This is a genomic window from Pleomorphochaeta naphthae (assembly GCF_055396005.1).
This window is the reverse complement of the sequence record NZ_AP042457.1, coordinates 962,747-1,078,089: the sequence shown is the minus strand read 5'-3', so window position 1 is coordinate 1,078,089 and position 115,343 is coordinate 962,747. Positions and strand designations below refer to the sequence as shown.

The window sequence follows — 115,343 nt, the reverse complement described above, 5'->3', positions numbered from 1 at the left end:
AGTAAAAAGTGTAGAAGCTGCTTCAATTTTGTGCTCTATAGAAATAAATAATTTAAAAGATAATTTAAGCTATGAAATAAAACAAATTTTAGAAGAACAAGAAAAAATTACTTTGGAAAATTTATCATATAAAGATTTAGCTAAATCTATAGGAAATTATTTTTTACAAGCAGAAAAGCCTCGTGGAATCTTTCGAGACTGCCAAGATTTAAAATCCAATATTTGGGGAGGATATCTTGGAATTGGTGAAAATAATGAGTTTAGATGGAATGTGAATTCTAGAACTAATGGAGAAGCATTATTGGCTTATCTTTCATTATCTAAATACTGTGACCCCATAAGTAAAAAGAAATACTTAAAACTTATAGATAACATTGTTAATTTTTATTTAGAACATCAACTTGAGAGTGGGAACTTCGGAAGGTGGTGGAGTAAAGATGGCACATTAATTGACGATAAAGGCACAAATGGAGCTTATATATTTTTATTTTTTATCAAATACTATAAACAAACAAAAAGTGAAAAGCTATTAAACTCAATTAAAAAAGCAATAAAATATTATGCAAAATTAATAGAAACAGGCTCTTATTTTGGAGACACTTTAGATGCAGACTCATGTGATAAGGAAGCCGGTCAAATATTATTGAGCAGTTTCTTGGAATTGTATGATATAAAAGAATTTAGAACTAAATATATTTTGTCATTATGTGAAAAAAGTGCCACATTTATAATGACATGGATAATGGCAGATAATATTGTCTTTGATCCTACAACTCCTCTAGGAGAAAGAAATTTTAAGACAAAAGGATTAAGTGTAGTTTCCATTGCAAATCAACATTTAGACTTATATGGGATGATGATAGCTTATGATTTTTTACGGCTATATAAATATTGTGGAGGGCAAATATATTTAAAACTAGCTAAAAACATGATTAATTCCTGCACACAACTAATATCAAAACCGGATGATTTATTAGGGAGAAGCAAAGAATATATAGGCTGGATTCCTGAGCAAATTAATCATACTAGATGGGATTATTTTAATGATAAAGCCCATCATAATGGTTATTTTTTGATAGACATAGCTTGGGTACAAGTTTTAGTACTTAAATATTTAATAAAAATTGAAAATGATTTTTCGGAGGTAATATAATGAATCTACGATTTTCAATTATGACACTTAATCTTTGGAATACAGAAAAATTAGAAATAAGAAAACCTTCAATAAATAAATTTTTCCAAATATTTCAACCGGATTTTTTATGCATTCAAGAAATTAGACAAGAAACAAGAACTTTTTTAGATATAATTTTACAAAATTATAGCAGAGTTGAAGATGATTTTCTTGGTTGGAGAGATGAATCTAACATCTATTATAATAAAAAATTATTTGAAGAGGTTGACCATGGTAGAGTAGATTTACTTATGCCTGAAACAAATAGAGGACTTTTTTATTTAAGAGCAAAATCTAAATCTACAGATGATATAATTTTTGTTTCTACCGCTCATCTAACACACCAAGGTAATGCAGATGAGCTAGCTACAGGATGCAGTTATCGACATAATGAGGCTATTTTACTTTCTAATGCAATAAATAAATTAACAAAAAATGATGAAGGAGTTATAGTTTGTGGAGATTTTAATGATCCATTCCATCCGATGAGAATAATTAGCGAGAAAACCAACCTTTCAGAAGTTTTTAGAACTCTCCATTTGGAGGCACCTATAACTTTCCCAAATTCGCAAATAAGTGATGAATATTATTTAGTGGAAAGCATAGATAAAATTATGCATAATTATAAATTAAAACCAATTATGGCTTCATCACCTAAATTGACTCTTTCAACTGGTATATCTGATCATTACCCTGTTGAAGCAATATTTGAAATAAAATAATTAGCAATGGATCTATTAGAATTATAAAATACAAAAGTCACAGAAAAATATATTGTTTTTTTTCAGTGACTTATAATTAAAGAAAAAAATAATTAAATCTGTCATATTTACAATGTTTAGGCTATATTTGGTATTACAAAAAATTTCCTAGCCAAAATAAATATTAGTCTTCTTTTATATTTAACTTACCCATTTTATAAGCAGTTAGATTTTTAATTAATCCATTTCCTCTAAATTCAATTAACTCTAAATCTTTTAAAGCTTCAATAACTCTAGTTGCACATTGTCGCCCATCATTTAAAAATATTTCTAAAACGCTATGATCTATTAATAGTTTAACACTAATTTCTTCACGTTTATCAAAAGGAATGAATATATTATCAAATTTGACACCAGTTGATGAAAATAAAATTTGAACTACACCTTGTTTTTTAGCTCTAAGGATAAGATTTATCTTAAAGTCATCTTTTAAGTTTATTTTAAAATTTACTTCGCTTTGATATAAATTATCATCTTCATACTGTACAACATGAGATAAATCGAAACTTTGATTATCAATTAATTTATCTTGTCTAAGCTTATAAGTTTCTTCAATTGGAAGTTGTATAAGCTCCATATTATCGTTTAAACTTATTTCTCTTGGAATAGAAATAACATTATTCCAACCTTGATTTTTACTAAAGCCTCTAACAAAAGCAAATAAAATAGTTCTTCCCTTATCATCAATAATAGTATTAGTTGCATAATATTGGGCACAATAATCAACTAAACCAGATTTCTCAATAGTGAAGTCCAGATTGTCAACATCAAAAGTTCCTATATAATATTCAACTTCTCTATACGGTGAACCTACTAAAACCCATTTGTCATTGAGGGAAAAGAAATTTGGACATTCAAATAGTTCAATAATCGGTTTAAATGTTACTAGTTCTTTTATATATTTCCAATTAACTAAAGAACCATCTTCACTTTCAAAAAGGAGAACAGAAGGAGTTTGTTTGTCCCCAACAGCAGCACCCAAAACTAAAAAATACCTATTATCCGCAGTAAATACATATGGATCTCTTAGATCACCTCTAACTTGTGGTAGATTTTCTATATCTGTGGCAATAGCATTAATTCTATCTTTTTCAAAATGCTCAATATTATCATCAAAAAAAACAGCTTTTTGAATATTGGGATCTATCTCATTATTTTCAGCTACACTTGTATATAAAGCAATTGGTTTATTATCTTTATTTATAGCTAGACAACCAGAATAACAATCCATCTCATTTAATTCTTTTTGTGGATGAATGTTATCTTTTAACACTTCATAATTAATAAAATCTTTAGTACGAGCATGACCCCAATGAAGATTTCCCCAACAGTCAGAAGTAGGGTTATATTGATAGAAAATATGATAAAAACCATTATGATAAATAGTTCCATTTGGATCATTTATCCAATTTTTTTTGGGACGAAAATGAAAATGAGGATATGTTGTTTTCATAAAAAAAACTCCTAGATTAGATTAAAAAATATATATTATAAAAAGTAGAATTATTCTGTAATTACGATATTAAAATCGTAGACATTTAGGTCATCTTTAAATTCTTCGTAAACATTTTTATTAATTACAAGAGTATTGACAACATTGAATCCTGCAACTAATAATCCGGATGTCTTTTTAAGACAAGCTTCATCTACGAAAAGAATTACTTTCCTTGCTACATTAATCATAGATTGTAAAAGCGGTAGATCTTCAGTTGGTTCTGCTAAAAAACCTATTTGAAAATCGATTCCAGAAGGATGCATAACAAAACAGTCTGCTCTTAATGTTGATAAAATAGAATATGTTGTAGTTCCAGAAAAGGTTTTAGTATCTTTATTATATAATCCTGCAAGCAAAATATTGTTCAAAGTGGACGAATCTTTAGTCCTATCAAATATGGTTAAGGAATTTGTTACAATAGTAGCGAATTTTTTTTGAAGTAATAATTCATCTACTATATAACAGTTTAAGGAGCTATTACTAAGTAGTATAACATTACCAGAATGTATCTGTTTAACTGTGGTTTTGATTAAAGAAATTTGATCTTTTTGTAATTGAGAAGATGTTTCCTTAATTCTTTTTTCTATAGGATTTACTATGGATAATTTTCCATAACCTTTTTCTATATAATTAAGCTGTGATAGTTTATTCAAATCTCGTCTTACAGTCGCAGGTGCCACACCTGTTATTTCACTTATTTTTTTCACATTTATATCAGAATTATTCTTAATAGCGTCTAAAATCTGTCTTTGTCTAGTACTAATATCTATTGTGTTCATAACAATAACAATAAATTAAGACCTTCATAAAGTCAAGCAAATAATCACAAATAATCATTTTATAATAATAATTTTTGATTATTGTGACATTTTTTAATGATTTTTTGAAAATTTTACTTGCGTTATTGTAAAAATCATAGTAGGTTATGTAAAGAATAAGATTTATTTAAATTTCTAGGAGGAAATATTATGAAAAAACTAATTTGTTTTATTAGTCTTTCTTTACTCTTTTTTTCTTTTCCAATTTTTGCAAGCGGAAACAGTGAAAAAACTAATGAAAAGGAGGTAATCAACATTTGGACACAAGCTTCTGCTGATTCAAGAGAAGGTCAGATGTTCCAAAAAATTGTGGATCAATACAACATGGAACATCCAGATGGATATCAAGTAGAAATTCAAAATATCACAAGAGCTGGTGCAGGATCAGGTTATATTGATAAATTAAATGCTGCTTTAACATCTGGAAATATGCCTGAAATTTTTACTTTAGATGGGCCGGATGTAGCTTCTTATGCAGATTCAGGGGTTATTCAACCACTTGAAAGTGTACTTCCACAATCATTTATTGATGGATTTACTGCTAGCATCATTCAACAAGGAACCTTCAATAATGAATTTTATGCTTTAGGATATCAAGATAGTGCTGTTGCTATAGGATTGAATAAAGATATTATTAAGTACTTACCAGAAGACAAAAAAGCTTTAATCCCAGATATAGATGAAGATTGGACATGGACAGATATGCTTGAAGTTGCTAGAGCAATTCAAGATTTAAAAACTAAACCAGAAACAATGAATAAGCCTGAAATTCAACAAATGGAAGTTGCTTGTGATTGGTTAACAAGTGATATAGCAAAAGGAACTTATGAGACAGGTACTTACTTCTTAACTCCTTTGCTTTGGGGAAATGGGGGTTCTTTAATTGGTCCAGATGGTTTAACTCTTGATGGTTATTTTAATAGTGAAGAAAACATAGAAGCTTTAACTATTGCAGGAAAATTCTTTAAAGAAGGCTTAGTCTTACCAACTGAACCTTTGAAAGCTTTTTATACTGAAAAAGCAGGTATGTGTATCTTAGGTTTCTGGTTTGTTTCAGAAATTACTTCAAATTACCCAGACTTAGATTACATGACTGTAAGATATCCAAAAGTAAATAAAGATTATGATGGATTGTATACACCTTCAGGATCTTGGGCTTTTGTATGTAGTAGTGCAGTTGATTTAAGCACTGACTATGGTAAGGCTGTTGGAGAAGTATTACAAGCTTTATCAGATGATGATGCAGCAAGACTATACTATGAAATGAATGGTGCTGTACCTTCAAGAAAAAATGCTTTAGATGTAATCAATCTAAATTCTGATGATCCAAGAGCAAATGAAGCATGGAGTGTTTTAGCATATGAAGTTGCAAATACTAACCACTCTCGTCCTGTAACAAAAGGATATCCAGTTCTATCAGAATTATGGGCAAAAGATGTAATTTTAGCAATTGGACAAGCTAAAACTGATGACCCTGACATGATTCGAGAGATAGTAAATAAAGCAATGAATAAAATTCAAAAAGAATACGACAGATTCTAGTGAGATTTCGGTTTTATCGGACCATTTGATACATATTTAAATGGTTCGATAACTTAATTTAGGAGATTATTATGGTAAATAAAAATAGAAGAAATGATATTATTGTCGGATATCTCTTCATCCTTCCCGCAATGGTATTATTATTCCTATTTATAATATGGCCAATGGGCTCAGCTCTATCTTATAGTTTTACAGACTATTTTCTATTAAAACCAGGGCAACAAAAATTTATAGGATTAGATAATTATATTAGGATATTGGGAGATGAACAATTATTTAAAAGTTTTTTAAATACTTGTCAATTTGTTATTAAAGTTGTTCCGTTACAGTTAGCAGTAGCCTTAGGTTTAGCATTGATAATTAATAAAAAGTTTAAAGGAAACGGTTTTTATAGAGTCTCATACTTCTCACCAGCTATATTATCATTAGTTGTTGTATCAATTCTTTGGTCAAGTTTATTAAATCCAACATCTGGTTTAGTAAATGAAGTATTATCAAACTTTGGCATATCACCACAGCCTTTTTTAACTAGCACATCACAAGCAATGAATTCTATTGTTGTAATTTCTGCATATTCAGGTTGTGGATATCAAATGTTAATATTTCTAGCAGGTTTAAAAAATATAGATCAAAGCATGTACGAAGCAGCTACAATTGATGGTGCTAATAAATATAAACAATTTTTACATATCACTATTCCAAGCCTTAGAGCTATTATGGTATATCAATTTATTACAATCATTATTCAAGCTTTTAAATTGATAGTTCAACCAATGGTAATGACTGGTGGTGGTCCAAATTATAGTACAATGACTATCTTACAATTTATTTATGAAGAGGGATTTAGACATAGATATATAGGTTATGCAAGTGCAGTAACTGTAATATTTACATTATTTTTAATTGTAGTTTCGCTAATTATTAAAAGGGTATTACCAGATGAAACAAACTAAGAAAAAAACAAATCAGATATTATTTTATATAGGTATAACTTTTATAGCTTTGCTGTTTTTATTACCAACCGAATGGATGATAATATCTTCTTTTAAAACAGAGTCAACAATTTATAATGACATGAATAGTTTTATGGCTTTCATTCCTCATGATATTACGACTATATCTTATACGCAGTTATTAGATTATTATAATGTCTTTAGAAATATTATTAATTCCTTATTATATGCATCGATAATGGTAGTATTAGGTTTAATTGTTAATAGCTTTGCAGGTTATTCTTTAGCTATGTATAATTATCCAGGTAAAAATATTATTTTTGTCTTTGTAATAGCAATGATGATTGTTCCAATTGAGGCAATAATTTTACCAATGTATTTGGTTGTACATAATTTAAGTCTATTAAATACAATTCCAGGATATATTTTACCATTTGTTGCTAATGTTATGAATATATTTTTATTTAGGCAAACTTTTATTACTTATCCTAAAGAACTAGTAGAAGCTGGTAAAATAGATGGTATTTCTTCATTTAGATTTTTCTTCCAAGTAGTAATTCCAACAAGCTCATCTATTTATGTAACAGTAGGAGTTCTTACCTTTTTAGCTTCATGGAATGATTTTTTATGGCCAGTTATGGCACTATCAAATCAAAAAATGATGCCAATACAAGTAGCATTAAATGCTATTTTCAGTGATAGAGAACATATTTTTACAAACCACACAATGGCCGCATTAACTATTGCAAGTATACCTGTAATTATTATTTACAGTATATTCCAAAAATATATAGTCGAAGGTGCTGTTCGCTCAGGTATAAAATAATGTCCTATTTTTTAGGATTACCATAATAATTTGTCTCTCTAGATTTATGATATCTAGGGAGGCATCTTTAAAATTTGTTAACAAAAAAGTGCAAATTATTTGAGAAAGATAAAATGTACTTAAATTACATTATATTGATTCCAATTAAAATAATATAAAACGAGAGGGGACAACAAACATCTAAAAAAAATAGTTTTATCTAAAAGTGAAATAAATAATAAAGAGAATCACTTTTAGTGAAAACTATTAAAATTATATTGGTATTATAGACCAGCTATTATCAGGAGGAGTGATAAAAAGGTAAATAGCAGGTAGTTGCACCAATATTCCTATAGTGTGTTAAAATATATGGCACACAACTGAGGAATGGCCAAGACTTTAACTCGACATGTTTTACTAGTCCAAGAATATGAGACTGTTTAGGAGAATGAGGAGTTTTAGTCGTATCAATCACTGGTCCACTTACTGAGGCCGAAAAGGAGAGAGGAACAACTACCGAACAGAGAGCCATTTTTGATTTTGTGTATAAAAAAAATAAATGCAAGGAGATAAGAATGGTTAACTGGGAAAACAAAACTGTTAGCGTAGGAATTGATTTGCATAAGACTCAATTTACAGTTTGTGCAATAACATCAACGAAAGAGATTCTATTTGAGAAAGTGTATCAAACTAACGATGAAGGTTATAATGCTTTTATCAGTGAATGTCACACTCTAGAAGACAAGTATGGTGCACATGTATCAATGGCAATAGAAGCTACTTCTAATGCTAGATACTTTAGAAACTTAATGCAGAAAGAAGGCTTTTTTACACTTGTTATTAATACTTTAAAATTTAAGGTTGTAACATTAAGTGCTAAAAAGACAGATAATATGATGTTGGGATATGGGATAGTAACAACTGCCACTCAATTTCAAAGCAAGAAAAAGAGACTGCTTCTTCTAAAAGGTCTCGAAGACTACGCTTTGATTTAAGAAGAGGACAGTCTCTACCTTAAATAGTTTCATTCAAACTTTAGAAATTTTGGATGAACAAGTCAAGGCTTTAGAGGCATTAATTGAAGATTTTGTACAAGAAGATGAAGATGTTCAATTACTAAAAACTATTCCAGGTGTAGGGAAAATAACAGCTACAACCATTAGAGCATATGCCCATGATTATAAATAGATTTGCAACTTACAAACAGTTCGCAGCATATTGTGGACTCACTCCTTTTGTAAAGTTTTCAAATGAGAAAGGATTTACCGGACATATAACAAAGAATGGACCTGTAGAGTTAAGAACTGCAATGGTACAAGCTGTAATGGGTATGCTTCGTCTACAAAGATCATTAAGGTATTTGTCGCTAATTAATGATTATAAAAGAATGAAGAAAAACAAAGGTAGTGGGAAAAGTATAATTGCCTTTGCACTAAACTTTAGTAGAGTAATTTATGCAATTCTAAAGAAGAAAAAGCCTTTTGATATGAATAAATTAATAGGTGATTTTAATAAGCGACAAGCAGAAGCTGTATAGCTTCTAATAAAGAAAAATGGAGAAATTAGGTTATGGTTTTCTGTGAAAAACTATTGACCTTTTATAGGAGGATTATATGACGAAATATATTGTGGCCTTAGGGGAGTTGCTAATCGATTTTATTCAAATAGGAATTTCAAAAAACAATAACCCATGTTATGAAGCAAATCCAGGGGGTGCTCCATGTAATGTATTGGCAATGGCAAATAAATTAGGTATCAAAACATCCTTTATTGGAAAAGTTGGTAATGATAAATTTGGCACACAATTAGAAAATACGTTAATAGAACAAAATATAAACACAGAAGGATTAACAAAAAGTGATTTTGAACCTACAACTTTAGCTTTTGTGCATCACGATGAAAATAATGATCGAAGTTTTACATTTTATCGAGAAAATTGTGCAGATACAAGTTTAAAAGATGAGGATGTTAAAGATTATTATTTTAAGAAATGTGATATTTTTCATTTTGGAACCTTGTCCATGACAAATGACGATTGTAAAAAAGCAACATTAAAAGCAATTAATATAGCAAAAGAAAACAAAGCTATAATATCATTTGACCCTAATTTAAGAGAAAACTTATGGGATGATGAATCTAATGCTAAAAATGCTTTTGATTTAGGTTTAAGACACTGCAATATTTTAAAAATTGCAGATAATGAAATTAAATGGTTTACATCAGAAGATAATTTAGATAAAGCTATCACCATAATCAAAAATAAATATGATATTGACTTAATTTTTTTAACCCTAGGAAAAGATGGTAGTAAAGCATATTATAAAGATATTGAAATTAAGGAACCAACATTCTTAAATGTAAAGTGTGTTGATACAACTGGAGCTGGTGATTCCTTTATGGGCAGTTGTCTTTACAAAATTTTAGAATATGGCTTATCTAATTTAGATAAAAAGAAATTGCATGAAACTCTAATTTTTGCAAATGCTGCTGCAAGTCTAGTTGCAAGCAAAAAAGGGGTAATAAAATCTCTGCCATCTAAAAATGAAATATTAAAATTAGTAAATTCTTGATTTAGTTTATTCGTTTAAGATTGAACTTTTTATATAATTAACATTATAGTATTTTACTGTTATGAATGAAAAAGAATATATTTTAAAAGTTTATGAAATCTTAGACAAAAACTCAAAAGAAGAGATAGTTTTTTTGGATAAAAAAGATCCATTTCAATTTTTAATATCTGTTATATTATCAGCTCAAACAACTGATAAAATGGTTAATATCGTTACGGTAGAACTATTTGATAAATATCCTGATGCAAAAAGCTTATCAAAGGCGGATTATGAAGATGTTTGTAGAATAATTAAACCAACTGGATTTTATAAAGTAAAAGCTAAAAATATAATAAACTGTTCAAAAGCTCTAGTAAATAAAACAGTCCCCGATAATATTAAAGAATTAGTTAAACTACCTGGTGTTGGAAGAAAAACAGCAAACTGTGTTATAGGGGATATATATCATCAAGGAGCAGTAATAGTTGACACACATGTAAAAAGAGTCTTAAACAGATTGAAAATAGTAGAAGAAAAAGATCCAACAAAAATTGAAATGAAAGTGAGATCTTTATTAGAAGATAAATACTTATACAGGTTTTCTATGACAGTCAATCTTCATGGAAGAGAAGTCTGTCATGCAAGAAAACCTAATTGTAAAGATTGTTGTCTTAAAGATCTTTGTCCATCGAGAGATGAATAGAGTCTAAGACCCTATAGGTTACTTTGTTATCCATAATTATTATCTCTAAAAGCTCAATACGATAATCACTTATAACAATGGGATTAACTTTAATATCATTTTTTATCGCATTTCCGAGATGAATTATAGGATATTTATCATTATCTTCTAATAAGTTAAAATACTTTGATTTAAAATTTATTACTGTTTTATTACATAGAAGAGATTGCAAATATTCAATAGATTCATTTGTTTTTGCATCAATAAAACATACATTATTATTGTTAGTTGCTAAAGAATTAAAACAAAGTGGTGTTTCAATAGCTTTTATTTTTAGATTATTAAAACTTTGTAAATCTGTTTTTCCTAAAATAACAAAAGGTTCAATTAAATTAAAACTAGGATTATTTGTATGTAGAAAAAGATCTTTTTTTAATTTTTTCAAATAAGAAAAGTCATTATCTTTTAATTTTAGTGTAATAAGCTTAATTTTCATAAAAATAATATTAAGATAAATTAAGTATTATAACTAGTATTTTTTAAAAAAAAGGGTGAAATTAATATAAATTAAATTAAAATTAGTATAGAATAATCTTAATAGATTTATTACAATGAAAGCACGTTGGATTGATTTTCTGTGAAGAAAATAAATAAATATGTAAATACTTTGCAATATGCAATGAAAAAGGTATTTACACAATCTATTTTATTTGTTAATTTGCATAGAGTTGAACTGCGCTTTTCAAAATACCTTGCGTAATGCTCACGAGTATTTTTCTCGTGCAAGGCTCTCTGGATAGCAACAACGTTTTAATAATCAATATTTTTTATAAGGTGGATATAGTATGGCTCGTAGATGTGAAATTTGCGGAAAGGGAACAGTTGCAGGCAACAATGTTACCAGAAAAGGTCAAGCAAAGAAGAAGGGTGGTGTAGGTCAGCATATTGGTGTAAAATCCAAACGCGTTTTCCGCCCAAATCTTGTTACTGTTAAGACAACAGTAAACGGTACTCCACGTACTGTCAAAGTTTGTACACGTTGCCTACGTAGTGGTGCAGTTGATAAACTATAATTTGTTTTCATAATGCAACCTATATGTAAAAGAGCCCCTTTGGGCTCTTTTTCGCATATTAGGCTTTTTGTTCACTATAAAGTTTATTATCTTAAACAGGAGAGTTATCTTGAAAAAAATCAATATTCATGCATTAGAAGCTTCAATGTTATTAAATAAGGAAGGACGTGATAAATTATTATCACTAAGGCAATCTAATTTAGAAAATAAATTAGTAATTGTTATTACAAGTGATAAAGAGAAAATAATTGAAGCAAAAACTTTAATAGATTTGGCTAAAGCTAAAGATGAAATGGTTTGGGTTAAACTTGAAGAAAAAGAAGCTTTATTAAATGATGTAATTTATGAATTAGTAAATAATCAATTCAGAACTAAATTATCTGATTTAATAAAGAAGAATTTTACAAACATAGAAGATATTCTAAAAAGTGTATGGCTAGTCGGTGATGTGTCTTATGGAACTTTAGGATATTTTGATTATATAGTTGGGACTTGGATTGCAAATATAGCTAAAGCATTTGTTGAATCGAATGGAGATAAACTGCACAACTTTGATGCTAATGAAGCATTAGCAATTACATCCTCAACATTGCCAGACTTTTCGATAGTTACTCCTGCAATTCATAAAATCAAAGAAAGTTTTAATGCAGAAATCTTTGCGTCAAAATTAGCAGTTCAATTAAATACAACAAACTTAGTTTTTTGGAATTCAAAAGCACTATTGACTACAGCTGATGTAAATGAAGTACCAAGTGCAACAGTAATTGAAAATCTTTGTTATAGCGAAGCAACAGAGCTTTCATATTTTGGATCTACATTAATTAATTCAAAAGCTATTTTATATGCTATATCTAAAGGAATTCAAGTTAGACTTAGATGTTGGAAATATTTTGATGAAGAAGGTACTTTAATTAATAATTGTGAAAATACTACTAATGGACCTTCTGTGAAAGGTTTCTCAGTAGTTCATAACGTTGCCCTTATTAGCATAGAAGGTGCTGGCTTGAGTGGCAGAGTTGGATTTTCATCAAAAGTTTTCGAAGCATTAAAAGCAGCGAATGTAAATGTAATTTTATATTCTCAAGCTTCTTCTGAGTATTCTATATCTATAGCAGTTCCTTTAGATCATGCAGATAGAGCAATAGAAGCAGTTAGTATTAATTTTCATGAAGAATTGAGAGACGATATTATTAATTCTATAGAATGTATCAGAGACTTAGCAGTTATAGCGGCAGTTGGCAACAATATGGCTGGGAAAAAAGGTGTTGCTGGTAAATTCTTTAGTTCCTTAGGCAAAGCCGGTGTTAATGTTAAAGCAATTGCTCAAGGCGCAAGTGAAAGAAACATTAGTGCAGTAATTGAATCTTGTGATAGTACAAGGGCATTGAGAGCCTTACATGCAGCTTTTTTCTTATCAAAGCAAGCATTATCAATAGGGATAATTGGACCTGGGAATATAGGTGGAACCTTATTAGATCAAATAGCCAATGAATCTACAGCATTATATGAAAAATTCCGTATTGATTTAAGAATAAGAGCAATAGCAAGTAGTAAATTTATGTTGTTAGATGAAGATGGAATTGATTTATCAACTTGGAGAGAAAACTTCAAGAAAAACAGTGTCCCATTAGATATTGAAAAATTTGCCAATCACGTAAGTGCCACATATTTTCCTCATAGGGCTATTGTAGACTGTTCTTCAAGCAGTGATTTAGCTAAGAGATATGTAGATTGGATGAAGAATGGAATGCATATAGTAACACCTAATAAAAAAGCTGGTACTGCAGATATTAAATATTATAAAGAATTATTTGATACATGTTTAACAACAGGCCGTAGATTTTATTATGAAACTACAGTAGGAGCAGGCCTTCCTGTTATCAACACCTTGAAAGATTTAGTTCAAACTGGAGATAATGTTAGAAGTATAGAGGGTATAGTATCTGGAACTTTAGCTTGGTTATTTAATAATTATGATGGAAGTGTTAAATTCAGTGATCTAGTTAAAAAAGCTAAAGAAATGGGATACACAGAACCTGATCCTAGAGATGATTTATCTGGTATGGATGTAGGAAGAAAAACTGTAATTTTGGCTAGAGAGTTAGGCTATGAAGTTGAAGTTAGCGATGTTCCAATTGAAAGTTTAGTCCCTGAAGAACTTGCAAAACTTCCTGTTGACGAATTTATGACAAAATTAGAGCAATTAGATAAACCAATTCAAGAAAAATTTGAAAAAGCTAAAGCGGAAAACAAGAGATTATGTTATGTTGGACGTGTAGATGAAAATGGAAAGTGTAGTGTGGCATTAAAAGGCTATCCTATGAATCATCCTTTCTCACAGGCAAGTGGAACTGATAATGTAATTTGTTTTATAACAGATAGATATTCTACCCAACCTTTAGTTATAAAAGGTCCTGGAGCAGGAAGAGAAGTTACAGCTGGTGGAGTATTTTCAGATATTTTAAGATTAAGCGCATATTTAGGTGCAAGGGTATAAGGAGATAGGTAAATGTATTTTGTTTCAACAAGAGGTCTTTCAAAAAAAATAACTGCAGGAGAAGCCATTTTAAAAGGATTAGCAGAAGATGGCGGTTTATATGTCCCTGAAACTTTTCCTTCATTAGTAAATATGAACATTGGTGAGATTTCATCATTTCCTGAAATGGCTTTTGAAGTATTAGCTCCATATTTTGAGGAAGATAAGTATATTACAATAGATGATTTAGCACAAATATGTATGGAAGCTTTTAATTTCAACGTCCCTTTAGTCCAACTTGGAGATAAGCAAAGCGTATTAGAACTATATCATGGACCAACAGCTGCATTTAAAGATTTTGGTGCACGCTTTTTAGCTTCTACTTTAGAGAAAATAATTCTTAAGACAAAAAAAGAATTAACAATATTAGTTGCTACTAGCGGTGATACAGGGGGCGCTGTTGCTTCAGCCTTTTACAAAAAAGAAGGTATTAAGGTTAAAGTTTTATATCCAAAAAATAGAGTAAGTGAAAGACAAAAGAAGCAATTAACTGTTTTGGGTGAAAACATTCAAGCTTATGAAGTTGATGGAACCTTTGACGATTGTCAAAAAATGGTTAAAGATGCATTCATGGACAAAGAATTAAGTGAGAAATGGGGTCTAACAAGTGCTAACTCAATTAATTTAGGTCGTCTTTTACCACAAAGTGTCTATTACGTTTTTGCCAGTCATTTATTTAGATCCATGTACGGTGAAAATCCTAATTTCATAATACCTAGTGGTAATGTTGGTAATAGTTGTGCTGCATATTGGGCTTTTACTACTGGAGTTCCAATAGAATCAATAGTATTAGCAGTGAATGAAAATAAAACAATTCCAGATTATTTAGCAACAGGAGAATATGAACCTCGACCTAGTGTTAAAACTCTAGCTAACGCAATGGATGTAGGGGCACCAAGTAATATGGAAAGATTGTTTAATTTATATGGTGATATTGAATTGTTTAGACAATTTGTTTCCTCTTACAGTGTAAGTGATGAACAAATAAAACAAACAATCAAGAAAACTTATGAAGATACTTGTTATATTATTTGTCCACATACAGCTTGTGCTAAATATGTATATGAGACACATTATAAAGACAAACCTTCAATTATAGTTTCAACAGCTCATCCAGCTAAATTTGAAACAATAGTAGAACCTTTAATTGGTAAAGAGATACCAGTTCCCAAAAGTTTAAGTGAACTCTTAAATAAACAAGGGAATTTTATAAGTGTTTCAACAGACTATAAAGAGTTATTTAAATAATCAAATAATTACATTAACAGTTTATTAATAAGGTTTAGCAATATTTTAATTGTTAAACCTTTTTTTATAAAGACTAAATATAAATAGATAAAAATAAATGTTATTGAATTAACAAAAAAGTACAAACTCCCAGAACTTATACTATTTATTATGTAATTATTTGTATATAATAAATATATAATATTGCTAAGAAAAATTTGACTATAATAAATATATTAAATATAATAGAAATGATTTAATGTAAAATGTTGGATTAGTTTATGAAGATTGCTAATATCATTGGAGGAAAGAATTAAAATTAAATTAAATAAACATGATGTTTTAAGGATACTTAAAATATCATCCTTAATCATAATTCCATTTATTATATTATATATTTCTATTTTTAGTTATTTTACAAAAATTCAAATTGATACAACTATTCAATTGATAATTGGAGAACAACGTCAACGTGCTAATACAATAGATAGTATTGTAAAAGATATTTATAATGAAAGTGTTGAGGATTTGAATTTAATTAAAAATGCTAATGAATTATCTGATTATATTAATTTTGAATCTCCTTCAAACTTTAATGAAGTTCAGCAAATGTTTTACCGTGTTGCGTTAACAAAATCTCATTTAGATCAAGTTAGACTATTAGACCTTAACGGAAAAGAGATAATTAGAGTAAATAATATCGATGGTACACCAATTATTGTTAAAGAAGAAAATCTTCAAAACAAACAAGATTCATCATATTTTAACGAAGTATTAAAATTATCAAAGGGTGAAATTTATATTTCTGATCTTGACTTAAATGTTGAAAATAAAGTTGTTGAAAAACCTAATAAACCAATAGTTAGAGTAGCAACACCTTTATATAGTGATAATAATGAACTTAAAAGTATACTAATTATAAATTATTTAGGTTCAGACATATTTTACATATTAGAAGAACAATTGAAAGATATTGAATACGAATTTATCGTTCCTTTTTTGATTAATTCTGATGGATATTATCTATACAATCAAGATACATCAAAAACTTTTTCTTTTATGTTTGAAAATGAAGAGCAATACAATTTTGCAACAGAACAACCATCTGTATTTGATGAACTTTTACAAAATGAAAGTGGTTATATAGAAGTAGACGATGAAATATTCTATTACAGAAAAATAGTTCCAACTGAAAATATTGAAAATTATTATGCAGAGGACTGTTGTTGGTATTTTGTTTCTAAATTTAATAAAAATACCCTACCAATAATGGCGAATATATTTATTTTCAATCTATCACTCACTGATTTTATTATCCTAGTTACACTTTGTTTATTGATTCTATATATAATTATTATGGGCTCTTCTAAACTATTTGTGGGTTAGATTCTATTAATTCTCTTGTTAAGTCCCTTTGTTAACTGATTTTATCTATTAGCTAAAGAGATTTTTATGTTACTACAAACCAAAAGTACAGAATTGAGTAAATTATTTATGTTTCTAAACCCGTAAGCTCTTCTAATACAGAGTTTTATTTTGTTATTTAAAGCCTCAGTTTTTGCATTGCTAATATTGTATGTTCTAGTTGCCATAATAGCATCATAGTGTCGTTTTATTTTTCTTCCAAGATCTATAAAACTTGGTATTCTGCATCTTCTAGCCCAAGATAACCATGAATCTAAATGTTCTTTAACTTCATCCATATCATCAAGCTTGAATATAAATCTAAGCTCTTCTTTTAGCCTATATGCTCTATATAATTGATTATCATTAAGCTTTATCATTTCCAATTTTTCTCTCTGATTTTTTGTTAAGTTTTCAGGGTTCTTGCGTAAGGCAAATTTAGAATTTTTTATAATCTTTGATTCATCTATTGGTTTCTCATCTCCTTTCTTAGGTCGTCCTCTACCTCGTTTCTTCATTTCCCCTTCTTTCTGTTCAAGTATTACTTTTGCTCTTTGGGAGGCAGCTTTTCTTACATCATCTAAAGCAACTTGTGCCCATCCAATTGCATGAAAAGGATCAATACAACGCTCTGCATTAGGAATATATTTATCTAGACAAGCCTTTATCCATCTAGCTCCATCACCACTAACAGTCTTAATAGAGGCTCTCTGTTTTGGACTTAAATATTCAAAGAATTTAGATAAAGTTTTTTGATTATGTCCTTCCTCTGCCCATATAACTGTACTATCATCGTTATTTACAACTGTTGTAATATAATTATGTCCTTTTTTATAGCTAGTTTCATCAATTCCAATATTAACTAAATTGTTAAACCTATCTTCATATTTAGGAGCTACATCTATTAATACTCTATTAATAATATCACCAACAGTATTCCAAGAAACACCCATAAACTCTGATAATGTTTTCTTGCTTAAATTAAAAGCTAACCAGGCTACTTGATTTTCAAAATCTTTAGTAAATCTAGAGTTATGCCTAGCCCAAGGAACTGCTGCAGTTATAACACCATGTTCTGAACAAGTTACTCTATTAGTATTAGCTAGGACATATACAGGAATGTTTCCAACATCAAGAGATCTCCATTTTCGAGGAGCTTCTTTTTTGTCGTATCCAGGTAATTTTTTTCCACATATTGGGCATCTGTTTTGCTCTCTTTTATATGGTTCTACATGAATATAAAGCTCTTTAATATTTTTAGAATTAGTAATTAATTCCCAACTTTTAACTTTTACATTATTGACACCGATTAATTCTTTTAATAAGCTCGTTCTAGTCACTGGTTATACCTCTTTTGTTGGTTTGTGGTAAAACTACAATAGTCGATAACTAGTGACCTTTTCAATTATATTTCTGAAATTTAAATATTTTTTTTTCTTTACAACTCCAATTTACTAAAATAAATTAACTCCAATTTTTTAAATTTTACCCACATTTACTGATGAAGCCTCTTATTATGATATATTATCACTCCAAAGACAAAGAACAACTAAATCTCACAACCAAGATTGCTAAAAATACAAACGATGCTATATTAATAACTGACAAAGATACAAGAATTACATTTGTTAATAAATCATTTGAACAAATAACAGGTTTTAAAGCATCTGAAGTAATTGGATTAAAAACAAATCATTTTAAATCTGGTCTACATACATCGGAGTTCTATCAAGACATGTGGAATAAAATAAATACCACTGGATCATGGAGTGGGGAAGTATGGGATAGAAAAAAAGATGGGGTTTTTTACCCTAAGTTATTACACATATATTCAATTAAGTCCAAATATAGTAACAATACTATAAAATATATTGGAATTTATTCCGATCTAACAAGAATAAAAGAAAATGAAGCTAATATTAATAGGCTCAAAAATTTTAATTTAGACACAGACTTACCAAATGAAAGCTTCTTAAAAAAGTTAGTTGATTTAAGAGTTTTGAATAAAGATCATAAACCGTTTGGATTATTTTATTTTTCAATTTTAAATTACAATGATATGGTTTTTAATAAAACATCTGAAGAGGTATCGCAAAATATAAATAGTTTTATAAATAAAATTCATGAAATTTTGACTCAAGAAGATTTTATTGCCCAAATATCTAAGAATACTTTTGCTATTGGCTTAATTTCCTATAGTTCTAAAAATAACATTAAAAAGTTTGCTAAACAATTTTTCAAAATTAATCAAAACAGAATATCAACCATTAAGGATGGATTCTTTTTTGAAATTAAAGCTGGTATAGCTATTTATCCAGATGATGATATTACCTCAGAAGGTTTATTATCTAGTGCTAGTATTGCACTTGAAGCAGCAAAGGGTGATAAAACGCACGATTTTATTTTTTCTTCTCCAAAATTAAAAGAAGAAGTTAATAGAGTTATGAAAATGAGTTTATTATTGAGAAAATCAATTATCAATAATGAATTAAGCGTAAATTACCAACCTCAGGTAAATATTAAAACGAATAAAATCGAAGGTGCTGAAGCATTAATAAGATGGAATAATCCTGATTTAGGCAATATTTCACCATTTTTCTTTATACCGATAGCAGAGAAATCAGGTTATATAATTGATATTGGATATTGGTTAATTGAAAGGGTATTTAAAGATTTTAAGGAAATTGAAAATATTGTTCCAGATAATTTCAAAATCTCTATAAATGTTTCACCTATACAATTCCAAGATTTACATTTGATAGAAAAATTCAAAGATTTTTCTGATAAATATTCAATCGATTTGAGTAAATTTGAAATTGAAATAACTGAAAGTATTTTAGTTAAAGATGTTAATATCGTAAATATTAAGCTTCAAAATTTTAAGAGACTAGGTCTATCTATACTGAGACGAGTTACTAGACAACAGAAAAATAATTTCACGAATCCTTGTTAGTTTATTCCCAAAGGAATAATATATTAATTATGGGTAGAAAAAGAAGGACAATTAGCAAAGACACAAAATTAAAGGTTGCATTAGAAGCAATACAAGAGGAAGCTACAGTACAAGAAATTGCAGCAAAATATCAAGTTACACCAAGTATGGTTTCATTGTGGAAAAAAAGTTTATTACGGCATGATTTATCTCCTTTTGAAGAATCAAAGAAAAATACAAAAACTGAAAAAGAATTAGAAGAAGCAAAAGATAAAATAGAGTTCATTACCAAAGCTTATGGTAAATCTCAGCTTGAATTAGAGCTTTTAAAAAAAAAGATGAATTTATTGGATTAGATCTTTGCGAACTTATTACTCCAGGTCTTAAATATTTTTCATTTGGACATACTATTGAATGTTCAATAAGTAAGCAATGTAATATATTAGATATAAGTAGAAGTCATTATTATGATTGGTTAAATCATCATATAGAAAGAGAAATAAAATATAGAGAAGAGAGAAAAATTGATTATGAAAGAGCAATGATTATACTTAAAGCTTGGTCCCCAGTTCCATTTTTAGGATATAGAAAAATATCTGTTATATTAATAAAAAAAGGATATAAGTGGGCAACAGAGAGCATTGTAAGGCGTTTAATGAAGGAATTAGGGATATATAGTGCTATAGCAGTAAAGAATACTTCTAGAGCTAAAAAAGGTAAAAATCATAAGAAATACCCTTATCTGTTGAGAAACATGGTTATCCAATATGTAAATCAAGTATGGGCTACAGATATTACTTATATAGCATTACCCCATGGATTTGTTTACCTTTGTGCAATAATAGATCTTTACAGTCGTAAAATACTTTCATGGAAATTAAGTAATACAATGGACGTATATTTTTGCATTGAATGTTTAGAAAAATCCATAGAAATTTATGGAGTACCATCAATTTTTAATAGTGACCAAGGTAGCCAATTTACCTCAAATGAATTCCTTGCAGTATTAAAAAGAGAACATATTAGAATTAGTATGGATTCTGTTGGTCAAGCAATGGATAATATATATATGGAGAGAACTTGGAGAACTCTAAAATATGAACATATTTTTCTTCATGATTACTCTACCATGAGTGAATTGGAAGAAGGATTGGATTGGTTTATTAATTATTTTAATATTACAAGGCCACACCAATCGTTGGGATATTATGCACCAAATGAAATTTATTACAATGCATTTACTGGTGCAGCGAAAAAAGAGGAAAAACTACTGAAATATTCGTGAAATATTTTAGAAAGTGTCTTGATTCGCATCTCACTATAATCAGTCGCATTAGATGATTTTGGCACAGGTTTTTCTTCTTTAAGTTATTTGAAAAATTTAGATTTTGATAAGATTAAAATTGATAGAAGTTTTATTAAAGATTACCCAGATTCAGATAATGGAGGAATAGCTAAAGTTATAGTTCAAATCGCAAATGAGTTTAACTTAAAAGTAATCACAGAAGGGGTTGAAACAAAAGAACAAGTTGAATATGTTAAATCAATTGGATGTAATTATATTCAAGGTTACTATTATAGCAAACCTTTGATATTTGATGATTTAAAGAAATATATATCAAAACATATTTAAAAAATTGAACAATTAATAAAAAAAGTATCTCCTACAAATATTAAATAAGAGATACTTAAATTAATTGTTTTATAAAAATAATATTAAAGCATAACAAAATAAAATCTAATTATTTGCAATATTTTCTTGAAATATTAATTTGAATTCTTATACAATTTATCAGTTAAACCACTCATTGATAGACCTAAACTATAGGCATATTTCTCTAATGTTGAACAGAGCATTTGTGTTTTTATTTTTCCATGTTCTCTATTACATATATTAGTTTTATTTATTCCAGAACGTTTGGCTAATTCAGATTCAGATAGATGTAAGTCATTTCTAAATTTTTTTAATTTATAATTCATTTCTTCAGGACTAAGTTTATCATTATTAATAACAAATTTCATAGTGATCGAATCGCTTACTCCTGAAAGATGTTCAGCGATATTAAAAAAACTAGCTACAGAAAGATTTACAACAGAACAAATTTTTTCAACTGTTGAATATTTAGGGTTCCAAGTTTCATCAGCATGCCTAATTAAACTTAAAGAAATATCAGCTTTTTTAGCAAAATCTTCACATGATAACCCTGATAGGTTAATTATATAAATTAACGTTTTATAATAATTAATAGGTATAAACTTATGCAAAACAAACTCCTTAAATGTTACTACAATATAAATATTGCCTCATATAATTAGAAGAAATAGTAAAATTTTATTATACTTATTATTGTTCTATATAAAATATTAACAGAGTGGAAAATCATTGTCAAAAAAATGGTTTATAATGAAAATTAAGTTTAAATCTTAATTTTTTAAGCAAAATACCTAGCACAAATCAATACAAATTTATCATTTAAAATTCTTAAAAAATATACTTTTAGTTATTGAAATTAACTAAAAGTATAACTTTTTAGCGATTTTCATTAGTTACAATATCTTAAATATTTGTATACTAAAAACATTAAATAATAATCACCTTAAAAATATTCAAATTATTAAGTAATGCATATAATATCAAAATGAAATTATTGATAATTTCAAATAAAAATTAAGCAAAACATAAAGTTTGATTTTTTCTTATATTTAAAATCGATACACAATTTTTTCCAAACACATTTTCTAAACAAGTTATAATATTTTCAGTCATTTCGCAAGGAATATAAGCTTGAACAGTTCCTGCAAAACCACCACCATGGACTCTAAATGCACCTTCTCCTTTAAGTGTAGTTTCTAAAATAGATAAGGCTAGACCTAAACCTTGTTCTTTATAATTTTCGTATAAATTTTGCAAATAATTATAGGAGCTTTGACCAGATTCATTAACTTTTTTTAGATAAGTTTTTAGATCATTATTTTTTAAAGCATGGACCATTTCATCTACACGTATATTTTCATTAAAGTAATGAATAGCTCTAAGAATTGCCCTATCGTTATTTAAATCCTTTCTCAATTGTGCAATATTAGAAAAAAAAGTTTCTCTATCAACTTCTCTTAAAACTTCTTTCTCAAAATATTGAGCAACCAATTTCATTTCTTTAGGAATATCTTTATAACAATGTGTTAAATTATCATGTGAACCTTTAGTATCGACAATAATAATATTATAACCAAACTCGTGAAAATTAAATGGAATTTGTTCAACTAAAGGAGAATTGTTGTCTTTAAAGTCAATTGACACAATACCACCACAAGCACAAGCTGTTTGGTCCATCAATCCACTAGGTTTACCATAATAATGATTTTCAGCAAATTGACCAATTTTTGCCAATTCTACAGGCGATAACAAATCATCATTATAAAGATGATTAAAGATAGTTGCACATAACACTTCAATAGCTGCTGAAGAAGATAACCCACTACCTTTTAAAACATTAGTAGAAGTGTTAGCAATAAAACCACCAATATTTAAACCTCTTTGTTTAAAAGAATATGCTATTCCTCTTAAAAGTCCATGAGTAGTATTTTCCTCCTGTTTAACATATTCCAAATTAGTTAAATCTATTTCAACAGCAGGAAATCCTTCACTGATTAAAATCGCTTTATTATCACCAGTTTTATTAACAGCGGCAATTGTATCAAGATTAATTGAAGCTGCTAAGACTTTACCTAGATTATGATCTGTATGATTTCCTCCTAATTCAGTTCGACCAGAAGTTGAAAACAAATTTGCACCATCTTTGTTGAAAAGACTTTTATGAGTTTGAAGTAATTTTATAAATCTTTTATCTAAAAACTCACAATCATATTCAGAACCGTATAGATCAGGATAAATTTCATGTAATTTTTTATTTTGAATATCTGATATTTTAATCATAAATCATTCCTTTATAATAAATTTAAATAATGAATTGAACTAAGTTCTCTTAATTGTTGGGCAGCAGTTTCTGCTGTTATATCTCTTTGTGCCATAGCTAGTAATTCATAACCAACCATGAATTTTTTAACTGTTGCAGATCTTAATAGAGGAGGAAAGTAATGGAAATGCATTACGTTACCATAATACTTAGTATCATTAGTCGGTTTTTGATGAATACCCATTGAATAAGGGAAGCTTGTCTTAAATAGATTATCATATTTTATAGTTAAAGCACTAATAGCTTTAGCTAAATTTACATCATTTTCTTTACTTAAATCATTTAAAGATTCAAAAGGTTTATTTAGTGGTAATATCATAGTTTCGTATGGCCAGGTAGCCCAATAAGGAACTACAACTACAAAATCATTATTACTATAAACAACTCTAGTGTTTTCTTTAAGCTCATATTGAGCATAATCTAATAATAGGGAACTCTTATTTTGTAAATAATACTCAGCTTGTTTTTCTAATTCGACTTTAGGTAAATTAGGAATTACTTCCTCAGCCCAAATTTGACCATGAGGATGGGGATTTGAACACCCCATAATTGAACCTTTGTTTTCAAATATTTGAACATGATTTATAAATGGCTTACTTCCTAATTCATTATATTGATCACGCCATACATTTATTATTTTCACGATTGAATCGATGTCCATTCTAGCAACTGTCAAATCATGTCTAGGAGAGAAACATATTACTTTACAAATACCTTTTTCACCCTTTGATTTTAGCATATTATTTGGACCAAAAGATTGTTCATCACTATTTGAATCTTTAATTAATGCAGAAAAATCGTTAGTGAAAACATAAGTATCCTTATAATCAGGATTTTGTTCATTGTTACTTCGAGTATTATTTGGACAAAGATAACATGATGGCTCATATCTTATTTCACTTGGTCTTTGTATATCTTCTACCTGTCCCTGCCAAGGTCTTTTAGTTCTATGAGGAGAGACTTTTATCCATTCACCTGTTAACACATTTAATCTGTTATGAGTTGACTGATTTAATTTTTCCATATAAGCTCCTATTGTATTGATATGTACACGTGTACATTATAGTATAATATACACTTAGTCAAGATTGGAAAGGGAAAATTATGCCAACAAATAGAAACGAAGTTGCAAAACTAGCAAATGTAAGTAGTGCAACAGTAAGTAGAGTATTCAACAATCCAAATTCAGTTTCACAAGAACTTAGAAAAAAAGTTCTTGAGGCTGCAAAAACTTTAAATTACATTCCAAATAAAGCAGCATCTCAATTAAGAAGAAGAGGGACAGGTGTAATAGCTGTTGTGAAAATAAGTAAAACAGATAGATTATATTATTGGGGTTCATTGAAACTTTTTGATTGGTTTTACGCTCAGGCACAAAAGGGTATGCTAAACGCAATAGAAAACACAAGTTATCAATTAAGCTTTTATACAATTGAATCTAAAGATCAATTACATGACATTGAAAAGACGGTTGATGCAATAGTTGGCTATGATATTGATAATAAACAAGAAGAGGCATATTTTGGTAATTTACAAATCCCTTATATTTTGGCTCACCATATAACTCCTAATGATAAATTTTTGCACGTTTCTACTGATAATGAATACGGTGGAAGATTGCAAGGGGAATTTTTAAAAGAAAAGGGTGTAAAAAATCCATTATATATTACAGGTTACCTAGATGAAGTTTTATCACATAAACAAAGATTAGTTGGCATAAAGCAAATCTATCCTAATATTTCAACATTGCAAATTGATTTTATGAATAAGATAGAAATTAACTCAATGGTCGAAAATATATATGATTTGATTCTAGATAATAATTACGATGGTATCGCTTTTGTAAATGATTTAGTATTAGTTCAAACAATTGTTAAGCAAAATATAAATTTACCAATTATTGGTTATGATGGAGCACCTTATATCTCTTTAATTAGCAATGTTGCCTCTATAGATTTCCATATTGATGAAATTTATGAATTAGCTTTAAAAAATATTATAGATTTGATAAATGGTAAAAAAGTTAAAGGCTCTAAAGTAAATCCTTCAATAATCTATTGAATTCAAAAATATAAGAATAAAGAAATGTGTTTCCGTTATCGTTATTTTATTATTTTTGATTATAAAATATTTAATCAGTTGAAGTAAAATAAAATAAATTTATGTCATAACTATTTGTAGTATTATATGCTTAACAATTTTTAATGTAATATATTTGTAATATAATTTTGATGTAATTGCTAATATACTATTGAATAAAAGAGATTTTGATGTATAATAAGCTATAAAACAAAATTAACAACTGGAGACATAAATGCTTGATAGTAGAACAATTCTAATTATAGATGATGATAAGATTCAAAGAAGAATGTTATCAGGAATTCTTAAATCCAAATATACTACTATGGAAGCGGAAAACGGACAAAAGGGATTAGAAATAGCTACATCTTATTTCAAAGATATTTCATTAATTCTACTAGATTTGTCTATGCCAATAATGGATGGTTTTTCTTTTTTAGAAGAAGCTTCCAAAAATGTTATATTTAATGAAATACCAATACTAGTTTTAACAAGTGATGACCAAGTTACTAGTTTATATAAAGCTTTGGAACTTGGTGCAAATGATATATTACCAAAACCTTTTAATTCTAAAAAATTATTAGATAAGATTAGTCAAATCATACATTCATATCAGCTATTAAAAATAGCTCAAGATAAAAATTACTTTAATTTAACAGCTAAACAATTAGCTTATGCCAATGATTTAGACAAATTAACAGGACTCTTCAATAAAGAAGCTTTTCATAAAATTAGTACGGATATTTTATCTGAACACCCAATGGATTATTATTATCTAATTAGAGGTGATTTTATTCGTTTTAAATTAGTTAATGAATTATATGGGAAAAGTGCTGGAGATAAATTATTAAAAGCTTTCTCACTTTTATTAGTTGAAGTTTTAGGAAAAGAGGCTGTTATTTCTAGGTTCAGTGATGATGATTTTGTTGCTCTTATCAAAAAAAACAAGGAAGATTTAAAATTTGATTTAATCAAAATTGAGAACTTTTTAAAAGATTACCCTCTAGATATTTCTCTCAATATTGTTTTTGGAGTATATAAGATTGAAGATAGAAAATTATCAATTGATTTAATATGTGATAGAGCGGCTTATGCATTATCTAAAGCAAAACAAAGCAGAGACACTTGTGTATATGTTGTATATAATGAAAAGCTTGATAAATGGTTAAAAATTGAACAGGCTGTAGTCTCTGGAATCGATTCGGCTATAGAAAATGGTGATATTTTAATTTATTTCCAACCAAAATATTCTCTAACAGACAAATCCATTGTTGGGGCAGAAGCATTAGTTAGATGGCAACATCCTTCTCTAGGAATGTTGAGTCCAGGAGTATTTATTCCAATTTTAGAGGCAAATGGAGTTATCCACCAACTTGACTATTATGTTTGGGATAAGGCATGTGAGAGCGTAGCAAATTGGAGAAAGATGGATTTACTACCTATTCCAGTATCAGTTAACGTTTCACGTAATAATTTTTATAGAGACAAACTTTGGGTTGAAATCTTAGATTTAATTGATAAGCATGGAATTACTCCAGACTGCATTAATATTGAAATTACAGAAACCTCATATATGAATGATCCAGTTCAAGTACAAAATGTAGTAAATAAATGCCAAGAATCAGGCTTATCTGTTCACATGGATGATTTTGGAAGTGGTTATTCATCACTAAATGTTCTAAAAGATTTAGTATTTGACGCATTAAAGATTGATTTAAATTTTTTACAAGATTTAGAATCTAATGAAAGAGCAGCTATTATTTTAAAATCTATAATGGATATGAATAAATTATTGAAACTACCTGTAGTAGCAGAAGGTATAGAAACACAAGAACAAGAAAATTTCCTAAAAGAAATTGGATGTGAAGTTGGACAAGGTTTCTTATTTTCAAGGCCTGTTGAAGAAAAAGTCTTTATATCAATGCTTAAAAAAGAGACTTTAAGACGAAAACACGCTTAATGTATTTTAATTAATCCAGCTTTTTTGATAAAAGCTTCAGCTTTAGTTGTATTTTTTGAAGTTAACAAACTAACCACTAGATAAATAAACAGAGATAAAATCAGCCCTAAAACAACTCTCAGAGTTTCATCATTTTGGAAAATTGGTGATATTGGTAATCCTAATTGATATAACAAATTGTATAAACAATACATGCTTCCTACAATCATAGATGCAAGGGCTCCTTTCTCATTTCCTTTTTTAAAGAAAAATCCAAAAATTAATGGGACAAAGGCTCCGGTAGTAATAATATCTGAAGATAAATACGAAATTACTAAAATACTTCTAATTCTAAGTGCTATTATTAAAGCTATTAATGTTGTAAAAAGAGTAGCGTATTTAGAAATTTTAATTTTATCTTTATCATCGTTATTTAGAATGTCCAAAGTTAAAGTTAGAGCTCCAGTATTAATTAAAGAATCCATTGTGGACATAATTGCAGCACTAATCCCGACAAATACAAATACACTCATAATAGGATTCATTTGGTCTTTAACAATTGATAGAACGATTCCTCCCTCTGGAATCTTATTATAAAGGACTAAGGCATCCATACCCGTCAAAACAACAATTAAATATAATGGGATATATATAAAAAAAGACATTAAAGTCATTTTTTTAGCATCTTGTTCATTTTTTGTTGCAGAAATTCTCTGCCAAACATTAGCTTGAATCATCCAAGCACAGCCAAATGTAATTACATAAGCAAAATATTTTTTAGCACCAGCAAAAAAGGAAAAATAATCAACCTTATTTATCAACTTAGAATAATTATATACATTTGAAAGCCCTCCGGCTTTATTCGTAGCAACAAAAAAAACTAATAAGGAGGCAATTAAAAGAAAACAAAACTGTATAATATCAGTTAAAACAACACCTCTAAATCCACCAAATACTGAATAAATGAGAACTATAGAAGTCCCCATTATAATTCCCATTTCATAACTAAGATTTAAATAAGTTCCAAAAAATTGACCTAAACCAACCATTTGTGAAGCTACAGTAAAAGTCATAAAAATATAAATTAAAAAGGATAAATACTTTGCTGCAACTTTTGAATATCTAGCAATAAATAATTCGCCTTGAGTTAAATAGCCAATTTTTCTAATTGATTTTGAAAAAACAATCATCAAAAAAGTTGAAATCAATACAGGCACACCATAATACCAAAAGGCACTTAGCCCATCTTCATAGGCTAAATCAGCTGTTGAAATTGCAGAACCAGCTCCCCACCATGAAGCAATGAAAGTTATTGAAAGAGCCCAAAAGGGTAAACTTCTGCCCGCAAAAAAATAATCTTCAACATTTTTATTAGGTTTTTCTATAGTAACCGCTATGAGAAGAATAACAAAATAGATAAACAAACCAAGAATTGATAAAGATATAATCATTTAAACGTCCTATTCAGTACTATCTTTAAATTTTATATCAATAAGAAAAAAAAGTAAATCAATAATAATAAATGATATATGTCAAAAAAAATACAAAAAAATACTTAGTTTATTATTGACATATGTTGTTTTCAAGTATAAGGTTTACCTAAGTAATTTAGAATAAAGGAAGGGTATATGAGAATAGGATTAGCTATTGAAGAAAGAGATTTGGAAAAACATATCAATCAAACATTTGGCAGAGCTCCATTTTTTGTTATATATGATAGCGAAAGCAAAGAAGTAGCATTTTATGACAATGATGCTAAAAATGCTTCTGGCGGAGCAGGTATTAAAGCTGCACAGTTTTTTGTAGATGCAGATGTAGATGCTGTTTTGGCTTTTAGACTAGGTGAAAATGCTGTAAAAGTATTATCTAATGCTAATATTAAATTATTTGAACCAAGGGAAGAGCTAAGTGCTAACTCAAATATACATTTACTACTGCAAGATGAACTAAACACTTTAGTTGAAATTCACAGTGGATATCATCACGGTTAGTTAAGTATGAATAAAATAGCAGTATTAAGTGGAAAAGGGGGTAGTGGTAAAACTTTTGTTTCAACTAATTTATCCAACCTTATTGATAACTCAACTTATCTAGATTGTGATGTAGAAGAGCCAAATGGCTATATTTTTTTTGATGATGCAAAATTAGTAAAAGAAAAAAAAGTATTTAAAGAAATACCTTCTTTTGATTTCCAAAAATGTGATGGTTGTAGAAAATGTGTTGAATTTTGTAATTTTTCTGCTCTTGCAATAATTAAGGGAGAACCATTATTATTTGAAGAAGTATGCCACAGCTGTGGCGGATGTGAATTAATTTGTCCCAAAGGAGCAATAAAAAACATCAAACAAGAAGTAGGAATTGTAGAAGTATATAAAAAAGAGGAGAAAAAGTTTGTAAGTGGAAGACTTAATATAGGGGAAGCTTCTGCTGTTTCTCTAATTTCTAAAGTACTTGAAGAGGCTAGCGAAACTAGTATTGTTGATTGTCCTCCAGGAAGTGCTTGTTCAACTATGGAAGCTATAAAAGGTTCATCATACTGTATTTTAGTCACAGAACCTACAATTTTTTCTCTACATAATATTAAAATGATTGTTGAGTTAGTTGAATTGTTTAAAATACCTTATGGGTTTGTTATAAACAAAAGCGATGAAAAATTAGACTATATTATTGAAGATTATGTTAATTCAATAAATAAAGAAATTCTTGTTAAAATACCTTTCTCTAAAGAAATTGCTAACTCTACATCTCAAGGAAAATTAGTTAGCAAAATAAATCTTTTAAGTTACCAAATATTTAAAAGTTTAAAAAATAAATTAAAGATGTATGAGGTAATTTAATGAAAAAAATATTAGTAATTTCTGGTAAAGGTGGAACAGGGAAAACTACAATTTCTTCGACATTGATTGATTTATTAAAAATTAATGCTTTTGCTGATTGTGATGTGGATGCACCAAATCTTCACCTTGTTAGTTCTATTGATTTATCAAGTGTTAATGAAAAAAAGTTCAGAGGTATGGATATATTTCAAATTAACCCATCATTGTGTATTAATTGTGGAAAATGTCTATCTTTGTGTAAATTTTCATCAATAAAAATAGAAAATGATACTTACAAAATTGATCCATTCTCTTGCGAGGGGTGCGGAGTTTGTGAGTACTTCTGCCCTGTAAAAGCTATATCTCCAATGGTAAATTATGTAGGTAATACGCAAGTTTATAAATCAAATAGAATATTTTCTACAGCTACACTTAAAATGGGAAGTGGGAATAGTGGTAAATTAGTCTCTCAAGTTAAAAAAAACTTAGATGATAATATTGAAAATGAAGATTTAGTGATTATTGATGGTTCCCCTGGTATTGGTTGTCCTGTAATAGCATCTTTATCTGCAATCGATCTAGCATTAATTGTAACAGAACCCTCTCTTTCAGGATTAAGTGATTTAAAAAGGATAGTAAAAACGGCTAAAATATTTAAAACAAGAATTGCTGTCATTATAAACAAAGCAAATTTAAATGAAGAGATGTATCAAATAATCAAAGATTATGTGAAAAAAGAAAATTTAACTTCTCTTGGTAGAATAGACTACGATAAAAATGTTTCACTAGCCATAAATAAAAATAAATCATTAGCTACAATGAATACAGCTGCAGCTAGAGATTTAAGAATAATAGCACAAAATTTATTACTTGAATTACAAAATTATACTAAATAAACATTTTTTAACAAAATAATACAATATGAAAATTATATAACAGAATTTTATCATTTTTATTGTATTGATAGTAAAATTAGTAAAAAATATTGTACTTTAGTCTTGAAAAAGAACCATTGTCCTTTTACAATAATTTAGTTAGTTTTGAATCTTAAAGGGGAAAACAAAGATGAAAGAAAAACTTAATAAATTGAAGAATTGGGGTTGTGATATTAACGGGGCCTTAGAGAGATTTTTAAATGATAAAGATTTATACAATGAATGTTTATCAATGTTTGTAAATGATGAGAACTTTGATTCGTTAAAATTACATATTAATGACGAAGATCAAAGTGTTCCTTTTAGTTACGTACATACTTTAAAAGGTGTAGCAGGGAATCTTGGTATTACACCACTATTTGAATCACTTAGCGAACTATGTGAAGCTTTACGAAATAATTCATATGATCCAAACAGTGGTTTATATGAGAGAACTATCGTCGATTATAATATTTTCTTAGAAATTATGAAGTAAATTTTGTAATAAGGACTTTTACATTACCACCACAAATCATTCCCAATTCACTTGCCTTAGTATTAGACAAATTATGGTAAAATAATTGGGATTTTTTATTATTAGTCAAAAGTAATTTTTTACTATCTTCTATAACTCTTGCTTCTACAGCACCACCTCCAACAGTACCTTGAACCTCACCGTTAGAAAAAACTGCTAAAAATGAACCTTGTTCTCTTGGTGCAGAACCTCTTTTTTCAACAATTCTAGCTACAACAAAAGGTTCTTTTTCATTTGCTAGTCTTCTAAGCAGATTTACATCCAATTCAATTTGCTTTTTAACACCTTTTGTAACTTTGATTATTTGTGCAACAATAGATACCGCAATTTCCTCAGGAGTTTGTGCATTTATTTCAAGTCCAATGGGGGAATAAATACTATCTAATTCATCTTTAGTTATAGGTAATGTACCCTCATCAATTTCATCTAAAATTGCTTTTTTAGTAATTGCAACTTTGCTTCTTGATCCTATCATACCTATATATCTAGATTTTTTTACTATTGCAGCTTCTAAACAAGACTTATCGTGTTTATGACCTCTTGTAGCTATGATAATAGCTGCATTAGATAAATCAAGCTTTGATATTTCTTCACTATAATTTCCTAAAATAAGATTAGCGTTAGGATATTTTTCAGGTGTACAAAAATCTGATCGATCTTCTATGATTGTAACCTTCCAATCTAATAGTATAGCTAAATTATATACAGCAAGACCAACATGACCTCCACCACACATTACAATTTCTAATTTGCCAGCAAGTCTTTCACTAAGATATTCTCCACTATCAATTAAATCAGAAGAATTAGCTTCTAATAATTTATTGTTTATATCATATATGGCTTCATTACCTAAATTTTCTTTATCTAATCTTGTTCTTCTTTCAATAGTAGAATTGAGATTATTTAGTATAGTTGTGAAATAATTATTCATCTAAAATAACTCCTTACTTTCTTTATATATTATTATTATATAATAAAGATGTAATAATATCCATTATATTGTTAAACAGAAAATGAAAGGGTAAAAATCTATAATTTTAGGATTAAAAATAGTTAAAAAACAATTAAATGTAGTTTATTTTTTTAGAAAAAGTAGTAAAGTGAGTCCTATGGAATCAATAAGAGAACTTTATAAAATTGGCTATGGTCCTTCTAGTAGTCATACCATGGGGCCACGTTTTGCTACTAACATGTTTTTAAACGACTGTCCTGATGCAGAAAGATATCAAGTAATATTATTTGGCTCTTTAGCAGCAACTGGTAAAGGTCATTTGACAAATGTAGCTATCGAAGATGTTTTTAATAAAAGGCATAAAAAAATAGAGATAATTTGGAAAAGCAATGAATTTAAACCTTACCACCCAAATGCTTTAACATTTTTTGCATATGATAACAATGACAAAGTTTTACTTGAAAAAACTTATTACAGTGTAGGTGGAGGAAGTGTTGAAGAAGAAGGTAAAGAAAAATCTGACAAGTTAATAGTTTATGGTGAACAATTTAATAGCATGAAAAAAATTCTAGATTATTGTGAAGCTGAAGGTTTACAACTTTGGGAATTTGTAAAAAGAATTGAAGGAAATTCAATTGTTGATTACATGCAAGAAGTTTGGCTTGCGATGACTAAAGCTATCAAAAAAGGATTGGACACAGAAGGTGTATTACCAGGTGGCCTTAAATTGCAAAGAAAGGCCTCTATGTATTACTCTAAGAGCAAAAATTATACGGGATCTATGAAACACAACAGTGAAATTATAGCTTATGCTTTAGCTGTTAGTGAAGAAAATGCTAGTGGTAATGTTATTGTAACTGCTCCAACTTGTGGTAGCTGTGGAATATTACCAAGTGTATTATATTATCTAAACAATAATAATAAGTTCAAAAAATCAAAAATAATTAATGCATTATTAACAGCAGGGCTCATTGGAAATATAGTTAAACAAAATGCTTCAATCAGTGGAGCTGAAGTAGGTTGTCAGGGTGAAGTGGGTGTAGCTTGTGCAATGGCAAGTGCTGCAGCAACTCAAATTATGGGGGGATCTATATATCAAATTGAATATGCAGCAGAAATGGGATTAGAACATCATTTAGGATTAACTTGTGACCCAATGTTAGGGTTAGTTCAAATTCCATGTATAGAAAGAAATGCAATGGCTGCAGTTAGATCTATAGATCATTGCACTTATGTACTACTTGGAGATGGTAGACATAAAGTTTCTTTTGATGAAGTAGTAGAAGTTATGAACGAAACTGGACAAGCAATCCCACCATTATATAGAGAAACATCTCTTGGTGGGCTTGCATTAATTCAAAAATGGAAAGAAGATAATAAAAAAAGGTAAACTTTTACATATTATTTAAGAATTTATATATAACAGTTAAAACACCACCTGCTATGTTTCTACCTTTATCAGAGACAGAAAGGTGGTCTGCTTTTTCTCCTCTAGGATCAATATCCGCAACTTTAAAACCTTTAGGGACTTTTAATCCTTCAGTTAACAAACCTCTAAGCTTTCCATCAATAGTGGCTTTAACTTCAATTTCTCCAACTTTAGCTATAAGGTCGCCTTTTTTAACAATATCTCCAATATTTTTTAAAGGAATCCAAACACCACTTGCTGGACTGTGAATAACTCTTTCTTTACCAAAGCCACCAATAATTCCAGGAATACCAGAATTCTTGATTGCTGAACCTTTAGATATCACATTACCTACATAATGACCTCTTTTAGTCTCTATAATATAGTGGCAATCTTTTCCAACTTCAAAACCTGGACCTAGAGCAATAACTAAAGGAGCATCAGTAATTTTTGTACCTAAATTCTTTTTAGCAAGAATAGCATCGATAACTATCAGAGGTTTAATTTTTTTAATTAAAGAGGCATCTTTATCAGCAACTAAAGCAATATTGCCATCTTCTAATACTTTAAGAATATCATCTAAATTATTTTTATCACATTTTATAGCAACTGAACCTTCAACTTCATATCTCGAATCATACATAGCTTGGGCAAAAGATACAGTGCGTCTAATAACAGTTGGTTCATCAGTTTCTAAAGCAATTACTCTAAATCCTAAACGATTAAGCTTTAATATTGTAGCAGTTGCAAGATCTCCAGCACCTCTTACAATTATAGGTCGATAAAGATAAGTCTTTTTAGTTGGATTGTTTTTATTTTGTTTTGACATTACTTCACTTATAATGCTAAGAGCAACTTGATATGGAGTTTGACCACCAATATTTAAGCCAATTGGACAGTGAAGCTTTAAATTTTGTTCATTATTTAATTCTAAATCTTGTATCAAGTCATACATATGTTTATGACTTGTCATAATACCAACATACCATGCATCTGAATTTAATGCAGCAATATAATCTTTAGATTTCATTAAAGAATGATTTAAAACTAAAATAGCACTATTATTAGTATTAATTTGTTCAATTGTAATACTAATATCATCAGTTAAATAAATATTGCTAGCAGTTGGAAAATCTAAAGGATTTGCAATGTCTTCTCTTTTTTCAATAATAACAATTTCATAGCCAGCCATAGTAGCAATTTGTGCAACGCTTTTTCCAACATGACCTCCACCAATTATAATGATTTTAGAAGAATTTTCTCCTACATCAATTGATATTTTGATATAATCTTTTTTAGATATATCATCACGATAAAGGGTAAAAAGTCCACCTTTTTGCTCTAATAATGCTTTTTTAGCTTGTTCTATTGCTTTATATTCAAGCAATCCACCACCGATAGTACCATAACTTTTACCATCGCTTTTAACTAACATTCTTCCACTAGTTCTAGTTACAACTCCACTATAATCACATAGAGTAACCCAGGCAAAAGGAATATTTTTCTCCTCTAATTCTGAGGCAATTTTATAAGGCGAATCATTAAAATCTTTCATAAGAACCATTATATCACAAAAAACATAATCGATGAAATATTTTTACAAACAAAAAACCTCTATCCAAAAAAAAATTAGATAGAGGTTATATAAATTTGAATTAATTATTTAGCTTTTGGAGCCTTAACTAAAATTGTTTTTAAGAAAGGTTTATCCTCTAAATTTTTAACAAGAGCTCTAGCACGAGCCTTATTTACATAATTAGGATCTTCAAAAGAATAAGTAAAGTTTGTATGAATATCGTAAGTATTATTCATAAGAGCATAAGCGTCTTCAGTAATTACTAACTCTTCATCAGTTGGAATAACATAAATACGAGATGGAGAACTATCTTTACTAATATCAAATTCGCCATTTCTACATCTACATTGATTATTTTTTTCAACATCAACATCGATTCCTAAATTTGCTAAACCTTCAAGTGCACCGAGTCTAATATGTTCACCCATTTCGCCAACACCTGCAGTAAATACAACAGCATCAACTCTTCCAAGTAGGGCAGCATAAGCACCAATATATTTTTTAATTCTATGAGTTTCCATTTTAATAGCTAATTGAGCTTTTTTATTACCATTATCAGCTTCAGAGTGTACATCTCTTCTGTCAGTTAAACCACAGATTCCTAAAAGACCACTCTTTTTATTTAAAGCAGTATCCATTTCATCTGGAGTCATGTTAGTTTTATTCATAACGAAAGGTACAATAGCAGGATCGATATCACCACTACGTGTTCCCATTACTAAACCTTCTAAAGGTGTTAGACCCATTGAAGTATCAATACAAACACCATTTTTAACAGCACATACAGATGCCCCATTACCAATATGGCATATAATTACATTAGTATCTTTATTTTCTTTACCGAGAAGAACTGCAGCTCTTTTTGCACAATAAAGATGACTTGTTCCATGGAAACCATATCTTCTTACATTGTAGTCAGTATACCAATTATAAGGTACGGCATACATGAAAGCTTCTTCAGGCATAGTTTGATGCCAAGCAGTATCCATTACAATAGCGTGAGGAACATCAGGCATTACTTTTCTAGCAGCTTCAATACCCATGATATTAGCTGGCATATGTAAAGGTCCTAAAGGAATTAATTGTTTTAATTCTTCAATTACCTTATCATCTACTAAAGCAGATTTTTTGAAAATTTCACCACCATGTAAAACTCTATGACCAACAGCACCGATTTGTGATAAGTCAGAGATAACACCATATTCGTCATCTACTAGTATCTTAATGATTAATTCAATGGCTTCTTTATGAGTTGGAGAAGAGAATTTTGCAGTATACTCTTCTTTATCTTTGGCTTTATGTTCAATAGTTGAATATTCAAGTCCTATACGTTCTACAACACCAACAGCTAAAACATCCTTGTTTGTCCAATCGAATACTTGATATTTTGCAGAAGAACTTCCGCAATTCAGAGTTAGAATCACCATAATTTTGGGCTCCTTAATTTAAAAAATGTCTAAGAATATTATTTAGAAATATACTTTAAATTATCACACAAATTTATAGTATGTTCAACTAAGATAAAGCAAAAAGAACAATATTTTTGTATAGTAATTATGAGAAAAATAAAATTAATTATATTCTATATTTTTTTATTTAATTCAAATTTTTTATTTGCGGCATATGTTACCATTAACAGTGATTTTGTAAACAGCTATAATGAAATAGAAATAGTTAATAATACAAATAAATTTAAATTAAAATTTGCTGATAATAAATTAGAAACTTTAAGTTTGTTGCAATTATCCTATGAAAATATTACCATAAAAAAAAGCAACTTATTAGTAAGCAAGCAATTAAGCCTAGATACTAGCAGATATTATTTAATGAATATAGAGTTCCCTCCATTAATATTATCATCAACAATTTCACTTTTAAACGAAAAACAAATTGAAGTAAAAACTCTTACATATTTAAATGACAAATTAACTATTTCAAACAGTTATTATAATATAAATGAAACAATAAAAGATTCATATTATTATGATTTATCTTCTCTTTATTATACAGAAAGGGGTTTTGTTTCATATTTATCATATCAAGGGAATTACTTAGGAATTGAAACTGAAACAGCCTATACAAAATATGGTCTATTTTGCAGTTTTACATCCTCATTTTTTTTAAATCCTTTTACAATCAATTTAAACTATAAAAATAATAATGAAAAATATAATTTTCAAATCATTTTCGATTATAAAAATATGAATATTAAAGTAACTGATAAAATATATAGAATTTCAATATTTGGAGGGCAGGGAGTTAAAAGAAATTATAGTATTAATGGTAATTTAAAATTCACATTTAACAAAGAAGAGTTTACATCTAAAATTTATATAACAACCTCTCATGAAATTGATTATGATGAGTATTTAAATAAAACAGTAAAACAAAAAGTTAGAATAAGAAATAAGATAAACATCAATGATTTAAATTGTGAAACAAGCTTAACATATAATGGAGATATTTCAGGTTATTTAAGTATTAATGATATAAAAATAAGTTATTCAAAAAAAACTATTTTATTTAGTCTAAAATATTCAACAAATAGAGAAAATATGACGTTTGTACTACAAGCTTCATCTAAAGGTTCTTTAAAAATTTCTTATAAAAAAATACTATGAAAAATCTCCAATAAGTTGTACTTCGTATTCTAATTCAATATTAAATTTTTCAAAAACTTTTTGCTTACAAATTTGACTAAGATTATAAATATCAGTGCTAGAAGCTGAACCTCTATTCATAATATAGTTTGCATGAGTTTCACAAATGAAAGCATCATTGATTTTTAAATCTTTTATACCACAGGCTTCAATTAGCTTTCCGGCAATTTGATTAGGAGGATTTTTAAATATACTACCAGCACTTGGATAAGCTAATAACCCTTTAGAAATTCTACTTTTTTTATTATTATCTTTTACTTGTTTTGCAAATGTACTATATTTATTTTTATCTAAAATAAATCCAGCTTCAAAAATAATTACCTTTTCCATATGTTTGAAAGGACTATTTCTATATCCAAAGTCTTCAACATTTCTATCCATTCTATAAGATTTGCCATCTTGCTTAATATAATCAACATATAAGAGTCTATCACTTATCGTATAGCCATATGCACCAGCATTTCCATAAATAGCACCACCAATTGAACCTGGAATGCCACTTAACCCCTCTAAACCGAGCATTCCATCATTTTGAGTAATATTAATAGCTCTATCTAAAGCCATTCCACAACGACAAGAAAAAACATTCCCACGGATTGAATATCTACAAAGCCTATTTGTTCTTATAACTAAGCCCTCAATAGTTTTATCACTAATTAAAACATTTGAACCAGCACCAATAATATATATTCTTAAATTATTAACTTGTGCAAAAGATAAAGCAACAATTAATTCTTCAAAGCGACCAGGTGAACAAAAATATTGAGCTTTTCCACCTGTTTTAATAGTAGTAAAAGGTGCTAGAGGGACATCTCTTTGTATTATATCTTCTTCCTTGATTTTTTCATCTTGATGGCTTACATTTATATTCATATTTAGTATATTAACAATGAATACTTAATCTAGCAATGGATAATTAATATTTATTAATTAATATTTATAAATTTTCAATTGTTTGATATAATTAGTAGTAATCAATTTTTAAGGATTAATTAATGGCAATATATTTATATAATACAATGGGACGTCAGATGCAAGAATTTAAACCAATCAATAAAGATTCAGTTGGTTTATATACTTGTGGTCCAACAGTTTACAACTATGCTCATATTGGTAATTTAAGGACGTTTATCTTTGAAGATATATTAAAAAGAGCACTTCTTCATTCAAATTATAAAGTAAAACATGTAATGAACATTACTGATGTTGGTCATTTAACTGATGATGGAGATTCTGGCGACGATAAAATGACAAAAAAGGCTAAAGAAGTAGGTAAAAGTGTTTGGGAAATAGCTTCATTCTATACCAAAGCCTTTGAAAAAGATGCTTCTGATTTAAATTTAATTAAGCCTACTGTAGTTTGTAAAGCTACAGATCACATTCAAGATATGATTAATCTAATTAAAAGATTAGAGGAAGGTGGTCACACTTATATAAGTGGTGGAAATGTTTATTTCTCAATAGACACTTTTCCTGAATATGGAAAATTAGCAAACCAAAATCTTGATGATTTAAAGACAGCTGTAAGAGAAGATGTTTCAGTTGACGAGAATAAAAAAAATAGTAAAGATTTTGTATTATGGTTTACTAACAGTAAGTTTGGAGAACAACAGATGATGTGGGATTCTCCTTGGGGTAGAGGTTATCCAGGTTGGCATATAGAGTGTTCAGCTATGAGTATGAAATATTTAGGAGAATCTTTTGATATTCATTGTGGCGGAATAGATGCAATTCCAGTTCATCATACAAATGAAATAGCACAAAGTGAAGCAGCTACTAATCACAAATGGGTAAATTATTGGATTCACGGCGAATTCCTATTAGATGAAACTGGTAAAATGAGTAAGTCTAAAGGAGATTTTTTAACTCTATCCTTCTTAAAATCAAAAGGTTACGATCCAATGGATTATAGATTTTTTGTCTTAGGTGGTCATTATAGATCTCAGTTAAGATTTAGTTTTGAGAATTTAGATAATTCTAGAAAAACCAGATTATCAATAGTTTCAAAAATACAAGATTTATTAGACGATGGTGCTAGTAAAATTGAATTAGAAAGTGAAAAAACAATTGCATTAAAAAATGAATTTGATGAATGTGTAAATAACAATCTTAATATGCCAATGGCCGTTGCTGTTTTACATAAAACATTAAAAAGTGACCTATCTGTTAGTGAAAAGTATTCTCTAATATTATATTATGATGAAGTATTTGGTTTAAGATTTGACGAAGTAGAAAAAAGAAAAGAAGAAATACCAAGTGAAGTTGAAGAATTGGTTCAACTCAGAGTTGAAGCTAAAAAAGCAAAAGACTTTGCAAAAGCTGATCAAATTCGTGACCAGATAGATAAGTTAGGTTATATTGTAAAAGATACAGCAAAAGGGCCAGTTATATCAAAAAAACTGTAACTCAAGTGCAACAGGATTGTTAATAATTATGAAGATACAAAGTAATGATGAACATGATTTTAGGCATATATATGAAAAAACTTTCCCTATGTTATTTAGAGTTTCAAATAATATAGTGAGAAATCCAGATAGAGCCGAAGAGTTGTGCCAAGAAGCTTTTACTCGTTTTTTTGATCAAGGCAAAACGTTTCCTAGTGAAAATGATGCTAAGTATTGGTTAATTAGGGTGACTAAAAATCTCTCAATTAACGTTATTAAAAGAAAGAGTCGAGAGTTGAAGATGATCGAGAAGGTCAAAAAAGAACCTTTAAGACATGAAAAAACTGGCGAGGATGTTTTGGTTGAAGATGCAATTTGTGAACAAGTAATGGATGCTATCTCACAATTGCCAGAAAAACTAAGACTAGTAATTACTTTGAAAACTTATACAGATTTGGATTATAAGGGAATTGGAAAGACTCTCAACATTTCAGAGAGCAATGTTAAAGTTAGAGTTTTTAGAGCAAGAAAAATGCTTGAAAAAATTCTAAATCAGGAGTAGATAATTATGTGTTTAGACGATGCATTACTTAATTCATATATTGATGGAGAGCTACAAGAACCATGGAAAACTCAAGTAGAAGAGCATCTTTCTTATTGTAGTGGCTGTCAATTGAGATTAAATCAATTAAAGCAATTAGTTGATACTTTACAAAAATCTACAGTAGAAGAAGAACAAATTGCTCCTAGATCCGATAGAGTACTTAAATACTTTGAAGAAAATAGATTTAAAGCTCCTCCTAAAAAAAGCGTTTTTAAAAAAAAGATTCAAGTAAGTTTAGTACCCGCACTTTTAACTAGTGCTGCAGCTGTTGTTGTTGTTTTTATAGGTTCTTTTGTCCTTTTTGGGTCAAATAGTAAACAGACAAGTGAAATCATGCCAGAAGTCATGCTTCCAATTGATTCTTCAAAATTACAACAAGTAAGTGTTGAAGAAAAAAGCTCGCTTTCAGATTATAGTTTAGCTGAAATAGTGAAATATTTAGATTCGAAAGGATATGCTGTAAAATTAGAAGTAAAGTCTGTCAGTCCAATAGATAATGAAACCTCAACAGATCAATAGTAATTATTCAACATATTATAAGGAGCATTTTAGCTCCTTTTTTTTTATTGATTTTACTTTTACAAAAAAACAAAGATTAAAGATTTCAAATAATTTTAAAAAATAAATATTTTAATTTTGATTAATTAATAAGCAACATAAGTTTTTCACTTGAATTGTAAAATTTTTAAATAATTTTTGTTGTAATATGTTGTTACTGTGTACTCTTTTTGTTAAGATAATTCAACAGCATATTTTGGTAGGAGGATAATATATGAAGGCCGTAGAATTACAAAAAGCCTATGATCCAAAAGATTTTGAAGAAAGAATTTATCAAGAGTGGTTAGATAAAGGATTATTTAGTCCAAAGGATAGTGATAAAGAGCACTATTCAATTGTCATGCCTCCACCAAATGTCACAGGTATTTTGCACATGGGACATGCTCTTAATAATTCATTACAGGATATTTTAATTAGATATTATAGAATGACAGGTGTTCCAACACTTTGGGTTCCAGGAACTGATCATGCTGGAATTGCAACTCAAAGCGTAGTTGAAAGACAATTACTTAAAGAAGGTAAAAAAAGACAAGATTTAGGTAGAGAAAAATTTCTAGAAAGGACATGGGAAGTTAAAGAAAAACACCATGATACAATCAAGAAGCAACTTGAAACTATTGGTGCCTCTTGCGACTGGAGCAGAGAAAGATTCACAATGGATGAAGGTCTTTCTAAAGCAGTTCGTGAGTGCTTTGTAACATTATATGAAAAAGATTTAATCTATAAAGGTGAATATCTTGTTAATTACTGTCCTCATTGTGGTACTGCACTAGCTGATGATGAAGTTGAACATGAAGAAACTCCAGGTAAATTATATGATATAACATATCCATTTGCTGATGGATCTGGCTCAATTATTATTGCTACAACAAGGCCAGAGACTATGTTTGGTGATGTTGCAGTAGCTGTTAACCCTGAAGATGAGAGATATAAAGATTTAGTTGGTAAAAAATTAAAATTACCTTTAACTGACAGAGAAATCCCAATAATTGAAGATAGTTTCGTTTCATTAGAATTTGGAACTGGAATGGTAAAAATTACACCAGCTCATGATCCTAATGACTGGGAATGTGGAAAAAGACATAATTTAGAAATTATAAATGTTTTAAATCCAGATGGAACTCTCAATGATAATTGCCCAGAGAAATATAGAAATATTCAAGCTCAAGAAGCAAGAGCTATGGTTGTTGAAGACTTAAAAGCTCTAGGGAATCTAGTTGGTGAAAAAGAACACAACCATGAAGTTGGTCATTGTTATAGATGTCATACAGTCATCGAACCCTATTTGTCAAAACAATGGTTTGTAAGTATGAAAAAAATGGCTGATAATGCACTACAAGCTTGGAAAGATGAAAAAATAAAGTTCTATCCTAAAAGATGGGAAAATACATACTCACATTGGTTAACTTCAATTAGAGATTGGTGTATATCTCGTCAATTATGGTGGGGACACAGAATTCCTGTTTGGTATTGCAAAGATTGTGGGAATATGATGGTTCTTAGAGAAGATCCTTGTGAATGTAATAAATGTAAGTCAAAAAATATTGAACAAGAATCTGATGTATTAGATACTTGGTTTAGTTCTTGGCTATGGCCTTTCTCAACATTAGGATGGCCTGACAAAACTGTAGATTTTGATAAATATTTCCCAACTACAACATTAGTTACAGGCTATGATATTATTTTCTTCTGGGTAGCTCGTATGATTATGGCAAGTTTAGAGTTTGTCGGAGAAGTTCCATTTAGAGATATCTATTTAACAGGCCTTGTTAGAGACAAACAAGGAAGAAAAATGAGTAAAACATTAGGTAATGGTATCGATCCTATAGATGTTGTAAATCAATATGGCGCTGATGCTATGAAATTTACCTTAAGCTATATGGCAACTCAAGGACAAGATATACTAATCGACATGAATTCCTTCAAATTAGGTTCAAGATTTGCAAACAAAGTTTGGAATGCAACTAGATTCTTATTAATGAATTTAGATAATAGAAACTTAGTAGATTTGAAAGACATTGAATTAGATACAATGGATAAATGGATATATAACAGTTTAAATGAAGCTGCAAAAAAAGTTGAAGTTTCTATGAAAAATTATAGATTTAATGATGGAGCTAGTGCAATCTATGACTTCTTCTGGAACGATTTTTGTGACTGGTATGTAGAATCTTCAAAACAAAAATTATATAGCGATGATGATAGTATAAAAGATAAAGCTATAAGTATTTTACTAGATTTATTAGCTGAATCGATGAGATTAATGCATCCCTTCCTTTCATTCTTGACTGAAGAAATATATTCTAAGCTTCCAAATGTTTCAGATCAATTAATAACAAGTAAGTATCCTGAATTTACTCAGGATAGAGTTTATGAGAAAGAAGCTAAATTAGTTGCTTGTATGCAAGATGCAGTAAGAGGTGTTAGAGCTCTTAGAGCAGATTTACAAATTGCAATAGATAAAAAAGTAAATGTTGTTATAAAACCTGACAAAGATTTTATTGCTACAGACTTTTTTACAGAAAAGCAAGATTTACTTATGAATTTTGTAGGAGCAAGTAACTTAGAGATCGATAGAGATAATAAAGTCGATATTTCAAAAGCTGTTCCTGTTGCTGGTAGTGGTTTTGAATCTTTCGTCTTTGTTAGAGATGCAATTGATGTCGATAAAGAAATTGCAAAACTTGAGAAAGATTTATCTAAAACTCAAAAAAGTTTAGATGGAACTTTGAGAAAATTATCTAATGAAAAATTCATAAATAATGCGGCTCAAGTTGCTATTGACAAAGAAAAGAGCAAAAAGGATGAATTTGAAGAAAAAATAGATAAGGTAAAAAAACATATAGCATTATTAAAAACATTATAGAGTACAAATTATAGACCTAAACATTTTTTGTTTAGGTCTTTTATTCTTAGGAGGTTGTAATGAGTACAATAGTTATAATTGGCAATATTATAAAAGAAATAAACAAAGGAGAAACTCAATATACTGGGGGAGTAATTAATGCAACTCTATCTGCTTTAGTCTCTTCTAGTAAGGTTAAAATTGTAACTAACCTTCAAAAAGAAGATAGTGAAATCGCATTTAAGAAGTTAAAAGACCTTGGAGCTGAAATAATTACTAAAAACAACTTAAAAACAACGACTATAGTTGATGGAAGAGTGACTGAAGTTGGGAATACAATTGAAACAACATCGATAAAAAATGTTAATGGAGATTATTATTATTTTGTTCCATCACTAAATTCGGATATAAATACTGAATCAATAAAAGAACTTAGCAAATCAAATAAAATTGCTCTTTCTATAAGAGGATTTATGAATTTTATAAAGGATGAGAAAATTAACATAGAAAGATTTCAAGAATTACATTCATTATTAGAATATGTTTCTTTTCTTACTATTGACAAAGATCTTTGTTTTATCCAAGAATTTACGAATGATGAAGACCAGGTTGCTAAAACATATGCAAAAAAAGGTTGTAAAGAAATATTAATTCCTTACCATGAAGCTTTGTTTAATTATAGAGATAACTTTTTTTATAGATGCAAATATGTATCAAAATATCTACATAATAGAGATAAAATTACAGACATTGCATTAGCAGCATATGTATCTAAAATAGATGAATTAATTAAAGAAGAAGCTCTTTTTTATGCTACTGCCTTATGTTGTTTTTATATGGAAGATATAGATATATCAAATTTAACAAATGACAAACTAACTGCAAAAATGATTGATATTGGAATTGTTTAGTTCTAAAAATAAAATTTCATAGTGTTAACTTATAATTTGTTGACTTGTTATAATAGTTGTGTAATAGATATCGAAAAATATAGTTTAAGCTATTAGCAAAAGGAAAGGGCATTCAATGTTTTAAGAGTACTACAATTAAAATGTTTTAAAACTGAAAAAAGTAATCTTTCTTACAAAAGATTTGCCTTAACAAAATAATGTTGTTAATTTATAATTGAAAATAGACGATTTTGCTATGAATGGGAGAGTAGATATGATAAACAATTTAACAATTCATAGCGGTGCTAATAATACTAAACCTAATACAAAAGAATATTTAGATATTGCATTAACTTTCACTCATACTTATATAGAAGTTGATGTTAGAGCAAGTAAAGATCATATTTGTTTTTTATCACATGATAATAAATATAAAGATGTTTCTTTAGATTCCTTACCATACATCGAAGCTAAAAAAATCAATAAGGATTTAATAACACTTGATGAAACAATTGGAATAATAAAAAACAAGAATTCCAAGCTTAATATAGATATTAAAAAAGATGATTATATAGATGATGTGGTAAATTGTATCGAAAAAAATCATTTTGAAGAATCTTGTGTAATTACAGGAACTCATTTAGATGGTGCTAAACTAATAAAGAATAGGAATACTAAACTAAAAGTCATTATAAACTTTGAAGAAAAATACTTCCAAAATGTTGATTATTATAAAAAGGAATATTTAAAATGTGCTCCTTATGGGATTAATATCAATTACTCTTTAATAGATAATCCAAAATTTAAAGTTCTGAAAGAAACAAAAATACCAATTTACGCATGGACAGTAGACAACGAAGAAAGCTATTCTAAATGCAAGAGAGAAAACATCTTTAATATTACTACTAATAATCCAAAAATGTTTAACAAAGATTTTAATTAAACAATACATTTAATAACAACTTAAAGAAAGCTATAGTTAATCTTTATAAACAAAGGATATAGATTTTATTTTACTATATAGTCAAACTTTCATATTGCATTTCTCATTAAAAAAATAACAAAAAAATATATACCACAGGTAAATGCCCAAAAATTAAACAAATGGCTAGAAATTTGTAAAATATTACATAATTATATTGTATAATGTAAATTAAATTTTAAATTTATTTACAAATTTGTTATAAGCATGATACCATTATTACATTATCTTATTAAGGAGTATTCTGTGAATAAAAAACTTTTTCTCATTTTAGCAGTAAGTTTTATCGGAATAACTAGTATATTTTCTTCAACCAATTTAATGCCTTTACAAGCATCTTCAGGTGATGGTAATAATCAAGTTATAGGTAGTATCTTTTATTTAGGAACGGTAAGTAATAACGTATCAGCTTCATCAGTAGGTGTTGCAGCTTTTTATCAAAACAAATTAAATGATAATATTGGAATCTATGCTAATGGTGGAGCAGGAAAATCTTTTGCTTTTAAATTTAATGGAAGTTCTAATTACAATAATACAGTAGCTGTTTTTATACAGTCTGGACCTTATTATATTATACCAATTGCAGAAAACATGTTAATTAAAGTTGGTGGAGGATTAGACATTACTTTGCTAGGAGGAAAAGACTCAGTTACTAGTGATGAAGCTATAGTTGTAGCATTTGGAGCTGGTATTTTTGGATCATTTGAATATGCTCTAATAGATAATATAAAATTAATTGGTGGCTTAAATATCGGATTTGATGCTCTATCTTGGATGACAAATAGTGCAGGAGATCTAGAAAGAAGCTCAGGTGTTATTACAAATATAATGCCATCTGTTGGTGCAAGTTATTCATTCTAAAAGATTAAGGCAACAAAACAAGATTGATTTGTTGCCTTACTTATTAATAAAGAATAATTAAATTGTTAAGTTCTATCAGTTTTTAGAATTCTTGTGGATTTTATTTCTCCATTATTTAATCTTCTAATTATATAGCCTTCTTTCAAAGGTTTGTCAGTTTTTAAATATTGAACTTTACCATGATCTATTTGATCAATTTCTTCAAAATCACTATTTAAAAGAACAAAATCTGTATCAACAATATTTAAAATATCTTTACCAATATATTCTATAGTTTGGCCCTTTTTAACTTGGAAGCGAACATCTAAAGACCAAATTCCATCTTTAACTTCTTTTTCAATAATTCCAATAAACAAATAATTTCTTTCATAACCATCTGTAGTTGGTTCACTGATATCATCATCTTCGGTTTTATCAAAAAAGAAACCTGTTGAATATTTTCTATGACTTATATTAAACAAGTCTTTTCTATATTCACTTAGAAGAGGGTCTTTATCAATCGCTTTTCTATAAGCTCTAGTTACAACAGCATCATAATATAGGCTTTTCATTCTTCCTTCAATTTTAAAACTACAAACACCAGCATCAATCAATTCATCTATATGATCAATCATGCATAAGTCTTTACTACTTAAAATAGTTGTAAAACCATCTTGTTCACTAATTGTATAGTATTCACCAGGTCTCTCATATTCTTCAAGAGCTAAAGTTTCACTTGAGAGTACTTTTTCTAAACCTTCATTAGCCATCAATCTATAATTCCATCTACATGAATGGGCACAATCACCTTGGTTTGCACTTCTAGATGAAAAATAAGAAGAAAGCAGACATCTACCTGAATAAGCCATACACATAGCTCCATGAACAAATGTTTCTAATTCTAACTCAGGAGCTGCCTGTTTTATGTTTCTTATATCTTTTATAGAAGCTTCTCTACCTAAAATAATTCTAGAGAAACCAATACGATTGTACATCTTAGCAGCAGAAGAATTTATACAACTAGCTTGAGTTGATAAATGAACATCAACATCTGGTAACTCATTTTTAATTATATCCAAAGCACCTATATCAGTTACGATATAGGCATCAAAAGGCCAATCTTTAAGTTGTTTAACTTGCTGTTTTAGATCATCAAGTTGTCCTTCATGGAAAATTATATTTAAAGTACAATACAATTTTTTATTACCATATTGTTGCTTAATTTTAATTAAATCTTCTCTTTGTTGTAAGTCAATATTTTTAGCATTTGCTCTTAGGGAGAACTTAGGAAGCCCCATATATGCTGCATCAGCTCCAAAGCTAAATGCAGTTTTTAGTTTTCTCAAATCTCCAGCTGGGCTAAGTAGTTCAACCACGAATAGCCTCCTTAACGGCATTAGATACTGCTTCACTTATAAGTTTAACTTGTTCACTATTATCTGATTTCTCTACAGTAGGACGCTTAGCGTCTTTATCATTTGGGAAAGCTATTTCCAAAACTTGAGAAACATCATCAACAATATGAAATTTAATTCCCTTTGTAACTTTCTCATCAAGCTTATCTAAATCTTTTTTATTTTGTTTAGGTATAATAATTTCTTTAATTTTATTTCGCTTAGCTGCAAGAACTTTTTCTTTAAGTCCTCCAATAGGCATAACTTTACCCATCAAAGAAAGTTCTCCAGTCATAGCTAACTTAGGTTTAATAATTTGGTTAGTAATTAAAGAATAGATAGCAGTAGTCATTGTTATACCGGCACTAGGACCATCTTTTTTTATTGCACCTTCAGGAACATGTATATGTATATCATAATTAGTAAAATATTCAGGACTAAGTCTGTATCTTTCAGTGTTACATTTCAAATAAGTATATGCAATATTAATACTTTCTTTCATTACATCACCGAGTTGACCTGTAAGCTGTAATTTACCATTACCTTTAGCAGCTTGAGATTCAATTGCAAGAGTATCACCACCCATTGCAGTCCAAGCTAGACCAATAGCCATACCAGGCTTATTAGCCACAATTATATTGTCATTTGTAAAATATGGAATTCCTAAGAAATCAATAACATCTTTTTCACCAACTTTTATAGGTAATTCTATATCTTTGTTTTCAACGATCTTCATGGCCAATTTTCTATTAATCTTGTTTAAATTCTTTTCAAAATTTCTCACTCCAGCTTCTCTAGAATATTCTTCAGCAATCTTTTTCAAGATTGACGGAGTATAGATAATGTCAGTTTTACTTAAGCCCATTTTCTTAAGAGATTTAGGAACAAGATATTTTTTTCCAATCTGAACTTTTTCATCAGAAGTATAACCACCAACTTCTATCAATTCCATTCTATCTAATAGGGGACCTGGAATTCCATTAATGCTATTAGCAGTAGCAATAAATAAAACATTAGATAAATCAAATGGCAAGTCTAAATAGTTATCTCTAAATGAACTATTTTGTTCAGGATCTAAAACTTCTAGTAGAGCAGCAGCTGGATCACCTTGTAAAGATTGTCCCATTTTATCAATTTCATCAATCAAGAATAATGGGTTATTAGTTTTACAAGTTTGTAAACCTTTAACAATCTTACCTGGGATTGCACCAACATAAGTACGTCTGTGACCTTTAATTTCACTTTCATCTTTCATACCACCAACAGAAAATCTAAAATATTTTTTATTTAGAGCAGTTGCAATGGATCTACCAATGCTAGTTTTACCAACACCAGGAGCACCAACGAAACAGATTATAGCACCTTTATTGTCATTCTTGAGAGAACGAACAGCTAGATATTCTAGAATTCTATCTTTAACATCTTGCATACCATAATGATCTCTATTTAACACTTTTCTAGCAGCACTAATAGAAATCTTTTTATCTTCGCTTGGTTTCCAAGGTAATTTGACAATATTTTCTACGTAGTTTCTAGTTACATTAAAGTCTGGGGCTATCATTTCAAGACCCTTCAACTTTTCAATTTCATCATTTACTTTTTCTCTAACTTCATCATTAAAGTAAGGTTCAACTTCTTTAATTTGCTTTTCTAATTTAGAAATTAGAGCCATCTTAGGATCGCTTGCCATCCCAAGTTCCATTTGAATAGTTTTTAATTCTTGTCTTAAAAAGTATTCACGCTGTTGTCTTTCAACCTTTTTATTAACTTTAAAGAGAATACTTTTTTGAATACGAGAAATTTCTTGTTCATTTTTAATATGAATAAGTAATTTTTCTATTCTTTCTCTAATATCTAAGCACTCTAAAAGCTCTTGTTGATCTACCCCATTAATCTCAAGATTTGAAATTAAGAAATCTGCTAACTTACCAGGTTCCTCAATATTTATCATATTAAGCTTTAACTGTTCGTTTAGCATAGGATCTTGATCCGCTAGCTTTTTTATTTCAGTAAACAACTGTCTTGCCCATGGTATAATCTCGTCTTTATCATATTCACTGTTATTCAAGTATTCAACTTCAGCAATTAAATATTTACCGCTATCTAAAAAATACTTAACTGAAAAACGTTTTATTGTTGATATAAAAACGTGAACTCCACCATCGGGAAGCTTAATTTGTTTTATTATCTTAGCTGCAGTCCCAACTGTATATAAAGAATCTTCTTCTTCAACAGAATCATTTATCTTTTCTTTAGTTAACAGAAGGCCTATCATGCCTCCGTGTTTAATTGCTTTATTAATTACATCAATGTCCTGTGATTCAGTAAACATAAGATGTGTTAAAAGGCCTGGGAAAACAGGTACAGGTCCAACTGGTAATATAAATAGGTTTGAAGGGAGGTCTTTCTCTTCATCCATTAGATCTATATCTTTCATATTTCCTCCAAAAATTTGTATCTACTATAAAAATAATCAAAAAATATCTTTGGGGATAGGGTTATTTAGTCTTTTTTTAACCACTTTACCCCTAAATAACAGAAAGGAGTATCAAGAAGTGCAAATATAATTTTAAAAATCCAATAAGGTATAATTAATGATACAATAAAAGCTGCGTTAAATTTAGGATTTATATTATAAAATGCGACAAACATAAAAATAATAGTGTCAAATAACTGACTAATCATTGTAGAAACATTATTTCTTATCCAAAGATGTTTTTCTTTTGTTAATTTTTTTACAATAGAGAATATGAGAATATCAATATTTTGACTAATAGTAAAGCTAATTAGCGATGCTAATGTCATTCTTAGTGTAGAACCAAAAATATCTTTATATTCACTATTTAAATGATAACTAGAATGAGGCTTAATAGCAACACATAAAGCAACCATAGCAAAAAGGAATATTAACATAATTATGGATATGCGGACATAAAATAAAGCTCGTTTTTTACCTTTTACTTCCCCAATAATATCTGTTACTAAAAATAAAATTGGCATAAAAAAAATACCAACAGACACCCTAACTTCAAATAATGAAATAATTTTAGTTCCAATTGTATTTACTAATACCATTGATGTAATAAAAAGAGCAAATAAAAACAATTCCTTATTGTCTGATTCCACTGTTAAACTCCTAAATATTTTTACAAATTAATATCATGAATTAAGTTAAAAAACAATAGATACTATAAAAGAAACAAAACTATTATATAGAGAATAAAATTCTTTAATCTCTGTTTTTTATCAATATTATATTATAAATTACTTCTTTATTTATTATAAATAACAACTTATTACTTTCTATCAAACTATTTTTATTATTCTTAATGTTATTTTCAAATATTAAGATAGTAACTCATTAAAATAACTGAAATTAATAAATTTTTAACTAATAAAAAAAATATATGTTGCATTTTGTTGCATTTGTGATATTATACAAAATATAAAAGACAAATACAAACAATTTATTTATAAGATTAATTAATCTTGGAGGACTTATGGATAGCAAATTAATAGTAATAGCAATTGGTGGTAATTCTTTAATTGAAGATGCCAAACACGTTACTGTACAATCACAATATGAAGCAGCACGCAAAACTGCCGAACATATAGCTCGATTAGTTAAAGATGGACATAGAGTAGTTATAGCTCATGGAAACGGGCCACAGGTTGGATATATTTTATTAAGGGCTGAACACTCATCTGATATTTTACACTCTGTTCCTTTAGACTCATGTGTAGCAGATACACAAGGAGCTATTGGCTACCAACTTCAAATGGCACTCGATAATGAATTTGAAAAAGCCGGACTAAAAAATAAAGTTGCAACCATCGTAACACAAGTAGAAGTTGATAATGATGATCCTTCCTTTAATAATCCAACTAAGCCAATAGGAAGCTTCATGAGTGAAGAAGTTGCTAAAGAAAGAATGGAAAAAAATGGTTGGAGTTGTAAAGAAGATTCTGGAAGAGGGTGGAGACGTGTAGTAGCCTCTCCAAAACCAAAAGCTATTGTAGAAATTGAAACAGTAAAAATTCTTGGACAAAATGGAATAACTGTAATAGCAGCTGGTGGTGGTGGTATTCCGGTTGTAAGAAATGAAAACGGAACTCTTTCAGGTCGTGAAGCTGTAATTGATAAAGACTTAGCTGCTGCTCTTATGGCTAAACAATTAGGTGCAGATTTATTTGTTATTTCAACAGCAGTAGAAAAAGTTTGTTTAAACTTTGGAAAACCAGACCAAAAAACTTTAGATACTATTACTACAAAAGAAGCTAAACAATATATTGAAGAAGGACATTTTGCACCAGGATCCATGCTTCCAAAAGTTCAAGCTATTGTTGATTTTGTCGAAAGCACATCTAATATGGGATTAATTACCGATCCAGCTCATTTATATGAAGCCTTACATGGAGATCAAGGAACAAAGATTATCAAATAATATTTCTCCTTTCTTTACCTATAATTACATTTAGCTACTCTATAAATAGGGTAGCTTTTTTATCATCAGATAAAAATCTAAATAAGGAAACTTAAATTAAAAATTTTATATATTCTAAAACTTCACTAAATGAAACTGAGAAAACTTTGAATAAAATATTATTTTCCCTTAGTTGTTTTCAAATTAATTTATTATGAGTTTGATATACTTTTTAGCAAAAATACAAACGTTTGTAATAATTTACTAAATGGTTGTTAAGTATCAATCGAACCATTTTTAATATAATAATATCAATAATATTTTATCTAAATATTGCATTTTGCATACATAAATTAAAAAAAATGAATTATTCAATAAGTCAAAATACATTTAGTTTCATATATATACTATTTATAAAATACGATATATAATATTAATTGATATTTGAGAGGTGATATGGCTAATAATGTTACAATAAAAGATATTGCTGTAATAGCAGGAGTTAGTTACTCAACAGTTTCAAGATGTTTAAATGATAGTCCATTAGTTTCAGAAAAAACTAAAAAAAAAGTTAATGAAATTGCTAATGATCTTGACTTTGAATTTAATGCAAATGCTCGTGGATTAATAACTAGTAAAGCAAATGCTGTAGGCATTGTCTTACCTGAAGGTTTTTCACAAGTAAATGTTAATGCATATCATGGTTTATTACTAAATTCATTAAGAAATAGTCTAGAAAAAAGAGATGTAGATTTAATAATAACTTACCAAACTAATCATTTTACTAATCAAAACAACATATTAAGATTAGTTAATAGAAAAAAGGTAGATGGTTTAATATTATTAATAGAAGATCCTAATGACGAAACATTAAATTTTTTAAAAAAAAGAGAGTTCCCTTCTGTTTTTGTTCATTATCCACCTACAAGAAAAATTGATGATTTCGATGTAGTATATACAGATCATTATACGGGAGGAATTTTAGTTGCTAAACATCTCCTTTCAAAAGGACATACAAATTTTACAGTAATGTGTGTAAGAGAATATCATAAAGAATTCAAGTTAAGAGAACAAGGTTTTTGCGATGAAGTTAAAAAGAATGGAGGAACAATTAACAAATTGATCACTGATTTAGATTATTGGAGTGCAAAAAAATGTTGTGAAGATAATCTAGATTCTATTCTAAAAACATCAGCTATTTTCGGTTTAAATGATTTAATAGCTCTAGGGGCAATGAGAGCTTTAAAAAATAATCAAATAAACATTCCAAAAGATATTTCACTAGTAGGTTATGATAACAGTGAATTTAGTGAATATGCTAACCCATCTTTAACTACGATTCACCAACCAAGAGAAGAATTAGCAGTATTCTCACTAGAAAGACTTTTTTCACAAATTAATATAGAATTTGAAAACGAGAATGTGAAACTTAAGAAAAAAATTAGCATTGAACCTGTATTAATAGAAAGAGACTCAAGCTAAAATTCATTTATATTTATAGATAAGCTACCAAAATATTGGTAGTTTTTTTTGTGTTAAATAAAAAAATATTCTAGAATTTTGTATTCAAAAGTTGTTATTTAGATAATAAAATATAGAATAATAAATATCGATAATTATATATTTATTTTTTTTACTTGACTAATGTTGAATCGAACTAATACCATATATTTATGAAAACGTTTGCAAAACAAATTTTGTTTGTTTTATGAATGAGGAGGGTTTCGTGAATAATGATGATAACATTCTAGAGCTAACAGGCATTACTAAAATTTATCCTGGAGTTGTTGCATTAGATAATGTAAATATGAATGTCAAAAGGGGAGAAGTTCACGGCTTGATTGGTGAAAATGGTGCTGGAAAGTCTACATTAATTAAAACTTTAGCTGGGGCACATAAACCAGATAGTGGAAACATTTTCTATGATAACAACAACTATCAATTTTTCTTACCTCATCAAGCTATGGAATTAAAAATAGCATGTATATACCAAGAACTTAACCAAGTTCCATATATGACAGTTATGGAAAATATTTTCCTTGGAAGAGAGCTATTTACAAAAAGAGGTTTGTTAGATTTAAAAAAAATGGAAGAGGAAACTATAGCCGTATTAAGGGAATTTGAACTTGATATAAATCCTAACACTCAATTAGGCTTACTAGGTGTTGGTACGCGGCAGATGGTCGAAATTTGTAAAGCAGCCCATGCGAATTCAAAACTATTAATAATGGATGAACCAACAGCTGCTTTAAGTGAAAAGGAAACAAAAGAGCTTTTTAAAATTATTGAAAAATTAAAGAAAAAAGGTGTCACTATAATCTATATTTCCCATAGACTTGAAGAAGTATTATATGCTTGTGATTCTTTAACTGTATTAAGAGATGGGCAAGTAGTCATTGATGGGGCAAGAGTCAAAGATACTACTATAGATAATATGGTCTCCTATATGGTCGGTCATGATATAAAACAAAAATATCCTAAAAAGAAATTCAACATTGGTAAAACAGTTCTACAAGTTAAAAATTTAAATAGAGAAGGTTATTTCAAAAATATATCTTTTGATGTTAAAGAAGGAGAAATTCTTGGTTTTGCAGGGTTAGTTGGAGCTGGAAGAACTGAAGTTATGAGAGGATTAACCGGTGCCGATAAAATTGATAGTGGAGAAATCTACATCAATGGAGAGCAAGTTACAATAAGAAACCCTAAAGATTCAATCGAACATGGAATTGCTTTTTTAACTGAAGATAGAAAAGGGCAAGGATTAATACTTCTTCAATCAGTTGAATTCAATTCTACATTAGTATATTTAAACAATTACAAAAAAAAGGGCTTTTTAGATCTTAAAGCAATAGCTAATGAAACTGAAAAATTAGTAAAAGACTTAAGGATTAAAGTTCCTAATATCTATACATTAACTGGGGCTTTAAGTGGTGGTAATCAACAAAAAGTAGTATTAGCAAAATGGTTAATTTCTAAAGCTAAAGTTTTCATAATTGATGAGCCGACTAGAGGAATTGACGTTGGTGCAAAAATTGAAGTTTACAATCTAATAAATCAACTTTTATCTAGAGGTGCCGCTGTAATTATGGTTAGCAGTGAAATGGATGAGTGTATGGGGATATCAGATAGGATAGTTGTCATGCACGAAGGTGAGATTATGGGAGAAATTAAGAGAAAAGATTTTACCCAAGAAAAAATCATGTATGCAGCATCAGGTATAAAAATCAAAAATTAGGAGGAGTGATAAAAAGGTAAATAGCAGGTAGTTGCACCAATATTCCTATAGTGTGTTAAAATATATGGCACACAACTGAGGAATGGCGAAGACTTTAACTCGACATGTTTTACTAGTCCAAGAATATGAGACTGTTTAGGAGAATGAGGAGTTTTAGTCGTATCAATCACTGGTCCACTTATGTGAGGCCGAATAGGAGAATGGAACAACTACCGAACAGAGAGCCATTTTTGATTTTGTGTATAAAAAAATAAATGCAAGGAGATAAGAATGGTTAACTGGGAAAACAAAACTGTTAGCGTAGGAATTGATTTGCATAAGACTCAATTTACAGTTTGTGCAATAACATCAACAAAAGAGATTCTATTTGAGAAAGTGTATCAAACTAACGATGAAGGTTATAAGGCTTTTATTAGTGAATGTCACACTCTAGAAGACAAGTATGGTGCACATGTATCAATGGCAATAGAAGCTACTTCTAATGCTAGATACTTTAGAAACTTAATGCAGAAAGAAGGTTTTTTTACACTTGTTATTAACACTTTAAAATTCAAGGTTGTAACATTAAGTGCTAAAAAGACAGATAAAAGAGATGCTTTTACAATAGCTGAGTTTTTACTAAAAGATATGTTACCTGAAAGCTATCTATGTGATCAAGAAACAGAGGAGCTTAGAAAACTTATCTGTGAAAGAGCCGATTTAGTTTCATTGATAGTAAGAACTAAGAATAGAATACATAATATGATGTTAGGGTATGGGATAGTAACAACTGCCACTCAATTTCAAAGCAAGAAAAAGAGACTGCTTCTTCTAAAAGGTCTCGAAGACCACGCTTTGATTACGAAGAGGACAGTCTCTACCTTAAATAGTTTCATTCAAACTTTAGAAATTTTGGATGAACAAGTCAAGGCTTTAGAGGCATTAATTGAAGATTTTGTACAAGAAGATGAAGATGTTCAATTACTAAAAACTATTCCAGGTGTAGGGAAAATAACAGCTACAACCATTAGAGCATATGTTGGTGATATAAATAGATTTGCAACTTACAAACAGTTCGCAGCATATTGTGGACTCACTCCTTTTGTAAAGTTTTCAAATGAGAAAGGATTTACCGGACATATAACGAAGAATGGACCTGTAGAGTTAAGAACTGCGATGGTACAAGCTGTAATGGGTATGCTTCGTCTACAAAGATCATTAAGATATTTGTCGCTAATTAATGATTATAAAAGAATGAAGAAAAACAAAGGTAGTGGGAAAAGTATAATTGCCTTTGCACGAAAACTCAGTAGAGTAATTTATGCAATTCTAAAGAAGAAAAAGCCTTTTGATATGAATAAATTAATAGGTGATTTCAATAAGCGACAAGCAGAAGCTGTATAGCTTCTAATAAAGAAAAATAGAGAAATTAGGTTATGGTTTTCTGTGAAAAACTATTGACCTTTTATAGGAGAAATATAATGAAAAAAGTTAAAGTTGCAGTTGTGGGACTTGGTAGACTTGGAAGCTTTCATGCAATAAATATACAAACACGAATAAAAAATGCTCAATTAGTAGCAGTTTCAGATATTAATGAAAAATCACTAAATTTGTTTATATCTCAATTTCCTGAAGTAAAAGGTTATTTAGATTATAAAGAGATGTTGAAAAAAGAAGATATAGATGCAGTTGTTGTAGCATCTTCAACAAATTCTCATGCTTCTACAGTAATAAATTGTATTCATGCAAATAAAAAAATATTTTGTGAAAAACCAATTGCTGTAAGTTTAGAAGAAGCGAAAGAAGTTCAAAAAATAGTAGAAGATAATAATGCTTATTTGCAATTAGGATTTATGAGACGATTTGATACAGCCTATATGAAAGCTAAAGAAAAAATTGATATTGGACTTTTAGGAAAACCAGTTTCTTTATTAGCAATTTCTAGAGATCCAAGTTGCCCTCCTATTGAATTTGCTAAACACAGTGGAGGTTTAGTAAATGACATGGCTATTCACGATATAGACTTATGTAGGTGGTTGATGAATAGCGAAGTAAAAGAAGTTTTTGCCCATGGTGGAGTTGTCCGTTATAAAGAACTAGGTGAAATAGGTGATATAGATCATGTTAATATTTCAATAATTTTTGAAAATGGAAAAATGGCATTAATAGAATCAAGTAGGAACTCATCTTATGGCTATGATATTCGAACAGAAGTGATTTGTGAACATGGAGCAACAGAAATAGGAAAAGTTCAAGATGAAGATACTATATACAAAACAAAAGAAGGCTTACTAGTTCATTCAATAGGTGGATTTCTAGAAAGATTTGAACAAGCATATTTTAATGAAATGAACATATTTATAGAAAATATACAAAACAACATCATGCCAAGTGTCAGTTCATTTGATGGACTTAAGGCTATTGAGATAGCAAATGCTATAAATAAAAGTATCAAAACAAATAAAGTAGTGAGATTGTAGGAGAGAGTGATGAAAGAAACCGCGTCTAATAAAAAATCAATTATTAAATTTATAAAAAAAATAACAGATAAAAATAGTGCAACAGGGATAATAATGAGTCTAATTGTTCTTTGTATAGTAATTACTATCTTAGCACCTAGATTTATAACAATAGCTAATTTAAAAAACGTTTTATCACAAGCAACAGTTAATGCAATAATCGCTATTGGTGAATTTTTAGCAATTTTAACAGCAGGTATTGATTTATCAATTGGATCAATTTTAGCTTTTTCAATAATGATGCTAGGTATATTCGCTGTTAATTTACAATTAAACCCAATAGTTGCAATGCTCCTAGCTTTAGCAATAGGTGCACTATTTGGATTTTTCAATGGCTTCTTATTAACTAAATTTAAATTACCTCACCCTTTTATTTCTACAATTGGTACAAAAATGATAGGTGCAGGTTTAGCTCTAGCAGTAACAAATGCTATGCCAATATCTGGCTTTGCTCCATCAATACAATATTTAGGAAGTAAGAGCTACGGAGCATTACCTGTAAGTGTAATATTAGTAATAATTGTTTATACATGTATGTACTTTTTTATGAATCGAACAGCTACTGGTAGATATATTTATGCAGTTGGTGGCAACAAAGAAGCTACAAGACTTAGTGGTATCAACGTTAATAAAGTATTATTAATTGTATATTCATTAAGTGGTTTTTTTGCTGCATTAGCAGGTATTGTATTGGTTGGTAGAGTAAATGCTGCATATCCTTTAGCTGGTAAAGATTATGAAACAGATGCAATAGCTAGTGTAATTATTGGAGGAGCAAGTTTTGCAGGTGGAGTAGGACAAATCCAAAATACAATTATTGGTGTATTAATAATTGCAGTTTTGAGAAATGGACTTAACTTATTAAATGTTGATTCAGCATATCAAACAGTTGCAATCGGTGTAGTAATTATCTTAGCTGTATATCTAGATGTATTGAGAAATCAGTCTTCAAAAATTAAAAAATAAAAAACTTTTACATTTCAATCAAGAGGAGGAAAGAAATGAGAAAATTAAGTAAAGTGTTAGTAGTTGTAGCATTTGCTATGATGGTACTTCCAATGCAAGTATTTGCAAGTGGATCTAGCGAGACAAAAGTTGATGACGGAAAACCTACAGTAGCAGTTGTTTTGAAAACATTGAGCAGTGAATACTGGAAAAGAGTTGAAGCTGGATGTGATGAAGCAGCTGAAAAATATGGTTTAAATTTAATTAAATTAGGTCCACCAACAGAAGATGCAGTTGAACAACAAATTAACATGGTAGAAGATGCAATTACACAAAATCCTGTAGCTTTAGTATTCTCTCCATCTCAACCATCTACAGCAGTTAATGTTGTAAACAAAGCAAAAGATATGGGAATTCCTGTAGTTTTAGTTGATACCCCAATGCCTGATGATTTTACAAATTACGATTCATATGTTGGAACTGAAAACTACCAAGCAGGTATCCAAGGTGCTGAAAGTTTAATAGCTTCAATGAATGGTAAAAAAGATGTTAACGTTGTATTAATCGAAGGTGCTCCTGGAAATCCAACATGTACAACAAGAACAGATGGTGCTCAAGTAGCTTTTGAAGCAGCAGGTTACAATATTTTATCAAGACAACCTGGTTATAGTGATAGAGAAAAAGCATACAATGTAATGCAAAACGTATTACAAACTAGTAGCGATATCGATATAGTATTCTGTGCAAATGATGAAATGGCATTAGGTGCTGTAAGAGCCGCTATGCAAGCTGGAGTTAATGCTAAAATCATGGGTGTAGATGGTAACAAATCTGCTCTAGAATCAATCTTAGCTGGTGAACTATATTCAACAATAGCTCAAAGACCAGAAGGCATGGGCTATCTAGCAGTTGAATATGCATATAAAGCTTCACAAGGTGAAACAATAGAAAAATATGTTGATGCTGGTGTAGATATTTATACTAAAGAAAACGCACAAGCAGCTTTAGATGCTTTAAATTAGTCAATTAACAAATTATGCACCTAGGGCCTTCTCTGCCTTAGGTGCATTCTAAATAAGGTGAAAAAATGGTAAACATTGGAATAATTGGACTTGGATCAATGGGATTATATCATTGTACAAATATTTTAAACTGCCCCGAAGCTAAAATAGTTGCAGTAAGTGATATTAATAAAAACGGTTATCAATCACTAATAAATCTAAGTAATGAGACTAAAAACATTAAATTTTATGATGACCCATTTAACTTAATTAACGATAACATTATAGATGCAGTTTTGATAGCGTCCCCTGATTCCACTCATTATGAATTACTAAAGATGTGTTTAATTAAAAGAAAGAAAGTATTTTGTGAAAAACCAATTGCAACAACAAGTAAACAAGCTTTAGATATAGTGAATATAGAGTCTCAATTAAACGAAAAATATATAGCTTTAGGGTTTAACAGAAGATTTGACAAGAATTTTAGAAAGATTAAAAAAATATTAACCGATTTAGAAATAGGTGATAGTTTATTATATAAAGGTATACATAGAAATGATAAAGCTTTTTATGAAGCTAACACATCCTTTATATTAAATAATACAGCAGGTCATGATGTTGATATCTCATCATATTTATTAAATTCAAAACCTAAAAAGGTAAATGTTTTAGGAATAAAAAGTAATCCATTATTAAATGATGATTGTGCCGATCTTTTACTATTAACAATAATCTTTGAAAACAATAAATTAGCTAATATTGAAATATTTGTTAATGCAAGATATGGATATGAAGTTGAAGGTGAAGTTATATGCACGAAAGGTGTTATAAATTATTGCAATAATAAAACAGTAACAATTAAAAGAGATAATAAAAAAGAAAATATAATCACAAGTGATTATAGAAAATATTTTGAACAGTCATATAAAGATGAAATACATAATTGGATATCTTATTTAAATGTTAAAACTGAATTACAATTAGCAACAGCATATGATGGATATACGGCATTAAAAACAACTGAGGTTGCTGCAAAGTCATATTTAAGTAAAGAATTTGAAAATGTTGACTTAATAAAAACCCCAATATTATATATTTGACAATTTAAAAATAACTGAAAATAATACTTGACAATAGTAATGAAAAGAAATGATAATATTATTAATTCAAACGTTTGCAAAATAATTTGAATTTATTAAAAATATAGGACAAAAATATGATTGTTAAAGGAAACAGTGAATTTAAAAAAGGATATAATCCTATTACAGAAATCAATGGCAAACATAAAGAAATGTTATTAGATTTTGGGATTTTAAAATTAGAAAAAGGCGATAGTTTTGAATCAGCTTTAGACTTAGAAAGGGCTTATTTATTAATTGGTGGCAAAATCAAATTTATTTATGAAGACAAGATCTTTGAGGCCGAAAGATACTCTTGTTTTGATGAAGAACCAATTACATTACACGTATCAAGAAACGTTAAAGTAAAAATAGAAGCTCTAGAAGATTCCGAAATTTGCATTGAAAGGTGTATTAATGATAAAGAATTCGAAACAAAGCTTTACACAAAAGAGAATGTAAGAACCGATATATTTGGAAAAGATGTCCTAAATAATACATCAATTAGAAGTGTTAGAACAGTATTTGATGGAGAAATAGCCCCATATTCAAATATGGTTATAGGTGAAGTGATAAACCATCCAGGAAAATTTTCAAGCTACCCACCACATGATCATCCTCAACCTGAAATTTATTATTATAAATTCTTTCCACAACAAGGATTTGGTGTATCAATGCTAGAAAATGATGCCTTCATAGTTAAGGATGGAGATGCTTCCTTAATTCATCCTAATAAAACACATTCACAAGTAGCAGCACCAGGTTATGCAATGTACTACATTTGGATGATTCCTCACCTAAAAGATGATCGTTGGTTACCTACCACTCGATATTATAGAGAGGAACATAAATGGCTCTTAGAAAAAGACGTAAAAATTTGGCCAGAAAAAAAATTTAACAAATAGGAGAGTATAATGTCAGATACGATAAAATTAACAGTAGCTCAAGCTATTGTAAAATTTCTAGATAACCAATATATAAATTTTGATTCTAAAGAAGAAAAATTTGTTAATGGTGTATTTGGGATTTTTGGACATGGTTGCGTTGTAGGACTAGGAGAAGCACTAGAACAAAAAAATCATAATCTAAAATTTTACAAAGGCTGTAATGAGCAAGGAATGGCACACAGCGCCATAGCTTATGCCAAACAAAATAATAGAAAAAAAATCATGGCAGTAACCTCATCTATTGGACCTGGAGCTATGAACCTTGTAACAGCAGCTGCACTTGCAACTACAAATAGAATACCTGTTTTATTACTGCCCGGTGATACATTTGCATGTCGACAACCAGATCCAGTATTACAACAATTAGAGCAATTTCATGATTTTGGTATTACATCAAATGATGCTTTTAAGCCTGTTTGCAGATATTTTGATAGAATTCAAAGACCTGAACAGATAATGACAGCACTAATACACGCAATGAGAGTTTTAACCTCACCAGTGAACACAGGTGCTGTATGTATAGCTTTACCACAAGATGTTCAAGGTGAAGCGTATGATTATCCTTTAGAATTCTTCCAAAAGAAAGTTCATTATATAGATAGGGTGAAACCTAATGAAAGAGTTATTGAAAAAGCTGTTGATTTAATAAAGAGAAGCACTCATCCTATAATGATATGTGGTGGTGGAGTCCGATATAGTGAATGTGGTGAAACATTTGCTAAGTTTGCTTCAAAGTATAAGATTCCTTTTGGTGAAACTCAAGCTGGAAAAAGTGCTGTTGAATACACTCATCCTATGAATTTAGGAGGAATAGGAGTTACTGGCGGATTAGCAGCAAACGATATAGCACAAAAAGCAGATTTAGTAATCGCAGTTGGGACACGATTAACAGACTTTACAACATCGAGTAAATGGTTATTTAAAAATGAAAAAGTAAAAATAATCTCAATTAATGTTAATGATTTTGATGCTGTAAAGATGGATTCATTACCCTTAATTTGTGATGCAAAAAAAGGACTTGAAGCCTTAGATATAGAATTATCGAAAGAAAAATATCACACATCATATAAAACAGAAATAGAAGATATAAAAGAAGTTTGGGATAAAGAAGTAGAAAAACTATATACAACAGAAAAAGGTCCTAATGGTGGATTTTCACAACTTAGAGCTTTAGGAATCATGAATGACGAACTATTTAATAAAAATAGCATAGTCGTTGGTGCTTCAGGCTCTCTTCCAGGAGATATGCAAAGAGTTTGGAAAGCATATGAAAGAGAGACATATCATATGGAATATGGTTATTCATGTATGGGATATGAAGTAAGTGGTTCTGTAGGTGTTAAACTTGCTAGAGAGGATGTAGAAGTATATTCAATGGTTGGAGATGCAAGTTTTGTAATGCTTCACTCTGAATTGTTAACAGCTTTAGAAAATAATATAAAAATCAATATTATGTTATTTGACAACAATGGTTTTGGGTGTATTGATAATTTACAAAGATCCCAAGGAATACCTAAATTTGGTTGTGAATTAGTTTATAGAGGGGAACAAACACAAAGATTAGATGCTACAGGCAAAAAACTTCAAGTATCTTATGCAACGATAGCTAAAGGATATGGATGTGATGTTTGGACAGTTCACAATAGTGAAGAACTTAGAAAAGCTTTATTAGAAGCTAAAAAGAGCACTAAATCAACACTTATCGACATAAAAGTTGATGAGGATTCTATGAGTGGTTCTTATGAGAGTTGGTGGAGAGTTGGAACAGCTTCCATATCTGATAAACCAAGTGTTATAGAAGCATATCAAAATTTACAAAAAGAAATTAAAAAAACTAAAAAGTACTAGTACTTAATGGGGAATTTTATGAATAAAGATAAAGTTAAATTAGCAATAGCTCCTATTGCTTGGACAAATGATGACTTACCAGATTTAGGAAAAGAAAATACTTTCGAGCAATGTGTAAGTGAAATGGCTTTAGCAGGTTTTACCGGTAGTGAAGTTGGAAACAAATACCCAAAAGATCCTAAAGTTTTAAAACCAATGTTAAAATTAAGAGGAATATCGATTTGTAATCAATGGTTTAGCTCATTTTTAACAACTAAAGACTTAAATTCAGTAATTAAAGATTTTAATGAAGAATTAGATTTTCTAGAAGCTATGGGAGCTCATTTAATTGGCCCGGCTGAACAAGGCAATAGTATTCAAGGAAAACCAGTAAGCATATTTGATAATAAACCAACATTCAGTGATGAAGAATGGGAAAAAGTTTCAAAAGGCTTAAACACATTAGGAAAAATCGCGAGAGATAGAGGTTTTAAATTAACATATCACCATCATATGGGTACGGGTTGTCAAACAATCAAAGAAACACAGAAATTATTAGATTTAACTGATCCAAATTATGTTTTTCTAACCTTTGATTCAGGGCATTTTGCTTTTTCAGGTGAAGATCCAGTTGAAGCCTTGAAACTGTTCATAGATAGAGTAGCTCATGTTCATTTAAAAGATATTAGACCTGAAATAGTTGAAAAAGTAAAAAAAGAAAAACTAAGTTTCCTAGATGCTGTTAGAGCAGGTGCTTTTACCATACCAGGAGATGGATGTATTGACTTCCCATCAATATTTAAAATTTTAGAAGAACATGATTATCAAGGATGGATGGTAGTAGAAGCAGAACAAGATCCTGCAAAAGCAAATCCACTCGAATATGCTTTTAGAGCAAGAAAATATATTAGAGAAAATACTGGACTATAGGAGAGAACAATGGAAAAATTAAGAGTTGGAATAATCGGTGGAGGTAGAATTGGTAAAGTTCATGCAAAAAGCATAACTAATTTAGTTCCATCCGCTACAATAATTGCAATTGCAGACCCATTTATGAACAAAAATTTAGAAGAATGGGCAAAAAATATAGGAATTAATGAAACATATAAAGATCCATATGATATAATAAACCATAAGGACATTGATGCAGTATTAATTTGTTCTCCAACAGCTACTCATACTGAACTAATTCAAGCTGCTGCGAAAGCAAAAAAACATATTTTTTGCGAAAAACCAGTAGACACTGATTTAAAACGTATCGATGAAACAATGAAAGTAGTTAGAGAAAATAAAGTACTTTTCCAAATTGGGTTCAATAGACGCTTTGATCACAATCATGCAGCTGTTAAAAAAGCTGTTGAGGAAAATAAAATTGGAGATGTTCATATAATTAAAATAACTTCTAGAGACCCTGAACCACCAAGTGCAGAGTATGTAAAAGGTTCAGGAGGAATATTCTTAGATATGATGATTCATGATTTTGATATGGCAAGGTATTTAAGTGGAAGTGAAGTTAAAGAGGTATATGCAACAGGAGCAGTATTAATAGATCCAGAAATTGGAAAGGCTGGAGATGTTGATACAGCAATGGTTATGTTGACAATGGAAAATGGAGCTTTAACTATTATTGATAACTCTAGACAAGCCGTTTATGGGTATGATCAAAGGACTGAAGTCTTTGGCTCTAAAGGCTGTGCTAAAGTAGAAAATGATAGAAAGAGCTTGATTGAGCTTAGCACTAAAGATAGCGTTGAATCTGAAAAACCTTTATTTTTCTTTTTAGAACGATATATGGATTCATATGCTACCGAAATTATTGATTTTATTAATTCAGTTCAAACAGGTTCTCCAATCAAATGTGGAATTGAAGATGCCGTTAGGCCAGTTGAAATTGCCCTAGCAGCTTCAAAGTCACTAAAAGAGCACCGTCCTGTATTAATAAGTGAAGTAGCAATCTCTTAAGGAGGAGAAAATGGGCGTCATCACAATTTCAAGAAAAATGGGAAGCGAAGGTACTTACATTGGTCGTAAAGTAGCACAAAGGTTGAACATGGCTTATGCCGACAAAGTTTTTATTTCAAGAATCATGAAGGAATATGGCTTTAGTACATTTAAAGAAATATATGATGAGGCCCCTGGATTCTGGGATAGATTCCTAACACTAAGAGAACAAACCATTGATTTTCTTGCAAAAACAGAACAAGCAATCGGTAAAGCAGATAATGTAGTACTAGTTGGTAGAGGTGGTTTTGGAGTATTTGAAGATTACAATGACGTTTTAAACGTTAGAACAAAAGCTCCAAAGGAACTAAGAATAAAAAGACAAATGGCTGAACATGACATTAGTTATGAAGAAGCAGTAAAACATGTCGAAGAAAACGATAAAGTCAGAAAGATATTCATAGAATCTGACTTTAGGTTTGATTATCAAAATACAAACAGTTTCGATATGATAATAAATACAGCAATTATCTCTCCCGATAAAGCTGTTGATTATATTTGTGAAGTTTATCAATCGTTGATGGAAAAAGGTAGGAGTAGTACTTCTAAAAACTTAAAGGATTTAAAAGTTGATCCTATATTATTAAAATTCGTAAAAGAAGAATTAGACAAAATTCGTTAAGGAGATAAGTTATGAGAAAAGTTAAAGTAGGTGTAGCCGGTTATGGAACAATCGGTCAAAGATTAGCTGATGGAGTTGCACTTCAAGAAGATATGGAACTAGTTGGAGTTGCAGATGTTGCCCCAACACTTCCAATACAAGCCCTTTATGAAAAAGGAATGCCATATAAATTATTTACAGCAGCACCTGATAAAATTAATCTCTTGACTGATAAAAATATTCCAGTAAGTGGCACACTTGAAGATTTAGTAAAACAAGTGGATATTATGCTAGATGCAACAAATGCAGGAATTGGTGCAATAAACAAAAAATTATATGAAAAATATAAAGTTAAAGCTATTTTCCAAGGTGGGGAAAAAAATGATGTAGCTGATATCTTTTTCCACGGTTATGCAAACTATGAAAAAGGGATAGGTGCTGATTATTTAAAACTAACAAGTTGTAATACAACAGGTTTAATTAGAGCAGTTGATGCAGTTGATAGAAAAGTTGGAGTTGAAAAAGTGGCAATTACAATTATAAGAAGAGTTGCCGATCCAGGGGATTATCACAGAGGATTAACTAATGCTTTGCAAGTTGCACCAGCTCCTAACCACCAAGCAGTTGATTTAATGACAATCATGCCACATATCAATGCTACAGGTATTTTAGTTCACACACCAGTTACTCATGGTCATATAATAACTTCTGTATTAACACCTAAAAATAAAATAGGTAAAGAAGAGTTACTTGAAATATTTGAAGCACATCCAAGAATTAGAGTAGTGAGCTTAGAAGATGGATTCTTAGGTAATGCTTCTCTCTTTAAATATGCGAGAGATTTAGGTCATCCAAGAGGTGATATGTATGAAATTGCAGTATTTAAAGAATCTATTGTTAATAGTGGTGATGATATCATGTTTGCAATTAATATTCCTCAAGAAGCTGTAGTTATTCCAGAAAATATGGATGCAATTAGAGCAGCTTTAAAGATGCAAGATAATAGAGAAGATGGTACAAACGCTACAAATAAATATTTAGGTATGAAATAATGAGTAACAATTTAGGGTTTAAATCTATAGAAGAAATAAACATAAAAAATAAGAAAGTCTTGCTTAGATTAGATATTAATTCACCAATTGACGTTAATACAAAGAAAATTGTTAACACAAATAGGATTGATAAATCTCTTAGAACTCTAAATTATTTAAAAGATAATGGTGCTAAAGTTGCAATCATTGCTCATCAAGGGGATACATTAGATTATCAAAATCTAATACCTCTTGAAGAGCATGCTCAAATATTATCTAAAAAATTAGGATGTAAAGTAGAATACATAGATGATGTTTGTGGTCCAGCGGCCATTAGAAAAATAAATAGTTTAAATAGTGGAGAGTTTATTATATTAGGCAATTTAAGATATCTTGGAGAAGAATTATCTACCTTTGAAAATAGTGTTAAATTAACAGACAAGCAAATGATTGAAACATATTTGGTTAGATCTTTGGCACCACATTTTGATTGTTATATAAATGATGCTTTTTCAGCGGCCCATAGAAGAGCTCCAAGTATGGTAGCTTTTCAACAAATTTTACCAAGTGCAGCTGGATTTTTATTTTTTGATGAAGTCTCAACTTTATCAAAAGTAATGAATAATCCAAAATCTCCTTGTATATTTGTTCTAGGTGGGGCAAAGATATCTGATGCTTTTTCTATGATGGAAGAAGTATTAAGCAAAAAAATTGCTGATAAAATTTTAACGTGTGGTGTTACAGGTGAAGTCTTTCTAATAGCAAAAGGTATTAATCTTGGATCACAAGTTGACTCTTTTTTAAAGGATAGAGGACTAATAGATTTTATCAAACAAGCCAAAGACCTTTTAGAAAAATATCAAGATAGAATTGAGATGCCTCTAGATTTAGCTTATCAAAGTGAAAAAAAAAGAATTTGTGTATCAGTAAACAAACAGGTCGGTGACTATTTATATGCTGATATAGGTAATGAAACAATTGATTATTATTCAAAAATAATATCTGAGGCTAATACAATCTTTGTTAATGGCCCTGCTGGAATGTATGAGAATCCTATATTAGAAGATGGCACAAAAAAACTTTTAATTGCTATTTCTAATTCAAAAGGCTTTAGTGTAATTGGAGGAGGAGATAGTGTTAGTGCCACTATGAAATTCACAGATTACAAAAAGATGGATTACATATGTACAGCGGGAGGAGCGATGGTCAGATATCTATCAGGTAAAAAACTGCCGTTAATTACTGCAATGGAAAATTCTATGTAATTCACAAGGAACAAAAGTGAAGGATTTAATCTTTCACTTTTTTTTAGAGGTATTTATGAGATATAAAATAAAATACAATAAGAGAGAAGTAGATTTAACACTTCCTGATAATAGTATTATAATTTCACCAAAAAATGTAGAAAAAAAAGATCAAAATAAAGTGGTGACTGAAGGAATAAACAATCCAATAGGATGTGAAAATCTAGATAAATTCCTTCAGGATAAAAAAAAGATTTTAATAATAGTTAATGATGGTACAAGGCCTACACCAACAGCCAAAATTTTAGAAACAATTTATCCTGATATAAAGAATAAGCAAATAACTATTATTGTAGCAACAGGTGTTCATAGAATAGCTAAGGACGAAGAATTACAGAAAATTTTGGGAAGTACCTATCCCTTGTTAAAAGATAAAGTAGTATCACATGAAGCAACTAAAGAAGAAGATTTAGTGTTTCTCGGTACTAGTAGGGCAAACACTCCTCTTGAAATTAATAAAAGAGTCTTAGAAAATGATGCTTTAATCATTATCGGAAGTGTAGAACCACATTATTTTGCAGGTTACACAGGGGGAAGAAAAGCAATAATGCCAGGAGTAGCTTCTTATCGATCAATTGAAGCAAATCATAAAAGAGCTCTAGATCCTAGAGCAAAGGCTTTAAATTTAATTGATAACCCAGTACATCTTGATATGGTGGATGTATTAACATTACTAGAAGATAAACCAATCTTTTCTGTAATGAGTGTAATGGATAGAGATCATCAAATCTATCAAATTACTGCAGGCGACATAAACAAAAGTTTTGATGCTGCTATAGAAAGCGCTAATGAAGTATTTACTTGTGAGATAAAAAAGAAAACAGATATTGTAGTAAGTGTTGCCACTTCTCCGATGGATATTAACTTATATCAATCTCAAAAAGCTATAGATAATGGAAAATTAGCTCTCAAAGAAGGTGGAATTTTAATCTTAGTATCATCTTGCAAAGAAAGAGTAGGAGAGAAAGCTTTTTATAATTTATTAAAGTCATCAAACACTCCAGAACAAGTTTTAGAACATATAAGTCAAAATTATAAATTAGGTTATCATAAAGCAGCTAAGATGGCTGAAATTATGACTTGGGCTAAAATTTGGGTAATAAGCACACTTGAAGATAAACTTTGGAATGATATTTTCATTGAACAATATTCAAGTGTTCAAGAGGCAATAGATGAAGCATTAAAAATTAAAGGTAAAAGGGCAACATTCAGTCTCTTAACAGATGGATGTATAACAGTACCACTTTTAAAAGAATAAAATAAATAAAGCTGTTACTATTTTGTAACTGCAAATCATGCAAATGAAAATATCAATAGTAACAGCTATTTAATCACATAATATTTTTTACAAAAAGCATAATACCAATATAATAGACACTAATTAAAACAACAATATTATATACTTTTTGAGGAATAATTTTAATCAAAAACGTTGAAGAGGCAATACCAATAAATAAGCCTAATAACATACTAAAGGTTATAGATAATGTTTCAATATTTATGTTATTCCAAAAAATCGCAAAAATAATAATTTTCGTTAAATTCAAACTAAAAAAGAATAAAGCTGAGGATCCAACAAATTCTCTTTTAGTTTTTGTTTGTTTAAAAAAATAGATACAAGTAATAGCTCCTGCAGCATTAGACACTGTAGTAATGCCAGACATAAAAGATAAAAATAAGGTAATAGGTTTAGAAATTGGTTTATTTTCCAAATAGATCTTTTTCTTTTTTCTAATGTATTTACTAATTTCTTGAAAACTAACCATAATTACCATCAGCAGAATAAAAAAGGAAATAAACAAAGTAAAATTTTTATCATCGATTGATGAAGCGAAAAAAGTAGTAACGATTATTCCTAAAATCGCGAGAGGAACGAAATACCAAACAGCCTTAAAATTAATATCCTTTCTATAAAGATATATTGGAACAGTATCTCCAAGTAAATATATAGGAATAAGGATTCCTAAAACTTCTTTTGATGGAAGGACTTTGAGAAGTAGATACATACAAACTAAAGCTAGATTTCTAAAACCACCCTTATCAAGGCCAAGAAAAAAAGCAGCAATAGTTAAAAGTAGAAAATTGGATAAAATAAAATCAGTTGCCATATATTACCTTTTTGTGTAGAAAATATAACTTTGAACAAAGAAAAATATAAAAATTGGAATTACAATAATATAATTACTTTGAATAAGTACTGTTGAAAAAAGAACCTTAGCAATAATATAAATAATCAAATAAACACTATAAATAAGAGATATTTTTTCAAATTTAATTAATTTTCTAGTTGATTTATGTTTTTTATGAAGCGTCTTCAGAGAATAGATAAATAAAATTATATAAATTATAGGATTCAAGAAAATGATATTTTCATTGTGCCAAGCTGGTTGTATATGAGAGAAGAAAGACAAGAAAGTAATACAACAAGATATAATCAACAAAAATAAAATAATTATCGAATTATAAATACCAAAAAGCCTACTACGGTAATTTTGCTTTAATTTTTTAAAAAATAAACCAATAATACTTAAGACAAAGCTTATAATAATATAAGAGAGTAGATGTAACTTAATATCTGGTATCTCACTAAATTTGCTAGAAGTATCGCTGTCATAAACAAGAGTTGAAGAAGTATTAAATTTTCCATAATCAATTACAGCTTTTTCCAAATATTTAGGCAAAAACATTGTTTCCCAAGTTGAAATAGGTTCATCACTAGATTGCCCTAAAAAACTATTTAAAACCCAGTTTACAAAGAAAGATCTATCTAATTCCTCGGACGATAATATTCTAAAGGTGTAAGGTGTTGTTTGATTTTTAGCCCATTCTTTAAAATCATCATCAGTTACCCAGTTAAAAATATCTCTTATTCTTGTAGCACAGTTATCCAAGTAAAAATCATATAAATAAGTTCTATTTTCACTCTGAGCATTATAATTTAAAAAGTTAACAATATCTAATTTTGATTTATTATCAAGGTTTAATACGACTTTTGAAACAGTCCTATCTTCTTCAATTGGTATGGAAACTCTAGATTGAGCAAATGAAGTTATCAGCAAATAATACATTTTACCTTGAATAAAATTAGTATAAAAATTATCACTATTGAAACTAAATACTCCATAATCATAAATAATAGAAGTATTTTCATCTTGAGTAACCATAATAGCAGAATGTCCAAACCAACTATATAAAGGATTACCTGGAGAAATTGTAATAAGAGATATTTCTAAAGAATCAAGGGTATCTATATCATATCCTTCAATATCCTTAACTTTTGTAAAGTTGTTAAGATTTTCTTCACTTGGAAAAGGATTTCTTAGTGGTTTAGGAGTAAAATCAATTCCTAAAAGAGGAGAAATTATTATTATTGAAAAAAAAAGTATTATTAAAATTCGCTTAACTTTAATCATATTATTCATTATAATAACACAAGAATTATCACATTGCCATAACTTAAATATTATTGATACTATTTTTATACAAAAAAATTTAAGATATTGGATTATGCTTTAAAATTGAAAAAATGGAGGACTTATGGATAGAAATATTATTACCCAAGCAATTGTTCTCCATAGCAGGCGTGATGGCGTAAATAATACGAATTTGACATTATTAAGCCTTGATTTTGGAATAATAACAGTTAGAGCATTCGGAGCAAAAACTAGTAAAAAAGCTCCAAAGGCCTTTAGGTTTCAAGAAGGACAATTTTTCTTATATTTCAATCCAACAAACAAGCAATATGTACTAAAAGATGTAACACTAATAAGTGCTCATGATTTATTATTAACAGATTTTTCTAAAATTTGTACAGCTTCACTTTTAAGTGAAATAATTTTAAAAACGTATAATGATAATTTAGCTTTTACATACAGTTTATTTACAAAAAGTTTAGATTTATTAGAAGATAATTCAATTAATGAAGATATTATAGTAATTCAATTTATTTTAAGAATATTAAAAGATCATGGTTTTTTTGAAAACTTAGAATATTGTCCAAATTGTGATAAAAAATATGGAGAAAAGGAAATATTATATTTTTCTGATTCTTTAACTGTTCCTAGTTGTAAAAATTGCTCTAATTCTTCTAATATGATATTACCTCCAAAAGCAAGGAAATATTTAAGTATCACTCAAAACTTAAACCTAGAAGATGCAATTGAGGTTCCATTATTTAACACTACTGCTAGCAGGATAAAGGCATATATGATAAAATGGATAATTAAAATTATAGGACATCCATTAAAAAGCTTGAATGTATATAATTAGACAAAGGGAAAATATGAAGTGGATTAAGAAGAGCTTAGATATTGAAGAGGTAAAACAACTTTCATCACGTTACCGAGTAGATTTATTTACTTGTTCGATTTTATCAAGAAGAAAAATTACAGACAGAAATCAAGTTAAATATTATTTAGAAAATGATTTATTGTTTTTACACAGTCCTTTTGAGTTCCAACAAATGGAATTAGCTGTAGAACGTGTTTTAGAAGCAATAGAAGCCAAAGAAAAAATAAGAGTTTTTGGTGATAAAGATGTCGACGGTATAACTAGTACAGTACTTCTAGTCAATGAACTTTTGAGATTAGGAGTAGATGTTAGTTACACAGTACCAGATGGAAATGATCCCTATGGAATGACCGTTGAAAAAATTAAAAAAGCAAAAGAAGATGGAATTAGTTTAATTATAACGGTAGATTGTGGTATAAGTGAAGTTGAAGAAATCGAGGTAGCAAATTCCCTATATATTGATACAATAGTTTTAGATCATCACATAAGTGGAGCAACATTACCTAATGCTTACGCAATCATTGATCCAAAGCAAAAAGGAAGTAAATATCCTTTCCCTCATTTAGCAGGATGCGGTGTTACAGCTAAATTTATCTGGGCTTTAAGATTTGCAAATTCAGAATATTTCAATGAAGATTATATATTATTACACTCACAACCTGGAAATGATTCTGTAATTATCCAAGCTATGAAAATTAGAAATCTAGTAGTTTTAGATAGGATGATTGAAATTATAAATCCGGGACTCACAAGTCCACAACAGAGTAAAATAATTGATTTTATAAATTGTGGAATTCCAATAATAGTTTTAGATGAAGAAGTTGAAAAAAAGCAACTTAGTAAAGCTTTCAATTCTAAAGTTGATATTTATCTACAAGACATAAGACCAGCATTGAATAAAACATTTCCATCTTTAGGTAATATGAGCTTATTTGCTTTATCTAAAGTTTCTAAAAGCGGTAGATATAGTGAAATAGTTGGTGATGAATTAGATGTACTAATGGGAATTTTTAATTCTTTAATTTTTCAAAACAATGAACTTTTATCTAAAGGTTTTGATAAAGTATTAGATTTAGTTGCAATCGGCACAGTGGCAGATATGATGCCTATGGAAGATGAGAATAGAATCCTTGTAAAGCGAGGATTAAAAGTATTAGCAACTAATCCAAGAAAATCTTTACTACCCTTATTAGCTCAAGCTAAATTAATCAATAAGAAAATTACAACAACTCATATAGGCTGGAATATTTCTCCTACAATCAATTCAGCTGGTAGATTAGGTAATCCACAAGTTGCAATTGATATGTTTTTAGCTAAAGATCAAGAAAAGATAGAACAACTTTCTTCTGAATTGTTTTCATTTAATAAAGAAAGACAAAAATTAAGTGATGAAGCTTGGCATAGTATGCAAAATGAAGCTCAAGATAATTATGAAGCCTTTGGATCTAAATTAGTATTTGTTAAAAACACAAAAGTTGCTAGGGGCATAACAGGCTTAATGGCATCTAGATTGATGAATACTTTTAAAAGCCCAAGTATGGTACTCTGCGACAATGAGGATGGAACTTTTATTGGAAGCATGAGATCTCCTAAAGGTTTTCATATAACAAAATTTCTAAAAAACTTTGACAATTTATTATTAAATTATGGGGGTCATGCTAATGCTGGTGGATTCTCATTAAAACAAGAAAATCTTGACATTTTCGTCAAAATGGTAAGTGATAAATTAGATCACATGGATGATTTAGAAGAAGTTGAGGATGATGTTGTTGAAATAGATTGTAGTATAAAAGAAAAAGATTTTTCTCCTGCTTTAATGAAGCTCGTTGATAGTTTTGAACCGTATGGTCAAAACAACTCTCCTTTAATTTTCCATATTGAAAAAGCATTATTAGTTGATTATAACTTCATAAGTGGAGGCAAAGTAGGTACAAGAAATGTAAAATTGGTCATATCATATAATAATTACAAATGGCCTTGCATTTTTTGGAACGGTGGCAAAAAAATTAATGACGAATTTAAAAAAGACATGTTTGTTGATTTAGTGTTTAAAATGGGATACAACAATTATCAGAATTCTGAATCAATACAACTTAGTGTTATTGATATAAAACAAAGTTCTAATAGCAAAAATTTTGAAATAAATTAAATATGTTACCTTATTTTTTGATTAATAAATGCTAAAAGGTGTTGAATAAATACTATATTTTATATATATTCACATTGGTTGGATAAAAAAAATCCAATTTAGAAACTGACCCAATGCATTAAAGAGGGAAGGGGGTGATATTGAATGGCATATATTAAAGTAGATGATAACGAACCTTTAGAAAAATCAATCAAACGTTTCAAACGTATGGTAGAAAAAGAAGGTATAATCCGTGAGTACAAAAAAAGAGAGTACTTCGAAAAGCCATCCACCATTCTTAATAGAAAGAAGAAAGCTAATGCTCGTAAGCAATTAAAAAAAGCTAGAAAATTACATGCTTCAAAATCTTATTAAGATTACTTCTCGCTTAGTCTGTGACTAGGCGTTTTTTATTTTTTTTCAATTTAAGAAAAAAACACACCGATTTTCTTAACGTCTTTTATTCTTTATTAGCTCAACAATCTTCAAAATAAATACACTTTTTCAATAAAGAATGATAATTATAAATTATTTCTAATTTTATTGAGTGATAACAAAAAATATTAAAATAAAATTGACAAATTCATAAATATAATATATTCTAAAATCAAAAAACAGTGATTAACAAAATATCACAAAAAGAGGTTATATTATGCTAATTCTAATTTCCGATGCATTTGATGCTTCATTAGCTGAGAAATTATCAGTTTTCGGTGAGGTTACAGATGACAAGACAAGACTAGCTGAAGCAAATGTTGTACTTGTTCGATCAAAAACTAGATGTACAAAAGAATATATCGACAATGCTCCTAATTTAAAATTAATTATTAGAGGCGGTGTTGGTATAGACAATATTGATAAAGAGTATGCTGAATCAAAAGGTATTTTTGTCAGAAATACTCCTAAAGCTTCTTCTGTTGCTGTTGCTGAATTAGTAATGGCTCATTTAATTGCAGCACCTACTCATCTCATTGAATATCATAATGGAATGAAAAATGGTAAATGGTTAAAGAAACAAATTAAGAGAACTGAACTTTATGGAAAGACTCTTTGCTTATTTGGTATAGGCAATATAGCTCAAAAGGTTGCAGAAAGAGCAGCTGCTTTTGGAATGAAAGTTGTAGCATATGATAAATATGTTTCATCAAGCGATAAAGCAGAAATGAAGGCAACACCAGAAGAAGCAATTAAAGATGCAGATTATATTTCTTTACATATGCCTTTAACCGAAGAAACTAAATCAATGGTAGATGCAAAATTATTATCACATTGTAATAAAGTTCCTGTAGTTATTAATACTTGTCGAGGACCAGTGGTTAATGCAAAAGATATGTGTGAAGCTTTAGAATCAAATAAAGTAGCATTATATTGCACAGACGTTTATCCAACAGATCCACCAAGTGAAGATTATCCAATTTTAAATCAAGATAAAGTTATTTTGACCCCACACGTCGGTGCAAATACAACTGAAAATTTATTGCGTATAGGTGAAGAAGCCTATGCAATTATTGACGAACTTTCAAAGGGAGGAAAGATTTAATGTCACGTAAATATAATTTTTTTGCTGGTCCATCAGTTTTACCTATTGAAGTATTAGATACACTTGAAAAAGAAATAAAAGATTACAAAGGTAATGGACAATCAATGATTGAAACCTCACACCGTGGTGCAATGTTCTCAGAAATGTATGCTGAAGCACAAAGCCTATTTAGAGAATTATTAGGCATCAGTGATGATTACGATGTATATTTCTTAGGTGGTGGAGCAACATTACAATTTACAATGATTCCAATGAACTTCTTACGACCAGGCACCGTTGCTGACTACATCAAGAGTGGAGCATGGGCTAATAAAGCAGGACAAGATGCCGAAAAGATAGGTAAAGTTAATTATTACTTTGATGGAACTGATTCAAATTTTACAACTTTGCCAGATCCAAAGACTGTAAAACCATCTGAAAACTCTTCCTACCTTTACCTTTGTTCAAATGAAACAATTGGTGGTATTGAATGGCAAGATTTCCCAGAAACAGGAGACACACCTCTAATTGCTGATATGTCTTCAGATATTTTGTCTCGTCCCGTTGATGTAAACAAATTTTCCATGATCTATGGTGGCGTTCAAAAGAACTTAGGTCCTGCTGGAGCTACATTTATAATCATGAAAAAAGATATGCTAGAAAGACAAAATTCAAATTTGACAAATTATTTAAATTATGCTAAACACTCTAAGGGTAATGGCTTATTTAATACACCTCCAGTCTTTTCAATCTGGGGAGTAAAATTAGTTCTTGAATGGGTAAAGAAAAATGGTGGAGCACAGGGTATGCTTGACAGAGCTACTGAAAAGAGTAACATTATTTATGATGTATTAGATTCTTCATCTTTCTATACTTCACCAGTAGATCCAAAATATAGATCTAAAATGAATATTGTATTTAGGGCACCTAATGAAGAACTTGAAAAGAAATTTATAGAAGAAGCTACAAAAGAGGGTATGTTAGGACTTAAAGGACATAGAAGTGTTGGTGGATTAAGAGCTAGTGTTTATAATGCTTGTCCAAAAGCTGATGTTGAGGTTCTAGCACAATTCATGAAAGAATTTGAAAGGAAAAATGGTTAAGAATTATGATTAAAAAAGTAGACGATACAAATAAGCAAATAATTCGTGATTTGATTGACGGAAGAAAGCCTTTCAGTGCTATAGCTGAAAATCAAGGCATTACTGAAAATACTGTACGTTCTAGAGTTAATAAGCTTATTGATGAAGGTGTTCTTTCAGTAACTGGTTTAGTAGATCCAGAACTTATACCTGGATTACAAGTTGTAATGATGGGAGTCAAACTTAACACGTTAGACTTAGATAAAAAAGCTGTTGAATTCTCTAAATTAAGAGGAGTTGTATCAGTAGCAGTAGTAACCGGTCGTTATGATTTAATGGTTCAATTAATATTAAACGAAGAAGACGATATGACATTGTTGGATTTCTTTAAAAATGAGATTGGGCACATAGATCAAGTTGCTGATGTGGAAACATTTATCGTCTACCAATCTCATAATTTAAAAGTTCCTTATGTTCTATAAATAAGAAAACTTTAATTATTCTAACTAAATAAAAACAAACTGTTGTTAAATATCATTCAAATATTTGCAACAGTTTTTTTATTTATATTAAAAATAAAAATTCAAGAAAGTTTTATAATTTTATAATTAGATATTAATACAATAACGGTATAATAAAACGTCATTAATATCCAAATTTTCCAATTAACTAACAAAATAGATTATTAATTTTATACAAGTAAAAAATAATATTACCAAAATATATAATTTTAGATTTTTAAATTACCTTTTAACCAATTAATTTGATAAGTATTTTTTCTTACGACTTGCCTTTTTTCTAAAAATTTAGTACTTTATAGGCGAAAGTTAGACATGTTTAACTGTTTATATAAAACAATGAAATGCTGGAGAAAATGAAATGAAAGAACACGCTTGGAATTCTTTTAAAGGAACCACTTGGAAAAAAGAGGTTAATGTAAGAGATTTTATTCAGAAAAATTATACACCATATTTTGGAGATGACAAGTTTCTATGTGGGCCAACCAAAGATACACTAGAATTATGGGATCAAGTTTTATCTCTGAATGAAAAAGAACGAGAAAGAGGCGGAGTCTTAGACATGGATACCAAAGTTATTTCAACTATAACTAGCCATGGCCCAGCTTATTTAGATAAAAATAAGGAAAAAATAGTAGGCTTCCAAACAGATAAACCATTTAAAAGATCTTTACAGCCTAATGGTGGAATAAGGATGGCTGAAAAAGCTCTATCTGATAATAATTTTGAAATTGATCCAACTATTAAAGATTTTTATACTCATTATAGAAAAACACATAATGCTGGAGTATTCGATGTTTATACTCCTGAAATGAGAAAATGTAGGAGCTCTCATATTATTACAGGACTTCCGGATGCTTATGGTAGAGGTCGTATAATTGGCGACTATAGAAGAGTAGCTTTATATGGTTTAGATTTTTTGATTGAAGATAAGAAAAATCAAAAAAGCTCTACATCATTTGTAATGGATAGCGATAATATTAGAGATAAAGAAGAATTAAGTGAACAAATCAAAGCTTTACAAGAATTAAAAGAACTAGGAAAAATTTATGGATTTGATTTAAGCCAACCAGCTTCTGATACTAAAGAAGCTATTCAATGGCTATATTTTGGTTACCTAGCAGCAGTAAAAGAACAAAATGGTGCTGCAATGAGCTTGGGCAGAACTTCCACTTTCTTAGATATTTATGCTACAAGAGATTTAAATAATAACAAATATAGTGAAGAAGAAATACAAGAATTTATTGATCATTTTGTTATGAAATTAAGATTGGTTAAATTTTCTAGAACACCTGAATACAATGCTCTATTCTCAGGAGACCCAACCTGGGTTACTGAATCAATTGGTGGAATGGGAATTGATGGTAGACCTCTTGTAACAAAAACAAGCTTTAGATTTTTACATACGTTAAATAATCTTGGAACAGCTCCTGAACCTAATTTAACTGTTCTATGGAGCGTAAATTTACCTGAAGGATTTAAAAAGTTTTGTGCTAAAACATCAATATTATCATCTTCTATTCAATATGAGAACGATGATTTAATGCGTGTAACTCATGGCGATGATTATGCTATTGCTTGTTGTGTATCTTCGATGAGATTAGGGAAAGAAATGCAATTCTTTGGAGCTAGAGCAAATCTAGCCAAATGCTTATTATACGCTATTAATGGTGGGGTCGATGAAAAAACTAAAGAACAAGTTGGCCCTTCATATAAGCCTATTACATCTGAATATTTAGATTACGATGAAGTTATGTCAAAATATTCTGATATGATGAAATGGTTAGCACAAGTGTATGTTAATACTTTAAATATCATTCACTACATGCATGATAAATATTCATATGAAAGGGTTCAAATGGCGCTTCATGACAAAGATGTAAAAAGATATTTTGCAACTGGAATCGCAGGGCTTTCAGTAGTTGCTGATTCTTTATCTGCCATTAAATATGCAAAAGTAAAAGTAATTAGGGATGAAAATGGTCTAGCTACTGATTATGAGATAGAAGGAGACTTCCCAAAATTTGGTAATGATGATGACAGAGTTGATGAGATAGCTGATGGAATACTAAAACTATTTATGAAATATATTAAACAAAATCATACATATAGAAATAGTGTCCCAACAACTTCTCTATTAACTATAACAAGTAATGTAGTTTATGGAAAAGCTACAGGATCTACACCAGATGGCAGAAAAGAAGGAGTTCCTTTTGCTCCCGGTGCTAATCCAATGCATCACAGAGATAAAAAAGGTGCAATAGCTTCATTAAGCTCAGTAGCTAAATTGTCATTTAGTGAAGCCCAAGATGGAATTTCTAACACATTCTCAATTATTCCCGAAGCGTTAGGAAAAGATGATGAAATAGAAATTAGTTTTACTAATAAACCAATGTGTGCTTGTGAAGTACCAACAGAAGAATAAAGGAAGAGGTATAAAATGAAAGTAAATGAATCACAAATAAACAATTTAGTAACAATGCTAGACGCATATGTAGAAAAAGGTGGTCACCATCTAAATGTAAATGTGTTTAGAAAAGAAACATTATTAGATGCTCAACAACATCCTGAACTTTATCCTCAACTTACAGTTAGGGTATCCGGATATGCTGTTAATTTTAATAAATTAACTAAAGAACAACAAGATGAAGTTATATCAAGAACTTTTCATGAGGTAATTTAAATTGGGATATATTCATTCAATTGAAAGTTTTGGAACAGTAGACGGCCCTGGAATTAGATTCGTAGTCTTTTTCCAAGGATGTCCTTTGAGATGCCTTTATTGTCATAATCCAGATTCATGGAAAAAAAATGCAGGCACCGAAATGAGTGTAGACGAAATTTTATCACAATATGAGAGAAATATCGAATTTTATAAAAATGGGGGGCTAACCGCTACTGGCGGTGAGCCTCTTTATCAATTAGATTTTTTAACAGAATTATTTGTAGAAGCTAAAAAAAGAGGTATACATACTTGTTTAGACACCTCTGCTGGCTGTTTTGATACAAACAACCTCTCTAAATATGATAAACTACTCGACAACACAGATTTAGTATTACTAGATATTAAACATAGTGACTCACAATCTCATTTAAAATTGACAGGCATACCATCAAATAAGCCTCTCGAATTTTTACGACTTCTAGATTCAAAATATATTCAAGTAATCATAAGACATGTTTTAGTTCCTAATATTACAGATACAATAGAGCATTTTGAAAAATTAGGAAAATTACTTTCGCCCTTTACCAATATTTATGGGGTTGATGTTCTACCATACCATAACATGGGGGAAGCTAAATATAAAAAATTAAGGGTCTTCTAACCTATATGTGGGTTAGAGCCTAATTAATTTTCTCTTTAAGTCCCTTTGTTAACATAATTTATCTGTTCGCTAAAGGGATTTTTATGTTGCTACAAACCAAAAGTACAGAATTAAGTAAATTATTTATGTTTCTAAATCCGTAAGCTCTTCTAATACAGAGTTTTATTTTGTTATTTAAAGCCTCAGTTTTTGCATTACTAATTTTGTATGTTCTAGTTGCCATAATAGCATCATAGTGTCGTTTTATTTTCCTTCCTAAAGCTACAAAACTTTGTATTCTACATCTTCTAGCCCAAGATAACCATGAATCTAAATGTTCTTTAACTTCATCCATATCATCAAGCTTGAATATAAATCTAAGCTCTTCTTTTAGCCTATATGCTCTATATAATTGATTATCATTAAGCTTTATCATTTCCAATTTTTCTCTCTGATTTTTTGTTAAGTTTTCAGGGTTCTTGCGTAAGGCAAATTTAGAATTTTTTATAATCTTTGATTCATCTATTGGTTTCTCATCTCCTTTCTTAGGTCGTCCTCTACCTCGTTTCTTCATTTCCCCTTCTTTCTGTTCAAGTATTACTTTTGCTCTTTGGGAGGCAGCTTTTCTTACATCATCTAAAGCAACTTGTGCCCATCCAATTGCATGAAAAGGATCAATACAACGCTCTGCATTAGGAATATATTTATCTAGACAAGCCTTTATCCATCTAGCTCCATCACCACTAACAGTCTTAATAGAGGCTCTCTGTTTTGGACTTAAATATTCAAAGAATTTAGATAAAGTTTTTTGATTATGTCCTTCCTCTGCCCATATAACTGTACTATCATCGTTATTTACAACTGTTGTAATATAATTATGTCCTTTTTTATAGCTAGTTTCATCAATTCCAATATTAACTAAATTGTTAAACCTATCTTCATATTTAGGAGCTACATCTATTAATACTCTATTAATAATATCACCAACAGTATTCCAAGAAACACCCATAAACTCTGATAATGTTTTCTTGCTTAAATTAAAAGCTAACCAGGCTACTTGATTTTCAAAATCTTTAGTAAATCTAGAGTTATGCCTAGCCCAAGGAACTGCTGCAGTTATAACACCATGTTCTGAACAAGTTACTCTATTAGTATTAGCTAGGACATATACAGGAATGTTTCCAACATCAAGAGATCTCCATTTTCGAGGAGCTTCTTTTTTGTCGTATCCAGGTAATTTTTTTCCACATATTGGGCATCTGTTTTGCTCTCTTTTATATGGTTCTACATGAATATAAAGCTCTTTAATATTTTTAGAATTAGTAATTAATTCCCAACTTTTAACTTTTACATTATTGACACCGATTAGTTCTTTTAATAAGCTCTTGATTGTCATTGGTTATCGTCCTTTGTGTGTTGTTGTAAATTTACAATAGACGATAACTGATGACTTTTTCAATAAATTCCTTAAAAAAACTAATATCTGTATTCTTTATTCCTTTCTTTTTCAATTCTCAATTATAAAATTTACCCACACTTAGTGATGAAGCCTCAAAATTAAATATTGAATACCCGCTGAAAGGTACTAAAAATGCCAGTTTAAATGAAGCTAGAAAAGCCCGTAGCATAATTATTAGCTCTTATCTTAAACATAGATTAGCTTTAAATAATAAACCTGTATAGCTAAAATTTTATATTAAAACTGATTATTTAGTTAATAATGTAAAAAAAAATAATATATTATTAAAAAATGGTTGAATGTTTTTGAATGATTTTGTTTTAAATTTCATATAAAATTTATCATAAACATTCTTTTTATAACACAAATTATTAAATATAAATTCTATTTAGTTAATTATAAATAGATTATATATTTAATTTGTAAAATTCCTTTTATTATTTTCCAAAATAGATTATTATAACTATTGTTATGAAATATTATGAATTAATTTATATTCTTTTTTTTAATTAATTCATTTAAAAAATGGAGTTTTATAATGGCAAATCTTAAGACAAGTTATATGGGTTTAGAATTAAAAAATCCAATTATAGCAGCAAGTAGTCCACTAACAGCAAATTTAGATAGTATTAAAAAGTTAGAAGATGCAGGTGTAGCTGCAATCGTAGTTAAATCAATTTTCCAAGAACAAATTGATAAAGATGCAGAGTCAAATGTTGATATTGAACAATCTTTTTTAAATCATGCAGATGCTTACGGTTTTTTAAAAGGAGCTAGTGAAGATCACTACATTGATATGTATTTAACATTAGTTGAAAATGCAAAAAAAGCATGTAGCATCCCTATAATAGCTTCCTTAAATGGTACAGGTGATGGTTCTTGGATTAAAGAATATGCTCCTCGTTTTGCATATTGTGGCGCGGATGGTTTTGAAATTAATCATTATATTATGGCATCGAATGCAAATGAAAGTGGAAGACAAATAGAAAAAGACTTTATAAAATTTGCAAAAATAGCTAGAAATGAAATAAAGTTACCACTATCGCTTAAAATGGGACCTAATTTCTCATCGAATTCAAATATTATTAGAGAATTAGATTTCCTTAAATATGATGCTTTAGTCTTATTTAATAGATTTTACAATCCTGACATTGATATTGATAAAGTTCAAATTAAACGTGGAGAAGTCTTATCCTCTAAAAATGAATATTATCAAACTTTGAGATGGATAGGATTAATGAGTGAAGAAATTAATTTAGACTTATGTGCAAACACAGGCATACATGATGGAACAACATTAGTTAAAATGCTATTAGCAGGTGCTTCAGCGGTAGAAATTTGTAGTGTACTTATGAACAATGGATTAGAACAAGTTAATCTAATGTTAGAAACATTAAACAATTGGATGGAAAATAAAGATTATACATCAATTGATCAGTTTAAAGGAATATTAGCCCAAGAAAAAATGAGTGACCCAACACAATGGGAAAGAACTCAATACATTAGATCATTACATGGTTAGGAGTAAATTATAATGGATTTAGAATCATATGATGATATTTCTCCGTTAGTAGGAGAAAAGGCTAGAGAGGGTGTTAGATTATTACAAAGTAATCCACAATACATTCAAAATTTATTAGCAGTTTTATTAGACAATAAAGACCCTAAATATAAAGAAAAAATTGTACAAAATACTAAAGAAATAATCAAAGCTCTTGATAAAGTTTACAATTATGATGATTTTCAAAAATATATCACTTCTGGGTATTTTATTCCAACTTTATTAGATAGATCAGTTACTGATTTAACTTTTTCTGGAGTTGAAAACTTAAATGATAATGATGCATATTTATTTTTTTCTAACCATAGAGATATAGTTTTAGACTGTGCTTTATTAGATTATGTTTTATTTCAAAATGATAAGCAATTATGTGAAATGGCTTTTGGCGATAATCTAATGAGTAACAAGGTAGTTGAAACATTGTTTAGATTAAATGGGGGTATAGTTGTAAAAAGAACTTTACCTTTACGAGAAAAATATATTGAATCAATTCGTTTGAGTAAATACTTCTGTGAAACTATATTAGACAGGGATAAAAGTATTTGGGTTGCTCAAAAGAGTGGACGCTCTAAAGATGGAATAGATGAAACGAGTCCAGCCATCATTAAGATGCTTTACCTTTCAATGAGAAAAAGTAAGATTTCATTTAGTGAGCTTATTAAAAGATGTAGAATAACGCCAGTAGCTGTTTCTTATGAATATGATCCTTGCGATATAAATAAGAGTAGGGAAGAAGTAACTAAATTAATAAATGAGGGAGCATATAACAAGAAAAAACATGAAGATTTAATTTCTCTTGTCAAAGGGCTTAGAGAATTTAAAGGAAGAATTCATGTTCATGTTGGAAAACCTTTAACTGACAAAAAATATGAAGACCATAATGAAGTTGCAAGAGAAATCGACAGACAAATTCATTTAAATTATAAATTATGGCCAACAAATTTATTTGCTTATGATTATCTGGAAAATACTACTCGATTTAAAGATCAATATAAAGATTTTGACACCGAAAAATTCTTATCTAGATATTCGCATTTAAACGAAAAAGTTAAATCTTATGCAATCAATGCCTATGCTAATCCAGTTAGATCATATCTTAAAGAAATTGAAAATTAATTTAAAATTAATAATCATGATAGGAATATCTTTTATATTCCTATCATGTTCACAAAAAGATTTTAAAATAGTTGATACTAAATCTGAAATTAGTATTATATCAACCTATAATTTAAAAGCTACTGATTCTAACTTAAACAAATTTGACTTATTTTATGAATATCCAAATCTATCCCTTTTAGTCAAGTTACAAGATTCATCTGTAGCTATATCATCTTTTAACCTTTATAATCCTGATAGTTCTTTGATATGGTATCTTGATACAGAGTTAATAACTTTTGAAAACCAAGAATATATAGGAAGTAATGATATAAGTCTTGTTTCTTTTTACTTCGAAGAAGGCACATATTATTATGAACTTTTAAGTAAAGATGGTAGAGCTTTATCACAAAACCTTACAATCAAAAATAAAGTAAAAAATCATAATCCATTAAATATTTATTTAAGTAATAAATATTTAATTTTTTCAAAGTCACTTTTAACTTCATCCAATAATATTGACTCATTAAATATTTCTAATGAATTTTCTAAAATTAAAGTTTCGTTTTATGATAAAGACAAAAATTATCTTAGCTCAAATTATTTTGAAAACAAATTTAAACAAGAAAGCTATCCTTTTAAATTAAAAATAGATAACTTTGATGAGGTCTATTATGTTGAAATTGAGGTAGAAGATTCAAATACAATTAAAAATATCTTAAAAATAGATTTAAGTTCTGCCCACAGCTCTCTTTAATTCTTCATTATTAAATCTTATAAGAAAAGTTCTTCCATGAGGACAAACAGGCTCATCTAATTCAAAAACTTTTTCAATTAAATTAATAGCAACTCTATCTTCAACTTCATCACCTTGGCGAATAGCACTATGACAAGCTAATATCGCAAATAATCCTTCTTCAATTGCTTTAGCATCTCCTGTATTATTCTGTATGTATTCAATAATTTTGCTTTCAATCGGTTTATATATAGTAGGAATTGATAATAATTCCCACAGTAAATCATTTTTTCTATGTAGTTCTATCCCTAAATTAGCATAAATGTCTGTATTTTCTTTTAAGTAATTATCTACATCTCTTTCAACTTCAAAAGTAAGAGGAATTAAAAGATTTTGGGTACTTTGACGTTCACGAATTTCATTGAACAAAATTCTCTCATGAGCCGCATGTTGATCAATTAAATATAATTCATCATCTTTTTCGACAATTAAAAATAAATTAAAAGCCTGTCCTATATATTTAAATTTCTTTTTAGTTGGTTTATCCCAAATAGATTGTTCTTTTTCCACCACCTTAGGTTCTTCATTTTTAGGAGGTTGCGCTAAAATCTCTTTAGCTTTTTGAAACCAATCAGGGCTTTTTGGCCTTGGATCTTCTCCTATTGAAGCTTCTGTAACTGAATTTGGTAATTTTTTTGTGAAATATGATGGAGTATTCTTGACCTCTGTTTTTTTAGAATCATCATTAATATAATTAAAATCTGATTGATTTATAGGTAAATCATTTTGATAATAGGTATCTTCTAAATTAGGAATTGGCCTTTGCATTTGTTTTTGAATCATTGTTACAATTGCATGATGTATTTCTGATTGAATACGTAATTTTGCTTCTCGTTTTGCTGGATGTATATTAAAATCAACCAATGTTGGATCTATATCAATAAACATATAACAATAGGGATAACTGCCTCCTGGAAGAAGTTCACCATATCCATAAGTTACAGCCTGGACTAGAGCATAGCTTTGTATAGGTCTGTTATTTATATATATTTTAATATTTGAACGATCACTTCGTTTGATATATGGAAGTCCAGCAACAGCATATAGAGAAAATCTCTCATGCTTAGCCTTCAATTCTAAAGTATCTTTAACAATAATTTTATTCCTAGAACTTAAAGTATTTACAATTCTTTCTTGACGAGATGTTTTTGGTAAATGTAATACTAATTTATCGTCACTATAATATCTAAATTCAATATCATTAAAAGCTAAAGCCTTTTCAATCAAAACGTTTTTACACATTGTAGCTTCAGTAGAAGGTCTCTTTAAAAATTGCCTTCTTGCAGGTATTTCAGAAAATAAATCTTCAACAGTAATAGTGGTTCCTTTATCAGGGCCTTTGGGTAACACTGGGCTTTTTACTCCATTATTAACTGTAATTGTATGGCCTCTTTCACCTTGATAACTACTTGCAATTGTCAATTTGCTAACTGCAGCAATAGAATACAGGGCTTCACCACGAAATCCCATACTAGTTAGGTGATATAAATCCTCAATACTAGTTACTTTGCTTGTAGTATGACTATTTGTACAAATTACTAAATCATCTTTATTAATTCCAACTCCATCATCAATCAAAGTAATTTCTTCTAAGCCTCCTGCTTTAATTTTTAATGTAATAGAAGTTGACTTAGCATCAATAGAATTATCTATCAATTCTCTAACAACTGATGCAGGTCTTTCTATAACTTCTCCAGCAGCGATTCTTTGGGCAACTAATTTATTTAATTCATGTATTCTCATATTAAAAGTATTATAGCATAAATGCCTAAAAAAAGCATAAAAAGTACTATGTATGTAATTGGAAAGTAACAAAAGTTATAAAAATCTTAACAGAGAAGGGAAACTAATAATCATGAAAAATTATTGGATAAGATACTTTTGAAAAATGGAGTTTCAGAGAAAGTTTTTTATTCCCTTTACCGAAAAAAAATACCTTTTTCCTATAAAATTTCCAATTATCATAATTGTATAATATCTAAACTAATACAAAAACCATATTTGATTATGATATTCTTTAGTTTATTAAGTTTTTTTTGTCTATGTTATAAAGGACAATTTATTTACACAATTAATTACTAAAATAAACAAATATTACTTAATATCTGGATAAATAAAAAAACCTCCTTGAAATATTATAAAGTTTAATAATCAAGAAGGTTGTTTATCGAGAAATAATTTAGAACATAAAATCTAGATTGTAATTTACGCTTAATTCTAGTTCTAATGGAACAGTTGAAGTTGATGAGCTAGGAACATAAACATAACCTTGTAATGTTAAATCTTTTACTGAATATGATAAATAACCTCCAAATTCAGTATTTGAATTTATTAAGAATGATTTAATATCAGTAAATGATTGTACATTATTAATAAAGTCATTATACAAGAAGAAACCACCAAAATTAATCTTATCGAAATTAAAAGCTAAATCCACGTCAATTAGATCATCACTTATATCAAAAGATGAGATATCCATTGGTAGTGTATAATTTAAATTAAAATCAACTACTTCATTATTGTAACCAAACTTAGCTACTGCAGATAAAGTATTTGAATCTACCTCTGTAAAAATATCATCTCTAGTTGTATCTAAATGAATCATATTAGTAGTAAACTTTGAAGGATCTTGGGTAACCAAGTAATTGGCTCCGATAGATAAACTTAGTGTATTAGATGTAATATCTAAAGAGGCATTAGCTAAGTAGTTTGGAACTAAATTAGGGTCATTTGGATCTATTAAAGTTAAAAAACTTAATGTTGGATATGTTTGTACATAAAGGGTTGTTCCAACATTTAATTGTACTTGTAAATCTTTATTGTATACTGGTAAGAAATTTAAATTAAATGTAGGGAAAATATCATAAGCATCTTTATCTCCAATAGCAAAGGCCCCAATACTTATATTAAGTAAGTCAACAGGTTTAAATACAGCAATTAAACCCATACTATCTTCACTTTCTCCAGTAAGAGGCTTAGATACATCAATATCTGATATAAATGTATTTAATTGGAAGGTTTTTGTACTAAAAGAACTATTAAAGTATAAATTATCTCCGCCTATAGAATCATATACTAATGCTGAAGCTGTATTAGGTTCAAATTCTTCGATTTCTCCCTTGATATATATGCTTTCACTAGAATTTATTATTGAATAATGATCAATTAAATCTGTTGCGTAATCAATAATTTCATATGTTGTATCGCCCATAGGATATAAGTTTGAAGTAAATGAAAGTGAATCATCTAAATATCCAACTAATCTTAATCCTAAAGAATAACCACCATAAGAAATATAAGGAACAATAGTTGCTTCTCCTAAATATACGTTGTTAGTAAAGGAAGAATCATAAATATCTGCTGAAGCTGTAACTGTTGTATCAAGGCCTATATGAGTTTTAATTTTTGCATCTTCAGCACTATTGATATCGTGTTCTTTCATTTTCGACTCTGAAGATATTTGGTCTACTAAAAGTTCATTTTCAATATCTGATTGTTGTTTTTTTACCATAAAAGATATCGGTTTAAATTTGGGTGCATTAATTTCAGGAGATACAGTGACTTTTATTTCCTTATCATATTTTGGAGCAACTAAAGCGTTTCTAACGAAAGTAGGTGGCGGTGGAGTTGTTCCCATATTAATAATTTCACCTTCTGTAGTTTTGTTTGAAACAAATGTTGGAGCAGGTGGTACTTCATCAGTTACAAATGTTGGAGCAGGTGGCACTTCATCAGTTACAAATGTTGGAGTAGGTGGTACTTCATCAGTTACAAATGTTGGAGCAGGTGGTACTTCATCAGTTACAACTGTTGGTGAAAGAACAATAGCTATCTCTTCAACAGTTGATTCTGTCTCTTGACTAGTTGGAGAAACAGAAACATTTGTTATTACTGGTGGAATTAAGAAATAAGATAAATTTGATGGAATTTCAATTTCATTAAATAAATCTAATAATTGAGAATCTTCTTCAAATGAATCTAAATTAAGGGAAGCTAATAAGCGATTATCTGGTTCCAAAATATTTGAAGAATAAAGTTTTGCATAACGAGAAGAGACAACTTCATTACCTTTTACCTGAATTGTATAATTTTGAATTTGTGAATAACCCACACCTGTATTAATCAATGGTGTACCATTTATACTCATTAATGTAGCATCACTATTATTACTATCTATAACTAAATCTAAGCCTTTAACATTATTTAAAATATATGCACTATCATAACCTTCATAATTTAAGTTAGATACTAAAATTACAAAGTCAGCAACTTCATTTGCAGCATCAACTGCTTTTTGTGCATTTTCAACTAAAATTTGATTAGTTAAATCTAAATCCATCAATGATGTTAAATCTGAAGGATTTGATAATCCAATAACTGCAATTTTGAAATCGTCAAATAAATATAGGCCATAAGGATCTAAATAGAATAACTTATCTTTACTTATTGCATTAGTACTAATAAAACTTACTTCAGACATTTTATTTAGTTGGGAAAGATAATCAGGCCCATATGCAAAGTCAAAAGGACCAGGTACAAAAACATCATATCCGATCAAATCTAAAGCTTTAACAACTGTTTTTCCTTTATCAAAACTAACATAAGGTGAACCATTTAAAGTATTTCCACCATCAATTAATAAGATATTTTCATTATTCTTTTTTGCTTCCTTTATAATTCCAGAAAAAGCTGGGAAGTTAAGTGCAGAGATATTTCCTTGACCATTACCTGTAATAATGAAATTAATAGTGGTATATTTGTCAAAATTATCGCTCTTTTGGATAGGTTTGACATTAAATAAATATTGATTATTTAAGAATGCTGACCTTTCTTGTTCACTTGCTAATTTTCTTTCAGCAGATTGAATATAGTCTTTTTCAATATATGCAGTTGTTACTTTTTCAATAATATTTGGATTATCAACATTTATATCTTCACCAATATCTGTTTGTATTTCTAAAGTAAAGTTATTTGGATAAGCCATATCAATCATCTGATCAGATTCTAAAACTGTTTTCTCGCCAGTTAAAATATTATATGAAGTACCTTTACCTTTATAAAAAACTCCATATTCAACTTTTTCTGTACTAATAATATTTACCTTAGCAGGGCTAGAAAATTCATATTTACTAACTGGTGTTGTTATTATGTAATCAAGAATACTAGTTGTATCAGTATCTAAAGTCAATTGTCCATCAATTAAATAAAGTATTGGTTTTGTTGCGAAAGGATCAACTACTAACAAAGAATTAGGTGCTAAATCAACTATACCTAGTCCGTATGAAAGAGAAATTGGTTCGTCTGAGGTTTGAAAAATTATTTTACTAGTGATAAGATTATTTTCATTTGAAACAATATTTATCCTTTTCCCAAATTCATTGTACACTTTTAAAGATTTTTTGTTTCCTTTAATAATGTTAAATGAAGCCGATTGAGAAAATAGACTTGAAACAATAATTGTTGCAAGTAATAAAGTTGTTAATATTCTTTTAATTATTTTATTCATAAACATTCCTTCTCACTACTTATAAAAGTGAAAATTTGTACCCAAAAGATAAACTTGGGTCTATATCGCCACTTTCATTACCTTCAATACTGTAGTTTAATATAATTGTATTGACTTGATAAAAAACTATATTTGCTGTTAAGTCTAAATCCAGATTTTTAAAAGATCTTAAGCCTTCATAAAAAGTTTCAGTAAATTCATTAGTAGAAGAATCTCTATAATAGGTTTTTTCTACAGAAGCAGTAAAGCCATTTAAGGGTCCAATTGCTTTAGAACTTATCAAGTCTATCTCTAAATCATAATTATCTAATTCCATATCGATAAATTCAATTTCTGAACCTAATGTAAATTTACTTAAACCATTATTCGAATAATAACCAGTATTTGCACTAATTACAAAATCTCTTTCTAATTGAGGAACTATTGTTTTTGAAACTAAATCCCAATTACTTGTTCCAAAGTCTTCATATGTTGTAGCATCTGTTTCAATATAGTTTTGAATATGGACATCATAAGTCAAATCTGTAAAGTACCATCCATAAAAACCATATCGTTGAGACAAATCTCTACTTCTTGTATCAGTTGATGAATCTAAAGTTTCTTCACTAATTAAATCATAATAACTAATTAGTGAATATTTAGAATTTTTAAATAGAGGCAATTGTAAATCATAAGCAAAATTTAGCCAATAATCTGAAGATGAATCATTATATTCTTTATTATATGTAACGGTGTACCCAATAGTTAACTTATTAATAAAGCCGTTATTTAGGAAGAACAATGGTCTAACAAATACTCGGCCCCCTGATAAATCAGGATTAAACATGTCTGTAGTCACATATTCTATACCTAGTGGCAAGTTGAGCATATTACCATCTAATTTAATTTGTAAACCTGCTCTCGTCTTAAAAGTAGTGACATTTTCATCTTCATAATGATAAAGTAGAGCTCCATCACCAATTGTACTATTTGTAATTTTACCAATTCTAAAAGCAAAATCTTCATTAAAATTTGACCATTGAAGATAATTAATAAAGCTTAAGAAGAATTTTGTATATTCTAATGTACTATCTAATAAATCATCTTGGGCTTCAGGAAGGTAATAATTTGAATAATCAAAAGTAACAAAGTCTTCATCAATACTAAAAAAAAGTGGAGTATTTAATTCAAATGAAAGTTTTCCTGCACTAAAAGAAGGTAACGCAACTAAGCTAAATGGGTAATCATTTGTTACAGAGTTTCCATTTTCATCAATTGCTGTATTTTCATAATTAAAACCAATATCTAATCCAAAATCAGCATATATGGATAAATTTATTGTAAAAAGTAACAATAATGGCAAAATGATTTTTTTAGCAAGCACACATAGCTCCTTAATCTTTGTTATTTTCTTCTTAAACAAATTATACAGTATAAATTGCTATGTTAAAAGTACTTTATTTAACAATTGAAAAATTAATAAAGATTTAAAGCCAGTTAAGACAAAAGTAACACATTTATTCTCTTGAAATTTTATCTGTGAACTCCGGAGTTTGACAGTTAGGAAATTAATAATTTACAAGTAACAAACAATATAAGTAACGTAAAATGGGAAGTTAACGAAAGAGCTTCTATTTTTTTATACTTTTTTACTTACATTTTATTGTGAACGTCGTGAACGTTGACAAGTTTTAAAGCATATAGTACAATGTAAAGTGTAATAAATTAATATTTGAGAGGCTTTTTTATGTATGTAAGTATTCTTCCTGAGAAAAAGACTGGTAAACATATAATGATTGTTAGAGAATCTTATAGAGAAAATGGTAAGGTTAAGCAAAGAATAATTAAAAAATTAGGTTATGCTGAAGATTATGCTCACTTATATGATGATCCAATTGCTCATTTTAAAGAAGAATATAGATTAAAGTCTCAACAACTAAAAGAAAAGAAGAAAAAAACATCGATAGAAATCTCTGTATTTGAAGAACTTGAAACCTTAGATAAGGAAGATATTGCTACTAATAGGAAAAGCTTAGGAGCTGCAGCACTATCTGTTATTTATCATCAATTAGAATTAGATAAATTTATTAATAATCGAAATAGAAGTAATAACTCTCAATACAACGCTAATGCAATACTTAAGCTTTTAGTCTATTCAAGAATCCTTTTCCCAGGATCTAAATTATCAGCTTACAATAATAAGGGTAAATTCTTTGAAAAAATGGATTTTTCATCTCAACATATATATAGATTTATGGATAATTTAGTATCTTGGAAAGATGATTTATTTGTTCATTTAAATAAGAAAATTATTGAAAAATATAATAGAGATACAACATTATTATTCTATGATGTAACAAATTATTACTTTGAAGTAAATGATAATGATGAATTTAGACGAAAAGGTGTCTCAAAAGAACATAGACCTAATCCAATAGTCCAAATGGGATTATTTATGGATGACCAAGGCATACCTCTAAATTACCAATTATTCCCAGGAAATACTAATGACTGTAAAACTTTAATACCTATGATGGGAGAGACTAGATTAAACCTTGATCTCAGAAATATCATCATTGTTGGTGATAAAGGTATGATGAGTGGTGAAAACATTAGTAGAATTAGAGCCCAAAGAAATGGATATGTAATTAGTGCTTCTATTAGAGGAGCTTCTAGTGATTTCCAAAAGTTTGTATTGGACCAAAAAGACTATAAATATGTTGAGATACCTGTTGCTCAACGATATGAAAGTAAAAACTCGATTCTTAGAGATAATGGAGAAACTCAAATATTAAAGCTAAAAGACATTCTAACTGATAGAGAAATTAATGTTCCTGATATAAGACATGAAACAACAACTAAAATAAGAATAAAAGAAAGACAAATCTTTTTTTATAGTGAAAAATATGCTAGGAAAGCAAAAAAAGATAGACAGTCAGCTTTAGAAAAAGCAAAGACTCTTGTAAGAAACAATCAAAAACTAAATAAGTCTTTTGGAAGCTACAAATATATTAAAGAATGTTATATCAAAGATGATGGTGAACTTGTTCCACCTAAAAATGTAGAACTATTATTTGATGAAGAAAAATTAAAGAAAGAAGAAGCTTTAGATGGATATTATGTAATATTTACAAATGTAGTTGGACTAGAAGAGGATGAAAAGCCATTTAAAGGTAAAAGCAAATTCACAAAAGAAGGTTTATTTAAATTAAATAAAAAAGTATCAGGCTATGATATTATAAAAATGTATAGAGGCCTTTGGGAGATAGAAGAAACCTTTAGGATAACAAAAAGCAATCTTGAAGTTAGACCAGTTTATCACTATAAAGAACCAAGAATTGATTGTCATTTCTTAATATGCTTTATTGCTCTAACTATTGTTAGAATATTAGAAAAAAATGTAGGTGAAGAATTCACGACAGAAGAAATCATAGAAAGTTTAAGAAAAGCGAATGGATCTAAATTAGAAAATAATTTCTATATATTTGATTATTATAATAAAGTATTAGAAAGAATAGATGAAACTCTAGGAACAACATTTAATAGGAAATATTTAACAATCGGAGAGATAAAGAAAATAATAGCTAAAACAAAAAAGTAAAACTGAAAGTACTACAAAAAAATGTTTTAGAATAAATTTATAATTATTTACACGTAAAGGAATTATTTGGCAAATATGTAAAAAACGGTGCTAAACAAAGATATTAAGAAAAAAAGTAAAAAAATTGTTAAAAAAATCCAAAAATTACAAAAAAAAACTACAACTTTTTGTAAATGAATACCTCTTATAAGTTCTTTTAGAGTAAAGAATTATATGAAATTTTTTCTTTTTTTGCTGTCAAAGACAGGTTATTTTCTTCTTAAACAAATTATACAGTATAAATTGCTATGTTAAAAGTACTTTATTTAACAATTGAAAAATTAATAAAGATTTAAAGCCAGTTAAGACAAAAGTAACACATTTATTCTCTTGAAATTTTATCTGTGAACTCATGAGCTTTAAATACATGTTCTCTAGTTAAATGATCTATATGAGATAAATTAGATATTATTGGTTTTAATTTCGATCTAATATTTGTAGAATCATAAGGGCAGACAGGCTTAACTACGGGTAAATCATAGACTTGAGCTAACCTTTTTAAAACATTTTCATGTACCTCAATCATTGGTCTTATAATATACAAAGTCGAATTAAAGAATTCTTGCACAGGTAACATAGTTGAAAAATTCCCTCTAAAACATAAGTTTATTAAAGTAGTTTCAACTAAATCATCTAGATGATGGCCAAGGGCTATTATTTTTAAATCGTTCTCTTTTGCATAATTAAACAATATACGTCTTCTATTTCTTGAACATAAATAGCAATTAAAAACACCCTTAAATGAAGGGGAGTATTGAGGTTCATCAAAAATTTTAAAATCTATATCAAGAGCTTCGAAGAAAGCATATAACTCTTCTTTTGCCTTTTCACTTATAGGATGTTCAATCCAATTTATCATAATTGCTTTCAAAGTATAATTTATTGGTAACCATTTCCGTCTAAGCGATAAAGCTAGGGCTAAGGCTAATGAATCTTTTCCCCCTGAAACAGATAAAAGAATTGTTTCGTTATCTTTAATCATATCAAAATTATTTATTGTCTTGCCTGTTTGTTTTATATATCTTCTCACCCATGGCGGAATATCACCTTCTATTAACTTTTTATAACTCAACTTATCTTGCATTTATTAATTGCCTCTTCTATTTCTTTCTTATTTATTTCTTTAATGGTAAAAATCCTAACTTTCCTTAGAGCATTTTCAAATCCTTTAATTACAGACGTACTAAATACATCATCAATTTCTTTAAAAGATTTCACACTACCATCTTTAAATAAAATAGGTATATCAACTTCAAATGATATAGGCTCAGGAATATCAATTATTAGTTGATCTTCCCTTAAAGATGGATGATTTTTAACCAATTGATTATAAATAAATTTTTCACTTAACGCTCTATTTTTTAAATCAAGACAAAAATAATGGAATTTATCATCAATGTCAAAAGGTTTTTCATATTTTGTTTTTAATAATTTGTTATCTCGAACTGCTAATACGTTGTAAAATGTTTTTGAGTTGTTTTGAGCTAATGCATTAAAGCTATAATCATCTAAATCATATAAATCTTCACCATTTATTATACCTTTTTCCAAATTATATAAAAGTGATTTTTTAATCATAGCAGTTGCACAACGAGTTTTTTTATGCCAATAAACTGTTTGATACATCTGATATTTTGAAAAAAGTAAATGTTCTAATGATAATTTAGCGCTCTCTAATAAGGTGCTAACTGAATTTTTTATAGTTAAATGTGAAATAATGAATGAACAATCTTGTAATCCATAAGTTACTCCTGCGAAAAAAGCATCTCTATTTAAATAATCTAATTTATCTGGATCTAAAGCTCCCGAAAGTAGTGATTTGTAGAATTTAACTTCATCATCACTAGCTTTTGTTTCAAAGTTTAATATATTACATATCTTGTCAATATTAAAATGTTCCTTTTTTAAAACATCATTTAACTCATTATCCGCATTCATAATTTGTGTAGCTAATATTTCATGATCTATTAGTGGTAATTCTTTTAATGAATGAGTGTAAGGGAAGTGTCCAATATCATGAAGTAAAGCTGCTGCTAAAAAACTATCAATTCCATCCTTAGTAAACGGATTTTCTATTGGCTTTGATAATAGAGAAATTATTATTTGTTTAGCCAAATGATATACACCTAAGCTGTGGCATAAACGAGTGTGCATAGCTCCTGGATAGACTAAATTTGTTGGACCAAGTTGTTTAATTCTCGATAATTTTTGAACTTCTTTAGTCATATATATTTTTTTCATAGGTTTACTTAATTTTATATCTTGCCATAAAGGATCTCTGACAGAAATATTAAAATCAGTTTCCAAATATTCTAATAAGCTATTTTTTTTCATATAATCTTCCTTTTGCTCTAATTTTGAAGTTAAATAAGAATAAAAATTATTTTCTTATCTTTATTTCTTGAGCACACTCAATATTTGTTTTATTCTAATACTATGAATAAAAAATTATTTCTATTTACATTAATTTTGCTCTTTTCTATAAATATTTGTGTTGGAGATGAACAAAAAATTTCAATTTATACAATTCCAATCTCACCAAAAAGTTCTAAAATTGGATTTATAGAAAATGGATCTCCTTATTCACTGGAAAAATATATCATAGAAATGTTCCAAAGTTCATACTCTACCGATTGGATTGAAAAATATGTCAATGAAGAATTTCAGTATAGTTTTACCAAAGAAAATAGTAAACAACTTGCTTCTCTTCTTCCAATCCAAGGATCTATTTATGTAAGTCAAACATATTATCAACCAAATAATATAACAATTAATGTATTAATAAATAATGATATCGTAGTTAAATTAATATTGGATAAACAATTTAATAAAATTATATCTATGGAAATTAATTAGATTTTTTCATAATTTTTTTAATCAATCTCATTAAAGGTTTATCGTCATTAATCACAGGTTTTTTACTCTCCTCAATAGCTTCTTTCATCAATATAGCCTGTGCATCAATAGCTTTGCCTGTTTTCTTTATTTTATTATATTGACCTTTGTGGTCTAACTTTCTAGCTTTAACATTATCATTTAAACAAATATCCATAATGTGATGAATTTGTTTTTTTATAACAGGATTAGTAATTGGTGCGGCAATTTCTACTCTTCTCTCTGTATTCCTTGTCATAAAATCAGCAGAAGCTATGTACATTTTTTCTTCTTCACCTTTGCCAAAAATAAAGATTCTAGAATGTTCTAAATATCTTCCTACAATACTTTTGATTTCAATATTTTCAGTTTTATCCTTAACGCTAGGGACTAGACAACAAATACCTCTAATAATCATCTTAATTTTAACACCACTGCAAGAAGCTAGTTTTAATCTTTCAATTAGATCAACATCAGTCATTGAATTAATTTTTATTTTAATAAGGCCATCTTCACCTTTTTCAATTTCTCTATCAATTAAGTTTAAAATTGAGGGCTTAAAATTTACAGGAGAAACTAATAAATGTTTATATGATCCAATTAAATTTGCAATTGACATATTTTTAAAAAAATGTGTAGCATCCAATCCAATGTTTGGATCACTTGTAAAATAGCTTAAATCTGTATATAACCTTGCTGTTATTTCATTGTAGTTACCAGTACCTATTTGTGTAATATAACTTAAATTACCTTTTTCTCGCAAGGTTATTAAAGTGATTTTAGAGTGAACCTTAAAACCTTCAAACCCGTAGTATACTTTACAACCTGCCGCTTCTAATCTTTGAGACCAGTCAATATTGTTTTGTTCATCAAATCTAGCCCTAAGTTCAATTAAAACGGTGACATCTTTTCCGTTTTCAGCTGCGATACAAAGATATTCAACTAATTTAGCTTGAGAGGCTAACCTATAAATCGTAATTTTAATACTAATAACATTTTTATGACTAGCAGCTTCTTTTATTAATTTTAGATATGGCTCCATACTTTGAAAAGGGTATGATAAAAGTAAATCTCTTTTTTGTATTTGTTTGATAAGACTTTCGTTTAAATTTATCATAGGAGTTTTTTGAGGTATAAAAGGTTTATAGGATAAGGTTCTTTTTGAATGCGCATCTAAATAATCATCTAATAGATAGGCATATGATAAGTCTAATGGCGCATCTGTAACAAAAACATTTTCTCTCGATAGATTTATTTTCTCTGTTAGGAAATCCAAAAAAGAGTCGCTAACTTTTGATGATAATTCAAGTCTTACTGCAGCAAGTTTTTTTCTTTTCTGCAAAAGTTTTTTCATCTTTTTTCTAAAATCATTCTCAATTTCAAAAGCTTCATCATCTGCATTGATATCACCATTTCTAGTAACTCTAAAAATAGTTTTATCTTTAACTTTGTACATAGAAAAAACTTCATCATAATATTTTAAAACAATATTAGCTATGCTTATATATCTTACCTTTGAATCAGGTAAAAAGATATGAGAGGGAAGGGCATTTGGAACAGGAATAACAGAGAATAATTCAACTCCATTATGCTCTAGCATAGCCCCTACATGAATAGTTTCATTGCTTAAATGGGGAAAAGGATGACGTGAATCAACAATTTGTGGAGATAAAATAGGTAAAATATTTTTTTCAAAATATTTTTTAACATATTTCTTCTCTGAAGAAGTTAATTCATTAAACATTAAGTTAGAAATTTGATGAACCCTTAGTTGGGATTCAACTTCAAAATAAGCTTTTTCTTTTTCCTTATATAAGGTTGCAACTTCAGCATAAATTAAAGCTAATTGTTGTTGTGGAGTTAAGCCACTACGGTTATCTACTACAATATCATTACATTCAAGCATATCAAAAAGAGAACCAACTCTTATCATAAAAAATTCATCAAGATTGCTAGAAAAAATAGAAATAAATTTTAATCTTTCTAAAAGAGGCACAGTCTCATCCATACCTTCTTCTAAAACTCTTCTATTAAATTTTAGCCATGATAATTCTCTATTTTGAGTATATCCTTGAGTGTGTAAACTTCTCATTTTCTTCCCTTGGTAATAATTGTATTCTGCTTACATAATATTACAGCAATTTTATTTTTACAACTACGATAAAATATAAAAACAATCAAATATCAGGTATTAAAATTAGAATTCTCTATATTGGACATCTCTTTTGATTTCTTGGTTTTTGTATTTTTAAAATATAAATATTGAAACAATCTATAAAAACTATATAAAAGAACAATAATAGCTGAGATATAAATCATGTAATCACCATGCTTTGTGTAAAAGCTTGTATTTTCTTTTGTGTTGTAATAAATAGGGACATTATATACTCTATAATTTTCACTAAAAGGTGTAATTGGTTCAATTACTTCACCCCAGGCTGTAATTAAGCAAGTTATTCCACTGTTTGTTGATCTTACAACACTCTTTCTGTTTTCAATTGCCCTAAAAGCTCCTAAGTGCATATGCTGTTGTTCTGCTGCGATAGATCTCGACCAACTATCATTAGATAAGTTTAATAAAAGTGTTGAGCCATTTTTTACAAAATCTCTACTAATATCTGAGAAAATATCTTCAAAACAAATAGAAGTTGAAAATTTTAAGCCATTATAGTCAAAAACTTTAGATTCATCAGAAGGAAGCCACCAATGATAATCATGTGACTTTAAGAATTCATAAAAACGAGGGAATTGTTTTTCATAAGGAAAATATTCAGTAAAGGGGACTAGATGTTGCTTTCTATAAGTATCTTTAAGTTCTCCATCAGCAAAAAGTATAATCGTATTATAATCATCACGATTCCATTCACCATTATCTAAGAATGGGGGTTCTCCATTATCTTTTAAGACCCCTTCGACATTACCTGTTACTAAAGGAACTCCTAATTCTTTACCAAATTGTATAAAATCATCAACTAATTGTGAAGTTCTTTGGCTACTTGGGTATTTAGTATGCCAAGCTACACTAGGTACAAAAGCGGTTTCACTCCACATTACTAAGTTTGGAGATAATTTCATAGATTCTTTTGTTAGTTTTGTTAATGTTTCAAAATTACTCTTATATTGACTATAACCACCTTCCCAAGTATCTGCATTATGTTGAATAGTTGCAATTTTAACATATTCATCAGGTTTTTTATTCTGCCAATAGTTTATTGACGAATAACCATATATTAAAACGCATAAAAAAATAAATAAATATAACAAAACACCATCAATTTTCTTTTCTAGATACTTTGAAAAAATAAGATTTTCTCTATCAATTAAATAATTAGCAATAAAGGCCTGAGGCAAAAATAACAAAAAAGAAATTCCCCACATACCAGTAACACTTGCAAGTTGAGCTATAATAGGAAAATTTAATGTTGTAGAAGCTAAAGATCCATACGCATATCCTAAAAAGCCTTGTTGAACAATATAAGAATAAAGGATATATGCAATAGACTGAGAAATAGCTTTATACTTTTTAGGAACAGTATAAAATAATTTAAAAATTGGGAAAAAGAAAAAAAGCTGTATTCCTTTAGCTACAGGGCCAATGACTATTGCTAAGGGATGAAAAGTTTTGAGCCAGTAATTAAAAATCCCTAAAAAAGACACGCCAAAGATTAATCCTAAAAGAAAGGTATATTTCCATTTTGTTTTATTTACAGCGTATATTACAAAAATTAAAGAAAAAAATGCAAAGATAGGATAACCATTATCATTTAAAAAAGAAGGAAAAGCTAGGGCATACAAAAAAGCTGAAATTATTGTTAAAACAATTTCCAAAGGTAGGGTATACATTTTTCTCTTTTTCATCAAAAGCTCCAAGTAGTAGTTTTTTTTTTAAATAATAACATCTAAAAAAGCCTTAGGATACCAAATTAACAAATTTTTATATTTTTTTTAGAAAAACTATTGACGAAAATTACAATAAAATATATTGTAGCCAACGTGTTCGAGAGATACGCAAGGCGGCATAGCTCAGATGGTAGAGCAAACGGCTCATATCCGTTTTGTCAGGGGTTCAAGTCCCTTTGCCGCTATAAGACTTAGCTAATTAGCTAAGTCTTTTTTTTATATTCTTTTAATTATTTTCCACTTTTGAAAAAAGTTCCTATCTTACCTCAATTAAAATCAGTTCTATCTATTTTTTATTTAAAAAAAACACAAAATTTTATAAGTTATTGTTAATTTAAATATTTTCATTGACAAAATCAGTATTAATTAATATCTTATACTTATTAACTCGTGAGTCGCGAGTTCTCTACTGAAATTTCTAAAGCACGCAACTTATAATTATAAAAATTTAATCCAGATAATCTTCTGAAGAAAATTATTATATTCTTGCATGCTATTCAATATTATAGCGTGATTAATGCTTTGACAAGGTCCTCTTTAGGACCTTGTTGTATTTGGTTTTAAAATAAAATAATTTCATATAATACAATGAATTAGTTGTAAATAATCTCTTTTTTTAGTATAATTAGTAAACTAATAATATGTAATTATGGAGTACTATATGCTAATAAAACCAGGAAAATTATCAATTATATTAGAGCTAAAGGAAATGATTAATTTATTTAGACCTGCTTTCTCAAGAGAGAAATCATTTGATAACTTTTCAAGAATTATGCTTGGATTCATCCTTAGAGACGACATTGTAGGTGTTAGTGATTTTGTAAGAAGTGGATTTGATACTGATGAAAATCCTACAGCTATTTATCACAGGCTTGATCGATTCTTTCGCTCTTCTAGTTTTGAATTAGATAAACTAAGAGAAATCTGGTGTTCTTATCTTGCAAATGATTGTGATGATGTAATAGAAATTGATGATAGAAGAGTTCTTATCGGAGATGGTGTTAAGCAAGGTAAGAGTGGTCGAAAGATGGCTGGAGTTAAAAGATATTCTCAAAGTTCTGAATCTATGGCAAAGCCCAATATGATATGGGGACATCTCTTTGGGGCTATTGGGCTTTTAACAGGGGCTTCTTCGGGAAAGATGTTTTGTACTCCAATTAATTCTGATATTGAAGATGGCATTCATACTATAAAAATGTGGGATAATAAAGATTATAAAAAGAAATCTCATGTTGTACAAATGATAGAGCAAGGGATAAATGTTTTAAAAACAACTAACCATAATTATTTTTATGCTCTAGATAGATATTTCCTTTCTAGAGATGTAATAAATATGATTGATGAAATAAATGATGTGAGTAAAAGAGATGATAAATCAAAGAACACTATAGAAATAATAACTAAGTTAAGACGTAATGGGATTGGTTATGAAGAACCTCTTAAAGTAGAAGGTCCAAGGACGAGAGGAAGGCCAAGACTTAAAGGAGCTTCAATAAAACTATATGATTTATTTAAATCAGAAAAGAATAACTTCAAAGAAGAAGAAATATTTATATATGGGAAAAATCAAAAAGTTAGATATTTTATAAAAGATTGTTTATGGGGATTAGGTTGTTATCGTAAGATGAGATTTGTTCTTGTTGAAATGAATGGACATAAATCAATTTTAGCATCAACAGATCTTACAGTTGATGCTAAAACAGTTATACAAGTCTATAGCTCTAGATGGAAGTGTGAAGAAGGTTTTCTTAGAGCAAAACATGTAATTGGAAGTTTTAATTATCGCTTTTGGACTAAAGCAATGCCAAAACTAAATCACTTTAGAAAGGCAAAAGATGAAGATCCTGTAGACTTAATAGATTGTCCATTAAAAAGAAAAAAAATAATAGCTGCTTATAGAGCAACTGAAGTATATACATTTCTGGGACAAGTAGCTCAAGGTATGTTACAGCTTTTATCAATAAAAGCAAGAAAGCTTAATTTAAAAACTACTAAGTGGTTACGAACTTATAGAAGTGAAACAAATAGTGAACAAACCATGGCTTATGATATTAAAGAGATAATAAAAATGGGTTTCTATACCAGTAAAGATATTGGAAACCCATTAAAAATACTAAATAAAATCTCGTGAGACTTTTTTTAGCCATTTAATACATCTGGAATTGATTACCACTTTTCATTGACAGCGAAAAAATAATTCAAAACCTTCAATTTAAGGATATATTGCCCTTTCAAAACGCACAGGGTCAAGTATGTTGTATCCTAAAAAAAAGAAAAATCTTAAAATTCAAGAAAAATAGCTTAAAATTTTAATGAAATGATGAATCTAATCAACTTTTTATCAAATATTTGGAAAATTATAAATTTCGTGTATAATAAATCAAGATTTACTCTAAGTCACGGAGAATTCGTGACTCATGAGTTATTAAGAATAATTATTAATTAAGGAGATTAACATGAATTTATATGATTACACAGTAAAAGACATGAATGGCAATGATGTATCATTATCAAAATATAAAGGTAAAGTTGTTTTAGTTATTAATACAGCTACTGAATGTGGTTTTACTCCACAATATGCCCCATTAGAAAGCTTATATAAAAAATACAAAGATAAAGGATTAGAAATTTTAGACTTTCCTTGTAACCAATTTGGAGAACAAGCCCCAGGCTCAGCTGAAGAAATTCATGAATTTTGCTCTGGCAGATTCGGAATTACTTTCCCACAATTTGCTAAAATAGACGTAAATGGTGATTTAGCAATTCCATTGTATAAAGATTTAGTTAAAAACACAAAATTTGAAGGCTTTGATAAAGAACACGAAATTACTCCAATTTTAGAAGATTTACTTCCTAAATTCGATAAAGATTATGCTAAAAAAAGTTCAATTAAATGGAACTTTACTAAATTCTTATTCGATAAAGAAGGTAATTTAATTAAGAGATTTGAGCCAACTCGTAGTCTAGAAAAATTAGAAGAAGAAATAGTTAATTTATTATAATTCTCCTTAAATTATGATTATGTTGTGATTGAATAATAAATATCTGTAGTTTTTATACTGCAGATATTTTTTTATTTGATTATTTTTATTATAATATGTTAGAGTACACAAAATAATATGAGGAGTAAAAAATGGATAAGAAACAATATGTTTGCCCAAAATGTGGATGTACACATTATCAAAGTGATGTATTTCAAGCAACTGGCGGGAATTTTGCTAAAATTTTTGATGTTCAAAACAAAAAGTTTGTAACAATTAGTTGTGATAATTGTGGCTACACTGAGCTATATAAGAAAAATAGTTCTAGCGGTATGAATGTATTAGATTTCTTATTAAATTAGAAAAAATATGATAGGATTTTTAATTAAAAAAGCTTTTTTTGATGCATGGGATAATTTGATTGGGCTAGTAGTATCAAATTTAGGATTTCTTTTTGTATTGCTAGTATTTAGTTTAGGCATGCAATATGGTGGCACTTCTTCTTTACTTGCAATCTTAGTCCTTTTGGCTTCTGTAGTTCTATTTTCATTCCACAGTGTCGGAATTGCAAATATTACTCTCAATTATAGTGATTATAAAAGGGTTGGTTTTGCAGGTTACAAAGAAGGAATAAAACTTTTTACAACCCATGCTATCTTTTTGTCATTTATTAACGTGCTACTGATAATCTTAGCAACTATTGTAATGCCATTTTATTTAAATCTAGGTAATTATATTGGATTATTTTTAGGGGTAATTACTTTTTGGATTTTAATGACTGTTTTATTAGCACTCCAATATTATTTACCTTTGATGAGCAGATTTACTGGAGATAAACCTATGAAAACATTTAAAAAGTGTTTTATTATGGCAATTGGAAATCTCGGTACTACTATATTTTTAGCCGTTTATAACATAATTCAAATTGTATTAACTGTTGTTACAGCAGGTTTATTATTTAGCTATACAGGTATTACTTTAGCTAATCAAGTGGCTTTCAAATTGTTATTGCTAAAATTAGATTGGCTAGAAAAACATCCTGAAGAAAATATAAAACATGTTAACTGGGAAGACATTCTCTATGAAGAGAGAGAAAATGTCGGTCATAGATCTATAAAAAATATGATTTTCCCTTGGAAAGATTAAAAAATGTCTAAAGAAATTGAACTAAAAGCTCATGTTGACAATTGGCAAAGCCTATTAGAAAAAATTAGGAAGTCACCATTTGTCAAAAATGAGCTATATGAAGAAAAAGAAGATATTTACTTTTTCAATCCATTGATTGAACAAACATTTAGAGTAAGAAAAGAAACTCTTAAAGATTCAACTAACTTTATTTCAAAACAAACTGTATATACAGTTAAAGAAAAAATAATGAATGAGGGGATTGAAAATAATAGAGAAATTGAAGTTAACCTTTCTTATGAGAACTTTGATTCTTCTATTACTTTTTTTGAAAGTTTAGGTTTTAAACAAACAATGTTAAAAAATAAAAAAGGATATTCGTTTGATTTTGTATTTTTTGAATATCCTCTACATATTGAACTTTTAAAAGTTAATGAGCTAGGTTGGTTTTTTGAAATAGAATTTGTAGTTGAAGAAGATGTGAAAACAGTTGATCAGTTGATTAAAAATTTATATAAAACTTTAGATATCTTTGAAATTCCACATTCAGCCATTGAAAAACGTTACTATTCACAAATGCTTTGTGAATAACAATTAAGCCATTGTTAATTTTTTTTAATTGCAATGGCTTTTTACATTTTATACTATAATAATGAAAAGATACCCATTATAAATAAACTTAATCCTAATATAGTAAAAATTGAATTTGTTTTAGCCTCTTTACCTTCCATAAAGATATAAATAAAAGAAGATATAAAGAGCAAAATACTACTAGATAGTATTACCAAATCAGTTGAACTTACTAACATAAAAAAAGGAAGAAGAGAAGTTAATATCATTTCAATTTTAAAAGAACCTTTAGTACCAATGCCCATACACAATAGGGCCAAGGAACATACTATAAATGATAAAAAAACTACCAATGTAATATTGTTAATTTTATAAATTATTGAAACTAATGTATTCATATTAAGTAACAATACTATTTTGATACCTTCAGAAATTCTAAATAAAGGATTTCTTACTAAACTATCAACATGAAAAAGATGATAAACAGCTCTTAGTATAAAAAAAGTTATTGAAAATACAAAAAGGGTAACTATAAATAAATTAACTACAGGTAGTTGAGTACTTACTTTTAAATAATTTCCAATATATAGCGATAAGAAAATAATTGAGATAATTGCACTAATAATATCCACAACAGCATTAAATGTAGTTGCAGGTTTATATTTAGTCGATTTTTTATTGTATTTATTAACATCATAGTTAAATTTAAATCCAGTACCATTTAATAAGGTACATGAAAAATCTAATTTTTTTACTTTATCTCCATGTTGAGAAATTTCTACAACTCTATTTTTAAAATCTTCAAACAAAGTGTTTAATTCATCTTTTTCCATTTTTAGCTCCAAAACTTATTAGTTTTTAAATCATCAACTAAAAAAGAAATTTTACTCCTTAGCTTTTCTAAAATTAATTTTTCAGCCAATTTAGGATTATCTTTTGCAATTTCTTCTTCTTCTCTAAACATTATAGCAGACCCAATATTCGCATAATAATTTTTGTTCACTACTGTAACTTTTCTTTTTGCAGCTGAACTATGCTTGTCTCTAACTCTTCTCTTAGGTGCAATTAGCCCAATGGGTATTATTGGTACTGGATATGCTAAATATATCCTAGCAATTCCTGCTCTAAAGATATCTAACTCTTCTAAAGTATTTAATCTTCCTTCTGGGAAAATATAAACATTATCACCTTCTTTAAGATATTTTACAGCATTATTTATTACGTTTTTTTTATCTTCTTTTGTTAAAGCAGGTATTTGTTCACTCCAATACAAAAAGTTTTTTACATATTTAATTGAAAAGGCAGGCCCAATAACCATGTGCAAAGGCTCTTTTGAAAGGGTTGTAACAAAATGCACATCGGATGAAGAAAAATGGTTAGAACAAAAAATCTTTGGACCAGGGGGAAATTCTTCTTCTTTCCATACACAAAAGTCGTAGTTAAAGTTTAAAATTAATTTAACAAATGACTTATAAATATTGTGTAATATTTTAGCTCTCTTTTTCACAATCTCTATTATTTAATTTTAACATCTAAAGGTCAAGTAAATTTATAACTTTAAAAATTAAAATAAAAAAACAAGAAAAATACCCATTATGTTAATTTTTGTGTAGTATGATTAAAATAATAAAAAAACAGTAAAAAAAAATTAAAAATTTATTTTTTTGCTTTCATATAAAATATTATTCATTTTGGGTTGAATATCGAAAAATTTATCATTAATATTGAGCTATTCCATAAATAAATATTTAAAATATTTTTTTTTATATTTGACATTATCACTGATAATGATATTATATAAAAATCCACTATTTAAATTTAAAGAGGAGATTAGTAATGAAAAAATTTGCTACTTTACTATTTGCTATGTTAGCATTAGGTTCATTTGTTTTTGCAAATGGACAAACTGAAAAAGCTTCAACTACAGAAACAACATTAAGAGTTGGTATGGTAACTGATGCTGGAACAATTGACGATAAATCTTTTAACCAAGGAACTTGGGAAGGTATTGTAAGAGCTGGTGAAGATTTTGGTTTTACTCCAAAATATATTAAGCCTGCTGGAACAACAGAAGCAGATTATATGGCTGGTGTACAAGATTTAGCTGACAGTGGTTACAATATGATTATCACTCCTGGTTATAAATTTGAAACAACTATTTACAAAGCTCAAGATCAATATCCTGATGTAAAATTCGTATTACTAGACGGTGTTCCACAACCTGGTGATTATAGCGAAGTTGTAATTAGAGATAATACAGTTGCTATTTCATGGGCTGAACAAGAATCAGGTTTCGTAGCTGCTGTAGCTGCTGCTTTAAAAATGCCTAACAGCAAATTCGGTTTTGTTGGTGGTATGGAAATCCCTGCTGTACAAAAATTCAACTGGGGTTGGCAACAAGGTATTAAATATGCTAATGAAAACCTAGGAACTAATGTTTCTATAGCTCAAGAAGACTGTTTATATTCAGGTTCTTTCAGCGATGTAGCTTTAGGTCAACAAATGGCTGCTACAATGTTTGATAGAGGTGTTGATGTAATATTTGCAGCAGCTGGTGGAGTTGGTGTAGGTGTTATTAACGAAGGTAAATCTCAAAGAACTTCTGGTAAAGATAAATGGGTTGTTGGTGTAGATGTTGACCAATATGCTGAAGGTTTAATGCCTAATGGTGAATCATGTATCTTAACTAGTGCTATGAAATATTTAGACAGAGCTTCTTATGATATGATTGAAGCAGAATTAGATGGCACCTTCCCTGGTGGAACTTCAATTGTTCTTACAGCTAAAGAAGATGGTATTGGTATCCCAACTGATAATCCAAATCTTAGTGCTGAAATCCAAGCAAAATGCGATGAAGTTATGGATATGATGAAATCCGGCGAAATTGTTGTTGTTGCTGAACAGCTTGATGGTTTATGGAAATAATATTTTAATTTCAAGTATATAAGGCCGCCTAGATTGGTGGCCTTATTACGCTAATTCTGTAACCGAATTAACATATTAGGAGAAATAATAAATGGATTATTCAATTGAAATGCTTCACATTCGCAAAGAATTTCCAGGAATAGTTGCAAATGATGATATTACTTTGCAAGTTAAAAAAGGAGAAATTCATGCTATCCTAGGTGAGAATGGTGCTGGGAAATCCACATTGATGAGCATTCTTTTTGGTTTGTATAATGCTGATAAAGGTGAGATAAAAATCAATGGAAAAAAAGTTAGAATTAAGGACCCAAATGATGCAACTGCATATAAAATAGGGATGGTTCATCAACATTTTAAATTAATTGAAAATTATACTGTAACCGAAAACATAATTCTTGGAAAAGAAGGTAGCTTTGTACTGAACAAGAAGGATGCTTCTCAAAAGATAAAACAACTTTCGGATAAATATGGCTTAAATATTGATCCTGACAGTGTTATCGAAGATATAACTGTAGGTATGCAACAAAGAGTTGAAATTCTAAAAATGCTTTACGTTGATGCTGACATTCTTATCTTTGATGAACCCACTGCTGTTCTAACACCTCAAGAAATCGATGATTTATTAAATATAATGCGAGGTCTTAAAAAAGAGGGTAAATCCATTATATTAATTACTCATAAGCTAGATGAAATTAAAGCTGTTGCTGACAGATGTACTATAATTCGTCGTGGTAAATTGATTGATGTTGTAGATGTTGCCTCTACATCTCAATCTGAAATGGCTTCATTGATGGTTGGCCGACCAGTTAATTTTAAAGTTGAAAAAGCTGAAGCCAAACCAACAGAACCTATCTTAGAAATTAAAAACTTAAATGTTTTAAATTCTAAAAAAGTATTAGGGGTACAAGATTTTTCATTAACGGTAAGAGCTGGTGAAATAGTAGGGCTTGCCGGAGTTGATGGCAATGGTCAATCCGAATTAATAGAAGCTGTTACAGGTTTAAAAAAAATTGAAAGCGGTAAAGTGATTGTATGTGGCAAAGACATAACTCATCTTCCTATCAAAGATAGAAATGAAGCTGGTATTGGACATGTACCTGAAGATAGACAAAAAAGAGGATTGATTTTACAATATAATCTTAAAGATAATTTTGTTATAAAAAATTATTATCATGAACCTTTTAGCAAAAATGGTATACTACAACAACCTGTTATGGAAAAATATGGACAGAAAATAATCGATACTTTCGATGTTAGATCAGGTAAAGGATTATATTCTCCTGCAGGAACTCTTTCTGGTGGAAATCAACAAAAAGCTATAGTGGGTAGAGAAATAATCGGAAATCCCAAATTATTAATCGTTGTTCAACCCACTAGAGGCTTAGATGTTGGGGCAATTGAATTTATTCATAAACAAATAGTAGCACATCGTGATGCAGGTAATGCAGTATTGTTAATCTCATTTGAATTAGATGAAATTTTTAATTTATCCGATAGAATTGCTGTTATCAGTCATGGAAAATTAATGGATGTTGTTAAAACAACTGAAACCGATGAAAGAGCTGTTGGCCTTATGATGGCTGGTGTTTCCTCGAAAGGAGATAATTAATAAATGAGTGCTAAAAAAACTAAAGAATTAAAAAGTAATAATTTTATTATAGCTATTAGTGCTGTTATATTAGGCTTAATAGCTGGTTCTATTTTAATATTGATAATTGGTGAGAATCCTTTTGCCTCCTTTAAATATCTAGTTAGGGGAGCATTAATGAGTGTAAGAAGAACTGGTACAACTCTTTCAATTACAACAACTTTAATGCTAGTTGGTTTATCAATTGCCTTTGCTTTCAAGACTGGTTTATTTAACATTGGAGCTTCAGGACAGATTCTAGCTGGAGGACTTGCTGCAACTACTGTAGCATTTGCTGTTGATATTCCTCATGTTCCTATGATGTTTTTGATTTTAATTGTTGGCTTTCTAGCTGGAGCAATCTGGGGTCTTATTCCTGGTTTATTAAAAGCTTTCTTTAACGTTCATGAAGTTGTATCTACAATTATGATGAACTGGATTGCTTATTGGGTTGTTTACTATTTTGTTCCTGCATTCTTGAAAGGCCCAACTCTAGAAACTGAAAGTGCTGCATTGCCTTTTGAAAAAACTTTAAGGGCAACTTGGCTAACAGAACTATTTGATGGATCAACCTATATTAATGTTGGTTTATTTGCTGCTATTTTAGCAGTTATAGTAATTAAGTTTATTATGGATAAAACTACTTTAGGCTTCGAATTAAAAGCTGTTGGTTATAATAGATTCGGTGCTGAATATGCTGGTATCAAAGTTAATAAATCTGTTGTTCTCTCAATGATGATTGCAGGTGGACTTGCAGGTTTAGCAGGTGTTACATATTACTGTGGATATTCTGGTAAAATCCAAATTGGAGTCCTCCCAAACCAAGGCTTTGATGGTATCGCAGTTGCTCTTTTAGGGGCAAGTTCTCCTATTGGAGTTGTTTTCTCATCTTTCTTCTTTGGAATATTACAAGCAGGAAAGGGATTTATGAGTGGAAATACTTATGTACCACCAGAATTAGCAGATACAATTATTGCTGTTATTATTTACTTCACAGCTACTAGTGTTATGTTTAAGAAATTCTGGGATAAGAGATTTAAAATAATTAATGAAAAACGACAATTAAAAATTAAGAGTTCGACTTCAAAAGAGGGGGATAAATAATATGTGGGATACAATTACTCAAATTTCGCCTTATGCTGTAGCATATACAATTCCTCTACTAATGGGAGCTTTAAGTGGTCTAGTTAGTGAAAGAAGTGGTGTTGTTAATCTTTGTGTTGAAGGATATATGCTTGTAGGATATTTCTTTAGTGCATTTGCGATATCAATTTTACAACCTATAATTGGTAATTATGCCTTAATTGTTGGTTTGATAATAGCTATGATTGGTGGAGCTTTATTCTCCCTATTACATGGCTTTGCTTCAATTTCTTTAAAAGCTGACCAAGTTATTAGTGGAACAGCTATAAATTTGATTGCAACTTCTTTAACTGTATATGTAGCTAGAACTATAACTGGATCTGGAAACATTTCGATTATGTTAGGAATTGTTAGAGCAGATGTTCCTGTTTTACACAATATCCCTATTTTAGGAAAACTTATATTTTCTAATACTTATTGGTCAACATGGCTTTGTATTGGTATTTGGTTATTCTTCTGGTGGTTATTATATAAAACACGTTTTGGGTTAAGACTAAGAGCTTGTGGAGAACATCCTTCTGCAGTTGCATCAGCTGGTATTAATGTTCATAAAATGAGATATATTGCTGTTATGCTCTCTGGAGCACTTGGAGCTTTAGCAGGTGGTGTCATGATTGTTACATATAGTGGTGAATTTAATGGATCAGTTGCTGGTTTAGGATTCTTAGCTGTAGCAGCTATGATTTTTGGACAATGGAAACCTTTAGGTATATTAGGGGCTACATTCTTCTTTGGAATTGCTACAACTATAGGAAATGTCTCTCAACTATTTTCTTCTCTTTCTAGTTTCCCACCAGTTATATTTAAAGTATTCCCATATGCTGTAACTTTGATTGCATTAGTACTCTTTAGTAAGAGTAGTGCTGCACCTAAAGCAGATGGTGAACCATTCTAAAAACTATTGTTAATAAATACATTTTAGTTTATTATATTAGGGACTTTTTTAAGTCCCTTTTTATTTATGGAGAAATATTATGCAATTTAGAGCTTCACACATATTAGTTAAAGATAAAGCTTTAGCACAAAGAATTGCTAAAGAAGCAAAACAAGGCGTATCTTTTCAGCAGTTAGCTAGAAAATATTCCAC

The 115,343-nt window shown here is 29.0% G+C and carries 97 protein-coding genes, 1 tRNA gene and 2 pseudogenes (2 of these 100 running past the window's edge); 73 read left to right on the top strand and 27 right to left on the bottom strand.

Going from position 1 to position 115,343, the window contains the following annotated elements; genetic code table 11:
• A protein-coding gene (locus ACZ5SO_RS04920) for a glycoside hydrolase family protein (RefSeq protein ID WP_464627203.1) crosses the window boundary here: on the top strand, positions 1 to 1,153 show its 3' portion. The gene continues 833 nt to the left of window position 1, outside the view; only the last 1,153 of its 1,986 coding nucleotides appear in the window; the start codon falls outside the window, past its left edge; its stop codon occupies positions 1,151 to 1,153.
• Positions 1,153 to 1,896, top strand: coding sequence for an endonuclease/exonuclease/phosphatase family protein (locus tag ACZ5SO_RS04915; protein WP_464627201.1), 744 nt, complete (start codon positions 1,153 to 1,155; stop codon positions 1,894 to 1,896). Before ACZ5SO_RS04920 ends, ACZ5SO_RS04915 begins: the two co-directional genes overlap by 1 nt.
• 163 nt (positions 1,897 to 2,059) lie before the next feature.
• Here the strand turns inward: ACZ5SO_RS04915 and ACZ5SO_RS04910 are convergent, their stop codons facing one another.
• Both ACZ5SO_RS04910 and ACZ5SO_RS04905 read right to left on the bottom strand, forming a co-directional pair.
• The gene (locus ACZ5SO_RS04910; protein ID WP_464627200.1) at positions 2,060 to 3,388 is read right to left on the bottom strand and encodes a glycoside hydrolase family 32 protein; all 1,329 of its coding nucleotides are present in this window, start codon (positions 3,386 to 3,388) and stop codon (positions 2,060 to 2,062) included.
• 50 nt (positions 3,389 to 3,438) lie between these two features.
• Positions 3,439 to 4,209, bottom strand: coding sequence for a DeoR family transcriptional regulator (locus ACZ5SO_RS04905; RefSeq protein ID WP_464627198.1), 771 nt, complete (start codon positions 4,207 to 4,209; stop codon positions 3,439 to 3,441).
• Between the two features lie 189 nt (positions 4,210 to 4,398).
• On the opposite strand from ACZ5SO_RS04905, the gene ACZ5SO_RS04900 reads away from it, so the two are divergent.
• The 8 genes from ACZ5SO_RS04900 (at position 4,399) to ACZ5SO_RS04865 (ending at position 10,800) form a co-directional block, all read left to right on the top strand.
• A complete protein-coding gene (locus tag ACZ5SO_RS04900) occupies positions 4,399 to 5,790 on the top strand; it encodes an ABC transporter substrate-binding protein (RefSeq protein WP_464627196.1) in 1,392 nt (463 codons plus the stop codon).
• Positions 5,791 to 5,861: 71 nt separating this feature from the next.
• Positions 5,862 to 6,743, top strand: a complete 882-nt coding sequence (locus ACZ5SO_RS04895) for a carbohydrate ABC transporter permease (RefSeq protein WP_464627195.1) — start codon at positions 5,862 to 5,864, stop codon at positions 6,741 to 6,743.
• Positions 6,730 to 7,569, top strand: a complete 840-nt coding sequence (locus ACZ5SO_RS04890) for a carbohydrate ABC transporter permease (RefSeq protein WP_464627193.1) — start codon at positions 6,730 to 6,732, stop codon at positions 7,567 to 7,569. The genes ACZ5SO_RS04895 and ACZ5SO_RS04890 overlap by 14 nt, the downstream gene beginning before the upstream one ends.
• A 554-nt stretch (positions 7,570 to 8,123) precedes the next feature.
• A complete protein-coding gene (locus ACZ5SO_RS04885; RefSeq protein ID WP_464627191.1) occupies positions 8,124 to 8,543 on the top strand; it encodes an IS110 family transposase in 420 nt (139 codons plus the stop codon).
• 49 nt (positions 8,544 to 8,592) lie between these two features.
• Positions 8,593 to 8,736 (top strand): hypothetical protein, encoded by a 144-nt coding sequence (locus tag ACZ5SO_RS04880; RefSeq protein ID WP_464627190.1) that lies wholly within the window; start codon positions 8,593 to 8,595, stop codon positions 8,734 to 8,736.
• Positions 8,723 to 9,085 (top strand): transposase, encoded by a 363-nt coding sequence (locus tag ACZ5SO_RS04875; protein ID WP_464627189.1) that lies wholly within the window; start codon positions 8,723 to 8,725, stop codon positions 9,083 to 9,085. The genes ACZ5SO_RS04880 and ACZ5SO_RS04875 overlap by 14 nt, the downstream gene beginning before the upstream one ends.
• 76 nt (positions 9,086 to 9,161) lie before the next feature.
• Complete coding sequence (locus tag ACZ5SO_RS04870) at positions 9,162 to 10,118, top strand: carbohydrate kinase family protein (protein WP_464627188.1); 957 nt, start codon at positions 9,162 to 9,164, stop codon at positions 10,116 to 10,118.
• A 61-nt stretch (positions 10,119 to 10,179) separates the two neighbouring features.
• Positions 10,180 to 10,800 carry an endonuclease III domain-containing protein gene (locus ACZ5SO_RS04865; RefSeq protein ID WP_464627186.1) on the top strand — a complete coding sequence of 207 codons (621 nt, stop codon included), beginning with the start codon at positions 10,180 to 10,182 and terminating at the stop codon, positions 10,798 to 10,800.
• Here ACZ5SO_RS04865 and ACZ5SO_RS04860 read toward each other — a convergent pair.
• Entirely contained in the window at positions 10,769 to 11,275 is a 507-nt protein-coding gene (locus tag ACZ5SO_RS04860; protein WP_464627184.1) for a hypothetical protein, read from the bottom strand. The genes ACZ5SO_RS04865 and ACZ5SO_RS04860 overlap by 32 nt on opposite strands.
• A gap of 349 nt (positions 11,276 to 11,624) precedes the next feature.
• On the opposite strand from ACZ5SO_RS04860, the gene rpmB reads away from it, so the two are divergent.
• From rpmB to ACZ5SO_RS04840, 4 genes are all read left to right on the top strand, one after another.
• Positions 11,625 to 11,852 (top strand): 50S ribosomal protein L28, encoded by a 228-nt coding sequence (gene rpmB / locus ACZ5SO_RS04855; protein ID WP_464627183.1) that lies wholly within the window; start codon positions 11,625 to 11,627, stop codon positions 11,850 to 11,852.
• A 109-nt stretch (positions 11,853 to 11,961) separates the two neighbouring features.
• On the top strand, positions 11,962 to 14,349 hold the full coding sequence (gene thrA, locus ACZ5SO_RS04850) for a bifunctional aspartate kinase/homoserine dehydrogenase I (protein WP_464627182.1): 2,388 nt from the start codon (positions 11,962 to 11,964) through the stop codon (positions 14,347 to 14,349).
• 12 nt (positions 14,350 to 14,361) lie between these two features.
• Positions 14,362 to 15,636, top strand: coding sequence for a threonine synthase (gene thrC / locus ACZ5SO_RS04845; RefSeq protein ID WP_464627181.1), 1,275 nt, complete (start codon positions 14,362 to 14,364; stop codon positions 15,634 to 15,636).
• Between the two features lie 279 nt (positions 15,637 to 15,915).
• Complete coding sequence (locus ACZ5SO_RS04840) at positions 15,916 to 17,001, top strand: cache domain-containing protein (protein ID WP_464627179.1); 1,086 nt, start codon at positions 15,916 to 15,918, stop codon at positions 16,999 to 17,001.
• Positions 17,002 to 17,042: 41 nt separating this feature from the next.
• Here the strand turns inward: ACZ5SO_RS04840 and ACZ5SO_RS04835 are convergent, their stop codons facing one another.
• Positions 17,043 to 18,359: an ISL3 family transposase gene (locus tag ACZ5SO_RS04835; RefSeq protein ID WP_464627178.1), complete on the bottom strand. Its 1,317-nt coding sequence runs from the start codon at positions 18,357 to 18,359 to the stop codon at positions 17,043 to 17,045.
• Positions 18,360 to 18,535: 176 nt separating this feature from the next.
• On the opposite strand from ACZ5SO_RS04835, the gene ACZ5SO_RS04830 reads away from it, so the two are divergent.
• From ACZ5SO_RS04830 to ACZ5SO_RS04815, 4 genes and pseudogenes are all read left to right on the top strand, one after another.
• Positions 18,536 to 19,972: an EAL domain-containing protein gene (locus tag ACZ5SO_RS04830; RefSeq protein WP_464627177.1), complete on the top strand. Its 1,437-nt coding sequence runs from the start codon at positions 18,536 to 18,538 to the stop codon at positions 19,970 to 19,972.
• Between the two features lie 29 nt (positions 19,973 to 20,001).
• Positions 20,002 to 20,307: a transposase gene (locus ACZ5SO_RS04825; protein ID WP_464623952.1), complete on the top strand. Its 306-nt coding sequence runs from the start codon at positions 20,002 to 20,004 to the stop codon at positions 20,305 to 20,307.
• Entirely contained in the window at positions 20,268 to 21,236 is a 969-nt protein-coding gene (locus ACZ5SO_RS04820) for an IS3 family transposase (RefSeq protein ID WP_464627830.1), read from the top strand. The genes ACZ5SO_RS04825 and ACZ5SO_RS04820 overlap by 40 nt, the downstream gene beginning before the upstream one ends.
• Positions 21,237 to 21,287: 51 nt before the next feature.
• Positions 21,288 to 21,584 (top strand): annotated as a pseudogene (locus tag ACZ5SO_RS04815) (EAL domain-containing protein); the annotation flags it as partial.
• 134 nt (positions 21,585 to 21,718) lie between these two features.
• On the opposite strand, the gene ACZ5SO_RS04810 reads toward ACZ5SO_RS04815, so the two are convergent.
• From ACZ5SO_RS04810 to ACZ5SO_RS04800, 3 genes are all read right to left on the bottom strand, one after another.
• Positions 21,719 to 22,216 (bottom strand): hypothetical protein, encoded by a 498-nt coding sequence (locus ACZ5SO_RS04810; protein WP_464627175.1) that lies wholly within the window; start codon positions 22,214 to 22,216, stop codon positions 21,719 to 21,721.
• Between the two features lie 403 nt (positions 22,217 to 22,619).
• Complete coding sequence (locus ACZ5SO_RS04805; RefSeq protein WP_464627173.1) at positions 22,620 to 23,885, bottom strand: galactokinase; 1,266 nt, start codon at positions 23,883 to 23,885, stop codon at positions 22,620 to 22,622.
• Positions 23,886 to 23,896: 11 nt separating this feature from the next.
• Positions 23,897 to 24,949: a UDP-glucose--hexose-1-phosphate uridylyltransferase gene (locus ACZ5SO_RS04800; protein WP_464627171.1), complete on the bottom strand. Its 1,053-nt coding sequence runs from the start codon at positions 24,947 to 24,949 to the stop codon at positions 23,897 to 23,899.
• 80 nt (positions 24,950 to 25,029) lie between these two features.
• Between ACZ5SO_RS04800 and ACZ5SO_RS04795 the strand changes: the two genes are divergently transcribed.
• Positions 25,030 to 25,986, top strand: coding sequence for a LacI family DNA-binding transcriptional regulator (locus ACZ5SO_RS04795; RefSeq protein ID WP_464627170.1), 957 nt, complete (start codon positions 25,030 to 25,032; stop codon positions 25,984 to 25,986).
• A gap of 253 nt (positions 25,987 to 26,239) precedes the next feature.
• On the top strand, positions 26,240 to 27,964 hold the full coding sequence (locus ACZ5SO_RS04790; protein WP_464627169.1) for a two-component system response regulator: 1,725 nt from the start codon (positions 26,240 to 26,242) through the stop codon (positions 27,962 to 27,964).
• Here ACZ5SO_RS04790 and ACZ5SO_RS04785 read toward each other — a convergent pair.
• The gene (locus ACZ5SO_RS04785; protein ID WP_464627167.1) at positions 27,961 to 29,394 is read right to left on the bottom strand and encodes a sodium:solute symporter family protein; all 1,434 of its coding nucleotides are present in this window, start codon (positions 29,392 to 29,394) and stop codon (positions 27,961 to 27,963) included. The two genes, ACZ5SO_RS04790 and ACZ5SO_RS04785, sit on opposite strands and share 4 nt — an antisense overlap.
• Before the next feature lie 177 nt (positions 29,395 to 29,571).
• Here ACZ5SO_RS04785 and ACZ5SO_RS04780 point away from each other — a divergent pair, with 177 nt between their 5' ends.
• The 4 genes from ACZ5SO_RS04780 to ACZ5SO_RS04765 all read left to right on the top strand — a co-directional run bounded on the left by ACZ5SO_RS04780 (position 29,572) and on the right by ACZ5SO_RS04765 (position 32,169).
• The gene (locus ACZ5SO_RS04780; RefSeq protein WP_464627166.1) at positions 29,572 to 29,934 is read left to right on the top strand and encodes a NifB/NifX family molybdenum-iron cluster-binding protein; all 363 of its coding nucleotides are present in this window, start codon (positions 29,572 to 29,574) and stop codon (positions 29,932 to 29,934) included.
• Between the two features lie 6 nt (positions 29,935 to 29,940).
• Positions 29,941 to 30,780, top strand: a complete 840-nt coding sequence (locus ACZ5SO_RS04775; protein WP_464627165.1) for a nucleotide-binding protein — start codon at positions 29,941 to 29,943, stop codon at positions 30,778 to 30,780.
• Positions 30,780 to 31,655, top strand: a complete 876-nt coding sequence (locus ACZ5SO_RS04770; RefSeq protein WP_464627164.1) for a nucleotide-binding protein — start codon at positions 30,780 to 30,782, stop codon at positions 31,653 to 31,655. The genes ACZ5SO_RS04775 and ACZ5SO_RS04770 overlap by 1 nt, the downstream gene beginning before the upstream one ends.
• A 169-nt stretch (positions 31,656 to 31,824) precedes the next feature.
• Entirely contained in the window at positions 31,825 to 32,169 is a 345-nt protein-coding gene (locus tag ACZ5SO_RS04765) for an Hpt domain-containing protein (RefSeq protein ID WP_464627163.1), read from the top strand.
• Here the strand turns inward: ACZ5SO_RS04765 and ACZ5SO_RS04760 are convergent.
• Entirely contained in the window at positions 32,159 to 33,139 is a 981-nt protein-coding gene (locus ACZ5SO_RS04760; RefSeq protein WP_464627161.1) for an XdhC family protein, read from the bottom strand. The two genes, ACZ5SO_RS04765 and ACZ5SO_RS04760, sit on opposite strands and share 11 nt — an antisense overlap.
• A 178-nt stretch (positions 33,140 to 33,317) precedes the next feature.
• Here ACZ5SO_RS04760 and ACZ5SO_RS04755 point away from each other — a divergent pair, with 178 nt between their 5' ends.
• Complete coding sequence (locus ACZ5SO_RS04755; protein WP_464627160.1) at positions 33,318 to 34,550, top strand: L-serine ammonia-lyase; 1,233 nt, start codon at positions 33,318 to 33,320, stop codon at positions 34,548 to 34,550.
• 4 nt (positions 34,551 to 34,554) lie between these two features.
• Here the strand turns inward: ACZ5SO_RS04755 and yqeB are convergent, their stop codons facing one another.
• Both yqeB and ACZ5SO_RS04745 read right to left on the bottom strand, forming a co-directional pair.
• The gene (gene yqeB, locus ACZ5SO_RS04750; protein WP_464627159.1) at positions 34,555 to 36,123 is read right to left on the bottom strand and encodes a selenium-dependent molybdenum cofactor biosynthesis protein YqeB; all 1,569 of its coding nucleotides are present in this window, start codon (positions 36,121 to 36,123) and stop codon (positions 34,555 to 34,557) included.
• 104 nt (positions 36,124 to 36,227) lie between these two features.
• Positions 36,228 to 37,571 carry an acetate kinase gene (locus ACZ5SO_RS04745; RefSeq protein WP_464627157.1) on the bottom strand — a complete coding sequence of 448 codons (1,344 nt, stop codon included), beginning with the start codon at positions 37,569 to 37,571 and terminating at the stop codon, positions 36,228 to 36,230.
• Between the two features lie 129 nt (positions 37,572 to 37,700).
• On the opposite strand from ACZ5SO_RS04745, the gene ACZ5SO_RS04740 reads away from it, so the two are divergent.
• On the top strand, positions 37,701 to 38,765 hold the full coding sequence (locus ACZ5SO_RS04740) for a hypothetical protein (RefSeq protein ID WP_464627156.1): 1,065 nt from the start codon (positions 37,701 to 37,703) through the stop codon (positions 38,763 to 38,765).
• Here the strand turns inward: ACZ5SO_RS04740 and murB are convergent.
• The gene (murB, locus tag ACZ5SO_RS04735; RefSeq protein ID WP_464627155.1) at positions 38,760 to 39,677 is read right to left on the bottom strand and encodes a UDP-N-acetylmuramate dehydrogenase; all 918 of its coding nucleotides are present in this window, start codon (positions 39,675 to 39,677) and stop codon (positions 38,760 to 38,762) included. The genes ACZ5SO_RS04740 and murB overlap by 6 nt on opposite strands.
• A gap of 122 nt (positions 39,678 to 39,799) precedes the next feature.
• On the opposite strand from murB, the gene cysS reads away from it, so the two are divergent.
• From cysS to ACZ5SO_RS04700, 7 genes are all read left to right on the top strand, one after another.
• On the top strand, positions 39,800 to 41,209 hold the full coding sequence (gene cysS, locus ACZ5SO_RS04730; protein ID WP_464627153.1) for a cysteine--tRNA ligase: 1,410 nt from the start codon (positions 39,800 to 39,802) through the stop codon (positions 41,207 to 41,209).
• 28 nt (positions 41,210 to 41,237) lie between these two features.
• Positions 41,238 to 41,750: an RNA polymerase sigma factor gene (locus tag ACZ5SO_RS04725; RefSeq protein ID WP_464627151.1), complete on the top strand. Its 513-nt coding sequence runs from the start codon at positions 41,238 to 41,240 to the stop codon at positions 41,748 to 41,750.
• Positions 41,751 to 41,756: 6 nt separating this feature from the next.
• A complete protein-coding gene (locus tag ACZ5SO_RS04720; RefSeq protein WP_464627150.1) occupies positions 41,757 to 42,311 on the top strand; it encodes an anti-sigma factor family protein in 555 nt (184 codons plus the stop codon).
• Between the two features lie 253 nt (positions 42,312 to 42,564).
• Entirely contained in the window at positions 42,565 to 45,216 is a 2,652-nt protein-coding gene (locus ACZ5SO_RS04715; RefSeq protein ID WP_464627149.1) for a valine--tRNA ligase, read from the top strand.
• Between the two features lie 59 nt (positions 45,217 to 45,275).
• Positions 45,276 to 46,106, top strand: coding sequence for a carbohydrate kinase family protein (locus ACZ5SO_RS04710; protein ID WP_464627148.1), 831 nt, complete (start codon positions 45,276 to 45,278; stop codon positions 46,104 to 46,106).
• Between the two features lie 253 nt (positions 46,107 to 46,359).
• Positions 46,360 to 47,028: a glycerophosphodiester phosphodiesterase gene (locus ACZ5SO_RS04705; RefSeq protein WP_464627146.1), complete on the top strand. Its 669-nt coding sequence runs from the start codon at positions 46,360 to 46,362 to the stop codon at positions 47,026 to 47,028.
• Between the two features lie 285 nt (positions 47,029 to 47,313).
• Positions 47,314 to 47,928 carry a hypothetical protein gene (locus ACZ5SO_RS04700; protein WP_464627145.1) on the top strand — a complete coding sequence of 205 codons (615 nt, stop codon included), beginning with the start codon at positions 47,314 to 47,316 and terminating at the stop codon, positions 47,926 to 47,928.
• Between the two features lie 65 nt (positions 47,929 to 47,993).
• Here the strand turns inward: ACZ5SO_RS04700 and ACZ5SO_RS04695 are convergent, their stop codons facing one another.
• The 3 genes from ACZ5SO_RS04695 to ACZ5SO_RS04685 form a co-directional block, all read right to left on the bottom strand.
• Positions 47,994 to 49,283: a peptidase U32 family protein gene (locus ACZ5SO_RS04695; RefSeq protein ID WP_464627144.1), complete on the bottom strand. Its 1,290-nt coding sequence runs from the start codon at positions 49,281 to 49,283 to the stop codon at positions 47,994 to 47,996.
• Entirely contained in the window at positions 49,276 to 51,738 is a 2,463-nt protein-coding gene (gene lon, locus ACZ5SO_RS04690; RefSeq protein WP_464627143.1) for an endopeptidase La, read from the bottom strand. Before lon ends, ACZ5SO_RS04695 begins: the two co-directional genes overlap by 8 nt.
• 65 nt (positions 51,739 to 51,803) lie before the next feature.
• Positions 51,804 to 52,427, bottom strand: a complete 624-nt coding sequence (locus tag ACZ5SO_RS04685; RefSeq protein ID WP_464627141.1) for a queuosine precursor transporter — start codon at positions 52,425 to 52,427, stop codon at positions 51,804 to 51,806.
• A 374-nt stretch (positions 52,428 to 52,801) separates the two neighbouring features.
• Here ACZ5SO_RS04685 and arcC point away from each other — a divergent pair, with 374 nt between their 5' ends.
• The 16 genes from arcC to ACZ5SO_RS04605 all read left to right on the top strand — a co-directional run bounded on the left by arcC (position 52,802) and on the right by ACZ5SO_RS04605 (position 71,491).
• Positions 52,802 to 53,746, top strand: a complete 945-nt coding sequence (gene arcC / locus ACZ5SO_RS04680; protein ID WP_464627140.1) for a carbamate kinase — start codon at positions 52,802 to 52,804, stop codon at positions 53,744 to 53,746.
• A gap of 435 nt (positions 53,747 to 54,181) precedes the next feature.
• A complete protein-coding gene (locus tag ACZ5SO_RS04675; protein ID WP_464627139.1) occupies positions 54,182 to 55,207 on the top strand; it encodes a LacI family DNA-binding transcriptional regulator in 1,026 nt (341 codons plus the stop codon).
• A gap of 244 nt (positions 55,208 to 55,451) precedes the next feature.
• Entirely contained in the window at positions 55,452 to 56,960 is a 1,509-nt protein-coding gene (locus ACZ5SO_RS04670; RefSeq protein WP_464627137.1) for a sugar ABC transporter ATP-binding protein, read from the top strand.
• A gap of 270 nt (positions 56,961 to 57,230) precedes the next feature.
• On the top strand, positions 57,231 to 58,343 hold the full coding sequence (locus tag ACZ5SO_RS04665; protein ID WP_464624632.1) for an IS110 family RNA-guided transposase: 1,113 nt from the start codon (positions 57,231 to 57,233) through the stop codon (positions 58,341 to 58,343).
• A gap of 77 nt (positions 58,344 to 58,420) precedes the next feature.
• The gene (gene iolG, locus ACZ5SO_RS04660) at positions 58,421 to 59,419 is read left to right on the top strand and encodes an inositol 2-dehydrogenase (protein ID WP_464627136.1); all 999 of its coding nucleotides are present in this window, start codon (positions 58,421 to 58,423) and stop codon (positions 59,417 to 59,419) included.
• A gap of 9 nt (positions 59,420 to 59,428) precedes the next feature.
• Entirely contained in the window at positions 59,429 to 60,424 is a 996-nt protein-coding gene (locus tag ACZ5SO_RS04655; protein WP_464627135.1) for an ABC transporter permease, read from the top strand.
• A 35-nt stretch (positions 60,425 to 60,459) separates the two neighbouring features.
• Positions 60,460 to 61,425, top strand: a complete 966-nt coding sequence (locus ACZ5SO_RS04650; protein WP_464627134.1) for a sugar ABC transporter substrate-binding protein — start codon at positions 60,460 to 60,462, stop codon at positions 61,423 to 61,425.
• Positions 61,426 to 61,490: 65 nt separating this feature from the next.
• Positions 61,491 to 62,504, top strand: a complete 1,014-nt coding sequence (locus ACZ5SO_RS04645; RefSeq protein WP_464627133.1) for a Gfo/Idh/MocA family protein — start codon at positions 61,491 to 61,493, stop codon at positions 62,502 to 62,504.
• Positions 62,505 to 62,620: 116 nt separating this feature from the next.
• A complete protein-coding gene (locus tag ACZ5SO_RS04640) occupies positions 62,621 to 63,427 on the top strand; it encodes a 5-deoxy-glucuronate isomerase (protein WP_464627132.1) in 807 nt (268 codons plus the stop codon).
• Positions 63,428 to 63,436: 9 nt separating this feature from the next.
• Positions 63,437 to 65,317, top strand: coding sequence for a 3D-(3,5/4)-trihydroxycyclohexane-1,2-dione acylhydrolase (decyclizing) (iolD, locus tag ACZ5SO_RS04635; RefSeq protein ID WP_464627131.1), 1,881 nt, complete (start codon positions 63,437 to 63,439; stop codon positions 65,315 to 65,317).
• A gap of 18 nt (positions 65,318 to 65,335) precedes the next feature.
• On the top strand, positions 65,336 to 66,226 hold the full coding sequence (iolE, locus tag ACZ5SO_RS04630; protein ID WP_464627129.1) for a myo-inosose-2 dehydratase: 891 nt from the start codon (positions 65,336 to 65,338) through the stop codon (positions 66,224 to 66,226).
• A gap of 9 nt (positions 66,227 to 66,235) precedes the next feature.
• The gene (gene iolG / locus ACZ5SO_RS04625) at positions 66,236 to 67,258 is read left to right on the top strand and encodes an inositol 2-dehydrogenase (protein WP_464627128.1); all 1,023 of its coding nucleotides are present in this window, start codon (positions 66,236 to 66,238) and stop codon (positions 67,256 to 67,258) included.
• Between the two features lie 10 nt (positions 67,259 to 67,268).
• The gene (locus ACZ5SO_RS04620) at positions 67,269 to 67,919 is read left to right on the top strand and encodes a cytidylate kinase-like family protein (protein ID WP_464627127.1); all 651 of its coding nucleotides are present in this window, start codon (positions 67,269 to 67,271) and stop codon (positions 67,917 to 67,919) included.
• 11 nt (positions 67,920 to 67,930) lie between these two features.
• Positions 67,931 to 68,950 (top strand): type II glyceraldehyde-3-phosphate dehydrogenase, encoded by a 1,020-nt coding sequence (locus ACZ5SO_RS04615; RefSeq protein ID WP_464627125.1) that lies wholly within the window; start codon positions 67,931 to 67,933, stop codon positions 68,948 to 68,950.
• A complete protein-coding gene (locus ACZ5SO_RS04610) occupies positions 68,950 to 70,194 on the top strand; it encodes a phosphoglycerate kinase (protein ID WP_464627124.1) in 1,245 nt (414 codons plus the stop codon). The genes ACZ5SO_RS04615 and ACZ5SO_RS04610 overlap by 1 nt, the downstream gene beginning before the upstream one ends.
• Positions 70,195 to 70,249: 55 nt before the next feature.
• Positions 70,250 to 71,491, top strand: coding sequence for a nickel-dependent lactate racemase family protein (locus tag ACZ5SO_RS04605; RefSeq protein ID WP_464627123.1), 1,242 nt, complete (start codon positions 70,250 to 70,252; stop codon positions 71,489 to 71,491).
• A 73-nt stretch (positions 71,492 to 71,564) separates the two neighbouring features.
• On the opposite strand, the gene ACZ5SO_RS04600 is transcribed toward ACZ5SO_RS04605, so the two are convergent.
• Together ACZ5SO_RS04600 and ACZ5SO_RS04595 are read right to left on the bottom strand one after the other, a co-directional pair.
• Positions 71,565 to 72,341 carry a sulfite exporter TauE/SafE family protein gene (locus ACZ5SO_RS04600; RefSeq protein ID WP_464627122.1) on the bottom strand — a complete coding sequence of 259 codons (777 nt, stop codon included), beginning with the start codon at positions 72,339 to 72,341 and terminating at the stop codon, positions 71,565 to 71,567.
• Positions 72,342 to 72,344: 3 nt separating this feature from the next.
• A complete protein-coding gene (locus tag ACZ5SO_RS04595) occupies positions 72,345 to 73,646 on the bottom strand; it encodes a lipoprotein N-acyltransferase Lnb domain-containing protein (protein ID WP_464627121.1) in 1,302 nt (433 codons plus the stop codon).
• Between the two features lie 124 nt (positions 73,647 to 73,770).
• On the opposite strand from ACZ5SO_RS04595, the gene recO reads away from it, so the two are divergent.
• The 8 genes and pseudogenes from recO to pflA all read left to right on the top strand — a co-directional run bounded on the left by recO (position 73,771) and on the right by pflA (position 83,096).
• Positions 73,771 to 74,502: a DNA repair protein RecO gene (recO, locus tag ACZ5SO_RS04590; protein WP_464627119.1), complete on the top strand. Its 732-nt coding sequence runs from the start codon at positions 73,771 to 73,773 to the stop codon at positions 74,500 to 74,502.
• A 13-nt stretch (positions 74,503 to 74,515) separates the two neighbouring features.
• Positions 74,516 to 76,672, top strand: coding sequence for a single-stranded-DNA-specific exonuclease RecJ (gene recJ, locus ACZ5SO_RS04585; protein ID WP_464627117.1), 2,157 nt, complete (start codon positions 74,516 to 74,518; stop codon positions 76,670 to 76,672).
• 144 nt (positions 76,673 to 76,816) lie between these two features.
• Positions 76,817 to 77,026, top strand: coding sequence for a 30S ribosomal protein S21 (gene rpsU / locus ACZ5SO_RS04580; RefSeq protein WP_464627116.1), 210 nt, complete (start codon positions 76,817 to 76,819; stop codon positions 77,024 to 77,026).
• A 277-nt stretch (positions 77,027 to 77,303) separates the two neighbouring features.
• Positions 77,304 to 78,191, top strand: coding sequence for an NAD(P)-dependent oxidoreductase (locus ACZ5SO_RS04575; protein WP_464627114.1), 888 nt, complete (start codon positions 77,304 to 77,306; stop codon positions 78,189 to 78,191).
• Positions 78,191 to 79,273: a 3-phosphoserine/phosphohydroxythreonine transaminase gene (gene serC / locus ACZ5SO_RS04570; RefSeq protein ID WP_464627113.1), complete on the top strand. Its 1,083-nt coding sequence runs from the start codon at positions 78,191 to 78,193 to the stop codon at positions 79,271 to 79,273. The genes ACZ5SO_RS04575 and serC overlap by 1 nt, the downstream gene beginning before the upstream one ends.
• Positions 79,274 to 79,278: 5 nt before the next feature.
• Positions 79,279 to 79,734 (top strand): Lrp/AsnC family transcriptional regulator, encoded by a 456-nt coding sequence (locus ACZ5SO_RS04565; RefSeq protein ID WP_464627112.1) that lies wholly within the window; start codon positions 79,279 to 79,281, stop codon positions 79,732 to 79,734.
• Between the two features lie 397 nt (positions 79,735 to 80,131).
• Positions 80,132 to 82,453: pseudogene (gene pflB, locus ACZ5SO_RS04560) on the top strand (formate C-acetyltransferase).
• A gap of 1 nt (position 82,454) precedes the next feature.
• A complete protein-coding gene (pflA, locus tag ACZ5SO_RS04555) occupies positions 82,455 to 83,096 on the top strand; it encodes a pyruvate formate-lyase-activating protein (RefSeq protein WP_464627111.1) in 642 nt (213 codons plus the stop codon).
• Between the two features lie 58 nt (positions 83,097 to 83,154).
• Here the strand turns inward: pflA and ACZ5SO_RS04550 are convergent, their stop codons facing one another.
• Entirely contained in the window at positions 83,155 to 84,471 is a 1,317-nt protein-coding gene (locus ACZ5SO_RS04550; protein WP_464624031.1) for an ISL3 family transposase, read from the bottom strand.
• Positions 84,472 to 85,072: 601 nt separating this feature from the next.
• On the opposite strand from ACZ5SO_RS04550, the gene ACZ5SO_RS04545 reads away from it, so the two are divergent.
• The 3 genes from ACZ5SO_RS04545 to ACZ5SO_RS04535 are packed head-to-tail and all read left to right on the top strand — an operon-like array spanning position 85,073 to position 87,947.
• Positions 85,073 to 86,056 carry a dihydroorotate dehydrogenase-like protein gene (locus tag ACZ5SO_RS04545; protein WP_464627110.1) on the top strand — a complete coding sequence of 328 codons (984 nt, stop codon included), beginning with the start codon at positions 85,073 to 85,075 and terminating at the stop codon, positions 86,054 to 86,056.
• A 12-nt stretch (positions 86,057 to 86,068) separates the two neighbouring features.
• On the top strand, positions 86,069 to 87,211 hold the full coding sequence (locus ACZ5SO_RS04540; protein ID WP_464627109.1) for a 1-acyl-sn-glycerol-3-phosphate acyltransferase: 1,143 nt from the start codon (positions 86,069 to 86,071) through the stop codon (positions 87,209 to 87,211).
• A complete protein-coding gene (locus ACZ5SO_RS04535) occupies positions 87,201 to 87,947 on the top strand; it encodes a hypothetical protein (protein ID WP_464627107.1) in 747 nt (248 codons plus the stop codon). The genes ACZ5SO_RS04540 and ACZ5SO_RS04535 overlap by 11 nt, the downstream gene beginning before the upstream one ends.
• Here the strand turns inward: ACZ5SO_RS04535 and mutL are convergent.
• The 3 genes from mutL to ACZ5SO_RS04520 form a co-directional block, all read right to left on the bottom strand.
• A complete protein-coding gene (gene mutL, locus ACZ5SO_RS04530; protein WP_464627106.1) occupies positions 87,921 to 89,729 on the bottom strand; it encodes a DNA mismatch repair endonuclease MutL in 1,809 nt (602 codons plus the stop codon). The genes ACZ5SO_RS04535 and mutL overlap by 27 nt on opposite strands.
• A 436-nt stretch (positions 89,730 to 90,165) precedes the next feature.
• Positions 90,166 to 93,492, bottom strand: coding sequence for a bifunctional UDP-sugar hydrolase/5'-nucleotidase (locus ACZ5SO_RS04525; RefSeq protein ID WP_464627105.1), 3,327 nt, complete (start codon positions 93,490 to 93,492; stop codon positions 90,166 to 90,168).
• 19 nt (positions 93,493 to 93,511) lie between these two features.
• Entirely contained in the window at positions 93,512 to 94,855 is a 1,344-nt protein-coding gene (locus tag ACZ5SO_RS04520; RefSeq protein WP_464627103.1) for a hypothetical protein, read from the bottom strand.
• Between the two features lie 363 nt (positions 94,856 to 95,218).
• Here ACZ5SO_RS04520 and ACZ5SO_RS04515 point away from each other — a divergent pair, with 363 nt between their 5' ends.
• Complete coding sequence (locus tag ACZ5SO_RS04515) at positions 95,219 to 97,072, top strand: IS1634 family transposase (protein WP_464625568.1); 1,854 nt, start codon at positions 95,219 to 95,221, stop codon at positions 97,070 to 97,072.
• A gap of 361 nt (positions 97,073 to 97,433) precedes the next feature.
• On the opposite strand, the gene ACZ5SO_RS04510 is transcribed toward ACZ5SO_RS04515, so the two are convergent.
• Positions 97,434 to 98,195, bottom strand: coding sequence for a PP-loop family protein (locus tag ACZ5SO_RS04510; protein ID WP_464627102.1), 762 nt, complete (start codon positions 98,193 to 98,195; stop codon positions 97,434 to 97,436).
• Entirely contained in the window at positions 98,180 to 99,445 is a 1,266-nt protein-coding gene (locus ACZ5SO_RS04505; protein WP_464627100.1) for an HD domain-containing protein, read from the bottom strand. The genes ACZ5SO_RS04510 and ACZ5SO_RS04505 overlap by 16 nt, the downstream gene beginning before the upstream one ends.
• Before the next feature lie 102 nt (positions 99,446 to 99,547).
• On the opposite strand from ACZ5SO_RS04505, the gene ACZ5SO_RS04500 reads away from it, so the two are divergent.
• Positions 99,548 to 99,967: a hypothetical protein gene (locus tag ACZ5SO_RS04500; protein WP_464627098.1), complete on the top strand. Its 420-nt coding sequence runs from the start codon at positions 99,548 to 99,550 to the stop codon at positions 99,965 to 99,967.
• Here ACZ5SO_RS04500 and ppk1 read toward each other — a convergent pair.
• Together ppk1 and lnt are read right to left on the bottom strand one after the other, a co-directional pair.
• Positions 99,960 to 102,077, bottom strand: a complete 2,118-nt coding sequence (ppk1, locus tag ACZ5SO_RS04495; protein WP_464627096.1) for a polyphosphate kinase 1 — start codon at positions 102,075 to 102,077, stop codon at positions 99,960 to 99,962. The genes ACZ5SO_RS04500 and ppk1 overlap by 8 nt on opposite strands.
• 92 nt (positions 102,078 to 102,169) lie before the next feature.
• Complete coding sequence (gene lnt / locus ACZ5SO_RS04490; RefSeq protein WP_464627095.1) at positions 102,170 to 103,843, bottom strand: apolipoprotein N-acyltransferase; 1,674 nt, start codon at positions 103,841 to 103,843, stop codon at positions 102,170 to 102,172.
• Positions 103,844 to 103,997: 154 nt separating this feature from the next.
• Here lnt and ACZ5SO_RS04485 point away from each other — a divergent pair.
• From ACZ5SO_RS04485 to ACZ5SO_RS04460, 6 genes are all read left to right on the top strand, one after another.
• A tRNA-Met gene (locus ACZ5SO_RS04485) sits at positions 103,998 to 104,070 on the top strand.
• A 476-nt stretch (positions 104,071 to 104,546) separates the two neighbouring features.
• The gene (locus ACZ5SO_RS04480; protein WP_464626327.1) at positions 104,547 to 106,016 is read left to right on the top strand and encodes a hypothetical protein; all 1,470 of its coding nucleotides are present in this window, start codon (positions 104,547 to 104,549) and stop codon (positions 106,014 to 106,016) included.
• A gap of 325 nt (positions 106,017 to 106,341) precedes the next feature.
• A complete protein-coding gene (locus tag ACZ5SO_RS04475) occupies positions 106,342 to 106,887 on the top strand; it encodes a glutathione peroxidase (RefSeq protein WP_464627094.1) in 546 nt (181 codons plus the stop codon).
• A 131-nt stretch (positions 106,888 to 107,018) separates the two neighbouring features.
• Positions 107,019 to 107,228, top strand: a complete 210-nt coding sequence (locus ACZ5SO_RS04470; protein ID WP_464627092.1) for a zinc ribbon domain-containing protein — start codon at positions 107,019 to 107,021, stop codon at positions 107,226 to 107,228.
• A gap of 7 nt (positions 107,229 to 107,235) precedes the next feature.
• Complete coding sequence (locus tag ACZ5SO_RS04465; protein ID WP_464627091.1) at positions 107,236 to 108,012, top strand: hypothetical protein; 777 nt, start codon at positions 107,236 to 107,238, stop codon at positions 108,010 to 108,012.
• A gap of 3 nt (positions 108,013 to 108,015) precedes the next feature.
• Positions 108,016 to 108,582, top strand: coding sequence for a CYTH domain-containing protein (locus ACZ5SO_RS04460; protein WP_464627089.1), 567 nt, complete (start codon positions 108,016 to 108,018; stop codon positions 108,580 to 108,582).
• Between the two features lie 53 nt (positions 108,583 to 108,635).
• Here the strand turns inward: ACZ5SO_RS04460 and ACZ5SO_RS04455 are convergent, their stop codons facing one another.
• Together ACZ5SO_RS04455 and ACZ5SO_RS04450 are read right to left on the bottom strand one after the other, a co-directional pair.
• The gene (locus tag ACZ5SO_RS04455) at positions 108,636 to 109,394 is read right to left on the bottom strand and encodes a hypothetical protein (protein WP_464627088.1); all 759 of its coding nucleotides are present in this window, start codon (positions 109,392 to 109,394) and stop codon (positions 108,636 to 108,638) included.
• Between the two features lie 2 nt (positions 109,395 to 109,396).
• A complete protein-coding gene (locus tag ACZ5SO_RS04450) occupies positions 109,397 to 110,068 on the bottom strand; it encodes a lysophospholipid acyltransferase family protein (protein WP_464627087.1) in 672 nt (223 codons plus the stop codon).
• Positions 110,069 to 110,397: 329 nt separating this feature from the next.
• On the opposite strand from ACZ5SO_RS04450, the gene ACZ5SO_RS04445 reads away from it, so the two are divergent.
• The 5 genes from ACZ5SO_RS04445 to ACZ5SO_RS04425 form a co-directional block, all read left to right on the top strand.
• Positions 110,398 to 111,486: a BMP family lipoprotein gene (locus ACZ5SO_RS04445; protein WP_464627085.1), complete on the top strand. Its 1,089-nt coding sequence runs from the start codon at positions 110,398 to 110,400 to the stop codon at positions 111,484 to 111,486.
• A 91-nt stretch (positions 111,487 to 111,577) separates the two neighbouring features.
• On the top strand, positions 111,578 to 113,095 hold the full coding sequence (locus ACZ5SO_RS04440; protein WP_464627084.1) for an ABC transporter ATP-binding protein: 1,518 nt from the start codon (positions 111,578 to 111,580) through the stop codon (positions 113,093 to 113,095).
• A 3-nt stretch (positions 113,096 to 113,098) separates the two neighbouring features.
• Complete coding sequence (locus tag ACZ5SO_RS04435) at positions 113,099 to 114,217, top strand: ABC transporter permease (protein ID WP_464627083.1); 1,119 nt, start codon at positions 113,099 to 113,101, stop codon at positions 114,215 to 114,217.
• A 1-nt stretch (position 114,218) separates the two neighbouring features.
• A complete protein-coding gene (locus tag ACZ5SO_RS04430; protein WP_464627081.1) occupies positions 114,219 to 115,151 on the top strand; it encodes an ABC transporter permease in 933 nt (310 codons plus the stop codon).
• Positions 115,152 to 115,230: 79 nt separating this feature from the next.
• Positions 115,231 to 115,343 carry the start of a peptidylprolyl isomerase gene (locus tag ACZ5SO_RS04425; RefSeq protein ID WP_464627079.1) on the top strand. It continues 166 nt past the right edge of the window, so the window shows 113 of its 279 coding nt (coding positions 1-113); it begins with the start codon at positions 115,231 to 115,233; its stop codon lies off the right edge, out of view.

Bases quoted from the DNA above. Each gene is read 5' to 3' on its own strand.
- ACZ5SO_RS04860 (WP_464627184.1), bottom strand. From the start codon at position 11,275: ATGAAAATTAAGCTTATTACACTAAAATTAAAAGATAATGACTTTTCT.
- ACZ5SO_RS04475 (WP_464627094.1), top strand. From the start codon at position 106,342: ATGAATTTATATGATTACACAGTAAAAGACATGAATGGCAATGATGTA.
- ACZ5SO_RS04780 (WP_464627166.1), top strand. From the start codon at position 29,572: ATGAGAATAGGATTAGCTATTGAAGAAAGAGATTTGGAAAAACATATC.
- iolE (WP_464627129.1), top strand. From the start codon at position 65,336: ATGAATAAAGATAAAGTTAAATTAGCAATAGCTCCTATTGCTTGGACA.
- ACZ5SO_RS04595 (WP_464627121.1), bottom strand. From the start codon at position 73,646: ATGATTAAAGTTAAGCGAATTTTAATAATACTTTTTTTTTCAATAATA.
- ACZ5SO_RS04655 (WP_464627135.1), top strand. From the start codon at position 59,429: ATGAAAGAAACCGCGTCTAATAAAAAATCAATTATTAAATTTATAAAA.
- recO (WP_464627119.1), top strand. From the start codon at position 73,771: ATGGATAGAAATATTATTACCCAAGCAATTGTTCTCCATAGCAGGCGT.
- ACZ5SO_RS04720 (WP_464627150.1), top strand. From the start codon at position 41,757: ATGTGTTTAGACGATGCATTACTTAATTCATATATTGATGGAGAGCTA.
- ACZ5SO_RS04545 (WP_464627110.1), top strand. From the start codon at position 85,073: ATGGCAAATCTTAAGACAAGTTATATGGGTTTAGAATTAAAAAATCCA.
- ACZ5SO_RS04755 (WP_464627160.1), top strand. From the start codon at position 33,318: ATGGAATCAATAAGAGAACTTTATAAAATTGGCTATGGTCCTTCTAGT.
- ACZ5SO_RS04550 (WP_464624031.1), bottom strand. From the start codon at position 84,471: ATGACAATCAAGAGCTTATTAAAAGAACTAATCGGTGTCAATAATGTA.
- serC (WP_464627113.1), top strand. From the start codon at position 78,191: ATGTCACGTAAATATAATTTTTTTGCTGGTCCATCAGTTTTACCTATT.
- ACZ5SO_RS04510 (WP_464627102.1), bottom strand. From the start codon at position 98,195: ATGCAAGATAAGTTGAGTTATAAAAAGTTAATAGAAGGTGATATTCCG.
- cysS (WP_464627153.1), top strand. From the start codon at position 39,800: ATGGCAATATATTTATATAATACAATGGGACGTCAGATGCAAGAATTT.
- ACZ5SO_RS04740 (WP_464627156.1), top strand. From the start codon at position 37,701: ATGAGAAAAATAAAATTAATTATATTCTATATTTTTTTATTTAATTCA.
- ACZ5SO_RS04900 (WP_464627196.1), top strand. From the start codon at position 4,399: ATGAAAAAACTAATTTGTTTTATTAGTCTTTCTTTACTCTTTTTTTCT.
- ACZ5SO_RS04470 (WP_464627092.1), top strand. From the start codon at position 107,019: ATGGATAAGAAACAATATGTTTGCCCAAAATGTGGATGTACACATTAT.
- ACZ5SO_RS04430 (WP_464627081.1), top strand. From the start codon at position 114,219: ATGTGGGATACAATTACTCAAATTTCGCCTTATGCTGTAGCATATACA.
- ACZ5SO_RS04885 (WP_464627191.1), top strand. From the start codon at position 8,124: ATGGTTAACTGGGAAAACAAAACTGTTAGCGTAGGAATTGATTTGCAT.
- ACZ5SO_RS04805 (WP_464627173.1), bottom strand. From the start codon at position 23,885: ATGATTAAAATATCAGATATTCAAAATAAAAAATTACATGAAATTTAT.
- ACZ5SO_RS04460 (WP_464627089.1), top strand. From the start codon at position 108,016: ATGTCTAAAGAAATTGAACTAAAAGCTCATGTTGACAATTGGCAAAGC.
- ACZ5SO_RS04620 (WP_464627127.1), top strand. From the start codon at position 67,269: ATGGGCGTCATCACAATTTCAAGAAAAATGGGAAGCGAAGGTACTTAC.
- ACZ5SO_RS04915 (WP_464627201.1), top strand. From the start codon at position 1,153: ATGAATCTACGATTTTCAATTATGACACTTAATCTTTGGAATACAGAA.
- ACZ5SO_RS04765 (WP_464627163.1), top strand. From the start codon at position 31,825: ATGAAAGAAAAACTTAATAAATTGAAGAATTGGGGTTGTGATATTAAC.
- ACZ5SO_RS04565 (WP_464627112.1), top strand. From the start codon at position 79,279: ATGATTAAAAAAGTAGACGATACAAATAAGCAAATAATTCGTGATTTG.
- ACZ5SO_RS04615 (WP_464627125.1), top strand. From the start codon at position 67,931: ATGAGAAAAGTTAAAGTAGGTGTAGCCGGTTATGGAACAATCGGTCAA.
- rpsU (WP_464627116.1), top strand. From the start codon at position 76,817: ATGGCATATATTAAAGTAGATGATAACGAACCTTTAGAAAAATCAATC.
- ACZ5SO_RS04645 (WP_464627133.1), top strand. From the start codon at position 61,491: ATGGTAAACATTGGAATAATTGGACTTGGATCAATGGGATTATATCAT.
- ACZ5SO_RS04890 (WP_464627193.1), top strand. From the start codon at position 6,730: ATGAAACAAACTAAGAAAAAAACAAATCAGATATTATTTTATATAGGT.
- ACZ5SO_RS04770 (WP_464627164.1), top strand. From the start codon at position 30,780: ATGAAAAAAATATTAGTAATTTCTGGTAAAGGTGGAACAGGGAAAACT.
- ACZ5SO_RS04830 (WP_464627177.1), top strand. From the start codon at position 18,536: ATGATATATTATCACTCCAAAGACAAAGAACAACTAAATCTCACAACC.
- ACZ5SO_RS04445 (WP_464627085.1), top strand. From the start codon at position 110,398: ATGAAAAAATTTGCTACTTTACTATTTGCTATGTTAGCATTAGGTTCA.
- recJ (WP_464627117.1), top strand. From the start codon at position 74,516: ATGAAGTGGATTAAGAAGAGCTTAGATATTGAAGAGGTAAAACAACTT.
- ACZ5SO_RS04540 (WP_464627109.1), top strand. From the start codon at position 86,069: ATGGATTTAGAATCATATGATGATATTTCTCCGTTAGTAGGAGAAAAG.
- ACZ5SO_RS04705 (WP_464627146.1), top strand. From the start codon at position 46,360: ATGATAAACAATTTAACAATTCATAGCGGTGCTAATAATACTAAACCT.
- lon (WP_464627143.1), bottom strand. From the start codon at position 51,738: ATGAAAGATATAGATCTAATGGATGAAGAGAAAGACCTCCCTTCAAAC.
- ACZ5SO_RS04610 (WP_464627124.1), top strand. From the start codon at position 68,950: ATGAGTAACAATTTAGGGTTTAAATCTATAGAAGAAATAAACATAAAA.
- yqeB (WP_464627159.1), bottom strand. From the start codon at position 36,123: ATGAAAGATTTTAATGATTCGCCTTATAAAATTGCCTCAGAATTAGAG.
- ppk1 (WP_464627096.1), bottom strand. From the start codon at position 102,077: ATGAGAAGTTTACACACTCAAGGATATACTCAAAATAGAGAATTATCA.
- ACZ5SO_RS04440 (WP_464627084.1), top strand. From the start codon at position 111,578: ATGGATTATTCAATTGAAATGCTTCACATTCGCAAAGAATTTCCAGGA.
- ACZ5SO_RS04480 (WP_464626327.1), top strand. From the start codon at position 104,547: ATGCTAATAAAACCAGGAAAATTATCAATTATATTAGAGCTAAAGGAA.
- ACZ5SO_RS04870 (WP_464627188.1), top strand. From the start codon at position 9,162: ATGACGAAATATATTGTGGCCTTAGGGGAGTTGCTAATCGATTTTATT.
- ACZ5SO_RS04665 (WP_464624632.1), top strand. From the start codon at position 57,231: ATGGTTAACTGGGAAAACAAAACTGTTAGCGTAGGAATTGATTTGCAT.
- ACZ5SO_RS04785 (WP_464627167.1), bottom strand. From the start codon at position 29,394: ATGATTATATCTTTATCAATTCTTGGTTTGTTTATCTATTTTGTTATT.
- ACZ5SO_RS04710 (WP_464627148.1), top strand. From the start codon at position 45,276: ATGAGTACAATAGTTATAATTGGCAATATTATAAAAGAAATAAACAAA.
- ACZ5SO_RS04875 (WP_464627189.1), top strand. From the start codon at position 8,723: ATGATTATAAATAGATTTGCAACTTACAAACAGTTCGCAGCATATTGT.
- ACZ5SO_RS04500 (WP_464627098.1), top strand. From the start codon at position 99,548: ATGAATAAAAAATTATTTCTATTTACATTAATTTTGCTCTTTTCTATA.
- iolD (WP_464627131.1), top strand. From the start codon at position 63,437: ATGTCAGATACGATAAAATTAACAGTAGCTCAAGCTATTGTAAAATTT.
- rpmB (WP_464627183.1), top strand. From the start codon at position 11,625: ATGGCTCGTAGATGTGAAATTTGCGGAAAGGGAACAGTTGCAGGCAAC.
- ACZ5SO_RS04525 (WP_464627105.1), bottom strand. From the start codon at position 93,492: ATGAATAAAATAATTAAAAGAATATTAACAACTTTATTACTTGCAACA.
- mutL (WP_464627106.1), bottom strand. From the start codon at position 89,729: ATGAGAATACATGAATTAAATAAATTAGTTGCCCAAAGAATCGCTGCT.
- ACZ5SO_RS04745 (WP_464627157.1), bottom strand. From the start codon at position 37,571: ATGGTGATTCTAACTCTGAATTGCGGAAGTTCTTCTGCAAAATATCAA.
- ACZ5SO_RS04455 (WP_464627088.1), bottom strand. From the start codon at position 109,394: ATGGAAAAAGATGAATTAAACACTTTGTTTGAAGATTTTAAAAATAGA.
- ACZ5SO_RS04640 (WP_464627132.1), top strand. From the start codon at position 62,621: ATGATTGTTAAAGGAAACAGTGAATTTAAAAAAGGATATAATCCTATT.
- thrC (WP_464627181.1), top strand. From the start codon at position 14,362: ATGTATTTTGTTTCAACAAGAGGTCTTTCAAAAAAAATAACTGCAGGA.
- ACZ5SO_RS04725 (WP_464627151.1), top strand. From the start codon at position 41,238: ATGAAGATACAAAGTAATGATGAACATGATTTTAGGCATATATATGAA.
- ACZ5SO_RS04795 (WP_464627170.1), top strand. From the start codon at position 25,030: ATGCCAACAAATAGAAACGAAGTTGCAAAACTAGCAAATGTAAGTAGT.
- ACZ5SO_RS04800 (WP_464627171.1), bottom strand. From the start codon at position 24,949: ATGGAAAAATTAAATCAGTCAACTCATAACAGATTAAATGTGTTAACA.
- ACZ5SO_RS04650 (WP_464627134.1), top strand. From the start codon at position 60,460: ATGAGAAAATTAAGTAAAGTGTTAGTAGTTGTAGCATTTGCTATGATG.
- ACZ5SO_RS04435 (WP_464627083.1), top strand. From the start codon at position 113,099: ATGAGTGCTAAAAAAACTAAAGAATTAAAAAGTAATAATTTTATTATA.
- ACZ5SO_RS04905 (WP_464627198.1), bottom strand. From the start codon at position 4,209: ATGAACACAATAGATATTAGTACTAGACAAAGACAGATTTTAGACGCT.
- ACZ5SO_RS04505 (WP_464627100.1), bottom strand. From the start codon at position 99,445: ATGAAAAAAAATAGCTTATTAGAATATTTGGAAACTGATTTTAATATT.
- ACZ5SO_RS04715 (WP_464627149.1), top strand. From the start codon at position 42,565: ATGAAGGCCGTAGAATTACAAAAAGCCTATGATCCAAAAGATTTTGAA.
- ACZ5SO_RS04895 (WP_464627195.1), top strand. From the start codon at position 5,862: ATGGTAAATAAAAATAGAAGAAATGATATTATTGTCGGATATCTCTTC.
- iolG (WP_464627136.1), top strand. From the start codon at position 58,421: ATGAAAAAAGTTAAAGTTGCAGTTGTGGGACTTGGTAGACTTGGAAGC.
- ACZ5SO_RS04675 (WP_464627139.1), top strand. From the start codon at position 54,182: ATGGCTAATAATGTTACAATAAAAGATATTGCTGTAATAGCAGGAGTT.
- lnt (WP_464627095.1), bottom strand. From the start codon at position 103,843: ATGAAAAAGAGAAAAATGTATACCCTACCTTTGGAAATTGTTTTAACA.
- ACZ5SO_RS04605 (WP_464627123.1), top strand. From the start codon at position 70,250: ATGAGATATAAAATAAAATACAATAAGAGAGAAGTAGATTTAACACTT.
- ACZ5SO_RS04760 (WP_464627161.1), bottom strand. From the start codon at position 33,139: ATGAATAATTATTTCACAACTATACTAAATAATCTCAATTCTACTATT.
- ACZ5SO_RS04575 (WP_464627114.1), top strand. From the start codon at position 77,304: ATGCTAATTCTAATTTCCGATGCATTTGATGCTTCATTAGCTGAGAAA.
- ACZ5SO_RS04600 (WP_464627122.1), bottom strand. From the start codon at position 72,341: ATGGCAACTGATTTTATTTTATCCAATTTTCTACTTTTAACTATTGCT.
- iolG (WP_464627128.1), top strand. From the start codon at position 66,236: ATGGAAAAATTAAGAGTTGGAATAATCGGTGGAGGTAGAATTGGTAAA.
- arcC (WP_464627140.1), top strand. From the start codon at position 52,802: ATGGATAGCAAATTAATAGTAATAGCAATTGGTGGTAATTCTTTAATT.
- ACZ5SO_RS04825 (WP_464623952.1), top strand. From the start codon at position 20,002: ATGGGTAGAAAAAGAAGGACAATTAGCAAAGACACAAAATTAAAGGTT.
- ACZ5SO_RS04465 (WP_464627091.1), top strand. From the start codon at position 107,236: ATGATAGGATTTTTAATTAAAAAAGCTTTTTTTGATGCATGGGATAAT.
- murB (WP_464627155.1), bottom strand. From the start codon at position 39,677: ATGAATATAAATGTAAGCCATCAAGATGAAAAAATCAAGGAAGAAGAT.
- ACZ5SO_RS04865 (WP_464627186.1), top strand. From the start codon at position 10,180: ATGAATGAAAAAGAATATATTTTAAAAGTTTATGAAATCTTAGACAAA.
- ACZ5SO_RS04790 (WP_464627169.1), top strand. From the start codon at position 26,240: ATGCTTGATAGTAGAACAATTCTAATTATAGATGATGATAAGATTCAA.
- ACZ5SO_RS04515 (WP_464625568.1), top strand. From the start codon at position 95,219: ATGTATGTAAGTATTCTTCCTGAGAAAAAGACTGGTAAACATATAATG.
- ACZ5SO_RS04775 (WP_464627165.1), top strand. From the start codon at position 29,941: ATGAATAAAATAGCAGTATTAAGTGGAAAAGGGGGTAGTGGTAAAACT.
- ACZ5SO_RS04910 (WP_464627200.1), bottom strand. From the start codon at position 3,388: ATGAAAACAACATATCCTCATTTTCATTTTCGTCCCAAAAAAAATTGG.